This window comes from Acinetobacter sp. UBA1297 (assembly GCF_002307755.1).
In the GTDB taxonomy this organism is placed as follows: Bacteria; Pseudomonadota; Gammaproteobacteria; order Pseudomonadales; family Moraxellaceae; genus Acinetobacter; species Acinetobacter radioresistens.
In genome coordinates this window covers 1-95,079 of sequence record NZ_DBUF01000010.1, presented here as the reverse complement: position 1 = coordinate 95,079, position 95,079 = coordinate 1, and the positions used below count along the sequence as shown (strand labels likewise).

The window sequence follows — 95,079 nt, the reverse complement described above, 5'->3', positions numbered from 1 at the left end:
TAAGTATGTATAAGACGCTAACAGGGGCTGACGAGAGATCAGCCTCTGAAAAAACGTCTTGTTGTTATCTTTCCTTGGTACAACTTGTTTTATGGGCTATGGCTGGTATTACTCTGTAAAAATTTTTCGCTATAAATCCGATAATCCTGCAACTCTTCAATATCCAGCCAGCTTTTAACTGCCTCAATCATGGGTGGAGGACCACACAAATACATATCAAATGCCTGCTCAGCGAGCTGGTCCTTATTTAAATGCTCCTGAATATAGCCAGTTTTTCCTGTCCATGTACTTGAAGCTTTAGTCACAATCGGCTGATAACTAAAGTTGGGAATACGTTCAGCATAACTCTGCAGCCGCTGCTGTTCACATAAATCAGCCTCACTATTTACACCATAAAATAGCTGAACGGCAGGTGTGTTAGGCTGTTCTGCGATATTGTCGAGCATACCCAAAAAGGCTGAAAGTCCGGTTCCACCAGCGATAAAAACCAGTGGACGTTCTACTTCGCGCAAATAAAAGCTGCCTAAAGGAGCTTCCATCATTAAGGTTTGACCAACCTCACAGCGGTCACGTAAGTAATTGCTCATTACTCCATCCGGCAACAACCGGATTAAAAACTGTAGCTGGTTAGAGTAATTTGGCCGGTTGGCAAAAGAATATGAGCGCCAGTCTGATGTGCCTGGAATCTGTAAGCGTGCATATTGTCCTGGCAAAAACTGTAACTGTTCCTTATGTGTGCTGGCATCAAGGTGTAAAATTGCAGTTGTTTCAGAAACCAGCTCAACAGCAGTGACCGTGGTGGCAAGCTTGAGCGTGTCACCTGCATTACAGATATTTGAGTTATGGTCAAAATAAAAAGCAGCATTTGACATGACCCGGGTCTGACAGGCCAGCATTTTACGCTCAGCAAGATCCCGCTCGCTTAACGCATCTTCATCAACATAATCCTGCTCGTAAATGCCAGTTTCACACTGTCCCTGACAGGTGCCACATACACCTTCACGGCAGTCTAAGGGGAGGTTGATTCCCTGACGAACAGCCGCATCCAGCAATAGCTCGTCATCATTTACCGAGATAAAAAAAGTTTTACCATCTGCAAAGTTGAGTGCAACAGAATGCCCCATGTGTCACTCCTTATACATGATAAAAGTCGAGTACGGAATCAATCTTGTCATTAAGCAAGATAGTGTGCTGACGACGGATCCGAAACGTTTCTTCAGTTTTGCGCAGAATATAAGTTGCATGTCCGTAGAAACAGCCTTCCAGACCTTGACGGTTGTAGAGGGTCTGCCAGACAACATTTGCCTGAATTAAACCATCCTCAAGCATCTTGACCCGTATATTGTTAATACTGTGCAAAGTACGTGGCAGAGGAGTTGCAGATGCTGCTTTACCTGTACGGATACGGAATACCCGGTCTTCTAGTCCTGAGCGGTCCGCATAATAAATATAAGACAAGCCCTGATTTGGATCCTGTACATAGGTATGGTCATCTATCCACTGTGGAATATGATATTCGCTGTCTTCATCATATAATTCGAGATAGGCATCCCATTCATAGGCATCACAAAGCTCTGCCTTACGGTAAAGAAATTGAGAAACGGCGAAATGGAGTTCTTGAGACATGATTACACCTCATCCGTTACAGTATGATTTTCATAAGTAATATCATGCAGCTTTAAAGCTTTCTTTTTCAGGCCGTCTAACATTAACTGTTGCCAGTGACCGTGCTGGTTCACATAAAGTCCTTCATGTGTGAATTCACGTCCGGTAATGACAGGCTCAATGCCCAAGTCCTGTGAATTCTGGGTAGGGCCATAACACCACGCATGGTGGCCACGTGAAATATCGCTCCAGCGTTCCAGACGTGCTTGGAAACCTTTCTGCTGTTCACGGAACTCGACCAGATCATCGGGAGTGCCTAGGCCGGATACATTAAAGAAATCTTCAAACTGACGAATGCGGTTACGGCGAGCTTCAGCTGACTCTCCTTTAACCCCAATGCACTGACTGATTACTTCTGTCTTGTTCCAGGCGACCGGGCGTACGATTCGTAACTGCGAGCTGATCTGGTCCATAAAAAACAGACTTGGATAGAGGTTTAAGTTTCTGAGACGGTGCATTGCCCACTCAGCACGCTTTGGACCATACTTCTCGACCAGATAGGGCATGACTGTTTCATATCCAGGGCGGACCGTCGGGTTCGGCATATCACTAAATAAAACGCTATGACCGTTTTTAAAGCTAAACCAGCCATCATCAGTTTCATTATCACCCGCACCCAGCTTGCTATAATCAAGAGTATCAAGGTCACTACCTTTGGCTGCATTGACCTGCTGGCGATGCTGTACAGTCGAAACATAATTGTAGTGAACAGTACTGACATGATAGCCATCTAGACCATTTTCATTTTGCAGTTTCCAGTTACCTGCAAAAGTATAAGCCGACTTACCCTGTAACACTTCCAGTTCACCGGTAGGTGACTGCTCGACCATCAGGTCGAGAAATACTTTGGCATCACCTAAAAAGTCTTCGAGGCTATCTGTAGCCTGCACATCGAGACTAACAAATACAAAACCACGATAGCTGGCAATCCGGCCCTGCTTTAGACCACGACTGGATTTGTCAAAATCTTCACAATATTCACTTGGTGCTTTAACCTTAACCAGACGACCATCGGACTTATAGCACCAGGCATGGAACGGGCAGGTGAAAGTAGACTGATTGCCTTTGGCAACCCTGGTCAAGGTTGCTCCACGATGTTCACAGGCGTTAACCATAGCATGCAGTTCACCCTTAGCATCACGGCTGATGATGATAGGCTGTCGGCCAATCTGGACAGTTAGAAAGTCATGGTTATTGGGAATTTCACTTTCATGACAGGCGTAAATCCATACTTTTTCAAAAATGAATTCCATTTCAAGATCAAACAATTCTGGCTGCGTGAACATATCACGCGCTATACGGAAAACCCCGTCATTTGGACGGAAATCAATGCATCCTGCAACGAAATCCTGCCATTCAGTTACGCTACGTGAGGCCATTTTGTAATACTCCATTCAATCAGCGCTTTTCTTGATTGAACCGCGATTACCATTTGGCCTCTATCCGATTTTTCCAGAACTTTATCCAGTTTTTGCAGAAACATCTTTAAAGCACTATATATGCAAATAAAAGAAGAATTCAGCGATGATATAACTTGCTTGAGATCAATAAATAAATTTTGAAATTTTATTGGCAGAGGCCGTAACCAGATTCGCAATTTCGTCTTTAAATATATTTTCATCATAAGTACTAAGAGGACAGCTCACTGATAAAACGGCAACCATTTCCTGTTTAGACTGTTTAAAGATAGGAGCAGCACAGGCAGCCATATCATGATTAAAATGACCCCAGCTCACCATAAATTTTTGTTCACGTACTAAATCAAGTCTAGCTAGTAACTCTTTTAAATTTTTGGGTGTGCGCTCGGAAAAGGACTTCCAGTCCTGAAATTTGCTATAACGCTGCCGTACCTCGTTCTCAGGCAAACTTGAAAGTAGATATTGTCCAATTACTGTAGCATGAGCTGGCCATCGGGTTCCCACCTGTAAAGTACTCGTAAATGCCCCGATAGCCTGAACATTATGAATAAAAATAATGTGTGTTCCTTCAAGAACAGACAGATGTGCAGCAACCTGAGTTTGGTCCCGCAGTTCTTTCATAATAGGTGTAGCAAGATCGGTCAGCGAAAGTTTGGACAAGCTATTAAATCCGAGCTCCATAACTTTTGAGTCTAGGGCATAGGTCTTGGCACTGGCTTTTCTAAGATAACCTGATGCCTCAAGCGTGTAGATCAGGCGAAAAGCGCTTGAACGGTTCACATTTAGAATCTCTGCAATTTCAGAGATGGTCATTTCACTTGCTTCCTGATTAAAAGCCTGCAAAACAGCCAGTCCTCGGACTAGGCCTGGTACCAGATATCGTTCCTCATTCTTATTGTTTGAAAGGTCTTCAGTTGTATCGTCTAGTGCAACAGTCATGATGAAATTACTCAAACCAGTAAATTTTAATATAGTTTCAGATTCATTGTAATGTTAAAGAATAATTAAAACAATTTTTACATATAAAACTTTTATTTCTATTTAAAACAAAATTATTTTAATAAAAATATTAAACATTTGATTATTAGTAAAATATAAAATTTGACATAAAAAATAATTTAAGGGTATTCTTTTATAAAGTTTCTTATATTAAATATTGTTTTATATACAAAACAAAATGAGGATGCAAGGTATGAGTTGGATCTCAGTTTGTCAGCAGGGTGACGTTAACCAAGATGAGCCGAAAGCCATCGAAATTGAAGGGAAAAAAATTGGTGTTTTTTTTGTCGATAAAAATTACTTTGCTATCGAAAATGTTTGCCCTCATGCGTATGCCTTATTAACCGAAGGATTTATCGAAGATCAGACTGTTGAATGTCCATTGCACGAAGCAATTTTTGACATTCAGACAGGTGAGTTAAAAAGTGGACCCGGGTGTAGAAACCTATGTACGTACCCGGTTCGTGTTGAAGGACAGGATATTCAAATTCAACTCTAGTCCTCACATGTACAAGGAAGCAGAACAATGAAGACATTTAATGAAAAGTTGGCAAGCTGGATTCATGCAACGCCAGCAACCGAAGCAGGTATCAACAATATTCAAGTTCCAGGTCAATCTGAGTTGTTGGTTTGGCAGACACGTTATAAAGAGCCAACTCTCTACGAACAAGATTTTGTAAAGAACTTGATACAGGCATTTTCTGCGGGCGCAACTGAGTTAGATGAGGTTGTTTCTGCCCTTAATCAGCAGGGTTTCCGCTGTGAATCTGGTAATGAATGGACTTCTGCAAGCTTTACAGAAGAAATGCAACGTTTAGGTTATTGATTCAGGGAAGAATAAAATGAACGCAATCGTATCAACTTCACAAAGCGCTGAAGAATATTTAGAACTTGGTTTACGTGATCAATGGCATCCGGTTTTAGCAAGTTGGGAAGTGGCTGCTAATCCAGTCGGAATTACCCGTTTAGGTGAAAACATTGTGGTTTGGCGTGATGCCGAAGGTCAGGTTCATGCACTTGAAGATCGCTGTCCACATCGCGGTGCTCGTCTTTCCCTTGGTTGGAACTTGGGTGACCGAGTTGCTTGCTGGTATCACGGCGTTGAAGTTCGTGCTGACGGTGTAGTTGCTAATGTACCAGCCGTTCATGAATGTCCAATGACTGGTACTAAATGTTTAAAGAATTATCCGGTCATTGAGCAACATGGTGCGATCTTTATCTGGTTTGGTATTGACGTAAATGAACAGCCAAAACCGCTTGAGTTTCCAGAGCAACTTGCAAGCGAAGAGTGGAGTTCATTCCTTTGCCAAGCAGATTGGAAAGTAAACCATCAATATGCGATTGATAACGTGATGGACCCAATGCACGGGACCTATTTGCACTGTACTTCACACTCTATGGCGGATGGCGAACGTACCGCAGAGATGAAGCATCGTACAACCGATAAGGGCTTTGTTTTCGAAAAAGAAGGCCAAACAGGTGTGAACTTCGACTGGGTTGAATATGGTTCAACTGGTGCAAGCTGGTTACGTCTTTCAATTCCTTACCGTAAACAATTTGGTCCGGGTGGCGAATTCTGGATTGTGGGTTATGCAACGCCGATTGATGCCAATAATACTCGTGTATTTTTCTGGCGCTGCCGTAAGGTAAGTGGTTGGCAACGTAATGTATGGCGCTTCTTATATCGCAATCATTTAGAACAGTTGCATTGGGATGTATTGGAACAAGACCGCATTATTTTAGAAAACCTTGCGCCAAATGCGCGTGCACGAGAATTCTTATATCAACACGATGTTGGTCTTGCACGTTTACGCCGTTTAATGAAGAAAGAAGCTGAAAAGCAATTAAAGAAAATTGCTGCGCTAAATGCATCAAACCGTATCGAGATGCAGGAAGAAGCTCATGGCTAATGTAGCGTTGTTGCAAGGCAAAAAAGTTTTAGTAACTGGTGCTGCACGTGGTTTAGGCCGAGATTTCGCTCAAGCCATTGCCGAGGCTGGTGCTGAAGTTGTGATGGCAGATATTTTGTCTGACTTAGTGCAACAAGAAGCGCAAGCGTTACAGCAACAAGGGCTAAACGTTCATGCAGTAACAGTTGACCTTGCCAATGCAGACTCTATTGAAAATGCGGTTGCCGAAAGCGTGGAAGTATTACAAGGACTAGACGGACTTGTGAACTGTGCGGCACTGGCAACCAATGTCGGTGGAAAAAATATGATTGATTACGACCCTGAACTTTGGGATCGGGTCATGAATATTAATGTGAAAGGCACATGGCTCATCAGTAAGGCATGTGTTCCCCATCTAAAGCAATCGGCTGCTGGCAAAATTATTAATGTTGCTTCCGATACAGCACTTTGGGGCGCACCGAACCTGATGGCTTATGTTGCAAGTAAAGGTGCAATTGTTGCCATGACACGTTCAATGGCAAGAGAGTTGGGACAGTTCAATATCTGTGTCAACACCTTGTCACCGGGCCTTACTCTGGTTGAAGCAACCGAGTATGTGCCACAGGAACGTCACGATTTATATGTCAACGGAAGAGCGATTCAACGTCAGCAACTTCCACAAGATTTAAATGGAACAGCATTGTATCTACTGTCGGATTTGTCCTCTTTTGTGACAGGTCAAAATATTCCGGTCAATGGCGGTTTTGTCTTTAACTAAGGAGTAGTCAAATGATTACAGGGATCGAGATTTTAAAGTTTGGAGTTGAAGATAGAGCCGCTTCAAACAAGTTTTTAGCAGATTTTGGTTTAAGCCAAAGTAGTTCGGATATTGAAGGTACTGATCTTTACCAAACCCAAAATGGTAGCAAAATTTATTTATTTAATTGCGATGATGACCGTTTGCCATCTGCTATTGAGCAAGGTTCAACTTTACGTGAAGTCACGTGGGGTGCTGATAGTCTTCAAGACCTTGAAGACTTGGCAGCTCGTTTGGCCGATGTAGACGGTTTTAAACGTACTGAAACGACAGTTCAGTGTCTTGACCCCAATGGTATGACCATTCGTTTTGAACAAAGTTTTGTAAAAGAAGTACCAGAACTTAAAACGGAAGGCATTAACCAGTACGGTAATATTCAACGTGTCAATGCAGCAAGCCCAGTTTATGAAAAAGGACAACCGGTAGCAATTGGACACGTTGTATTTTTTACGCCTGATCTGGCAACCACCGAGAAGTTTTACATTGAAAAATTAGGCTTTCATTTATCTGATGCCTACAAAAATCGCGGTGCATTCTTACGTTGTCGCGGTGAAGGTTATCACCATGATTTATTCCTGCTCAGTGTTCCAAATAAACCTGCTGGCCTGAACCACGTTGCGTTTGTTGTTCGTGATATTCATGAGGTAATTGGGGGCGGTTTACATATGAACCGTTCAGAGTGGTCAACTTTTATCGGGCCAGGACGTCATCCAATTTCTTCTGCTTATTTCTGGTACGTCAACTCACCATTGGGCGGTGCATTTGAGTATTACACCAATGATGACTATCTGACAGAAGAATGGCAACCACGTAAAGAAGAACACTGCCTTGAGCTTTTTACCGAATGGGCAATCGAAGGCGGTTTGGATAACACTACTCGCCGTCAGGTGAAGTCTTTGTAAAAAATGCCTGAGCCAAGGAGAGCAGAATCATGGAAAGAATTGTAATTGTTGGAGCCGGGCAGGCTTCTGGCTGGGCCGTAAGCACATTACGCCAAAATGGGTTTTCGGGTGAAATTCATGTGGTCTCTAATGAAGAACAGGTCTTCTATGAGCGGCCACCCCTGTCTAAGCAGGTCCTGTCTAGAGAGGCTGATTATGAAAGCCTAAGCTTATTTTCAGCCGATCAAATTGAGAGCTTTAATATTCAGTGGCACAAACCGGCTTTTGCTACGCAGCTAGACCGTCAGCACAAACAGGTCATACTGCAAGATGGTAAAACTCTACCTTATGACAAGTTACTGATTGCTACAGGCAGCCGAGCACGTATACCAGTAAAAACCTGGCAGTTTATTCCTAATGTACTGACTTTACGAAATGTACAGGACTGTGAATATTTGGCTGAACGTTTAGAAAAGGCAAATAAGGTAGCAGTGGTGGGTGGTGGGTGGATTGGTCTTGAAATCGCCGCTACTGCGCGAAAACAGGGCAAGCAAGTGCATGTTTTTGAATATGGAGACCGGTTGTGTGCACGTAGTGTCAGTCCAGAGCTTTCCAGTGTTTTAAAACAGATTCATGAACAGCAAGGTACGGTGATTCATTTAGAGAGTAAGCACGTGCATCTGGTTGAGGCGTATCAGCAAAAAGTAGAGGTTGTTAATTATCCTCAGGCGAGTGAACTCTTTGATTGTGTCGTTGTAGGAGCTGGTGCAGAAATTGCAAAAGAGCTGGGCAGCAACGCAGGTCTGGATGTGAAAGATGGGATTGTAGTGAACTGTTTTGGGCAAACCTCAGATCAGGACATTTATGCCGCAGGAGACGTCGCGATCCATCCGGGTTTGGGCTATTGCATTCAGTCTTGGGCGAATGCGCAGAATCAGGCGATTGCAGCCGCCAAGTCAATGCTCGGAATAGCAACTGAATATAACGATATTCCATGGCTCTGGTCGGATCAGTATCACTTTAATATCCAGATTTTAGGAAATTATCAACCTGAAAAAACTAAAGAAGTAATCATTCGTCAAGGTGGTGAAAACCAGGTGAGCTATTTATATCTGGACCATGAAAATCGTTTACTGAATATGGTTGCCATTAATGATTCCAAACTGGTCAAACTGGCAAAACGCTGGATTCAGTCTGAAACCCAGCTTAACCCTGAACAATTACAAGATCCTGAATTTAATGTCATGAAATTAAAACCTTAAACATTGAATCCGGCACTCATTACTAGACTCAAGGAAAGACATATGAGTAATGAAGAAAAAAATGGATTAAAGCACTGGCTTCCAGCTTTTGTCCTGATGGTATGCGTGGTACTGGCATTTTTCGACAAGATCAGTATCGCAGTTTTGTTTTCCGATGCGCATTTCCAGGATGCGATGGGGATCGCAGGTGACAAGGCAAAGCTGGGCTGGCTGATGACCAGTTTCTTGCTGGCTTATGGTTTTTCATCTGTATTTTTGAGTTTTCTGGGCGATATTTTTAATCCTAAAAAAATGCTGTTCTGGAGCGTAGCTGCATGGGGCATACTCATGCTTTTTATGGGATTTACCACCAGCTACGCAGGAATGTTATTTCTACGCGTATTGTTGGGGCTTGCAGAAGGACCACTCTTTGCGCTGGCATATACCATCGTTAAACAGACCTATACAGACCGGCAGCAGGCACGCGCCTCTACCATGTTTTTACTTGGTACTCCAATTGGCGCATTTCTAGGCTTTCCAATTACTGCCGCGGTACTGGCTAATCACGACTGGCATACCACATTCTTTGTAATGGCTGGACTTACGATTGTTGCTTTACTGGCTATTGTATTTGGATTACGTAATCTGCAACTCAAGAAAACCATTGAACTAGAAGCTGGTGCTAAGCGCATCAATTTTCAAGGGCATATTGCAAACACTAAATTCCTGTTACAGAACAGTTCGTTCTGGCTGGTATGTATATTCAATATCGCCTTAATGACTTATCTCTGGGGGTTAAATAGTTGGGTCCCGTCTTATCTCATCCAGGATAAGGACTTTAATCTTAAAGAATTTGGTGTTTATTCAAGCTTTCCGTTTATTGCCATGCTGGTTGGTGAAATCATTGGCGCCTTTCTTTCAGACAAACTGGGACGTCGTGCTGTCCAGGTCTTTAGCGGTTTGCTGGTAGCCGGAATCTTTATGTATGTCATGGTTCTGATGACTAATCCAATTCTAATCATTGCTGCGATGTCTTTAAGTGCTATGGCTTGGGGCTTTGGTGTCGCTGCTGTATTTGCCTTGCTTGCCCGCGTGACAACTGCAGATGTCGGTGCAACTGCGGGTGGAATATTTAATGGTCTTGGCAATTTTGCAAGTGCAATTGCGCCTGTACTGATCGGTTACATCGTGATGCAAACACATAGTTTTAATTTGGGAATTACCTTCTTGGCTGCGGTCGCTGTCATTGGGTCGTTGTTCTTGGTTCCTCTTTTAAAACGTTATTAATTCACTGTATAGGAGTTTAAAAAATGACTACACAACAATTCGAATCATGGGTACAACCAGAGGGTGCTTCTTTAGAAGACTGGTTAAACACACGTATTGCTCGCTTTGAGACACGTAAATATGACTTCGATGCTTTGAAGTTCCAAGCAGATTACGACCCGAAATATCGCCGTGCACAAATGCGTTACATGGGTACGGGTGCAACAGGTGTCGTAAATGACGGTAACACCGTTCCGGCAGAAAACTTCACATTTTCAACCATGGTGCTACCACCACAGTGTGAAGGTCCTTTGCACATTCACCACGACGTTGAAGAAGTGTTTTTTATGCTCCGTGGCGAAATTGATTTGTTTATTGAGCACAACGGTGAGAAATTCCAGACCCGTTTAAAAGAGCGTGACCTGATTTCAATTCCACCGGGAATCTACCGAGGTCTATTTAACCCAGGTCAAGAAGATGCCTTGATGTGTGTGATGTTGGGAACAGGTAAACCAACTATTCCGAACTATCCACCAGAGCATCCGTTATCTCAAATCAAACGTTAATTGTTTGATGAAGTGAATGAAAGGAACGAATTGAAAATGATGACACTCATTGAAAAGTTAGCAGAATTTCCGGTGAAAACCGTGACTGTTCAAGGCCAGCAACAAGCTTATCGGGAAGCCGGTCAGGGCGAGTACCTTGTGCTATTGCACGGCATTAGTTCAGGTTCTGCTTCATGGGTAAACCAACTTGAAGTGCTATCTCATCATTTTCATGTCATTGCCTGGGACGCACCGGGCTATGGCAAATCAGATGAACTTTTAACGGATCAACCCAATGCGACCGACTACGCAAAGCGTTTGGCAGCGTTGTTCGATGCTTTAAAAATTGAAAAAGCAATTGTAGTGGGACACTCATTAGGTGCCTTACAGGCCAGTGCATTTGCTGCACTTTACCCAGAGCGAGTGAAACACTTGGTTGTTGCTAACTTAGCTCAAGGCTACCAACACCACGATGAACAAACACAAATTCAGGTTTTTGAAAAAAGACCAAAAATGTTGAAAGAGCTCGGCGCTAAAGGTATGGCCCAAAGCCGTGGACCTCATTTGATTTATAAACAAGAGCCACAAGCCTTAGCTTTAGTCTCAGAAGTGATGCAGCAGTTGACCTTACAAGGTTTCACACATGCATCGTACTTACTTGCATATGACGAAATACGTAATTACTTAACCGATTTAAAAGTCCCATGCACAGTGATTGCAGGGCAACAAGATCAAATCACTCCTGCGTCAGGTATACAAGAGCTTGCTCAGGAATTGCAGTTGGAACAGCGCTTCGTCATAGAAGATGCAGGACATTTAAGTTATGTCGACCAACCGCAAGCATTTAACCAAATTATGTTGACGATTCAGGAACAATCGTAAGAGAGATTAAGGATTATGAGCTTCCAAGTTGAAGGAAAAGTTGCAGTTGTTACCGGTGGCTCATCTGGGATTGGGCTGGCTGCTGTTGAAATACTAGTTGCAGAGGGTGCAAAAGTTGCTTGGTGTGGTCGCGATGAAGAACGTCTAAATGCTTCAAAGCACTATATTTTAGAAAAATTTCCACATGCCAATATTTTTACCAAAGCATGTAATGTGTTGAAAAAAGAAGAAGTTCAGCAATTTGCCAAAGAGGTCAAACTCAATTTGGGCAATGTAGACATGCTCATTAACAATGCTGGACAAGGCCGTGTTTCAAATTTTGAAAATACGCAAGATGAAGACTGGATGAAAGAGATTGAGCTGAAATATTTCAGTGTTTTACATCCGGTACGGGCTTTTCTTGACGACTTAAAACAGTCGGCAAATGCCTCAATTACCAATGTGAATTCGTTACTGGCATTGCAACCGGAACCACACATGATTGCGACTTCATCTGCACGCGCTGCACTGTTGAATTTAACCCATTCGTTGGCGCATGAGTTTACTCAGTATGGCGTTCGTGTGAACTCGATTTTACTCGGAATGGTGGAATCTGCGCAGTGGAAACGCCGTTATGAAACCCGTTCAGATTTAAATCTGTCATGGGAAGAGTGGACAGGCAATATTGCAAAAAATCGCGGCATTCCTATGCAGCGTTTAGGCCGTCCAGAAGAGCCTGCACGTGCTTTAGTTTTCTTGGCATCACCATTGGCATCTTACACCACAGGTTCGGCAATAGATGTCTCGGGTGGTTTTAACAAACATTTATAAATATCAGGTGCTGTCATGAAAAAGTTGATGATGATTGGTTTTGGCGCAATGGCAGCAGAAGTGTATGCTCACTTGCCTCAAGATCTACAACTCAAATGGATTGTCGTGCCATCTCGCAGTATTGAAAAAGTGCAGTCACAAGTCTCTTCTGACATTCAAGTGATTTCAGATATTGAGCAATGTGATGGTACACCAGACTATGTCATTGAAGTGGCAGGTCAAGCAGCAGTGAAAGAACATGCTCAAAAAGTTTTAGCGAAAGGTTGGACCATTGGTCTGATTTCGGTGGGTACTTTGGCTGATAGCGAGTTTTTGGTTCAGCTTAAACAAACTGCCGAAAAAAATGATGCCCATCTGCATTTACTGGCAGGGGCTATCGCAGGTATTGACGGTATTTCTGCGGCCAAAGAAGGTGGCTTGCAAAAGGTCACTTATAAAGGCTGTAAAAGTCCAAAAAGCTGGAAGGGTAGTTATGCAGAGCAATTGGTCGATTTAGACCATGTTTCAGAACCTACGGTTTTTTTTACTGGAACTGCCCGTGAAGCTGCCATGAAATTTCCGGCCAATGCCAACGTTGCAGCAACCATTGCACTTGCAGGGCTTGGAATGGATGAAACCATGGTTGAGTTAACTGTTGATCCAACTATCAACAAGAACAAACACACCATTGTGGCGGAAGGTGGCTTTGGACAAATGACCATTGAACTGGTGGGTGTGCCGCTGCCAAGTAACCCGAAAACATCAACTTTGGCTGCGCTTAGCGTGATTCGTGCTTGTCGCAACAGTGTAGAAGCAATACAGATTTAAGAAGGATTTGATCATGGCAAAGGAAATTTATATTGCGGGTGAATGGCGATTAGGCCGTGGTGCAGTCATTCAAAGCCTGTTTCCGGCAGATCAGTCGGTAAACGCTGAGCTTTCAACAGCAACGCTTGAAGATGTAAATGAAGCAATTGAAAAAGCGGATCAGGCTTGGCGTCAACCGAGCTGGAGAAACAGCTTGCCGCATGAGCGCGCACGTATTCTCTACAAAGTTGCAGACATTATTGAAGCGCGTGTAGATGAATTATCAAAACTACAAACCCGCGATAATGGTAAGCCTTTAACCGAAACTCGTGGCTTGGTGATGAGTGCTGCGGCAACGGCACGTTATGTTGCAGCTGCATGTGAAACACTAAATGATGAGCTCACCACTCAACGTGCTCCAGACTTTATGACCATGAGTGTGCATGAACCTGTAGGGGTTGTGGCAGCTATTACTCCTTGGAACTCTCCAATTGCGAGTGAAGTTCAAAAGCTTGCTCCAGCTTTGGCAGCAGGAAATGCCGTAGTGTTAAAACCAGCAGAAGCAACTTCACTCATTGCTTTAGAGCTTGCCAAAATTTTTGAAGAGGCTGGTTTACCAAAAGGCTTACTTAGTGTGTTAGTGGGGCGTGGTTCTATCATTGGTGACGCAATTGCTCAGCACCCATTGGTTCGTAAAATTTCTTTTACAGGTGGAACAACCACGGGTCGTCATTTGGCACATATTGCCGCAGATAAACTCATTACCACTTCGCTTGAGTTAGGTGGTAAGTCACCAACCATCGTTTTACCGGATGCAGATGTCGAACTGGCTGCTAAAGGTGTGGCTTACGGTATTTTTAGCTCGGCAGGCCAAGCGTGTATTGCAGGTTCTCGCTTGTTTATTCATAGCAGTCTTTACGATCAGTTTTTAACGCGTTTGGTTGAAATTACCAAAGGTTTACGTGTGGGCCATCCGGAACAAGCTGGTGTGCATTTAGGGCCACTGGTCAATGACAAGCATTTGCAGTCAGTTGATCGCTATGTACAGCTTGCTAAAAGCGAAGGTGGTCAAGTTCTGATTGGTGGTGAGGCACTTACGACTGGTGACTATGCCAAAGGAAGTTATTACTTACCGACCATTATTACTGGCTTAAATAACAGTGCTCAAACTTGTCAGGAAGAAATTTTTGGCCCTGTTTTAGTCGTTATGAAATATGACAATGAGCAAGATTTAATAGCCCAAGCCAATGACAGTTGTTTTGGTCTTGCCGCAGGTATCTGGACTGAAAGCTATCGCAAAGCTTGGCGTATTGCACGTGCGTTAGAAGTTGGAACGGTATGGATTAATACCTACAAAAAATTCTCGATTAGTGCGCCGTTTGGCGGCTTTAAAGACAGTGGAATCGGGCGCGAAAAAGGCCGTTTGGGCATTTTATCGTACATGCAACAAAAGAGTATTTATATGGGGCTGAATGAACAGCCTAACCCTTGGTGCGATTAATAAATTCAAGGACTGAAAACAAATTTTGAGGAACAGACATGACTGAACGTGTAAATGTAGGCGAAGCAATCGCAAGAGTTTTAGAAGCGCACCAAGTTGATAGTATTTATGGTGTTATTTCCATCCACAATTTACCTATTGCCGATGCGGTAGGGCGCCGTGAAAAAATGCGCTTTGTTGCAGCCCGTGGTGAGGCTGGCGCGGTTACTATGGCAGATGCACACTCACGCTTTAAGGGCTTAGGTGTAGCGTTGACCAGTACGGGTGCTGGGGCAGGTAATGCAGTAGGTTCACTGATTGAAGCAATGAATGCAGGTAGCCCTGTATTACATTTAACAGGTCAAGTTGAGCGTGAATATCTCGACCGTGATGCAAGCTTCATTCATGAAACCAAAGACCAACTTACATTCTTGCGTGCATCAAGCAAAGCGGCGTTCCGTATTACCAGTCCAGACAATGCCGTTGGTGTGATTCGTGAGGCTATTCGTGTCGCAACTACAGTTCCAATGGGACCGGTAAGTGTTGAGTTACCCATTGATGTACAAGCAGCCAAAATTGATTTGCCACTTAATCTTGGTCCAGTGAAAGCACTTGAGTTGCCACAGGCAGAACAAGCTGAAATTGACCTTCTTGTCAGTGAAATTAAAAAAGCAAAACATCCAATTTTCTGGATTGGCGGTGGAACTTTAAATAGTGTTGCTGAAGTTAAAGCAATTGCAGATTTAGGAATTCCGGTTGTTTCATCGACTCATGCTCGTGGGGTGTTGCCAGATGATCATCCACGTAGTTTAGGTGCTTTCCATAATTCGGCAGGTGTTGAGCAATTATTAAAAGATGCTGACTTAATGGTTTTGGTGGGTTCTCGTTTACGTAGTAATGAAACCAAAACTTATTCGGTTGAATTTCCTGAAAACATTATTCAGGTAGACGCAAACCCAGTGGCTCAGCAACGTAATTACAAAATCCGCAACTTTATTTGTGGTGATGCCAAAGATGTCTTAACACGCGTGTTAGAACAGCTTCAAGGAACTTCAAAAATCGATGCAGATTACGATGCTGCTGTAGTGGCTGCTAAACAGGCTGCAATTGATGCACTGCGCAAGCAAATCGATCAGTACGCATTAATTTGTGATCACTTACGTGCAGCTTTACCTCAAGACGGCATTTTTGTACGTGACATCACTATGTCGGGTAGTACATGGGGCAGTCGTTTATTCCCTGTACAAGCGCCAAACCAAAACATCCATTCACTTGCAGGTGCAATTGGTTTAGGCCTTGCAACAGCAATTGGTGCTTCGGTTGCTAACCCTGACAATAAAGTAATTGGCTTAGTCGGCGATGGTGGCTTAATGCTTGGTATTGGTGAAATTGCAACCATGGTGCAAGAAAACACCAATATGGTCTTAATGATTATGAATGACGGTGGTTATGGCGTAATGCGTGGTATTCAAAATAACTACTTTGGTGGTCGTCAGTATTTCAATGAATTACATACACCTGACTACAAACTTCTTGGCGAATCAATGGGTGTGAAGAGCTGGAAAGTTGGCAGTGCAGAAGAGTTTAAAACGGTTATTCAAGAGGCTGTTGCTTTTGAAGGGCCAACCGTGATTGAGCTCGATATGAACTCGATTGGACCATTAAACTTCGCTGGTCCACCGCAAAAGAAACTGTATTAACCAGTTTGGATGGTTTAGTACATATGCGATGGGAGCTGCTAAGCCATCCTTTTTTTAGATAAATTTTTTTGTCTAAAAAACAATAAAAACGAAGTTTTACAGGTAAAACAAATAAAGTTCCAGCAGGACGCTGGAACTCAATCAAGGATGTAGAGATGAAAAAGACTTCATTGATCATGGCATTCATTGCACCGCTTACGCTGGGGGTAAGCGTCAATGCATTTGCAAAAGACTCATTGCTTGAATGGCAAAGTGCTGACGGCACCGACTCATTAAAGTTAGGTGGATTGGTTCGTTTAAATCAGCGCTATGAGAGTTGGGATAGCCCTAACCGTGGAATAGGTAAACTTGATTTTGATATTTTTAGAATTGATTTAAAAGGTACTTTTGATGATGCATATCTAAACGCGAGTTATATCATTCAGGATCAGGAAAAAACATCAATCGAAAAGGCATATGTGGGTTATAACCTAGATGTCAATAACAGCATTGAAGCGGGTCTGGTTTATAAACCTTTTACGATTTATCCCTATCCGCAAAATGGCTGGACCTATCACATCCCATTCTTTTTAGGTTATGGCAACAATATTGCGCCGGGGATTAACTGGAATTATCACAACAAAGATTGGGATGTAAAACTCGGTTATTACCCGCAAATGTTAGAGACTAACTTGCGTTATTCTCCTGAGAGTGCAACTTATGATGACTTGGCCGGAAATGCATTTCCATCTCAAAAAGCCTATCAAAATGAAAAGCGCAATCAGGTGAATACCCGCATTGTTCGTAAGTTAGAAACTGATTTCGGTAAGCAAGAGTTCGGTGTATCGGGTGCAATTGCCCAGCTTCATAATGATATTACCGATAAAGATGGCAAATATTATGCAGTCGGTTTACATACTGAAAACAACTACAAACGCTTTAATTTACAAAGTTCGGTCATTCATTATCAATACGATGCTAAAAATCCGGATGGTGTAAATAGTGATATGACTTTGATGGGGGCAAATGGCCTTACGCCTGCTTATTTCATTGCTTCGGAAGGAACCATTGCCAGTTTAAACCTTGCTTATACATTGCCTGTGACCAATATGGGCAAGCTAAAAGCCATTAAGTTTTATAATGACTATAGTTATCTCGATAAAAAACGTGATGATTGGTCAGACTCGCAAATGAACACTACAGGGATGATGTTTATTGCGTCACCATTTATGATCTGGGCAGATTACACTCTGGGAAGAAATGCTAATATTATTGGAGGCTCAACCAATGCAACAGGCTTTACTACAGCTACTTCTGAAAATAGTGATAAATGGCTATACCGTATTAATTTAAATCTTGGATTTACTTTTTAAACTACTAAAAGGATTAAAGGCCAAGCTTAAAAAATGGCCTTTAATTTTATTAATGGCTTAAAAATAGATGAATCTGTCAAGAACTCTATTATATTTAAAAATTAATAACGCAGGAAATAAGGTAAAACGGCAAGCACTAAACCAATGCCGCCCAACAGGAAAAGATTCTCTACAAAATAGGGAAAAATGATCAATGTCAGGCCGCAGACTAAGGGAACAGTCATACTCTGTTTCCTGCCATATAAGAAATAGCCTAAACCAATAGAGCTAAAGAGCACTCCAAGCAACAGTTGTGTAGCGGTCATAAACTTAACCGATAATATTCTATATTTATTTTATAATACGAGAAATTGAAGAGGGAATGTAGCTGCTTCCGTCATTTTTAATTTGTTGTAAATCAAAATAATAAATGTCTATTAATCGCAGGGAGAAAGAGGGATGAGTATCAGCTTGCCAGTAGCCCAGCGTGGTGAAAAAGTTTTAACTTTAAAAGCTGCAGAAGTTTCAGAAAATGAATTTAACACTGAATGGCTAAGGCAGCTTGCTCAAGCTATGCACACGACTATGCTTGAGCAAAATGGAGTAGGAATTGCAGCACCACAGGTCTATATCTCTAAACGTATTATTATTGTGGCATCACGCTCTAATTCACGTTATCCCGATGCACCGGAAATGGAGGCAGTAGTGATGGTGAACCCGGAAATATTAGAGTTTTCCAGAGAAACTAGTCTGGGAGAGGAAGGCTGCCTGAGTGTACCGGATGTGCGGGGTACTGTAGAGCGGGCTGAGACAGTTAAGCTGCGTTATTTAACTTTAGAGGGTGAACCAGTAGAAACAATATATACAGGTTTCCCCGCCCGGATCATACAACATGAGATTGATCATCTGAACGGAATTTTATTTGTCGAGCGGTTATAGTAATCCAATGGTTCATCTTAGAATTCTATATTTATAAATATAAAATTAATTATATAGAAATAAATTTTTAAAATAGCCTAAGTATAAAAATCTGTTTTTATAAATATTTACGTCTACAATTTTTTGAAATGGGTAGGTTCATGTAAAAATATTGATTCTAATTTTTAGAACTCCTGAGTCATAAAATACAGTAAAAGTGCAGTTTTTTGCCTAACACTTTTCAAGCAGTTATGTTTATTATGAATATTAGTGAACTAAAACTATGTATGTTTTATCAATACAGCTACTTACTTTACCAAGCCTAAAATACCCAGAAAACATGTGGGCAAGATAAACTAAAAATGGATAAGGAAATTTATGTCAGCTTATTATCAGTTACTTGAGCGTAAACAGAAACAGGATGGTACGGTTACAACATTCTATAGCTCTAATCGGCATGCACAAGGCGCATGGAATCCGCATGAACAGCATATGGCACCTGCAACCGGAATTATGTGTGCTGAACTGGAACAGTTCATGCCACGTGATGATATGCGTATCGGTCGAATTAGTCTGGATATTTTTGGACTCATCCATTTTGGTGATTTTTCAATTACTTCTCGTGTCATTCGTCCTGGAAAAACGATTGAGCTGATCGAAGCAGAAATGCAAGCTGAAGGGAAGACCTGTATTGTGGCGCGTGCTTGGCGTATGCTGAAAGCTGACTCTTCAAAAGTGGCAGGAATTGAAGATCAATCTGTCACACATCCTGAATCGCTACCCGTTTGGGATGGTATGAAGCGCTGGCCAGGTGGTTATATTGAAAGTATCGAGGCACGTACCGATGAAAACCACCGGGCAGGTAAAGGTACGGTCTGGCTAAAAAATGAACTTGACATGGTTAGCGATAAATCTACTACTGATTTTGTTCGTTTACTCGGGATGGTTGATACAGCGAATGGAATAGTGCCACGTCAGGAAGGCAATTTTGAATGGGGTTTTCCAAACCTGGACTTGCAGCTGCATTTATACCGTATTCCAAAAGGAAAATGGCTGGGCATAGAAGCTGTACAACAGTATGGAGAGGATGGTATCGGTTTAACTAGCGCTGTATTACACGATACCCAAGGGCCTTTTGGACGCAGCGAACAGATACTTACCTTAAGAAAAATGAAAGCTTGAAATTCAGTAGAGCAAAAAAATGGGCCTTTAAGAGCCCATTTTTTATAAGTTTATATTTAGGGTGACTCAATTTTTATTTCATCAGGATGGTAAAGACCCAATGCAGTTAAATGCTGTCTTAGAATACGACGCAGTTCAAGAATAGTTTCTGGCGTCATTTGAATAGAATGACCACCTTTAAAGATTTTTTCAGAGGCCGCACCTTCTAGGTGAGCACTTTGATAGGTAACTACACCGTCTGTAATCACATTTGGATCTTGACTGTCTGTATTATTTCCAAGAATTGAATGATATACCAGACCATCAACCGGCATCACATCTTCAGTCAAGTCAATAAATTTAGACTTATAGCTTAAATTGCTTGGTCCATTCTGAATTAGTGAGCGATCAACCTGCTGTAAGATATCCTTAATGCTCAAGTCATCATTTCGTAGAGATTCGCCAATTGCATTTACAAAAGTACCTGGTATGCGGATAATTTTACGTGCTGCCAAGGTAAACCAACGATCAGCATATCTAGTTCCTTTATGAGGAGTTGCCAGAAATACAGCGCGAGTAAAATTATTGATAGGTTGCAGGCGTAGACGCTCGCGAATCATGGGCTCATTTCGATACTGTACCAGCTGGTAAGAGTTCATTTTCTGAAGTGCTGTTTCTGAAAGGTCAGCCTGACTTACCAATAAGCGGCTAATAATACCTCCCATACTATGACCAATCAGAACTGCATCTTTAGCAGAGGGAGCATTTGGGTCAAGATTCTTGAAAGCTTGCTGTAGCAAGGCATAGATCTGAAAACGACTTTCAATGATTGGCATATTGGTAGAGTAGAAAACTTGCCATACCTGATAGTGTTCACGTAATACATTATCACCCATAATGTCGTTAGTTACTGCAATCCAAGCCTCTGGACTGCTGGCCAGTCCATGGACCAGTACGATCACTTTTTTGTCCGGGTTATAGGGCTCAAGCATGTATAAATGCGGCATAGTTAAATCTTGCCGCCGGTCAAGCAGGGTAAGATAAGCCGCAATACCCAGATTATTCTGAGCCAGCCACAAACCGTAAGGTGCAGAAAAGTTGGCCGCAAGTGGATAATTTTCACCTCCTACTTTAACTTTCTCGGTACTGTAAGGATCATATACATTTAACTGAAAGTGCGGACTGTTTAATATTTCTTCTATACTGCTCTCTGTCTTTGGCTGAGCTGTAATAGTTACTGCTAGATAGCGAGCCTTATGAATATTCGGATTTACGCCATTTTCATAAGAAAAGTTCATTGGGTCAAGGATATATTTATCTACTTCCTTACGCTCTTCCTGTGGTAATACTACAACAAACTCAGAGCCAAAACCGTCACGACGGTTAATTGAGCGTAGCCCTGAGAAGTTAAGGTTATAACTTGAAAGCAATTGTTCTAGTGGCTGGTTTTTAAGCTGTGGGTATTGATCTACATTAATACTGTAGATACTTTTACCCACCTTAATTTGGGGTGAAACCGTTTTACTAGGATGGCGTAAACTATAAGTTGTAACCAGCTTTGCTAGCGCCTGGTTATAAAAATCACGAATCTGCACCTGACGGTTATCAAAAATCCGGTCTTCAGGATGGCGTTCTGTTTTAAACAGATAGGCATAGCTATAACGGATGCTTTTGTCCAGCAGATTCAGCTGTTGATCCAGACACTGATTATAATTCTGTTCCTGTAATTTTCGCTTCTCCATAGCTTTAGTTGAGTCACCTTTACTCTTTGGTGCTGTGCATTCGGCTCCTCCAGAAAGTTCAAGCGATTTTGCCAGATATATCTCACTAGCAGCGGAAAGCATCTGCTCATCCATGATCTGTGGAATCTGTTCGAGTTCTTTAATACACTCATCCGGCTTCTCAGTACAGGCTTCAGCTTCACGTCCCGTCATGGACAATACGTTCAGGCTGGCCTCACTCATCCGGTCACGGGTTAAAATGCTATCGCGTTCATTTGCGATACTGATATTCAATGCTTGCTGTTTAACACTGACCACCTGGCAACCGCTGAGCAGCACAACGGATAGGGTAGATAATAGCCAGATTCTATTTATTTTATTTCTAAACATGGGCTGAAGAATCAACAAGATAATCTCGATTAAATCATACGTGAATTCTGGCTGTTTTCAATTCAAACCCTATAAAAATAGGCTGCCGAAGCAGCCTAAATTGTGCAAAATGTGTGAGAGTTATGAGGCAGGTTGTGTAGGAGTGGCAGTACCTGGAGCTGCTGTAGCTACAGGTGCAGATGGAGTGGCAGGAACATTTATATTTAATATCTGCCAGACGTTCCAGCGGCCCCGCTTGTCAATTTCTTCAATCAAACGGTCAGCAACTTCGGCTTCTTGCGGATATTTTACTTTATAATTTTTTAGAGTTGTGGTCGCATTCTTTTTCTGTTCCATTGCAATATAGTTATTAGCTGCTGAAAGATAAGCTTCCTGTACACCAAATTTCATTGCTTTATCCAGATATGGAATCGCTTCACGCTGACCGCCACCTTCAGACAGGGCAAAACCAAACCAGAAATTGGCTTCTGGATCATCTTGATTAATACGTAAAATACGCTGTGCATAAACTAGTGACTGAGTCGTATAATTTTTACCCAGGTCCAGATTGCGTGCCATTACACTTGCTTTGAAAGCACGAATTAATACATCGAATGACGCATTTGGATTAGCTGCCAGTGTATCGAGTCGTTGACTAACCTCTTTAAGTTTATTTTCAAAACCACGACGTTCCTGACGTTCGGTAAAGCGTGGTGGATAATGGCGTGCCTTACCTTCTACCAGCTGTAGAAAGTCATCAATTTCAGTAATATCAATTTCATTTTCACCAGCCAGTACAGCAAATTTCATGGCGCGCTGATTACTGTTGATAATTGGAACAATAAGTCTATTAGTTTCAAGAGTCGTAGTCTGGCCAGTGGATGGGTCTGTGACCTGAAGCTTGGTGACTGGCTGTGCTGCGGCTGCTTTTAGCGCAACTTCAAATGGAGGCGGAGCATTATAATCAAACGGGTTTAGTGCATAAAATGGTGGAGAAATTTCAGGTTCAGTAAAGACGACCGGTTCATTGTTTACTTTCTGTTTTACTGGTCCGGTTGAACATGCAGTAAGAAATGAAGTAGCAATCAATGCACAGGCCAGTGGCTTAAAAGTCATATAATTCTTCCGTTAATTGTTATCTACATAAGAGAAGCACGTTTGCCAGTCTAAAAAATCCTATGCAAACATGCAATGTCCAGCTTGTGAGTATATGTTTTAATTTAGCTCAAGCTTTGGTCTGGGTACTTTGTGCTTCGCATTCACGGCGCACTTCTTCAATAATCTTTAACTCTTCTTCACTAAATGGGTGCTGTTCATTTTGTGCTGAACGCTTAAATGTCGGGTCAAGTAGCGATAAACGCTGACATAAGGTGTTCATGCGTTTCTCGTTATATTCAATACGGTCCAGCAATACACGCATACCTTCAAGAATAGGATCGGCCTGTTCCTGTGTGGCGGCATAAGGCTGGAAACCTATACGTTCTGCATAAGAACGACGACGCGCTTCCTGTTCGTTATCCTGAGCTTCTTTATCTTTAAAAATGTAACGTGCCGGTCCGCCTACCGCTGTAACCCCTGCAGGTATAGCCTTTGTAACTACTGTATTCGAGCCTACTTTGGCATTTTTCCCCACAGTAAATGGTCCAAGAATTTTAGCACCTGCACCGACTACTACGCCATCTTCAAGTGTAGGATGACGTTTGCCTTTATTCCAGGTAGTGCCGCCTAAAGTAACACCATGATAAAGAGTAACATCGTCTCCAATCTCTGCTGTTTCACCGATCACTACACCCATACCATGATCAATAAAAAAGCGTCGGCCAATCTTTGCACCCGGATGAATTTCTATACCGGTGGCAAAGCGGCTGAATGAAGATAAAAGCCGGGCTGTACCCTTGCAGTCTTTCTTCCACAGTTCATGGGCTACCCGATGCATAATTAATGCATGAATACCCGGATAGGTCGTTAATACTTCCAATGTGTTGCGGGCAGCGGGATCACGGGCAAATACGGCCTGAATATCTTCTTTAAGCTGCTTAAGCATCTGGCTGCTCCTTTTGGCTGTTCGACTTTTTCCATGTGCCATTGTTCAAGGCCTGCACCCGACTAAAAATGCCACGCAATAAATGATATTCCATACGATCTAATTGTATACGTCCGAATAAGCGACGCAAGCGTAAAGGTAACAGGCGTTTATTGTTGGGATCTAAAAATTCAATCTCTTCAAGCATTTTTTCCAGATGGGGATAAAACTGCTCCATTTGTTCATGTGTAACCAAGGGCTCATCCCAGTCCATCATAGACTTGCCAGTTACCGGCATTTGATTGGTTTCTTGAGGTGGAGTATCCACCAGTTCCAGTGTAGCCATACGCATTTCATAGCAGATTACTTGAATTGCCTGAGCAACATTAAGTACGCCATAATCGGTATTGACTGGAATAGTGACATGATAATTGGCTAGTGCCAGCTCTTCATTGGTCAGGCCACGGTCTTCACGGCCAAATACTATCGCAATTTCCTGCTGTTTACTGACAACTGCCTGCATAGAGGTTTGTGCTGCCGGGCGGGCATCTAATAGTGGCCATGGGATGGTGCGACTGCGGGCACTGGTACCAAATACCAGATGACAGTCCTGAATGGCCTCTTCCAGTGTTTCGACAATCTGGATCTGTTCAATAAGATCCTGTGCACCTGCTGCCAGCGCATCAATGTCCTGATGTGGATAAGTTCTTGGAGCGACCAGGATCAGTCGGCAAAGACCCATTGTTTTCATGGCACGCAGAGCACTGCCAATATTAGCCGGAAGTGTGGTATTGACCATTACAATTCGGACGTGGGATAAATGCTCTGAGATTAAAGCATTATCAAAACTGCTCATAGGATATCCAATTTTTGTATCAAGAATACTGGCTGACTTCAGCCTGATAAAGTTCTAAAGCTTCATCCATGCTTATATCATTTGAAGCGGGGGAAGCTGTATGTACCGGGCGCACGGGCTCTACTACCCGCGCAGCTTTGGATTTGACCTGGTATTCGATATGCAGAGCTTCCTTGCCAAAATAATCACGCAATTTTGCCAGCAACTCATCAAGTGGGGCAACTTTCCAGCTTGGACCCAAATGTAGCTCTGCTGTAGCATAGGGCTGCTCTATAAATAGCTGTACCGGAATATGCTGGTACATATCTATATTACAATAAGGTGCAAGTATTTTTTGCAACTCCAGACCCAATGCCGGGCCTAGCAGATCATCACTCAGCTGTATCTTGATGCTGTTTGCTCGCTTCTGACGGATTTCATTTAAGCTAAAAGCCTTGCTGAGACGCGCCATCGGGCGTTCATAACCTTCGCGCTCATAAATTTCTCCCTCAATGACTACGACTTTTTCAGGCTGGATAATATCTTTAAATCGTTGGAAACGCTCATGGTTACAGCTGACTTCCACACGCGCTGTACCATCATCCAAAGTGATCATGACGCGGTTTGGAAAATTGGCGACATCGATTACCAGACCAGCGAATACAGTGGTCACGCCACGACGGGTAGGCGTCAGTTCATTCAGCCGACTTGGAACAAAAGACTTGAGTTCTGGCCGGTAGACATTAATAGGGTGCCCGGTCAGGTAAAGGCCTAAAGTGTCTTTTTCGCCTTTGAGACGAACCTCGTCACTCCAGGGTTTTACAGGTTTAGCTGGTTTACGCTGAATTTCTTCAACTTCACCGAAAAGATCCATAATCCCGGTTTCACGGTTTTGACGGGCCTGATCTGCTGCTTGTACTGCCTCTGGAAGCTGTGCCATCAGGTCGGCACGTTCAATACCTAGACAATCCAATGCACCGGCACGAATCAGTGCTTCTAAAGTACGTTTATTGATTTTCTTCAGATCAATGCGGTGGCAGAAATCGAATAGATCTTTATACGGTCCTTGCTGGTTACGCGAGTCAATCACTGACTGCATTGCAGCCTCACCAACGCCTTTAATCGCACCAAGACCATATACAATAGTTTTTTCATCAATTGCATGGAACTGGTAAATTGACATATTGACCGAAGGTGGCAAAACTTCCAGATTGTTTTTTCGGCAGTCATCAATCAAAAATACCACGTTATCGGTATTCTGCATTTCCGATGACATTACCGCTGCCAGAAATTCAGCTGGATAGTGCGCTTTTAACCATGCCGTCTGGTAGGCTACTAATGCATAGGCAGCTGCATGCGATTTATTAAAACCATAGCCGGCAAATTTTTCCATATAATCAAAAATATGGTTGGCTGTAGCTTCATCAATATCTTTTTTTGCAGCGCCTTCAATGAAGATTTTACGCTGCTTAACCATTTCCTCAGGTTTTTTCTTACCCATTGCCCGGCGCAGCAAATCCGCACCACCAAGCGTATAACCCGCACAGTACTGTGCCGCCTGCATGACCTGTTCCTGATACACCATAATCCCGTAAGTCGGCTCTAATACGCCTTCAAGCAGAGGATGCAGATATTCAAACTCACCACCATGCATACGATGAATAAAGTCAGGAATCAGATCCATCGGTCCCGGACGATATAAAGATACGAAAGCAATAATTTCTTCAAATTTGCTTGGACGTGCTTCTTTGAGCATTTTTTTCATGCCCACAGATTCAAACTGGAATACCGCGGTGGTATTGGCATTGGCAAAGACCAGATAAGCGTCTTTATCTTCAAGTGGAATAGCAGCAATATCTAAAGGCTTATCACTTTTAATACGTTTATTGATATTCTTGACTGTGTCTTCAATCACGGTCAGGTTACGCAAACCCAGAAAGTCAAACTTTACCAGACCTGCTGCTTCTACGTCATCCTTATCGAACTGCGCTACGCGCGCCGTACCATCAGCATCACACATGACCGCAGAAAAATCGGTAATCTTGGTTGGTGAAATCACTACACCACCGGCATGTTTACCAGTATTACGGGTAATACCTTCCAGTTTTAGCGCCATTTCCCAGATCTCTGAAGCATCATCATAATCCGGGTTGGATGGGTTGGTAACAATATCCTTAAGCTGAGGTTCAGCTTGCAAGGATTCTTCCAGACTTAAGCCCAAAGGTTTAGTTGGAATCAGTTTGGAAATACGATCTGCCAGTCCATAAGATTTACCTAAAACCCGGGCCACATCACGAATCGCTCCTTTGGCCGCCATAGTACCAAAAGTAGCAATCTGGGAGACGGCATCACGACCATAAGTACGTGCTACATAATCAATTACACGGTCACGGCCAGCGATACAGAAATCGACATCGAAGTCAGGCATCGAAACACGTTCCGGATTTAAGAAACGTTCAAACAGCAGTTCATAACGCAGTGGATCAAGATCAGTAATTTTTAAACTATAAGCAACCAGAGAACCTGCGCCTGAACCACGGCCCGGGCCTACCGGTACGCCATTATTCTTTGACCATTGAATGAAGTCCATTACGATCAGGAAGTAGCCCGGAAACCCCATCGAGTTAATAATATTAATCTCGTATTCGATACGTTCATCATAAGGCTTACGTATTTCAGGCCAGTGTTCATCACGCTCCTCAGGTGGATAAAGGAAATTTAACCGCTCTTCGAGGCCTTCTTTGGACAAATGCGCAAAGAAGGTATCAATAGTATAACCCTCTGGAATCGGGTAGTCCGGCAGGAAGTACTTACCCAGTTGCAAGGTTACGTTACAACGTTTAGCAATATGATAAGTATTCTCAATGGCTGACGGAATATCCGAGAACAGCTCGGTCATCTCTTTAGAAGACTTAAAATACTGTTCGGGCGAATAGGTTTTTGGACGGCGATTATCACCAAGGACATAACCATCAGCAATACAGACCCGGGCCTCATGCGCTTCGAAGTCGTCTCGGGTCATGAAGTGCACATCATTGTGTGCCACTACACCAATATTATACTTCTGGGCTAGTTTCACCGCTTCTATAATAAAGTCATCTTCGCCCGGACGATTAGTGCGGGTTAGGGCCAAATAAACCCGATTTCCAAATTTGGCAATCCATTCTTCCAGCAAAGGTTCAGCTTTTTGAGGATTAGAAGTAATCAGCATTTTACCGACATCAGAATTCATCCCGAGCAGGGCAATCAAATCCTGATTCTGGTCCAGTATCCATTCTTTTTGTACGCAGGGAATATCTAGCTGTTGACCGCGGATATAACCTTCAGATACCAGTTCTGTCAGGTTTCGCCAGCCTGTATTGGTCATTGCCAATAAGGTCATACGATGTTCAGCATCATTCAGGCGGATTTCTGAGCCTAAAATAGGCTTGATACCTTTACCCAAACATTTTCCGTAAAATTTGACCGCTGCGTGCAGGTTAGATAGATCAGTCAGTGCCAAAGCAGGCATTTCATCTTTTTGAGCAGCTTTAACCAGATCAGGCACACGTACGATTGATTCTGTAATCGAGAACTCTGTATGAATACCAAGATGAACAAACTGCATAGAAAACAACCCTGCCTAAACTGCCCTGTATTTTAACATGCTCTTGTGAACGGCATAGCTCAATATTTACTACATTAGAACCTTTTATAATTTCATTTTAAGCAGGGCTATAAATGGAAGGACAGAAATTCTATTATAAGTATATTCTTCTAATAAAAGTACCAGTAATTAACAGGTTATACCTTGGCGTATATCGAAAGCACGTAACCTGCCATTTTTGAAAGTAAAGTCAAGATGTGGAGAATAAGGAGATACATGCTCATCCGGATGCTTGAGATAAGCTTTCAGGTCAGCAGAAGCTATCAGTATTACTGTGCCTATACCTGTAATTTTTATCCCTTTTGCACTTTGAGGAAAGTCCTTTTTAAACTTAGCAAGAATATAATCTTTTGAGATGGAAAGATTATTTACCAAGATTTTTTGCTAAGGTCTGCTTTATTTTTGCAGTTCAGACTAACTCGACCCTGAGTATCAATGAGTTGATTAATACTGTCTCTGCTTTTGAAATAGTTTTTAGAAAAAGGGGAGTTATCTTCTGGATATATTTCAAAAAACAGCCCCTTGTTTGGAACAAGAGCAGTTGAATATTCATGGTTACCTATACATTCCGAGTAATTTTTGTGAGTTTTTATATTTTGGATGACTAGCTGTTTGGTTAATTGAGAAGCCGTTACAGACTGTCTAAGCTCTAATACATTTACCTTTATACTCGTATCATAATCTATAAGGTAATGTAGAAGCCTCAGACACTGCACATATGCTAAAAGCAAAGATTACTAATCATATTTTTATCATGAATATTGACCGGTTAATCATAGCTATAGCACGATTATAACAAACAGCAAACCTGAAAAAAGCCCTCTATAGAGGGCGGTTAATCAGTCCTGAACCTATCTGAGACGGGCTAGCCATTCACCGAGCATCTGGACGATTTGAACCAGAATCAAAAGAACAATAACTGTTAAAATAACTACACTGGTATCAAAACGCTGATAGCCATAAGAAATAGCCAGGTCTCCAATGCCGCCCGCACCAACAGCACCTGCCATTGCAGTCGCACCAATCAGGCTAATAGTGGCTGTGGTCAGGTTAAGGATCAGTGAGCTACGGGCTTCTGGCAAAATAAAATTAAAAATAATTTGTAGGGGAGTCGCTCCCATCGCTTGAGCTGATTCAATAATTCCTTCATTTACTTCCAGCAGTGAAGTTTCAACCAGCCGACCGATATAAGGACCTACATAAATAGTCAAAGGCACGATAGCAGCCCATGTTCCAATCGAAGTTCCGACCAGCAGCTTGGTCAGTGGAATGACTGCAATAAGCAATATGATAAAAGGCAGGGAACGTAGCGCATTAACAATAGGGTTTAAACCATGATAAATCAACCGGTGTGGTAAAATACCTCCCGGACGTGTAACCACCAGAGTAATACCCTGAATAAAACCCCAGACACAACCAAATAGCATGGCAAAAAACACCATGTGGAAGGTTTCCTGTAAAGCAGTTACGAACTGGTCAATTGAAAGTGAGCTTTTCCAAAATGGCGCAGTAACGCTAGTGAGCCACTGAACAATCAAGTCTCTCATACCTGCACTCCTGACTGTTCAACCTGCACGCCATTATTTTCCAGAAACAGAATAGCTTGCTGAATCACTTCCGGGTCACCTAAAAGTTGAATAAACATTTGTCCAATAACAGTCCCATGAATTTCAGTCATATTGGCAAACAAAATATTTAAGCTTAAGTCAAACTTTTTGATTACAGCTTGAACTACCGTTTCCTGAGCAGATTTACCCAGGAATTTCAGGCAGTAAATACTATGATGATTCTGGTTTTCCAAATTATTTAGAATATTAACCGGTAATTGCTGTTGCAAAACAGTTTGGATAAAGGTCCGAGTTGTTGGATGTTGTGGCTGACTGAAGATATCTAGTGTAGAGCCTGTCTCAATGACTTTACCATGTTCCATCACTGCGACATAATCACAAACTGATTCAATCACATCCATTTCATGGGTAACCATTACAATGGTAATCCCTTGCTCTTTATTAATTTTTTTAAGCAGTTGCAAAACAGACTGGGTGGTCTGCGGGTCAAGTGCAGACGTAGCTTCATCGCAAAGCAGAATTTTTGGATGATTTGCTAGAGCGCGTGCAATACCAACCCGCTGTTTCTGTCCACCCGACAACTCATCGGGAAAAGCATCTCGTTTGTGCTTTAAATCAATAAAGTCGAGCAGTTCATTTAAGCGTTTTTCGCGTTCAGCCTTGCTATAACCCAACAGTCTCATCGGCATTTCAATATTGGCTGCTACAGTTTTGGTTTGTAGTAAATTAAAATGCTGAAAAATCATACCAATATTGGCACGTTCCTGACGCAATGTACGGGCATCCAGAGCAGTGAAATCTTTCTGGTGAATAATAACCTGACCCTCATCTGGGCGTTCTAGCAAGTTAATCAGACGGATGAGTGTACTTTTACCCGCACCACTATAACCGATGATACCGAATATACTGCCATCTGGTATTTGCAGGTTAATCTGGTCGAGGGCACGAATAGTCTGGCCCTTGAGCTGGTAGTGTTTGGAGATGTTCTTAAATTCGATCATAGCGTCAAGATACTGTATAAGAATGAAAAAACAGGCAAAGTTCACTTTGCCTGTTTGTTAATCGCAATTATATGATTATTTTGCGTCAGTAAGATAGCTTACCGGCTTGTTTACATCGACTTTAGTACCGCCAAATTTTTCCTGGATATACTGCTTAACCGGCGCAGTATGGTATAGCGCACCAACTTTCTGTAGTACAGGATCATTCTGGCGATCGGCAGCAGTAGCCAGAATATTTACATTCATTTTGGTACTCTGGTCAATTGGTTCATAATAAATAGCATCTTTAAGTACATTTAAACCGCCTTCCATTGCTAAAGTATTGCCCAATACTATGGCATCTACTTCATCTTTTACACGGACTGCAGTTGCCATTTGGACAGGCTTGATCACAATCTGCTTTTTATTTTCAACGATATCGGCAGGAGTACCCTGTACCTCGTCAAAACCGGGCTTTAATTTCACTAGACCCGCAGACTGAAGCAGTAGCAATGCACGTGACTCATTTGCCCCATCATTTGGAATAGCAATGGTGGCACCATTTGGGAACTCTTCAACTTTCTTTACTTTGGTTGAGTAAATACCCATCGGTTCTAGATAAGTAGTAGATACCGGTGCAATCTTATCTTTATTGTTGGCATTATATGCGACCATATAGGCATACGACTGAAATGCGTTCAGGTCGACTTCTTTATTGGCTACAGCGGTATTCATGGCAACATAATCAGTGAAGTTTTTAACATCCAGTTTAATGCCAGCTTCTTTAGTTTCAGGCAGAGTTGCAATGTAGCGCCAGATATCTGCATCTGAACCAGTAGATGCCATAGTTACGGTTTTAACTTCAGCAGAATCCTGTGTAACGTTTTCAGTTGCAGGCTGTTCAGGTTTTGAGCATCCTGCCAGTCCTACAGATACGCCTAATACAAGGCCAAGCAACTTTTTCATGTATTCGTCCCGGTAAATTTAATATATTTAAATTTACAAATTATAACATTTGATCATTAAATTAAGCTTAAACCAACCGCTCTCGTGAAATGAAGACCAGTTTAAAGCGTTAAGAAATTTGTAGTGGTCTGTTCTAACACTCTATTGTATTAGAGAAACAGACTGCTATCACTACAGCATGTTATTTAACTCAATAAAATTTAGAACCTACTCATGAGCTGCATCATACCAATAAAGCTATATGCAATATAGTGAATATAAAGTCATTCCTTATCTTATTAAGTGCTTTTGAAAATTCAAATTTGAAAAAATTTAATCATTAAAATCATGTGTTTATTTATAATTTTTTATAAAAAATATTTATCTGATAAATTTTTATCCTATATAAAATTTTATTCAATATAAATCTATAAATGAGATAAAACTGAATATAGCAATATTAAGCTCTACATCTTTCGAATAGAAAGATGCAGAACACTATTTTATTTAACAGACTTATCGCATTTTTGCCAAAAAGCGACTTAAACGGTTGATTGCTTCGCGTAATTCATTTTCGGCAGGCAGGAACACTACACGGAAATGATCTGGAGTTGGCCAGTTAAAGCCTGTACCTTGTACTAACAATACTTTTTCTGCACGCAGAAAATCCAGCATAAATTTTTCGTCGTCTTCAATCGAATACACTGCTGGATCTAAACGTGGAAAACAGTACATGGCGCCTTCCGGTTTAACACAGAAAACTCCAGGAATTTCATTTAACATTTCCCAGGCAATATTGCGCTGCTCATATAAACGTCCGCCTGGACGAATCAAGTCATTAATAGACTGATAGCCTCCAAGTGCAGTCTGAATTGCATATTGAGCCTGATGATTGGCACACAGACGCATTGAGGCAAGCATATCCAGACCTTCAATATAGTCTACTGCACGGCTTTTATTACCGGTAATTGCCATCCAGCCTGAACGGTAACCTGCAATACGATAAGCTTTAGAGAGACCATTGAAAGAGACACATAACTGATCACCTGCCAGTGCTGCCAGGGCTACATGTTCAATTCCATCATAAATAATCTTGTCATAAATTTCGTCGGCAAACAGGATCAGGTCATATTTTTTTGCCAGTGCAACAATCTGTTCAAGTACGTGGCGCGGATAAACCGAACCGGTTGGGTTGTTCGGATTAATCACCACAATACCGCGGGTATTTGGAGTGATTTTACTTTCCATATCAGCGATATCGGGATACCAGAAATTTTCTTCATCACATTTATAGTGAATCGCTGTGCCGCCAGAGAGATTAACAGCTGCTGTCCAGAGCGGGTAGTCCGGCATTGGCACCAGCATTTCATCGCCATCATCTAGCAGACCTTGCATGGCCATAACTATGAGTTCTGATACGCCATTACCAATGTAGACATCTTTTACGCTGACATCAAATACACCTTTTTGCTGGTAATACTGGCAGATCGCTTTACGTGCCGGAAAGATTCCTTTTGAATCGGTATAACCCACTGCATTTGGCAGGTTCAGGGCAACATCATTAATGATTTCTTGTGGCGCTTCAAAGCCGAACGGGGCGGGGTTACCAATATTGAGTTTGATAATTTTATGGCCCTGTTCTTCCATTTCATTGGCGGCTCGTAACACTGGTCCACGAATGTCATAGCAAACATGCTCAAGCTTAGACGATTTTTTGATTTCGCGGGGTGTAGTGTTACCTAAAACGGACATGATCTCATCCAATTATATGTATATTAAGAGAAAAATAGATTAACTGAAATAGCACAATCTATGGTGAAATTTAGCTAGAAATTTTTTGTTCTCTAGCGTAAATATGAAAGTACTGAAGCATGACATTGAATGTCATAGAATTAAAGGAGTTAATGATGGGAAAACTCAATAAAACAGACCGAGAATGGCAAAGAGAGTTATCACCCGAAGAGTTTCGTATTGCGCGACAAAAAGGTACTGAACCTGCGTTTACGGGGAAATACTGGAACAGTAAACAGGACGGGGTATATACCTGCCGTTGCTGTGGTGCAGAACTGTTTTCTTCAGAAACTAAATACGACAGTGGGTGTGGCTGGCCAAGCTTTTTCCGTCCGATTAATTCAACTGTTATAGAAGAACATGAAGACTTAAGTCATGGGATGGTCAGAACAGAAATAGTTTGTCATCATTGTGATGCTCATCTGGGGCATGTATTTGAAGATGGACCACAGCCGACAGGACTGCGCTATTGCGTAAATTCGGCTTCACTCGAATTAAAAACACAAGAAAAAAGTGATGAGGAAACCTATCCATGACCAACATTTATCAGTTTGAAGCTGAGTTGTTAGATGGAAAAACTAAATCAATGGCTGACTATCGGGGCAAAGTCTTGCTGATTGTTAATACTGCAAGTAAATGCGGTTTCACACCGCAGTTTGCTGGTCTGGAGAAAGTTTACCAGAAGTATAAAGATCAGGGATTAGAAGTATTAGGTTTTCCATGTAACCAGTTTGGCGGACAGGACCCGGGGACAAATGACCAGATTGGTGCATTTTGCCAGAAAAATTACGGTGTCAGTTTTCCAATGTTTGCCAAGGTTGATGTAAAAGGCCCAGAAGCCCATGCAGTTTTTCGTTATTTAACCAATAACAGCAAAGGAATTTTGGGCAACGGCATTAAATGGAACTTTACCAAGTTTCTGGTAGGAAAAAATGGTGAAGTACTGAACCGTTATGCACCAACCAGTAAGCCTGAAGCTTTAGAAGAAGATATTGAAAGGGCATTGGCACAGTAAAAGTAAAAATAAAAGGGCGATTCAATCGCCCTTCATTTTTTCAGTAAATTAAGATTAAAGTACTCTCTTTAATCGTTCAATAGCCTGCTCACATTGAGCAATGTCAGCAACCAAGGCCAAACGTACATGATTTTCACCCGGATTACCTCGCGGAGTCTCACGTGACAGGTAACGTCCCGGCAGTACTTTGATATGTGCTTTTTCCATGAGCATTTTGGCAAAATTTTCATCATGGTCTACTTTTAACCAGTAATAAAAACCTGCATCTGGTTTTTGAAGTGGCAGAAGATGCCCCAGTTCATTTTGAAATAGTTCAAATTTGGCCCGGTAAAGCTTACGGTTTTCTTCTACATGGTTTTCATCATTCCAAGCCACAATTGAGGCGAGCTGATGTTGAACGGGCATGGCTGCACCATGATATGTGCGGTATTTCAGGTAAGGTTTAAGCAGGTTGGCATCACCTGCGACAAAACCGGAACGCATTCCGGGCAGATTTGAGCGTTTGGACAGGGAATGAAATACTACACAGTTTTTATAGTCATCACGTCCGATTTCAGCACAGACTTCAAGAAGGCCAACGGGTGCTTCATCGAACCAGAGTTCTGAATAACACTCATCTGATGCAATGACAAAATCATACTGGTCTGAAAGTGCAATCAGTTTTTTAAACTGATCTTTAGAAAGAACCGCGCCTGTTGGGTTACCTGGTGTACATACAAACAGTAGTGCTGTTTTTTCCCATACCTCATTGGGTACATGGTCAAAGTCACCCAGATAGTTATTTTCTTGGGTGCAGTTAATGAAGTATGGTTTTGCACCTGCTAGAAGGGTTGCACCTTCATAAATCTGATAAAACGGATTCGGCATGACCACATAAGGTGTATCTTCTCGTTTTACCAAAGCCTGAACGAAAGAGAAAATTGCCTCACGCGTTCCCGATACAGGAAGAATATTATTTTCGGCACTAATGGTGTTCAGCTTGAAGCGGCGGGTTAACCAATCTGCAATACTCTGTCTTAATTCAGGTAAGCCTTTACTGTTCGGATAAGTTGAAAGGTGTTCAAAGTTATCAATAATCGCCTGTTTTACAAAATCAGGTGCAGGATGCTTAGGCTCACCAATAGAGAGGGGAATCAAGGGAAGGTCCGCAGGGACTACATCCTTAAAAAGTTGATTGAGCTTTTCAAAAGGATAAGGATGTAATAATGACAAGCTTGAGTTCATTGAAAAAATACCGTTTAGTTGTAACTTAATGCTGGCTTATGACTTGGCTTGAAGCTTCATCGAGTGCTGATTTAAGTTTTGCAGAAAAAAGCTGAGCTTCTTCAGCATTCATAGGCATGCCATCCTTTTTGGTCACAAAGAAAATATCTTCGGCCCGTTCACCGAGTGTGACAATTTTGGCAGAATGAATATCCAGCCCCTGCATCATAAACAGACCGCCTACTTTAGCAAGTAAGCCAGGTTGGTCAAGTGTGGAGATTTCCACCATGTTTTGCTGCAAAGCCGGATTTAGGGTGATATCGACAGTATTTTTTACATCAAAATGGCGCAACTGACGAGGAATACGACGCTGCATTAACCCCGGGTAATTGTCGGCATGGCTGAGTGCCTGAACCAGCGCATCTGCAACGGTCTGCTTGCGTTCAGCATCAGTGAGTAAGGTTCCAAAACGGTCCAGTACTACATAAGTGTCTAGACTGAATGCTTTTGTGGCAGTAATAATTCTGGCGTCCTGAACATCGAGATTCATTCGGTCCAGTACTGCAACTGTAGTCGCAAACAGATTTGGCTTATCTTGAGTATAAATAAAAATCTGGACAGCATCTTGTGCAGCTTTACGATGAGCCCGCATCAATACTAGAGGAGCTGGGTTATCTCCATGTTGCAGGATTGCACGGGTATGCCAGGCAATTTCATTCGCGGACTCTTTAAGAAAATACTCATCCCCTAGTTCTTGCCAGACCTTCTCTACTTCTTCCAGGGCAAACTCGTCTACCAGAAGTTCACTGGCTGCAAATTTGGTATCTTCAATGAGCATCTGGTATTCCACGGGGCGACCCAAGCCGGTACGAATTACATCACGTGCATGCGTATATAGCTGACGCATTAATGAGGCACGCCACGTATTCCAGAGTTTTGGATTAGTCGCATTAATATCTGCTACTGTTAAACAGTATAGGTAATCCAGATGCTCCATATCACCCAGTTTTTCGGCAAATTCTTTAACCACATCCGGATCGGAAATATCCTTCTTTTGAGCAGTTAATGACATCAGCAGATGGTTCTGGATGAGCCACGCCACCATTTTGCACTCACGTTCAGTAAAGCCATGTGCACGGCAGAATTCGATTGCATCAACTGCACCCAGTTCACTGTGATCCCCCCCGCGGCCTTTGGCAATATCATGAAATAATGCGGCTAAAAATACGATATCACGACGGGCAAGACGCTGAAAAACTGAGCTGACGACTGGAAAATCTTTCGCAAATTCTGGCTCTTTAAAGCGGTTTAAATTTCTGAGTAACAGGAGTGTATGAGCATCCACCGTATAAATATGAAACAGGTCATATTGCATTAATCCGGTAATTTTCCCAAAAGAAGGTATGTATTTACCGAGCACCCCATAACGTTTCATCGCTACCAATGTGTCGTATAAACGGTAGGGAGAGCGTATAATTGCCATGAAAAGGGCTTGATGCATGGGATTATCACGGAAGCTCTGGTCAATTCGCTTGGCTGCTAGGGTCAGCAGGCGAAGTGTTCGGGCACGTACTCCCTGAATTTCTGGCCGGTTAGCCAGTAAATAGAAAATCTCCAGAATTGCACTTGGATTTTCCGAAAATATTTTGTGATGTTGTACTGCCAGTTTACCGTCTACCAGTTTAAAGTGTTCATTGATTTCTTCAATTTTACGCTCATAACTTGGTAGCCGCGGGGTAATAACAGACTCATTAAAATAAGCCAGTAGCATTTCATTTAAAGTTGAAACTTGCTGCGCAGTACGGTAATACCGCTTCATGAACTGCTCAATTGGATAGTTCGGAGATTCACCTTCCTTATGGACATAGCCAAATTTTGCTGCTATTTCGCGCTGGTAATCAAATAGCAGCCTGTTTTCATCGCGTTTGACCAGACGGTGCAGGTGGTGACGGATTTCCCAAAGAAAAATTTCAGCTTCTTCCAGAACAGCAAGTTCAAATTCGGAAATAAAACCGAGATGAACAAGATCATAAATCCGATTAACCCGAAAATGCCGTTTGGCAATCCAGCCAATCTGGTTAATGTCACGAATACCGCCTGGCGCATTTTTAATATCGGGTTCCAGATTGCTTTCTGTGTGATTATGCTGGGCATAACGCTTTGCCTGCTCCTGCATTTTGGCATCAAAGAAAGTTTTATCTGTCCAGGTCTGTGACACAATCCGGCGTGGCCATCTGGCCAGATGCTGATTTCCAGTAATCAGCCGCGCTTCAATCAGTGCAGTAGCAACAGTTAAATCATTGGTGGCCTGTTCTACACAACTGGCAATAGTGCGTACACTAATACCTGGCTTAAAATTTCCCACATCCCAGAGAGAAGAAATAAAAGTAGAAATTAAGCTTTCCTGTTCAGGAGTGATATCGTCTTCAGACAAAATCATGATATCGACATCTGAGTATGGCAACATTTCACGACGGCCATAACCCCCTACAGCAAACAGACCAAGATCGGTCTGGTGGAGCCCCGCATGTTGCCATAAGAAGATCAGAGCTTCATCGATTAAATTGGAGCGGGCCAGAATAATGTCACGGATAGACTGCCCATTTTCATAATTCTCCTGTAACTGCTTTTCAACATCAGTACGCCATACATTAATGGCCTGAATATCATGATTGCTTTTGACATAATTAAGCAGAGGCGAGGTAGTGATCATGAGCATGTTCCGCAGTAAAGCTTTATGGATTTGAGTTTACAATTACTTGTGCGGCTGTTTGCTGCGCAAGTTCACGTGCTTCTTCTATAGTTGCTGCGCGTGTAGTAGCAACACCCATACGGCGCCGTTTAAAACCTTCCGGTTTGCCAAACAAGCGTAAGTCTGTAGAAGGATGAGCTAATGCAAGATCCAGACCAGAAAATGACAGGTTAGAACTATCTTGGCCAGCATAAATAACAGCACTGGCTGCAACACTGTGTCGCTCCGTATTTACAGGTAAGCCCAGAATAGCCCGTGCATGTAGCTCAAATTCACTTTGGAACTGTGAAGCAAGGGTAACTAACCCAGTATCATGTGGACGGGGAGATACCTCACTAAACCAGACCTGATCACCTTTGATAAAAAGTTCAACACCAAAAACTCCACATCCACCCAGTGCCGCAGTGACTTTATCTGCAATCCGTTTAGACTCTTCAAGCGCCACAGGTGACATGGGCTGCGGCTGCCAGCTTTCAACATAGTCCCCGAAATCCTGTCGGTGACCAATCGGATCGCAAAAGCTGGTTTCAATTTTGCCGCTTTGCGGATTCTTGGCACGCACAGTCAATAAAGTAATTTCAAAGTCAAAATCGATTTGTGATTCAACAATGACCTTACCCTGATTTACCCGTCCCCCAGTCTGTGCATATTCCCAAGCTGCATCAACTTCATCAAAACTTTTTACCCGGGACTGTCCTTTACCAGAAGATGACATGACTGGTTTTACAAAATTAGGATAACCAATATCATCACAGGCAGCACGAAAGCTCTCCAGAGAGTCGGCAAAACGGTAAGCAGAGGTGGGCAAGCCTAATTCTTCAGCAGCCAGGCGGCGAATGCCTTCACGGTTCATGGTCAGGTTAACAGCTTTAGCAGAAGGAATGACAACAGCTTGTTGTCCAGCTTCCACCTCTAGAAGAACTTCCGTAGCAATTGCTTCAATTTCAGGGACAATAAACTGGGGTTTGACTTGCTCAATCAGTGCTTTTAACTGTTGGGGATCTGCCATGTTGAGGCTATAAGAAAAATGAGCGGCCTGCATGGCCGGCGCGTTTTCATAACGATCCGCTGCATGTACTTCTACTCCAAACCTTTGCAAGGAAATGACGACTTCCTTACCTAACTCTCCCGAACCAAGCAGCAAGACTTTGACCGCTGAAGATTGAAGTGGAGTACCGATAGTCACGCTCATGCGAATCATCCTTGCAAAAGTGGACTTACAGCATAACAGAACTCATGCGTGTGTTAAGTGTTTCAGCAAGAAAAGCTTAAGTTTTTATCAAGTAATCTTCTGATCAATCAAAAGAAAATTTCATTTAGACAGGCATGTAAGTATAGACCAATCCATAAACAATGGCTGCGGTCAGAGTTGCTGGTACGATTTTCCTGAATCTGAAATATAAACCGATCAGTACAAGGAAACCCGCCAGCATGGCCAGACTTTTATCAGGTGTTTCAATCAGGGGGGGTAATGTAGCAACTACTAGCATAGAGCTAATAGCAGAAATTCCGATACTCCCCAGCGCAATTCTCAACCAGATTGCACCACGACGCTGATTCTGTTGTTGATACTTTTGAATGAAGTAAAATGGGCCAAAACGGGAAATGAAATTTGCAATTCCCACGACGAGACCGACCAGAATAATATCCAGATTCATAGTGTTTCCATTAAATCGTCATGCTGCTTGAGGATGTAATGCTTAAACAGGCCGGCCAGAACACCGGCAATAATCCCGATAAAAATTGCTGCAGAAAGATTAATAAAATAACAGGCTAAGGCCGAAACAATTAAGCATACTGCTACCACCAGAGTATGTTTTCTCTCAAAAGCCGCAAGTAAAAAGCTTAAAAACAGCGCAGGTAATAGAAAGTCCAGGGCCGCTTGCAAGAAGCGTGGCAAATTACTCACCTGATTGGCGAACATCCCCCCTAGAAATGATCCACCTGCCCAAGCGAGCCAGCTAAACAGACTTAAGCCCAGCATCCATGACTCTGACCATTCCTGTCGGCGTTGGGAGAGTTTAATCATGCCACTGGCAAATACCTCATCGGTAAGTCCCCATGCCCAGACAGCAGTCTTTTTCAGGTTTAACTGATGGTTAATCAGGTTGTATAAGGCTGGGCCATAGAGCAGATGCCGAATATCTAAAGCGATAACAGTCAGTGCTGTCATCCAGATTGATGTACCACTGCCGAGCAGGGCAACTACGAGAAACTGACTGGCACCAGCATACATGGAGCAGGATAAAAATAAAGCTTCCCAAGCAGTAAACCCAAACTGGGTAGCAGAAACGCCAAAGGCAAACGAGACAGGTAAATAGGTCAGCATAATGGCCTGGCTATCTCTGGCACCTTGCCAGAAACCGGCCTGAGTCAAAACGGAACTTTCATGTTCAGACACAATACACCCTGGAATTTTTAAAGAGTTGAACAATAGGTCAAAACGCAGATTGAGTATTCTACCCGAATTCACTAGCATATGAGGAAAATGTTTGTTTAGGCGACTTAAAATGCGGGCTCATTTAAACCGTTCATTTCTTCTTCTCCCTGTTTTAATCAGTGTGCTGGGCTTACAGGCATGCAGCAACTCATCAAATGAACCAGAACGAAAAGTCGAGATTAAACCTGCTCCAAAACTGACCAATGATGCCACCAGTTACGCCCAGCAGGCATGGAAACTCATGAATGAGATTGATGCACTGGTTTATCAGAAGCAGACAGAGCGTCTGGAACAGGAAGTTCGTAAACCAATCCGTCAGCTTACCACTGACTGGCGAATTAATGTCAAGATGACAGACTCAGTGACTGAAGGAAAATATGCCCTTTGCCGTAAGGCATTGAGTAGTTTGGATATCTGGACGCGAGAAATTCTTGAAAATGGTTCCGAAGCTGGCCAGAAACAGGCTGATTATGAACGTGATAAGGCACAGTGTAAGGGCGCAATTGATCATCCTGAACTGGGTAATACCGACCCAAAAAAGAAAGGCGTTTAAGTAATTTAAAAAAAATAGCTCAACATATGAGCTATTTTTTATTAAATGATTAGCCTAAACATTAAATTAAAAAGGTGAAGGAATAAATTGCATAATCAGGGCAATACTCACAAGAGATAAGAGGGTACTAAGCATGACAGACGCAACTGACTGCTCAGCAATGCCATTTAATTGCCCATAGATTCCAAATGCTGTCGCCATAGGAAGAGCTGAAAGGATTAAAGCTGCATAAGCCATCTTCGCTGTGCTTCCCGGCATTATATAAATTATACTGGTCACTACAATTGGCATAATCAATAACTTGATAGCGCATACAATCAGTACATCTTTGCTAAGGTCTTTTATGGTCAATGTTGCAAGACTGGCACCAATCACAAAAATCGCAAGTGGAGACGCAGTAGAAGCTAGTGATTTTAGTGGAAGCTCTAGCGAGACAGGCCACTGAACGGTATAAACTGAGCAGATCAAGCCCAATATAATTGAAAGAATAATGGGATTTTTAGCAAGATTTTGCAAAGTTGAAAGAATAATGGTGGATAGAGCCTTATCCTGTTGATCTGAAGATTCTATTAAAATCAGCATCAGACTCAGTAAAATAATATTTTCAATCACCAGGGTCATTGCCAGATAGGGAACAGCGGCCTGGGCAATTAGTAAGGTGAGTACTGCTGTACCGATAAAGCCGGTATTTGACATGGATGAACCCAGCCCAATCACAGCAGCCTGATGGCGAGGTACCTTAAAGAATCGGCGATAAAGTGTATATGCACTGAAGAATAAAATCAGTGAACCTAGCAGGTAGCCTAGAAAATAAGGCATCTGCCAGATTTCATCAAAGGAACGGGTAGAGAGGGCGTACAGTAAAAATGCGGGTAGCGAAACTTTAATAATAAACTGGATGATTGCCTGTACATGCGTAGTATTTAGCATGTTTAAGCGCAAGCTTAAATAACCCACACTTAAAATAATAAAGATGGGAAGGATGACTGAAATAATTTGTTCCATGACCTGATCGTTTGCTCCCTGCAAACTTGATTATTCCACTATTTCATTGAGTTTTAAATGTAGTTGGAACGTTTAATTAAAAAGAATACTGGATGAAGATAAAAAGAATATGTTAGCTGTATATTAAAATTATGGACAAAAGGCTTTAATTAGCAGGGCCTAATAAAAATGCCAGTCATATTAATGAACTGGCATTTTTATTACTTTACTGGGTATATTTTTATACGTTAAAACGGAAATGCATAACATCACCATCCTGAACGATATATGTTTTACCTTCTAGACGCCATTTGCCGGCCTCTTTGGCACCAGCTTCACCGTTGTACTGTACAAAGTCATTGTATGCAACAACTTCAGCACGAATAAAACCTTTTTCAAAGTCGGTATGAATGACACCTGCCGCTTGTGGTGCAGTTGCACCAACTTTAACCGTCCATGCACGAACTTCTTGCACCCCTGCCGTGAAATAGGTTTGTAAGCCCAGTAAGGCATAACCGGCACGGATGACTACATTTAAACCCGGTTCTTCCATGCCCATTGCTTCTAGGAACTCAGCGCGATCTTCATCTTCAAGAAGTGAGATTTCAGCTTCAATCTGGTTACACAGAGGTACCACAATGGCATTTTCTTCTTCTGCCAGTTTGCGAACAGCATCCAGATGCGGATTATTTTCAAAGCCGTCTTCTGCCACATTTGCAATATACATGGTTGGTTTTAACGTCAGTAAACCAAAACCACGTACCAGCTTGCGCTCATCATCAGATAAATCTGCTGCACGTGCTGGCTTGCCCTCATCCAGTAAAGGCTGAATTTTTTCTAGTACGGCTTTGGTTGCTACCGCTTCTTTATCGCCACCTTTAGCAACTTTGGTTAAGCGCAAAATAGCTTTGGCTACAGTTTCCAGATCAGCCAGTGCCAGTTCAGTATTAATAGTAGCAATATCATCTAATGGATCAATTTTGCCATTTACATGAATAACATTTTCATCTTCAAAACAACGTACGACATGAGCAATTGCATCAGTTTCACGGATATTCGCCAGAAACTGGTTACCTAGACCTTCACCTTTGGATGCACCTGCTACTAGGCCTGCAATGTCAACAAATTCCATCGTGGTGGGAATAATACGTTGGGGGTTTACAATAGCAGCCAGCTTGTCCAGACGTGGATCGGGTACAGGTACAATTCCGGTATTTGGCTCAATAGTACAAAACGGGAAGTTCTCTGCTGCAATGGCAGCCTTGGTTAATGCATTAAAAAGGGTAGACTTACCCACGTTTGGCAGGCCAACAATACCGCAATTAAAACCCATGAAATGACTCACAAAAAGTGTTATCTAAAATTGCCGATGATTTTACATGAAAGCCATGACAAAGTCAGTCATGGTATCTCACAATCCCTGAAAATCTGTATTGTTTTAAAGCTTGCGTTTATCTAGCTGGCTGGCTAGGGCATCTCCAGTTGCCTGAATAAGCATCACCAGGATCACGAGCACCAAAATAACAGCCAGCATAATCGTAATATCAAAACGCTGATAACCATAACGGTAAGCAATATCACCAAGTCCGCCTGCTCCTATAGCACCAGCAATTGCAGAAGAATTGATCATGGTTACCATCGTAACGGTAAAACCTGCCACAATTCCGGGCAGGGCCTCCGGTAAAAGTACATGCCAGATAATCTGTTTACGGTTACAACCCATCGCTTGTGCGGCTTCAATCAAGCCATGATCCACTTCACGTAAGCTGACTTCAGCAATACGCGCAAAAAACGGGGTAGCAGCAATAGTTAATGGCACCACAGCAGCCCAGACGCCATAACTGGTACCTACAATAAGACGTGTGAGTGGGATCAGAGCTACCATCAAGATTAAAAAAGGGACAGAGCGTGTGATATTAATGACCCATCCCAAGGGCTGATTAATCATCCGTGATGGATAAATACCATGTTCACTGGTATTGATCAGGATAATTGCAATCGGTAAACCAATTAAAAAAGCTGCAAGAGCAGATATGCCTACCATAATTAATGTATCGATAGTGCCGGTCAAAAGCAGGTTAATGAGCTGGTCGTGCATAGCCAAGTACCTCAATGTGGGCAATATATTGTTTTAGCGCTTCTTTCAAATGCTTCAGATTTAACTGTACGTCGGGTATAGCGACAATCAGTGAACCGATCAGATGCTGCTGGATCGTATCAACATGGCCCTGATATAAGTGAACTGGACCATTTAACTGTTCAAGAATGGCTTTTAAATCTGGTGTATGGTGTATGGCAGACTCATAACAAAGTTTTAAAATAGTATGTGTAGTCTCTGTAGTTACCTTCGAATTCACTGCAAATGGTAAATCCAGTTGTTCTAGAGTTAATAATTCTTGAGTAATCTGCTGTTCAGGTTTTGAAAAAACACTCCACACCTGACCAGATTCGACAATTTCACCTTGATCAATAACAACCACCTGATCACAAATTTCCCGGATAACCTGCATTTCATGGGTAATCAGAACAATTGTAATTCCCATTTGCTGATTGATTCTTTTGAGTAACGATAAAATGACCGAGGTACTTTCCGGGTCTAGAGCTGAGGTTGCTTCATCACATAATAAAATTTCAGGGCGGTGTACCAGAGCACGTGCAATACCGACGCGTTGTTTCTGTCCACCTGAAAGTTGTGAAGGATAGTTTTCTGCTTTACTGCTTAAACCGACCAGTTCCAGTGCCTCATTAACACGCAGTTCAATCTCGGCTTTTTTATGTGCTGATATTTTAAGAGGCAGGGCAACATTTTCCCACACCGTTTTAGCTGACATCAGGTTAAAGTGCTGGAAAATCATTCCGATACGTTGGCGCAGCCGAATAAGTTCCGCATGATTCAGGCTGGCCAAGTCCTGCTGGTGAATATGAATACTGCCATTACTGGGTTGTTCCAGACCGTTTAATGTACGTAGCAAAGAGGACTTTCCGGCACCGCTTTTGCCAATAATGCCGAAAATTTTACCTTCAGGAATATCCAGACTGATATTCTTGAGTGCATGTACAGATTTGCCTTGTACTTGGTAGTATTTGTCGAGGTTTCTGATCTTGATATGGGAAACCGTAAATTCGGTATGAGAACCAAAACTCGCCATTATTCTTCTCCTTATTTCCAGCCCTGAAACCACATGCCTTGACCAAAGTCCTGATCCAGTATTGTTTTGACCTTTTCTGAGGTTTGAAAGGCTTGTACAAATCTGGCAAGTTTCTGGTCTTTATCTTGATAATCTGTTCGGGTTACGAACAAGATGGCGTATTTCTTGTCTATCGGATCTAAAAATAAGGCATCCTTCGGGTTAGCTGCTTTTGCCATTTTCAGATAATGCGGAAAACCAAAAATAAGATCTGCTTCATCTATGGCATGGGCTGTTTGTGGACCTTCCACCTCAATAAACTGTAACTGTTTAGGATTGCGTATAATGTCCTGAAGTGTAGTTAATTCATTCTGAATATCTTTAACTTCAATCAGGCCGGCCCGGGCAAGCAGAATTAAAGCACGCGCCGAGTTGACCGGATCATTGGGTATGACTACGCGAGCATGAACAGGAAGTTGCTCTAGTGATTGATACTTTTTTGAATATAAGCCCACATGGCTGCCAGTACCTGGTGCAAATGCATGCAGGTTAAACCGGGTTTCACGAATTGCATTTTCCAGATAAACGCTTTGCTGAAAAAAATTGGCATCAATATCACCGTTCTGAACAGCTACATTGGGTGCATGCCAGTCTGAAAACTCAACCAGCTTGACCTGAATACCTTGTGCTTTCATATCATCTACCACACTTTGTAGCAGATCGGCATAGGGTGGGCTAATGCCGATTGTTAAAGTATCTTTCTGCAGGGTATTACTGTTAAAACGGTAAGCAGCCAAACCGAGTATAACTAAGAGAGTTGTCAGGCCAATTAGCCAGAACTTATAAGAATCTGATTTTAATAAGGTCATCATCTGTTCCTTACTTCCAGCCAGGGAACCAGAGTTTTTTCCCAAAATCCTCATCTAAAGCGGCTTGCACTCTTGGGGAGTTCTGGTAAATAGTCACGAATTTTTTCAATTGATCGTCTTCATCTTTGTAATCATCACGGACTACAAATAAGATGGCATAGCGTTTGTTGGTATTTTTGTCGAATAACAGTGCACTTTCCGGATCAGCAGTTTTTGCCAGACGTAAATAATGAGGATAGCCAAAAGCCAAATCAACATCATCAATTGCACGTGCGGTCTGTGGTCCTTCAACTTCGATAAACTGCAGATTTTTAGGGTTTGCAGCAATATCCTGTAAACTGGACAGATGATTGTTTACATCTTTTAAGCTAATGAGTTTGGCTTGCTGCAAGAGCAGGAGAGCACGACCCTGATTTACCGGATCATTTGGTATAGCAACTCTGGCATTTTGTGGTAACTCATCAAAGCTTTTATACTTTTTTGAATACAGGCCTACATGAGATGCTGCTCCAGCTGCAAAAGCTTTGAGCTTAAAACCGGTTTCTTTTATTGCATTATCCAAAAATGGCTGATGCTGAAAAAAATTGGCGTCAATATCTCCGTGATTTAGCGTAATATTAGGCGTATTCCAGTCAGCGAATTCAACAAGCTTAATATGAAGTCCTTCTTTTCTGGCTTCTTCTGCTGCAACTTGTAACGGTTTTGCAAACGATGGGCTAATCCCGATGACCAGTTCATCTGAACCTGTTTTTTTCTGTAACGTCCAGCCAGTAAGACCTAAGATAACTATGGTCAATACTGCCCCTAAAATAGTGAATTTCGTTTTTGCTGTTTGTGCCATCATGCACCTCTAAAAATTTTTAAAATATTTTATGCAAGCTGTTTTTGAATAGGCCGGGTTTCGGCGGGAGAGGCCGGGGTTAGACATCGGAACTGTTGCACCGGATGTTGTGCAGAGAGCAGGTTACCTTGCTGAAATAACTTATGTCGCAATGTACCTTCGCTATAAGCTGTTTTGTAGCGACCGCGCTGTTGCAGCTCCGGAATAACCCACCGGATAAAGTCCTGATGGGATTCCGGGGCAACCGTACGAGTCAGGTTAAAACCATCAATTCCGGTTTCATCAATTAAATGAATTAATTGTTCCGCTACAGTTGCTCCACTACCCACAATCAGGGGGTAACGTCCTCCCAGCACATGTTGGTCTTTCAGATCTGCCACTGTAATTTTCTGTTCTTTAAATTTATTGTTGACTGAAGCAATACTGTTAGTTTGCTGATAGGGAATAGTTTCTTGTTCTGTAAACTGGGACAGATCAATGCCGACAGAACTGGAATAGTGGGCAAGGCCTGCTTCAGGACTGGCATAGTGGCAATACTCTGCCAGTTTTTCCTGTGCAAGCGCATCAGTTTCAGCGCTAACCACAGTAATGCCAATAAAAATTTTAATAGCTTCTGCTTCACGACCCTGTGCAGTGGCAAGTGTTCGAATTTTCTCGACCTGCTGTTTAATTTTTTCCGGTTTATCGCCTCCAATAAATATGGCCTCAGCATGTTGAGTTGCAAAGGTAAGACCACGTGGCGAAGCACCTGCCTGAAAAAGGACTGGGGTACGCTGGGGAGAAGGTGAAACCTGAAATACTCCTTCACTCTGGTAAAATTGGCCCTGATGCCGGATTGAATGCACTTTCGCCGGTTCAGTAAATATCCGGTTCTGCCGATCCTTTACAACTGCATCATTTTCCCAAGAGCCTTCCCAGAATTTATAGCAAAGCTCTAGAAACTCCTCAGCCTGTGCATAACGCAAATCATGTTGCTTCAAGCCTTTTTGTCCGATTAATCTTTCAGCACTATCTAAATAACCCGTCACAATATTCCAGCCAATTCGGCCATGGGTTAGATGGTCCAGGCTGGCAAAACGCCGTGCAAACTGATACGGCGTTTCATAACTCAGATTTACCGTAATACCGAAGCCCAGATTCTGGGTAACTGCGGCCATTGCTGAAACCAGAGTAGAGGGGTCATGGCTGGGAAGCTGGATTGATTCTTTTAAGGTCAGCTCAATACCGTTTTGATAGACGTCATATACACCAGTAATATCTGCAAGAAATAACCCGTCAAATAATCCTTGCTCTAAAGTTTTCGCCAAATCTGTCCAGTAGTTCAGTTCATTAAAACGATGTGATTGATCTCGTGGATGTGTCCATAACCCATGGTTAATATGTCCTGCTGAATTCATGTCAAAAGCATTAAGTAAAATCTGTTTAGGTAATTGCTTTGCCATTACAATGTCCCCCTGCGTGGAGGAAAAACTCCATTCAATACATATTGTCCAATAAAGTAATATTTCCAGCGCGCTGCATCATGTAAAGTATGGACACGTGCATTACGCCAGAAACGGTCTAGTCCGTCTTTTAACTGGCTACCCCGGCTACCTGCCAGTTCAATCAGTTTGCTGGATGCTTTTAATGCAGTTTCTGTACTATGTGCACGAACCTTAGCTACCTCAATGGAAGCCTGTGCTATATTTTCCACAGTAGGTAATGGACGGGCTACCTCAATAGCCTGAGCAGCCTGTTTGAGGAGAACCTCACTGGCACGTACATCAGCAGCCACACGGCCGAGTTCTAGCAGAGTCAAGGGGTCTTGAGTAGCACGATCTAGTCCTGAGTCAATCCAGGGGCGCGCCTGTTTTACCTGCCGCAATGTTTCTTCAAAAGCAGCGCGGGCAATTCCTACTTCAATTGCAGCATGCATGATCTGGGCAAATGGCCCGACTAAGGTGGGCTGGGTGAATGCTGTATCAAAGGCAATCAGATCCTCTTGCTCAACAGCGACGTGATTAAACTTTACCGTACCACTCCCTGTTATACGCTGCCCAAAGCCACTCCAGTCATCTACGATTTCAAGGCCTTGGCTATTACGGTTTACAAAAGCTAAAAATTCCCGACCTTCTGCATCTGTAACCAGCGTAGGAATACGGTGTGCGAACAGGCTTCCGGTACAATAAAATTTTTCCCCCTGAATTACGTAGTTATTTCCCGCGGCAATCAGTTGTGTATGCTTATGGGCGGCAGATCTGGTTTTGAATTCCGCCAGTGCATTACCGAAACGGGCTCCTTTTAAAACTTCTGTGTAAAACTTCTGTTTCTGCCGTTCTGTACCTGTATTACGCAGGACTTCCAGTGCATAGAAATGATTTTGAGGAATCTGTCCAATTGAACCGTCCACTCCACTAAACAGGGCAATGACTTTAGCTACGGTCAGACTTGAAACTTCTGCACCCCCATATTGCTTGGGAACGGTAATCGCCCATAAGCCTGACTGGCTGTAGGCTTCTATCTCTTCAAAAGGCAAAATACGGTTTTGGTCCCGTTGAACTGCCTCGGCTTTAAACTTTTGACTTAAATCCTGTGCAATAGCCAAAGCTTCTTCATCGCTTTGGATAATATATGCCTGATTTTCTAAAACTTCTTTAAGATGAAAATTTTGATATGAGGTCATAAGATATTTCCTTAAATCCAGGCGTGACGAGCAGGAAAGGCCTGATTGAGGTAATAGTTACCAATGGCATGTAACTTCCAGCGTACCGGGTCATGCAAGGTATGAACTCTGGCATTCCGCCAGTACTGGTCCAGATGATGCTGGGACAGGCAGGAACGACTGCCGCCAAGTTCAAGCAATTTTTCTGAGATCTGTAGGGCAGCGTCATTGGCATAAACTTTGGCTTCTGCAACCCTTATAGAAGCTTGTGCTGCCTGCTCCGCTGTAACTGTCTTATGCTGGTCAAGTTCATCGAGATATTCAGCTGCTTCATCCAGTAGCATAATAGATGCATCAAGCAGGATATTTAATTTACCAACTTCCTGTAGTGTGTAATGTTCGGAGCTAGCTTTTTCTACTTGTGCGTCAATAATAGGGCGTGCTTTATGAACAGCAGTTAAAGTTTCTGCAAATGCAGCCTCTGCAATACCAACATCTATAGCCACCTGGAGTAGCTGCGAATAAGCACCGCGATAATTAGGTTTTTCATAAAGTTTTCTTTCATCAAAAATGAGATCAGGATTTACTCTGACTTGGTTCAGACGGACTGTGCCGCTAGCTGTAGTGCGCTGCCCGAAACCGTACCAGTCATTGATGACTTCTACGCCTTTTTCCTGTGCATTAATAATTACCAATACGACATGGCCTTCAGGATGAACTGCTTTAATAGCAAGCCAGTGTGCAAAACTGCTGCCAGTCGAGTAGAACTTTTCACCATTAAGAATATATTGGCCATCTTTAACGCTAAGCGTGGTCTCTAGTGTTTTACTGTCTTTGGTGTGGCGCTCTGGGCCACCATTAGCCAGACGCTTGCCATGCAGAATTTCAGAGAAAATAAACTTTTTTTGTTGCTCGTTTCCCATCATATTAATCATGTTGAGCAGGGCAATCTGGTTTTGCGGGATTTGACCGACATTGGCATCGGCTTTAGATAAAATTCTGAACACCTGAGCAAGTGTCTTGTTTGAAACGAATGCGCCTCCAAAAGCTTTAGGAATACGGATGCCACCTAATCCTTTGAAACTGAACTGTTCAATTTCTTCTATTGGTAAGATCCGGCATTGATCCCGTTCATTTCTTGTATTCAAGGCAAAATCAGCTACCTGATAAGCTGCATTCAGGGCCTGCTGATCATTTTCTATAATATAAGCGGGAGTTTGAGTAATATGAGTCATCTTTATACCTTCCTAAGATGACTCAGAACTTAAAGGAATTATCTGGCAAACTTAAACCAGCTATTATGCGAAACTTATCATTAAAAGCTTATAAGAAAAAAACTGCTGAAATTTATAAAAAATCAGATAAAGTAGATTTATATAAATCAGTAAGTTAATTAAAGTTATATAGTTTTTAACCGGTTGAAATTTATCTTATATATGTAATTGGCATAATTATGGTAAAAAAAACTATAAAAACAGATGGGATAAGGCTATAAGAAAAGAAGTAAATCTGAACAGGTGGTCAAAATTTTTAGAACCATCAGTTTTAAAGTAGAATGATATTCAGGTCTTAATTTAAAAGTCAGTTAAAATAGAAGAATAATCCGGAGTTTTTATGCGTACTTTATACCAGTTTCCTTTATCTCATTTTTGTGAGAAAGCTCGCTGGTTACTCGACCATAAAGAGTTAGATTACGTTGCGCATAATTTGATTCCAGGCTTTCACCGGGCCTTTACCCAATTGAAAACCGGACAGAACAGCTTGCCCGTTTTGAAAGATGACAGCTACTGGATTGCTGACTCTACAGAAATTGCCCTATATCTGGATGAGACCTATCCTGAACATAGTTTACTACGACGTGACCCGGAGCTGCGAGAGCAGGCATTGCAGATCAATAATGTTGCTTCTGAACTCGGAGAACATGTCCGTCGCTGGGGGCTGGCCCAAGCACTATCACAGGGCGATGAGCCTTTAGAAATCATGCTCGGTGAACAGGGGTATATGCGTCAGTTTGAGAAATTTTCAAAACCTTTAATCAAAACGCTTGTAACCAAGGGATACCAGCTCGAATCTGAAAAAGTAACTGAATCTAAAGCCAGAATGACTGAGCTGATAGAACAGCTAAATAGCGCATTGATCAAAAATGGAGGACGTTACTTTGTTGGTGACCGTTTAGGTCTTTCCGATATCGCAGTATGTTCCATGCTGGCGCCTTTGCTTGAGCTTGGCGAAACACCTTGGGAAAATGAGCATGAAGAGAACAGAACGGAAGACTTCATGAATTATCAGTCTTATTTACTTGATTTACATTTAGGTCAATATATTCAGCGTATTTATGAGACAGAACGTAATGCCCGAGTAGACTGGCGTGGAATGTAGCTGGGTATATAAGTAATATAAGCCTTGTTATCGCAAGGCTTTCCAAATATCTAGAGATAAAAAATATTGTAAAAGTGCAAAATAATGAGAATAAAAAAACTTAAAAGCCATTAATTTGGTAAAATTTTTAAAGAATAAAACTTAAAGTGAAAAATTTTTTCTAAAAATATTGAAATTAAATGATTAAAGGGAAATAATTCGACTCAGCCGCTGTTAAATTAATAGTCAGGGTGTGATAGGGATCGAAAAGAGGGTCAGCTTATTGGGAGATGGGCACTGACTAAACTCACAAGGTCTTAATTCGACTTCAGTTATATAAACCAAAAGTTTATGAAACAGGCTATAGGTTATCCACGTATAGCTACTAGAAGGAAACAGTATCATGTTTTCCCTTGACCCTAAAAATTTATTTGATTATAAAAATAAATCTGACCATAAGTACCACAGCATGATTCAATATACGGTATGACTGGAGCTCAGAATGGGACTGGACCGTTTCGACAAGCAAATTCTTGAAATATTGACACACGAAGACCTGAATTTAAATGAACTCTCTGAGCGAATTAATCTTTCTGTAAGTTCGGTACACCGCCGTATTAAACAGCTTATTGAAAATCAGGTGATGACTAATCTCAAACGTGATATCAATTTTCAAAAACTTGGTTTTAAGTTGCATGTCTTGCTACAAGTATCCCTGAGTAAACATGACAGTGATACCTTCGAAAAATTTCTGCAAGAAGTCGAAGAGCTTCCTGAAGTTATTAATGCATTTCTGGTTACCGGCCAGTCTGCCGATTTTATTCTTGAAGTTGTTGCAACCGATATGGAAAATTATAGCGATTTTCTGCTTAAACGGATGGGGAAAATCGAGCATGTTGTAGCGTTGCATTCAAGCTTTGTAATTAAAGAATATAAAGTGTTTAACTGTTATAACTTGCTAAATAAAGTTCCAGAGCAAGTATAAAGCTTAAAAATAAAAAAGCGCCAGTTCTGGCGCTTTTTAATAATATTTAATCAGGCATCAAGCTGAGCTAGTACTTCATCTGAAAACTCAACGTTGGTATAAACATTTTGTACATCATCTAAGTCTTCTAGCATATCAATCATTTTCATGATTTGTTTAGCTTGATCAATATCGGTAATTTCTGCTTTGGTAGAAGGGCTCATTACAACCTCAGCATTGTCTGACTTCAAGCCGGCCGCACTAAGTGCATCCTGAACGTCACCGAAGCTCTCTGGTGTGGTAATAACTAAAATCTCATCTTCAGAAATTTCAATATCTTCCGCACCAGCTTCTAGAGCAACCTCCAAAATTTTTTCTTCAAGTGACAGATCATCAAAAGAGATTTCACCACGTTTGGTAAACAAGTAAGCCACAGAACCTGAAGTCCCAAGATTACCATTAGTTTTACTAAAGCAATGACGAACATCAGGAACAGTGCGGTTTAAGTTATCTGTCATGGTTTCTACCAGTACAGCTACACCACCTGTGCCATAACCCTCATAAGTGATTTCTTTTAAATCATCATTATCTTCACCACCGGCACCACGTTGAATGGCCCGGTTAATTGTATCACGCGTCATATTTACTGAAAGCGCTTTTTCGACTACAGCACGAAGACGTGGGTTACTGGCCGCGTCCGGGCCGCCGAGTTTAGCAGCCGTTACAATTTCTCGAATGTATTTGGTAAATACTTTACCGCGACTTGCATCTTGTTTTGCTTTGCGATGCTTAATATTGGCCCACTTGGAATGACCCGCCATGCGAATTATGCTCCAGTTTTATAAACTAAAATTTCGGGTTGAAATGTTAGCATAGCCACTGATTTGTTGAAAACAGGCCACTGCCAGCTTTTAAGCGAAGTTTCCGAAAAATCTTTAGAAGCTGATGCTCTAACAAGAAGATTTAGATAAAACAAATTAATTAAACTGCAGCTTCAACTTGAAGCTCTTAGTCTTGCGAGCACATTCATAAAAAATAGCTGAGCTTTAGGCTCATTAAAATAACCAAAATTTAGAGGCTAAACTCATAAAAAATTATATTAATTAAATTAAAATTATAAAATTTTCAAAATTACTTGTAATTTGTTTAGAAAAAATTATAAATTAACAGGCTGTATACGACTTTAGTCTAACAGGTGGGCCTAAACTGTTTAGTACTGTAAGGGGAAGCGATTATGTTTTTAACGCTTATCGGCGTTGGTTTGGCTATTTTTATTCTGATCTGTGTCTGGAGTGCGATTGAAATCTACCTGGAAGCTCATCATCGCAAATAATTAGCCTTGTTTTAAACAAAGCACTTTGGGAAATGCTCTGTTACAGCGGTTATCTTCCTGTTTTATCTTTATATAAAGATCAAGAGCCTAACAGTTCTTTGTAGCCAGCCATTTTTCCTTAATATAGAGATCTACCCGATATTGCTCATCATAATCATCAGCAATACAATTTGCCTGACTTTGTGTAGCTAAGTTTTCAACCTTTTTGACAAGGACAGTTGGTGTTGAAGATAATTTATCAATCTGACAAACCCACCATTGTTTTCCAATTCTTCGAACCTGAAAAAACTCACTGTTTTGCTTACGCTTAGCCATAATCATGACACCCTTTTTTCAACTGAGGAGTATTTAGATCTATTATTTTATAGGTGTATAGCTCTAGATAGTTAAGTTTTATGAGCAAAAATCGCTTAAATTTAGAACAATTAAGTGTTTATTTTATAAGATGTGATTACTGTAATACTAAGCTAGATCTAAAATTATATTAAAAATATATAATTATTTTTAATATAATATTTCAATAGGTTGTGTGTAATATTATAATAAAACTGATAGCGCAATACATTTAAGTAAGCTATTAAAAAATTATATTTAACTTTGTATTAAAGGATAACAAGGATTTTAATATATTATAAGGTTCTTTGTTTATTGATAAAATTTAACTCACCTATAATTTTATTAATTCCTGTAGAACAACGATGGAATATATAATGAAAAAACAATATTTATTATCTACAATTATCTGTGTAAATACAGGGTTGATCATTGGATGCCAAACAGTTTTACCTTATATCGATACTGCTAAACCGACCACTGCTCTAAAGACTTCTTCTGGAACACTGTCTGTAAATACAATTGTGCAAATGGTTTACCCTAAAATACTCAATGAGCCTCTGGCGCATGTGACACCCGTACTCAATGATTATTTTAAATCTTACCCTTATCAACAGTTTGAACCAAATATATTGGGTTTTTTTCATCCTAGTATTGAATATAAAAATCCACAAGGTGAAACTCGTTACCTGGTTATTGTTGAAAAAGTAAAAATCAATAATGGATACATTCAGGACTGCCGAGCCTGCTCAAGTACAGTAGATTTATTTATATTTAAAAAACAGGACAACCATTTCCAGTTAGTCAATTCAGCTTTAAATCAGAAAGATATCCCTACAGCCGATGGGCATTTGTATTTTAGTTTTAAACATGACTTACAGAAAAATTTAAGACCGTTTGGCAAAAACATGATAGGAAGTTATACGCTTGCCACTTTTACAGGTGCAGGGGGGCAAGAAATTTCGACTTGGTATGCGGTCTTGTTGCCTGAGGCCGGGAGAGTTCAAGTTCTTGAAATAGGCTCGGCAGGTAACGATACATCAAGTTACTATGCAGACCGTCCTGAGTTTGCATCCATTGTTACATCAACATTAAGAGTGGTTAATAACCAGAACACTTATTATCCTGTTGAAGTGACTTATATTAACCAGGATCAGCCAAAGAAGCCTTACAAAAGTCTATTTATGTATGATCAAGCCAAGCACCTCTATGTGGAATATGAAAAAAACTAATCAAAAGACCTTTTAGTTAAATAATAAATCAAACATTAAGTGATAACTTAAAAACAGACTATATTCCAAAATGAACCAATTTAATGATTTTAAATGATTAGACTAATCTTTAAGAATGACAGGCTAGTGAGATTCAAAATTAAAATATGAGTTGATTTATAAGTAAATTTTGCTTTAATTGTTCATATAAAAACTTTAAGAGATTTACTACTAAAAATATTAATTTATTAAAAAATGAATAGGTGGAATTATAAAGTTATATAAGTCAATATTAATAAAAAACCTCATAATTCACGAATCATGAGGTTTAATATATGGTGGGCCCACCGTGACTTGAACACGGGACCAACGGATTATGAGTCCGCTGCTCTAACCAACTGAGCTATAGGCCCTATAAATGCTTATATCTAAAGCATTTTTGCGATAGCAATACTAGCTAAATTCTCAAGTAAACACAAGCATTTCTCAAAAAAAACTGGAGAGATGCTGTTTTATTCATCAAATTTAGGAGATTAAAATGACCAAGCAAATAAATGCGGTGATAAGGAAAGTATTAGCTTGCCATAAAAAATTTCTTTAAGAAGTTAAGCTTAGTAAGTAATTTTAAACTNNAATTAAAAAATAATATTGGCTTTTTGTTTAATTCATGTTAATAAATAAATTGAAAGTACACAACAAACTTTCGATATCGTTTCAGGAAGAAACCATAACTATAGTAACAAGGAGCAAAACAATGTTTCAGTTGTTAAGAAAACTCTTCTGTATGCATGCCTATGAATATGAGCAGTTCTCAGAATTTAATGAGGTAAAAGAGTGTCGTAAATTCGGAGATCATAGGAACTAGATGTATATCTATTGGTTGAAGATATCCATGAACCTGGTATGTTTTAAACAAATCTAATTCGATTTTTATTATAAAACTTGAAGAATTTTATAAAGGCTGCTGTTTTCGGACAGCAGTCTTTTTTTATAATTATCTTGAATTCATTCAAAAATTTTAAAATTTGAAAGGCGATAGGAAATAGCATGACTAAGGATTTTAAAGCTGCAACTTATATTGTAGATGATAATCTTGCAGATACGCTTTGTTGGCTATGTCAGCATCAGGACAGTTTCGACAGTTTTTCTTATGATGTGCAGACTGGTGAGTTAATAGTGAATCATGCTGCAGGTAGTGATGTGATTCGTAAAGGTAATTATCTTAATGCAAGTTATGGTGTTTTACTGACGTCTTCCTAGAAAGCAGAGATATAAAAAAGCCCCAGTTTGGGGCTTTTTAAATTTATATATCTATTTAAGCTGACATGGCATCTATACTGAGTTCAGCAACTGTTGGCTTGGCTTTCTCGGCACTTAACCCCAGTTTATTAAAGAGGATACGGTCTTTGCCTTCACCTGCATTTGGTGTCGTTAAAAGTTTTTCTCCAGAGAATAAGGAGTTGGCACCTGCCATAAAGGCCAAAGCCTGATCTGAATCGGAAAGTGATTCACGCCCGGCAGAAAGACGGATATAACTTTGTGGCATGATAATGCGGGCAACCGCAATAGTTCTGATCCATTCGGTGACATCCAGTTTTTCAACATCAGCAAGAGGCGTACCTTCAATCGGTACCAGCATATTGATTGGTACGGATTCAGGATGAACTGGAAGAGTGGCCAGTTCATGTAGTAAGCCAATACGGTCCTGCTTGCTTTCGCCTAACCCGACAATACCTCCGCTACATACCTTCATTCCTGCCTGGCGTACATGGTCAAGGGTATCTAAACGGTCATCGAAAGTACGGGTACTGATGATATGAGAATAGTATTCACGGGATGTATCTAGGTTATGATTATAATAATCCAGTCCTGCATCTTTTAAACGTTCTGCCTGAGACTGATTCAGCATACCTAAAGTCATACATGTTTCAAGGCCAAGAGCCTTAACTTCACGAACCATTTCCAGTACATAAGGCATATCACGTTCATTCGGATTACGCCATGCAGCACCCATACAAAAACGAGAAGAACCAGACTCTAAAGCTTCTTTGGCTTCACGAATTACTTTTTCTACAGCAATACGTTTTTCTGCCTCAAGATTGGAATCATAATGCGCTGACTGTGAGCAATATTTACAGTCTTCCGGACACTTACCGGTTTTGATCGAAAGAAGCGTGCTGACTTGTATAGTATTCGGCTGAAAATTCTCGCGATGAATTCGCTGGGCTTCAAAAATCAGATCCAAAAAAGGCTGCTGATACAAAGCCTCAATTTCTTCTCGAGACCAATCATTACGTACCGGACGGGTGCTGCTCATATGTCTGTCCCTAGTCATTTATATAGTTCATTACTGTGCATATTAAGCAAAACCGATGCCAGCTTCATTAGCAAAATATGACGGAATATAAAAAAACAAAGCCCAGCGCATGGACTTTGTTCATTTAAATGTTTTTACCATATTAATTTTAATTATTCACGGTGATTTCCATGAATATTTTGATTTTGCAGATCCGCCCGATGCTGTTTATTCAGCGCGCGGTCGTCTTCTTCATGATGTGTATTTTGTGGCGGTTGTGGGGTGCCTTGCTGTTGCTGGTTTTGGGGCTGCTGATGTTGATTCTGGTCTTTATTTTGCTGATGCATGATAAATTCCTCTTCACAAAAATCATTTGGTATCTTTTTTATGCCATAAACGAGAGTATGAAAATGTAGGGCTTATGTGGGAAACTGTGAGGAGACGTAAAAATTGAAAGCTTATGATTTGCTGATCTGTTGTTCAATTGCCCAGTCAATGTGATGGTTTACAATTTCATCATGTTTTGTTCTGGCCTGTTCAAGCTGCGCTATAATTTCAGTTGTATAAGGCGCATTTCCAAGGCCAATTGCAATATTACGCTTAAAGCTCTGGTAGCCGGTCCGTCTTAAGGGGCTACCTTCAGTGTTTTTAAGAAAAGTTTTTTCATCCCACTGCCATAGCTCCAGCAGGCTGATATTATCTAAACCATTACGTGGATTAAAATCTTCTATGGTGGCTTTTTTTGCAAAACTATTCCAAGGGCAGATTAGCTGGCAGTCATCGCAACCAAAAACCCGATTACCAATACCATGGCGTAATTCCTGAGGAATAATACCTTTATACTCAATAGTTAAATAAGCAATACATTTACGTGCATCCAGCATGTACGGCTCAACAATAGCTTGAGTCGGGCAGATATCAATACAGGCCGAGCAGGAACCACAATGCGCAGTTGCCGGTTCATCAAAAGGCAGATCTAGCGAAGTAAAAAGTTCCCCAAGTACAAAGAAAGAGCCGGATTTTTTATGAATTAATAGGGTATGTTTACCTGTCCAGCCCATCCCGGCACTTTCTGCCAGCGATTTCTCAAAAATAGGCGCCGAGTCTGCAAAAGGACGTGATTCAAAGTTTCCGACCTTGTCGCGAATACGGCTGGCTAACGTTTTAAGTCGTCCACGCATGATTTTATGATAATCACGGCCACGAGCATAGCGGGCAATAATGGCCGAGTTGGGTTCATAGGGTACGTAGCGCGGTTTGGGTGTTTCTACCAGATAGTTCATGCGAACACAGATAATACTTTTAGTTCCGGGCACCAGCAGGGCGGGATCAGCACGTTTTTCTAAATTTTCCTTTAAGTAATCCATATCGGCATGATAGCCTCGATCCAGATACTCCTGAAAACGGACCATTTCTGCTTGGGCATCAGGCTTGGCGACCACGCAGTCGGCAAAGCCCAGATCAAGTGCCTGAGACTTGATCCATTGCTTGAGTGCCTCGGCATCCAGCTGTGCCAGATCAATTTTTCGGGAAGGTAAAGATTCGGACATAAACCGGATAGGAAGGAAAAAAATAATGCTGAAACAAGTGTATCATAGCCAGGCAATTCAAGCATGGGAACGACGCTGGTTTAGCCAGAAAAACTCTTCTTTTGGACTGATGCAGCAAGCAGCCTGGCAAATGAGCCAGTATATTATTCAGTGCCTTCAGTATAAAAAGCTTGCTCCGCGTATTGCAGTCTGGTGCGGACAGGGCAACAATGCCGGGGATGGCTATCTGGTAGCAGCTTATCTGGCGGGCGCAGGCTATGATGTTGAAATTTTCGCGGCTGTGCCAGGAGAGTCGGCAGATTTACATTCGGCAATCCAATATGCACAGAGGCAGCATATAAAAATTCATAACAGTTTCGATGTTCCAGAATATTTTAACTGTCATATTGATGCTTTATTTGGAATTGGGCTAAATCGTATTTTGGATGAGGACTGGCAAAAGATTATCTATAGTCTTAACCAGAAAACAGGTCTGAAAATTTCAATTGATATGCCTAGTGGTTTACAGGCAAATACAGGTAAACCCTTACCTTGTGCCGTCAAGGCGGATCATACCTGTACACTGTTGGCTTTAAAAGCCGGATTATATACCGGGCAGGGCAAAGAGTTTTCTGGTCAGGTTCAACTTTTATCCCTTATCCCTGTAGATGATAAACTAGAATCAACAGCAAGCCTGTGTCCAAAGCAGATTCAACTACTAAAACGTCAAGCCTCAGGGCATAAAGGCAGTTATGGCCATGTGCTGGTGGTGGGTGGACATGCCGATATGGGAGGAGCTGTGATTATGGCAGCCGAAGCTGCTTTTGCTGCAGGTGCCGGAAAGGTTACTGTGGTCTGTAACAGTAAACATCATACCCCCATTCTGGCCCGTTCTCCCAATATCATGCTTAAAGATATTCATGACTTAAATAAAGTCTCTATTTGTGAAATATTGAGTCAAGTCGATGCAGTTTGCTTCGGTATGGGATTAGGACGTGATAACTGGGCAGGTCAGCAGTTTCAGCAATGGTTTCCTGAACTAAAACAGGCTAAACAGCTAGAAGTGGTACTTGATGCTGATGCGCTCTGGTTTTTAGCCGCAGCTAATGCCAGATTAGATACTCACTTTTATGCGACGCCCCACCCGGGTGAGGCAGCAAAATTGCTGGGTGTAAAAGTCAGTGAGGTTGAAGCAGACCGGATAGCGGCTATTCATCAGTTGAAGCAGAAATATCAGGGCCAATGGGTACTCAAAGGTGCAGGCAGCCTCATATTAAGCCAGCAATTGTGGATCTGTACTGAAGGTAATCCGGGTATGGGAACAGGCGGCATGGGAGATGTTTTATCCGGTATGATAGCCGCATTAAAAGCACAGTTCCATGACAATATTCATTTATATGAGATCATCAGCCTGCATGCTCAAGCAGGCGATATACTGGCACAAAGTGGTGAACGTGGTTTACAGGCCCAGCATATGCCTCAGGCAATTTATCAGGTGGTAAACCGTTAGAGCAGACTGCCTAGACCGCTATACAAGCCATATATTGCAATGGTAAACAGTAAAATACCACATATCAGTAGAATTCTCTGATATGCAAAAGAATGGCTAACTCGCTTAAATAGCAAATAGACCAGGCTCAAGGTCATAAAATCCAGAATTATCCAGACCAGAGTTAATAGAAATAGACTCTGGTTTATTTCCGGCATTATCTGAATAAACTGTGGAAAAAATGCACTAAAGAACAGAATATCCTTAGGATTCGAAATACCTACCAGAAAACCCTTAGTAAATCCGCCGAATTTGGGGTTCAACATCTGGATTTCAGCCTGATGCTTCTGTTTGCTGTCTTGGATTAGTTGCCAGCCTAAATATAAAATATAAAGACTGCCTAGACATTTCAAAATATCCAGAAAAGAAGCATTTAGTGAAAGAAAACCTTTCAGAATAAGTGCTGAAATAAAAATCAGTACTAGGGAGGCTGCATTAGTTCCTAAAATAGTTTTAAAAGCTTTTTGATAGCCGGCCTGTAGGCCTGTACCAACCACCAATAATAGTACCGGGCCGGGGATAATAATCATCAGGACGACACTACTGATGTATAAGAGTAACTCTAAATGGTTCATGTCTTATCCAGTAGAAATCATTTTAACGGCGTCGACTACTATTACGGCTCCGGCCACGAGCCATACCACCCAGCACATTTAATACAGCAAGTTTGCTCATGCTGCCAGAAGCATGTGCATGACAAATGGCGGCAGCCAAGGCATCCGCAGCATCCGCTTGTGGGCGAATTGAGAGGTTTAATAGTTTCATTACCATCATTTGTACCTGTTCCTTGTCCGCAGCACCATAACCGACAACAGACTGTTTGATCTGTCTAGCCGTATATTCTGCAACTTGTAAGTCAAGATTAACCAAAGCTGCAATAGCGGCACCTCGTGCTTGACCGAGTTTCAGGGCAGAGTCCGGATTTTGTGCCATGAATACTTGTTCGACGGCTGCTTCCGTTGGTCCATGAAATTTCACAATCCGCTCAATGCCCGCAAAGATACGTTTCAAGCGTTCAGGCATATCCTGGCTTTCTGTACGAATAGTGCCGGCATCAATAAAGCGTAATTTATTTCCTTCTTTTTCAATGATTCCATAACCTGTTAAACGTGAACCGGGATCAATACCGATAATTAATGACATACTGGGACTTTAAAAATGGAATAATGCCCTTATTGTTACATAAGCGTATTAAAAAAGCTTGAAGGTGATGCATTACCTGAAGGCTACACACTTTATTTTGTTGAGATTAGATTAATTTTCATGAAATTATTTCTTACTGTTTTTGCTGTCTTGGTCTTGGAAATACTCGTCTGGATCGGTGTGGGTGACCTCGTTGGCAGTATGTGGTATGTATTTTTCTGGTTTATTGCTGCCTTTTTTATCGGTATGAATCTTATCCGGAAATACTCTGCGGGTGTAATGCCACAGATGCAACAAATGCAGATGGGGCAAATGAGTGCAGATCCGTCATTGACTAATAATCTTCCAAAAATTATGGCCGGGTTTTTACTGCTTGTTCCCGGCCTCATTACGGATGTGCTCGCAGTGCTGATTTTGATTCCAGCTGTACAGAGAGTTTTCCGTGATGCACTCATGAAAATTATGGCTAAACGTCAACAGGCTATGCTTGAAAAAATGATGGGTGGAATGATGGGTGGTAATATGCAGAATATGGGCGGTAGCGGACAGAATCCATTTGCTGACATGATGCGACAGATGCAGGATATGCAGAACCAACAGGGCGGAAAAGGAGGGCGTGACTCTACCATTATTGATGGCGAGGCACGTGAAGTAACACCTGATGCTAAGAAAATAGAATTAAAAGACGTTAAACAAAAATGATTTATCGATAAATTTATAAACCGGATCTAATGATCCGGTTTTTTAATGAAAGTATTTTAACCTTCATCCTCTATCTCACTTATTGCATCATTTTCTGGTTTTTCATCTTTATATTCAGGGTGATCGTCAGCTGATGGCGCAACGCAGTTATAGGTACGAGGGCGGAGTGCGGTCTGTGAATTTTCGGAATTTTTATACTTTTGGCTCCGGTTTGCCCGTTCACGAAAGCCACCTTTACTGATTAGCTGGACCATATCTGGAGTCTCCTTTGGCAAAATGGCAGTTTAACAAAATATCATGCCAACATTAAAATAGTGTAGTTCTCATCAAGAGAAAAATTACTGAATATTTTTATCATACATTGTTGCTGCTATCGTACTGTCGATTTAAATGCTTTTGCCTAGAATTTATGCATTGTAATTGCAATTTCTTTACCATAAGATAATAGTAGTAATACCTATTGTACTCAGCAGTTGTGTAAAACTCACAATAACAAAAACGATAAAATAGGAGGATACCTATGTTGTACCAATATCATTGTGCATGTTGCAATAAAGTGGTTTCATCAACAGAAAAAGAATGCCCTGCTTGCGGCTCTCACTCCATTCGGAGCCCTTTCGGGTTCTGGATGTTTTGTATCACTGCATGTCTGGCAGTAGTCATGACGATTACAGTAGTTCAGGTGTATTTTCAGGATCATCAGGATGTGCCTGTACAAACAACCTTGCTAGATGTACTTAACCATGACCGGACACCAGCTCATACTTGGACTAAGCCTCAGTAGGATTATCATAAATTTTTAGAGGTGAGGAGATTTTGCGCTAAAGGATGGGCAATTAAACAAACTTCTTACAGCCTGCATGGGCATAATCTATAAAAAAGCCAATTGATTTCAAATCAATTGGCTTTTTGACTGGTAACTCAGTAAATTTTAAAGACCAGCAGAGGCTTTAAGTGCTTCTACTTTGTCTGTTTTTTCCCAGGTAAATGCAGTATCTGAGCCTTCACGACCAAAATGACCATAAGCAGCTGTCTGCTTGTACATTGGTTGAATCAGGTTCAGCATACGGGTAATGCCATAAGGACGAAGGTCAAAGTGCTCACGTACGAGCTGAATGATTAGCTCTTCTGAAACCTTGGCAGTATTAAATGTATTGATTGAAATAGAGGTTGGCTCTGCAACACCAATAGCATAAGACACCTGAATTTCGCACTTTTCAGCAAGACCTGCAGCCACAATATTTTTAGCTACATAACGTCCTGCATAAGCAGCAGAGCGGTCAACCTTTGAAGGATCTTTACCGGAGAAAGCACCACCGCCATGACGGGCCATACCGCCATAAGTATCAACAATAATTTTGCGGCCTGTTAAACCACAGTCACCTACAGGACCACCAATCACGAACATACCGGTCGGATTAATATGGAATTTGGTTGCTACATGGAACATTTCTGCAGGAATCACCGGTTTGATAATTTCTTCAAGTACTGCTTCTTTTAGCTGTGCCTGAGTAATTTCCGGATCATGCTGGGTTGAAAGAACTACCGCGTCCAAACGCACCGGACGGCCATTTTCATAGGCAAACGTGACCTGGCTTTTTGCATCTGGACGTAACCATGGCAGAGCACCAGAACGACGTAATTCTGCCTGTCGTTCCATCAGACGGTGAGCATAGGAAATAGGTGCTGGCATCAGCACGTCAGTTTCACGACTGGCATAACCAAACATTAAACCTTGGTCACCTGCTCCCTGATCTTCAGGTTTCTGGCGATCAACCCCCTGAGCAATTTCAGGAGACTGCTTGCCAATCATATTGATGACAGCACAGGTTGAACCATCAAAACCTAAATCAGAATGATGATAACCAATTCCATTAACGGTCTGGCGAACGATCGCTTCAACGTCAACATTGGCAGTTGTTGTGATTTCGCCGGCAAGTACAACTGCACCCGTTTTTACTAACGTTTCACAAGCAACCCGCGCATATGGGTCTTCTTTTAAGATTGCATCCAAAATGGCATCACTGATCTGGTCAGCCATTTTATCCGGATGGCCTTCGCTTACAGATTCCGAAGTAAAAACAGCGTACTCGCGCATGAAAGTCCTATCGCAGTTATTTCAAAAGACGGAATATGTTACATCGACTTAGACGTTTGGACTAGCTGTAAATGATGAAAATCTCTTGTTTCAAGCTGAAATAGCTGCAACTTCCACCAGCTGTTCCAAGAAAACAGCAAATATTCATCATTATATAATTTAGTGATGAATATTGCATTTTTCTTCATAAGCAAGAATGTTTGTACTTTATATTCTGTTTATAGCTGACTTTTAGTGCCTTATACGTATGATAAAAGGGCATTTGCAGAATACTTAACAAGAAATGCCGTCTTCACCCTTTACCCTCAACCGTTTTTTTAAGACAATATGCACTATCGCATAATTCTCTATTCATTTTCTTTTTCTGACGAATTTATTGGAATCTGACCTATGACAACCCCCCTTAATGAACGCCGTATTGCAAATGCAATTCGTGTACTCGCCATGGATGCAGTGCAAAAAGCAAATTCTGGACATCCAGGCGCGCCAATGGGGATGGCAGATATCGCTGAAGTGGTTTGGCGTGATTTCTTGAGCCACAACCCGACCAACCCGCAGTGGGCCAACCGTGACCGCTTTGTCCTTTCAAATGGTCATGGCTCAATGCTGCAATATGCTCTTCTGCATTTGACAGGTTATGACCTTTCAATCGAAGATCTAAAAAACTTCCGTCAGTTGCATTCAAAAACTCCGGGCCATCCAGAGTTAGGCTATACACCAGGTGTTGAAACAACTACTGGGCCTCTAGGTCAGGGTATTGCAAATGCAGTAGGCTTCGCACTTGCTGAAAAAACATTGGCTGCACAGTTCAATAAAGATGATATTAAGGTAGTTGACCATTATACCTACTGTTTCCTGGGTGATGGCTGTCTGATGGAAGGCATTTCGCATGAAGTCTGTTCACTGGCTGGAACTTTAGGTCTAGGTAAACTGATTGCCTATTACGATGACAACGGCATTTCAATTGATGGTGGAGTTGAAGGCTGGTTCAGTGATGATACACAAAAACGCTTTGAAGCATATGGCTGGCAGGTTTTACGTGTAGACGGTCATGATACCGAAGCTATTCGTCAGGCAACGATTGAAGCTAAAGCTGAAACTCAGAAACCAACTTTAGTTATCTGTAAAACGATTATTGGATTGGGTTCGCCAAATAAACAGGGTAAAGAAGACTGTCATGGTGCTCCGTTGGGACTGGATGAAATTACACTCTCCCGTACGACTATGGCATGGACCGATACAGATTTCATTATTGCTGAAGATGTCTATAAAGCTTGGGATGCTAAAGCAAAAGGTCAACAGGCTGAAGCTGAATGGAATGAGATTTTTGCCCAGTACCAAGCAAAATATCCAACCGAAGCTGCTGAATTATTACGCCGTTTAAATGGTGACTTGCCTGAAGAATTTGTTGCCAAAGCAGATGCCTTTATTGCGGAAGTTAACAGCAAAGAGGAAACCATCGCTTCACGTAAAGCGAGCCAGAACACACTTCAGGCATTTGGTCCGTTGTTACCAGAACTGTTAGGTGGCTCTGCTGACCTTGCCGGGTCAAATTTGACCTTATGGAAAGGCTGTGAAGGTATACAGACTAATCCGGCCGGTAATTATGTGTACTATGGTGTACGTGAATTCGGTATGACTGCAATCGCCAATGGTGTAGCACTGCATGGCGGGTTTATTCCTTACGTGGCGACTTTCCTCATGTTCATGGAATATGCGCGTAACGCCGTACGTATGTCTGCACTCATGAAGCAACGTGTCATTCATGTTTATACGCATGACTCAATCGGTCTGGGGGAAGATGGCCCGACGCATCAGCCAATCGAACAAATTGCTTCGTTACGTTCTACGCCAAACCTGAATACTTGGCGTCCAGCAGACACTGTTGAAGCTGCAGTTTCCTGGAAATCTGCTTTACTACGTAAAGATGGTCCATCTGCCTTGATTTTCTCCCGTCAAAATCTGCCATTCCAGCAACGTACTGAAGAACAGATTCAGAATGTAGCCAAAGGTGGTTATGTTCTGGCAAAAGAAAAAGGCGAGCTAAAAGCAATTATTATTGCTACAGGCTCAGAGGTATCCTTGGCAATGGAAGCATATGCACAGCTTGAAGGTGTACGTGTAGTGTCTATGCCATGTGCCGAAGAATTCATGAAACAGGAAGCGGTATACCGTGAATCTGTACTGCCTGCCCATATTCGTGCCCGTGTTGCAGTAGAAGCAGCACATGTGGATTACTGGTGGAAGTTTGTCGGGCTGGACGGTAAAGTAATTGGTATGACCACCTATGGTGAGTCCGCGCCTGCTAAAGACCTGTTTAAGTACTTTGGTATTACTACTGAAGCTGTTGTAGCTGCGGTAAATGAACTGACTGCCTGATTCTTTGGGTAAGATAAAAAAGCGCTCTTAATCAGGGCGCTTTTTTATTCTGGCTTTAAAAGTATGACTGAGTAAATCCAGTATAACTTACGCATTACTACTTTATTTGGACTGTTTTCTATTTTAAAAATAAATTAAGTAGTTCAGATTATTTTAAAATATGACAGAGCAGCCATCTCAAGAAAAAAAGATTCCGCGACGAACAGCCCGGGTAAAATCAGATAGCTTTGATTATTCGCTCGACTTTAAAAAGATTAACTTTCGTCAGCACCCTGAGCTTTATGAAATTGGCCGTGGAGAGCAGGGTGTTTTACTGGTAGAGCCCTATAAATCCGAGATTTTGCCTCACTGGCGCTTTGCTGATATTGAAAAGGCTGAGCAGAGCAGTCAAAAAATTTATCAACTATTTCTGGACTATTTAAAGCAGCAAGATTTTGTTGGCGCAGATATGGCCCGAAAATTTTTACAGATGGGTTATACCCGTGCCCGGCGTTATGCAAATCATAAAGGGGGAAAAAAATATCAGGGGCCTGTGCCTAGTGACAAAAAAGGTCTTAGTGGCGCTCATGGCCGGCAGGCATTACCACGCGATACTGAGGATCCAATTAAAGCTGCGGCAGCACGTATTTTTAAAGAGAAATGGGATCTGGCAAAACAGCATAAATTATATTTGAAGCTGAGACAAAAATTTATAGAAGACTATAAAAATTAATAGAAAAGACTGGTTCGAGATGAGTTAAAGAAAAAATCTGGTGAACTACACTCAACCATCTTATTAGAATTGTAAAAACAAAAAATATACGAATTTTACTAACTCTTTGTTACTGTAAAGATTAAATTAAGTGAACAGAAGAGTTATTTAAATTCTTCTTCATAATGATGATTTTTATACGTTCTATATATGAGACGGTACGTTTTAAGCATAAGACTGTAATTTATTTTTCAATCTCTACAATAATGTTTATTCTTCTAGTGAGTTATAAAAAATGAAATCTTTAAAAGTTTTTGGTTTAGGTCTGGCAGTTGCAGTTACAACTACTTTAAGCATGGCTAAACCGGTGGATTATAAAATTGATCCAACACATACTGCGACAGTGTTTTCTTGGGACCATTTTGGTTTTTCCACACCGTATGCCAATTTTTCTGATATTCAGGGTACAATTAAGGTAGATAACGCAAAACCTGCCAACTCATCTGTAGATGTGACTATTCCTGTTTCCAGCCTGAATACGAATGTAAAGGCTTTAGATGAACACTTGGCTAAAGCTGAATGGTTTGATGCTGCAAAATATCCAACTATTACCTTTAAAAGTACTAAAGTCGAACCTAAAAAAGACAAGAAGCATTTTAAAATTACCGGTAACCTGACGGTAAAAGGAATTACTAAACCAGTTGTACTAGATGCTGTGTTAAATAAGCAAGGCGAGCATCCAATGACAAAAGCTCAATCGATTGGTTTTAATGCTACGACTTCATTTAAGCGTTCTGATTTCGGAATTGCAAGCTATGTCCCGAATGTTGGTGATAAAATCACTGTACAAATTACGACTGAAGCTTCTGTAGCTCAGGCAACACCTAAAAAATAATAGATGTTTTCTATGCTGAAAAAGCGCCCAGTCGGGCGCTTTTTTATATTTTAAATTATAAATAATCTTAAAATATAGATTACCGGAAGAACTTATTTATTCACTGTTTGTTCAAGACCATTCAGGAATTTTTGAATAACAAGTGCACACTGCTGTTCAAGCTCATTTGCATATTGCTCATGGTCAGCACGCAATTGGTTAACAGAGAGTTTCGCCTGCTTTAGCTCGCAGGTATGTCCCACCAGCCAAGGCTCAAAAGAATCTCCGGCAACTTCCAGATGGAACTGTAGCGCCAGAATATTTTTGCCGAGGGAAAAAGCCTGATTTTTATATAAAGTAGAACTGGCAAGTAAAGTAGCACCAGCCGGTAAATCAAATATATCGCCGTGCCAGTGCAGAACAGCCGTATTTGCTAAAGGTGCTAATGGATTATCCTCTGTCTCATTGAAGAGCAGTGTACTCCAGCCTATTTCTTTTTGCGGGCCTGCATAGACTTTAGCGTTCAAGGCATAGGCAATCAATTGTGCTCCTAAACATATACCCATAGTAGGCAGGTCGGATGCAAGCCGCTGCTTTAAAAGATCAATCTCGATCTGTAAAAACGGATATTCTTCAGTTTCATATACACCAATTGGGCCGCCAAGAATAATGGTTAGACCTGCATGTAAGAATGCCGGTTCAAGCGCATCTACGCCAGCTTCAAAGTAACGTACACGATACCCCAGTTGATAAAAAAGATCTTCCAGTGATCCTAGATCTTCAAAGGCAACATGTTGAACAACGTAAATAGTTTTAGGAAATACAGATTGCTTTGACATTGTTTAAATTCGTATGCTCGGTTGGCAATATTCTAAGGCGAATTAGTGCTCAAGCAGAGCACTATTTTTATTGAATAATTGAAGAGGTCAAAAAAGATATTTTACAGACTGATTTTTTATTTCAGTATTTAGAGTATGTTCATCTTTCAGATGGACACCTGAAAGTTGAAGCCGGGCTGATTTTTGCATAAGCGCTATTAAGCGTTGAGCAGCTACATGCAGGGAGAGCCCTGCAGGGCGGATATTGGAAATACAGTTTCGGGCAGAATCCTGACAGCCAGTTTTAGCTTGCCAGGTATAATAAACGCCCATACTGTCGGGGGAACTTAAACCTGGACGTTCACCAATAAGCATGATCAACATTCTGGCCTGAAGCGTTTGTGCAATTTCGTCCCCTAGAGCAACCCGACTGCCTGTAGCCAGAATGACCGGTGCAAGCGACCAGCCTTGCTGTTGCACTTCCTGCTGCATTAACTGTATAAAAGGTATGGCATTTTCTTCAATTGCCAAAGCGGACAAACCATCGCCTGCGACAATAACTACATCGAATGTTTGAGCTGACTTTGTTACATATTCTTTGACTAATGTCCGCGATTCATCAGACAGTACCCGGCCAAGATCAGGATGTTTTAAGTAAAGCTCTTTATTGCTGGCTTGGCTTTGCACATGTATGTGTTCTAACTCTAACTGCTCAAGCTGTTGCTGAAGTTTGGGAATATTAAGCTGACACAACACGGCATCTTTAGCTTGTGCATGTGCTAGCTGGAATTTTAGAAGCTCATTTGTGGGGATACTACAACCTGCGCGTCCCAAGGCAATGCGGGCATCTGTAAAACGTTTGAGCTGTGCCCAGTCATTTTCATGCAAGGCAGCAGAATAGTGGGTGTCCGGATAAAGTTTCATCATTTCTCCTTATGATTTTAGAAGTCTGGAGAACTGTTCGGGCATTTGCTTTGCCCATTCAATCTGTTGATGCTGCTGACGGAGAATTCCTTGCTGCTCCAGCCAGTGAGCGAACTCTGGTGCTGGCTGTAATCCTAAAAGCTGGCGAGCGTATAAAGCGTCATGAAAAGATGTAGTCTGGTAGTTCAGCATAACATCATCTGAACCCGGTATTCCCATAATAAAATTGATTCCTGCTGTGGCCAGTAAGGTCAGCAGGGTGTCCATATCATCCTGATCAGCATCAGCATGATTGGTATAACAAATATCACAACCCATAGGTAAACCCATGAGCTTGCCACAGAAATGGTCTTCCAGACCGGCACGGATAATCTGTTTGCCATTGTACAGATATTCTGGACCAATAAAGCCAACTACAGTATTTACTAAAAAAGGATTGAACTTGCGTGCAACCGCATAGGCCCGTGTTTCAATGGTCTGCTGGTCAACCCCGTGATGAGCATTACTGGACAAGGCACTTCCTTGGCCAGTTTCAAAATACATGACATTTTGCCCTATTGTCCCACGTTTAAGGCTTAAGGCGGCTTCATAGCCTTCCTGTAACATGGCCAGTGAGATTCCGAAGCCTTGATTTGCAAGTTCAGTACCGGCAAGCGACTGAAACATCAGATCAACCGGAACATTCTGGTTGGCCAGATGAATGCCTGAACTGACATGGGTCAATACACAGGACTGGGTTGGAATCTGATAATCCTGAATGATATGGTCCAATAGTTTTAAAAGCTCAGAAAGATTCTGTAAATTGTCAGTCGCAGGATTAATTCCAATGACTGCATCACCATTGCCGTACATGAGTCCATCCAGAATACTGGCTGAAATACCGAGCAGGTCATCTGTAGGATGGTTTGGTTGTAAACGGGTAGAAAGACGGCCCTTTAAGCCTACGGTATTACGAAAGCGGGTAATAATTTCACATTTGCTCGCTACTAGTATTAAATCCTGATTCCTCATGATTTTACTAACCGCTGCCACCATTTCTGGTATTAAACCCGGGCTTAGTGCCTGCAGTTTTTCAGTAGTTGCCTCTGCACTGAGCAGCCAGTTTCGAAAGTCGCCTACGGTAAAATGTGCAATCGGGTAAAAAGACTGTGCATCATGTTCATCAATAATTAGCCGAGTTACTTCATCAGTTTCATAATCGACCAGTACTTCATTTAAAAAATTTTTTAATGGAACTTCAGCGAGAGCCATTTGTGCAGCGACTCGCTCGGTTGCATTTTGCGCAGCGATTCCAGCCAGTTCGTCTCCCGAACGTAGCGGTGAAGCTTTAGCCATCAGAGTCTTTAGATCTGGAAAAATATAGTTCTGTTGAGCGATTGTGGTCTGATAACGCATAAGAATCTATCCCTTTTTAAAGTTCCTGTTCTGCCTTTCTGATATTTTCAAACTCTTCTTCAGGTGTTCCCTGTACCAGCCGATGGCGGCTATAAACCAGAAAATAGACAATAAAAGCTATATAAATTCCTGCTGCTATAAACCAGACTTTTGGATCAACCAGAAAACCTGCAATGACTGCAATTAAGGCCAGTATCAAAGCAATACCTGATGTCACTATTCCACCTGGAGTCTTATAAGGCCGATCCATATCTGGACGAGATAGACGCAGTTTGATGTGTGAAAGCATCATCAGAACATAAGAAATAGTCGCACCAAAAACAGCCATAAGAATCAGCAAATCACCTTCACCAGTAAGGGACAGGGCAAAGCCAATAATTCCAGGAATGATAATTGCCAGATAGGGAGCTTTATTTTTATTGGTTAAAGAGAGAGATGTTGGCAGATAACCGGCACGGGACAACGCAAAAATCTGACGAGAATAGGCATAAATGATAGAGAAAAAACTCGCAATCAGACCTGCCAGTCCAACAAAGTTGACAAAACCTGCAAGCCGGGTATGTTCACCATATACGGCAACCAGGGCATCCACCAAGGGAGCTCCAGAGTCTTTTAACTGGTTTGCTCCAGCTGCGCCAGCACCTAAAAACAAAATAAGCAGGGCAAATGCTGCCAGTATCAGCATTGAACCAATCAGACCACGGGGTAAGGAGCGGGTTGGGTCTTTGGCTTCTTCAGCAGCTAACGGTACACCTTCGACTGCCAGAAAGAACCAGATGGCATAAGGTACGGCAGCCCATATTCCTAAATAACCCATCGGTAAGAAAGCACTGGCACCGGCTTTGTCAGATACTGCAATATTAAACAGGTTTGCACTGTTAAAGTGCGGGATCATGGCTATAATAAAGACTAGCAATGCCACAGCAGCAATTGCGGTAATAGCAAAAATAATTTTTAATGCCTCACCAGCACCTTTAAGGTGTATGCCCATAAAGACCAGATAACACACCAGATAAATGATCCAGCCACCCACACCAAACAATGATTCACAATATGCACCAATGAAACAGGCGATGGCTGCAGGTGCAATAGAGTATTCAATCAGAATAGCAGTACCGGTCAGATATCCGCCAAAAGGTCCGAATGCGGTACGGGCAAAACTGTAGCCTCCTCCGGCGGTAGGCAACATGGTGGCCATTTCTGACATAGAGAGACACATGCACAGATACATGACTGCCACTACTACTGTCGCAATAAACATACCGCCCCAGCCACCTTGTGCGAGGCCAAAATTCCATCCGGCGAAATCTCCTGAAATCACATAGGCAACACCTAAGCCGACCAGCAGCAGCCAGCCGACTGCACCTTGTTTAAGTTGCCGTTTGGCAAAATATTCTTCTTGGGTGGGCAGGGTAGAAGAAGCAGTTGCATCGACAATCTTTGGATTGTTCATAATGTACTCCATTTTTTATTATGTTTGATCTGGTCATAAAAGCAATTTTAGTACCAAGATCTAAAGCAGGCTTCCAAGCCTGATATACCATTCTGTTTGAGTAGCAGTTTTATTATTTTGCTAGATTTATAAATTAGTAAAAGTTCAATATCGGAAAAGATTTACGGCTACCTGAGGTAGCCGTAAATAAAATAAATCAATTTGGAATTCCTAGAAGAAGCCAGCTGGTTTGGTTGAGTAGCTTACCAGCAAGTTCTTGGTTTGCTGGTAATGATCAAGCATCATTTTATGATTTTCACGGCCAATTCCTGATTTCTTGTATCCGCCGAAGGCAGCATGAGCAGGGTAGATGTGATAGCAGTTAGTCCAGACACGACCTGCTTCAATCGCACGGCCTGCGCGGTAGGAAGTATGGGCTGAACGTGACCAGACACCTGCACCTAGACCATAGATTGTGTCGTTGGCAATTTTAATGGCTTCATCAAAATCTTTAAAAGTAGTTACCGACAGCACAGGACCAAAAATTTCTTCCTGGAAAATTTTCATGCTGTTATCACCCTTGAAGATCGTTGGTTCAATATAGAAGCCTTGACCCACCTCATTACGCTGTCCACCACCTACCAGTACCTGAGCACCTTCTTCGCGTCCGGTAGCAATACATCCTAAAATTTTATCCTGCTGCTCTTGAGAGGCCTGTGCACCAATCATGGTGTCAGTATCTAGCGGGTGGCCCGTCTTGATGCGTTTAACACGTTCTACGGCCATTTCCAGGAACTGGTCAGCAATTGATTCCTGAATCAGGGCACGTGACGGACAAGTACAGATTTCGCCCTGATTCAGCGCGAACATGGTGAAACCTTCTAAAGCTTTTTCCAGATAGTCATCCTGCTGATCCATAACGTCAGCAAAGAACAGGTTTGGTGACTTACCGCCAAGCTCCAGCGTAACCGGAATAATATTTTCGGTTGCATATTGCATAATCATCTGGCCCACTTGGGTTGAGCCAGTGAAAGCAATTTTTGCAATACGCGGATTGGTTGCAAGCGGGCGACCTACTTCAACACCATAACCATTTACAATGTTTAGAATACCTGCCGGCAACAGGTCCTGAATCAGTTCAGCCAGAACCAGAATACTGACTGGTGTCTGTTCAGCCGGTTTTAGTACGATACAGTTACCGGCAGCCAGCGCAGGTGCAATCTTCCATGCTGCCATCAGGATGGGGAAGTTCCATGGAATAATCTGGCCGACTACACCAAGCGGCTCATGAAAATGATAGGCAATAGTATCTTCATCAATTTCAGAGATCCCGCCTTCCTGAGCACGGATACAGCTGGCGAAATAACGGAAATGATCAATTGCCAGTGGAATGTCGGCTGCTAGGGTTTCACGGATAGGCTTGCCGTTATCCCAGGTTTCTGCTACAGCAAGTTGTTCAAGGTTGGCTTCTAAGCGATCTGCAATTTTGAGAAGCAGGTTTGAGCGTGTTGTTGGTGACGAGCGATTCCATTGCTCTTTGGCCTTATGCGCGGCATCGAGTGCAAGTTCAATATCTTCAACAGAAGAGCGGGCAACTTTAGTAAAGACTTTGCCATCGACTGGCGAGATATTTTCGAAGTATTCTCCTTTTACCGGAGCTACCCATTCTCCCCCAATGAAGTTGTCATATTGAGCTTTGAACTGAACTTTTGAACCAGGTTGATTAGGATCGGCATAACGCATGTTTATCTTCCTTTGCTTATAATTTAATTTGTGTAGCTGCGAATTTTTATACCGCTTTGGTATAAGGCTACTTTCGCATACTATTTATTTAGCATATAAAAAATAAGGTTGGAGAAAGGTTGGAAAAAGTGACAATTTGCAAGGAATGTACAAATGTTTACAAAACAAGACCTGCAGCAACAACGTAGTACCATTGAAAAGCTTAGGCACAGTAGCAGTCTATCGCCTGGAAATGCCCAGAAGCTCAGTCAGAGTATACTTAGTTCCTGGCAGCGTTCGGCTACAGCCGAGATACCTAAAGGCCGGGTAGCTGCACCCTTGCAAGATTTAAAATATATTCCAGGTTCTGCTAATCCCTTAAAGCTTGCGCTGGAACATTGTGCTGAAGATTTACGTCATGTGGCTGAACAGTCTGCCATGGTAATTGCAGTAGGGGACATCGGAAGTACAATTATCTGGTCAGCATCGAGTGGACAAATGCGTAATGCAGCAGAAAAAGTGCATTTCGTTGAAGGCGGGCAATGGCGTGAAGAACTGGTAGGAACCAACGCGCTGGCTTTAAGTTTAAAAACCCAGCAGTCTTCCTGTGTGTTCTCTAACGAGCACTATATGGAGTCTATTCATGACTGGGTCTGTTATGCAGCACCTGTGATTGATCCGTATTCTAGACAGGTTCTGGGAGTGATTGATTTATCAACAACCTGGGATCATCATAACAGTCTGGGGCTGCTGGCCGCAGAGCGCTGCGCATCAATTATTCAAACTGCTTTGATTGAACATCAGAAACAGCGTTTGTATATTCGTGCCTTTGCTGTACCAAAAGTTATTTTTAATGGTAAAGGACTGGTTCTTACACCACGGCAAATCGAGATTTTAGCCATTTTGGCTTTATGTCCTCAAGGTCTAAATCTGGATAATTTACATCAGGCACTCTATGGTGAGCGCAAGATCAGCATGGGAACCTTAAAAGCAGAAATGTCACAATTACGTGATGTACTGGGGGGAATGCTGGGTTCGCGTCCTTATCGCTTGCTGGCGCAGGTTGAAGCAGATTTNNCAGGCTGAACAGGCACTCGACGCTGGTTATGTTGAAACAGCGATTCAGGCCTGTCGTGGAATTTTCCTGGCAAAGACCGAAAGCCCATTTTTATGTGCCTGGCGTGACTGTCTCGAATCACGTTTAAGTGAAGCAATTTTCCAGTCGAATCAGAGCGATGTGCTGCTTAAGCATATTGCCCACGTCCCGGAAGCAATTGATGCCATTGAACGGCTGGCCGATCTCTTGCCTGCCGGCCATCCTGCCCATCAGTTAGTATTGAAATACCGGGAAATACAGCAATAAACTGTTAAAGTTCCTGTTCGTCTAACCAGTCAAACAATTGTCTGTAGACCTGCATACGTACAGGTTTTTGTGATAGCACCAGATCATGTAAGCCATTTTTTATAGTTTGAATGGTTACCTTGCCCTGAATCTTTTGTGCATATTTTTTGATATCTCTGACATTCAGAATTACATCACTATTGAGTGCAGTCTTGTTCCAGCGTCTCGGATTCTTAGTCTGGTGAGAACGCATAATCAGTACAGGCACCCTGATTGTTATGCCCTGATGAATTTCTTTTTGTGCCTCAAAAATAGCGTGGATAAAACTTAATTCAACCTTTGGATAAGCCTGAGGTTTCCAGTTCAGATCAAAATCCCATTCACCATACCACTTTTGATGCAGACTCGGGACATACCAACGGTTTAAGCCACTTGGAAAGCGTAATTTAGGCAAATATTTAGCCACCTGACTCAGCGCCGGCAAACCAAATTTTTTCTCAATAGCTGACAGGTTAAAATCATAAAATGGACTGTTTAGCCACAGAGCCTTAATTAGAGGATGCTCTGGGTAATGAGCTGCATACAAAGTGCTGATCAGCCCGCCAGTTGAGTGACCTGCCAGCAGGACCATATCATGCTGTTCCTGCTGAATCTGTAGCAGTGCCTGAGTGATCTCAGCATCATATTCCTCTAGCTCTTTAACACGGTAGAGTTCCTGATGAGGCAAACATGATCGGCCATAGTTATGCAGATCAAGAGCGTAAAAATCAAAGCCATGCTGATTAAATTGCTCTGCCATTTCAGTTTGGAAAAAATAGTCCAGAAAGCCATGAATATAAAGCACAGCCTTGCGGGTAGCTTGAGCGGCCTTTTTACGGACTAACGTCGCAATTACCGGGCCGGAGGTATGAGCTTGTACATGTAGGCGCAGCTGCTGGTAGCCTTCACCTAGCACGTCCGGTTGGTAATTTATTACTGTTTTTGGGGAAGTCATAAGAAAGATTATAAGGTGTTGTTATTTTCCTTATGCTTGATGAAATGAGCAGTTTTGTCAATTCCTGAAACGACATCAAAAATGTATGAGCTAAAAAAAGGAATATCAAAATACTGATATTCCTTAAACGTACAGCAAGTCATTGATTGGAGGATTGACTTACATCGCCGCTTTAAACATTTCTACCACCTGTGCATGTGTTGCCTTACGTGGGTTGGTGAGCATACAGGCATCTTTTTGCGCATTCTCGGCCATAATAGCCAGATCAGCTTCTTTTACGTTCAGCTCATTTAAACCTGATGGAATACCAATTGAGGTAGAAAGTTCTCGAATTGCATCAATTGCAGCATAAGCTGCTTCAGTCACTGTTAAGCCTTCAGTATTTACACCCATCAGTTCTGCAATTTTCCGGTAACGGTCCGGGCAGGAAATCAGGTTAAACTCGCACACATGTGGTAATAAAATGGCATTACATACGCCGTGCGGCAGGTTATAGAAACCACCTAACTGGTGTGCCATAGCATGTACATAGCCTAAAGATGCATTATTAAACGCCATACCAGCCAGATATTGCGCATAGCTCATGGCATCACGGGCTTCAATATTGTCACCATTGGCGACTGCCGGACGCAACCATTCGCTAATCATACTGATTGCTTTTTCAGCACAGGCATCTGTAATCGGATTTGCTGCAGTCGAGACATAAGCTTCTACGGCATGAGTCAGGGCATCCATACCTGTGGCAGCAGTCAAGCCGGCAGGTTTAGCCATCATTAACTTAGGGTCATCAATTGCAATCAGGGGAGTACAGCGCCAGTCAACTATTGCCATTTTAACGTGGGTATCTGTATTGGTAATGATACAGAAACGGGTCATTTCAGATGCTGTGCCTGCTGTAGTATTAATTGCAATCAGTGGCGTCATTGGTACGGTACTTTTATCAATACCTTCATAATCACGGATATGACTGCCACCGGCAGTGACGAGACCAATACCTTTGGCACAGTCATGTGAAGAACCGCCGCCTAGAGATACAATAAAGTCACAGCCATTTTCATTGTATGCTTCGACGCCTTTATGCACATTAATGTCAGTCGGATTAGGTTCAGCACCTGGAAAAATGTGGCTTTCTACTCCAGCTTCGGTTAGGTAGCCGGCAATCGTATGCGCCACACCAAATTTGAATAAGCCTTCATCTGTCACGATTAAAGCTTTTTTTGCACCCAGATTTTGTGCTTTGCTACCAATTTCCTTTGCACAGCCTGGACCAAATAAAGATACACAAGGAATATAAAAACCGTTAGTTTGATCTGCAATATTTTTAAAAGCCATGAAGAGATTCCTTCTTCTATCATTGTTGTTTACAGGTGACCCTCACCTTAAGCATAGTATTAAAAAAATTAAGTGTTTTTTGCACCTACCAAATACCTACCATTTTTTGTCATAGGTAAAAATTTAAAAATCAACTACTTGAATTTGTTGCATGACAGGCAGATTTAATTTTTAGTGAAAAGCCGGTAAGCTATGCACGCTCTTATGAAATGATCCGGGTTATGAAACAAGAAACTGCACTTAAACTGATGAAAGCGGGTGAAAATGTCTTTTTGACAGGTTCGGCAGGTGCAGGAAAAACCTATACGCTCAACCAGTACATTAACTACCTGAAAGCACGAAAAGTCCCGGTAGCAATTACTGCCTCAACCGGTATTGCCGCGACACATATGAATGGCATGACCATTCATACCTGGGCAGGCATCGGTATTAAAGATTTTTTAAGTGATGATGATCTAAAGCGCATGAAAGAGCGCAAATACCTCAAGGAGCATCTTGAAAATGCGCAGGTGCTGATTATTGACGAGATCTCCATGTTGCATGCGAAGCAGCTCAATCTCGTTAATCAGGTATTGAAATACTTCAAAGAATCTGACGCCGCATTTGGGGGTATTCAGGTGATTGCAGCAGGCGATTTTTTTCAGCTCCCCCCGGTTGGCAAAAATGATGAGCGTAATCGTGATAAATTCTGCTTTATGTCTGATGCCTGGGTAGAAGCCAAGTTCCGCGTCTGTTATCTGACCGAGCAGCATCGTCAGGACGACGAAGTCCTGAATCAGGTATTAAATGCAATACGTGCCCAGCGAATTCATCCGCAGCATATTCAGGCTTTAAAAAAGTCCCGACAGCATGATATTGGAGAAACCTTTACCCGTCTCTATACCCACAATATGGATGTAGACAGCTTAAACTACCAGCATCTGAATGCCATCGAAGGCGACGAACACCAGTTTGAAGCTGTATGTGACGGTAATGAAAAGCTGGTAGAGACTTTAAAATCATCAGTGCGCGCTCCCGAAAATCTCACTTTAAAAAAGCATGCCAAAGTGATGTTTGTAAAAAATAATTTTGATCTGGGCTATATTAATGGCAGCTTGGGTGAAGTGATCGGTTTTGAAGAAGATGATGAACATGGCCTGTTACCGAAAGTCAAGCTGACCGATGATACAACACTGCTTGTTGCCCCAGAAACCTGGTCAATTGAAAATGAAGCCGGAAAGGTTATTGCAAGTTTTCAGCAAATTCCTTTACGTCTGGCTTGGGCTATTACGATCCATAAAAGCCAAGGAATGACTTTAGAAGCCGCAGAAATTAATCTGAGCCATACTTTTGAAAAGGGTCAAGGTTATGTGGCATTGTCCCGGCTAAAATCACTGGAAGGCTTGAAACTGGTAGGATTTAATGACCAGGCTTTGGAACTGGACAGTTTAGCTATTAAAGCAGATCGCCGTTTTCAGGAACTTTCTCAAGAAGCCGAGACCCATTTTGCCGATACAGATTTAACAGCGCAGCATAAGGCTTTTATCCGGCATTGTGGTGGTACACTTAATGAAACCGAAATCCAGCGCAATGAGAAAAAAATTGCCAAAGCAGGAAATAAGCCGAATTATGGTTCTGCTACGCTTGATGAAACCAAGGCTTTATTTGAAGATGGTTATGATATTCAGGATATTGCACAGGAACGCGGTTTAACAGCAGCGACGGTGATCAATCATCTGGCACGCTTGCATAAAGAACAGGGACTCGATATTTCAGTTGCCCATCCGGGAGAGGAAGTGGTCGAGCAGGTACGCAAACTTTATAAACGTTTGCAAAAGAGCAAGCGCAGTGAAAACTTTAATGATGATGGTTCGATTAAATTACGTCCTATTGTTGAAGCGACCAGTCCACGTATGGGTTATGATCAGGTCCGTCTGGCCCTGCTTTTTATAGAATGAACCTGAAAAATTCAAAAGTTATTATATATAGAACCAGCAGGAAGCGTTATGCCACATGTTGTTGTTGAATATTCCGCAAATATAGAACAGTTAGACCGTCCCAAACTGCTTAAACGGATTAACCAGGTATTAATTGAAAGTAAACTGTTCCAGCCGAATGATATTAAGGCACGTCTTTATTGCAATGAAGATTTCCTGATTGGTGAAGGAGACAGTTCACAAGCATATATATATGTTGAATTTTCCCTGTTCAATGGCCGTACAAATGAACAGAAACAGCGGGTCCGAGAGGCTTTAATGCATGTGCTTACACAGCAGGACTATTATAAGACAGATAATGACCTGCAGATCCAGCTGTGTGTACAGTTATTAGAGATGGATAAAGAAAATTATCTTAAACAGATAGTAAACTGTTAAAAATATATGAATTAAATTGGCAATATGAAGATATTTAGCCGGAATTTCTATCTAGAAATCAATCAGCTGAAAATCAGCATATTGTAGTAGCATTTCACTATTGAGAGTGTGGATATAATCCATAAAGACCACATTAAAACTACCCACACTGGCAATTTTCTCATATGCCAGTTTGCCGGCAATAGCAAAATGCAAGTGGGCTGCCAGAGCTGCAATAGTGGGTGTAGTAACTGCACTATAAGCTGCAATCAGTGCGCCCAGCGCACAACCTGTGGCTGTAACCTTAGGTTGTAGATAGCTACCACCATTGACCTGTATGACCAGTCCAAGCTCGCGTGACAGAATAAAATCTGCTTCACCAGAAATGGCAATACACTCACTATGCACAAGCAGACATTGTGCCTGTCTGTAAACGGTATGACTGCTTATGGTACTGTCTACGCCTTTAGCCTCAACCTGCTTACCAGCGAGTGCGCTGATCTCAGAGGCATTACCCCGGATGACTGAGGGCTTAAATGCCAAGAGCTGATCAACCATACTACTGCGCCATTTTAAAACTGGTCCATAGCCTACAGGGTCCAGTACCCAAGGTGTACTTTTATGATCAACGGTTTGTGCTGAAATCAGCATGGCCTGCATCTGTTCAGTCGTCGGTGTGCCCAAATTAATACTCAAGGCTGATGTAACATTTGCAAAACTTTCTGCTTCAAAAGGGTTATCAATCATGGCTGGTGAAGCGCCCGCTGCCAGCAAAATATTCGCAGCATAATTGGTAGCGACACTATTAGTAATGCATTGTACCAAGGGTTGCTGTTCCTGTAATCGCGTCCATGCCTGTATAACCTGCTGGAGGAGTGTATTTTTTTGTTCAGTAAAGCTCATTTTTTACCTTGATATAATCTTTAAATATGATGCGCTGATACCTAGCGGATAAAATAGTGGTCCTGATGTTTGCACTGACGACAGAACAGACTGACATATTCCGCTGTATCGTAATCTACATCAAGTTCATGAGAACCACAGTACATACAGCGTTTAGTTGAGTAAAATTCGAGACGTGGTGCAATTTTTTTCCAGGCCTTCCAGACTGGCTGAATAAAGATGTGCTCATCATAACCCAAGAATTTAAACAGCAGGATATAGCTCATCTTGCTAAAGGGGATATTGGATGGGCGTGGCAAAGTACAGGTTTCCCATTTTTCCTGTAAGCCACGTTCCCGATACTGTTGTAGGGTTTTTTTCAGCAAGTTGGTGTTAATAAAATTTTCATTGCGGGGTTGTAAGGCTTTATGCTTATGCAGATATTCCAAGGCATTCTGGATCATATAATAAATCTGGCCTACTGCCAGAGAGTCCATTAGACGGTAGCAAAAGGTTGCAAAACCTTTATTACCCGAAATTTGTATTCCCCATGTACGGCAGTAGTGCTGCATAAAACAGACAATTTCCTGATAAAGTACCAGATATAAGGCTTCTTTCACTTCATCACTACTTTTAAATGGAATCCCCAAACTCAGATTATTTAAAAACCAGTACCGGAGTTGCTGGGTGATGCTGAATAAACTTGGCTCGGAATAACCATCAAGACGTACATTAATATAATAGCTTTGTGCCTCATCACTAAATTCACTGCATACCAGTACCTGATCTTTGACCAGCTGTTTAAGTAGACTGCTCTGAAAGAAGTAGTTAGGAGTAAGAGGTTGGTATTTGATCAGATCCCAATGAATGTATTCATCATGAGGTACATTTTCTTGAATACGGTCATCTAGCAAGCTCAATAAAAACAGTTTTTGCAAAAAATTAAGCTGGTCTAAGCCAATTTCAGTAATCTGTTTATTTTTATATTTACGTTGTTCCTGTAGTCGTGTTTCTTTTAGTATTTTTTTGCGTGACTTACCACAGCTTTCACAGTGACAGGTATGCTGCTGCTGTTTAAAAACCCGGTGTTCACAGAAGCTGCACTCATGAAATTCTACAGGCTGTTCATGCTGCTCTGCTTCTACCCACCACATGGAGGCGCGGCATAACGGGCAAGGTGTACTTTCATCAAGCTGTTTATGCAGAACTGAATATAGGGTACTCATGCCGTGTTTTTTCCAAAAATCGATCGCCTGATGCTCGCACGGATTATATCAAGCCTGTCTGAAAAAGGTGCTGAAACTTGTAGAGATATTCTTTCAGGTCTTTTAATTCAAAGGTTGAAAGATATTTCTATAAATACGATATCAGTTATATATTCATTTACTCAAATACTGGACATTCAGGAATTGAAAAGCTTGAATCATGCCTTACATAAGTTGAATAGAGTATCTATACGTTTAAAGTTCAGCGTATGATAAAAGTATTGATAAAAATGATCTGATCCGATATACGGTCAAAAAAGGAATAGCTATGAATATTGCAGCACAACCTCCTGTTCAGGATACCCAGACGGTCTATCTGAAAGATTATCAAAAGCCTGCTTTTCTGGTTGAAAGTGTTCAGCTGGATATTCAGGTCTATGATGATTATACGCAGGTTGACTCAATTCTTGTGATGCAACGCCAAACGGCAGGTGACCTGATACTTTTAGGCCGTGATCTGGAATTAAAATCGATTCAAATGAATGACCAACTGCTTTCAGCAGATGACTATCACCAAGACACTGAACAGCTGACTATTTCAAACGCACCAGATACGGTTACATTGCAGATCAGTGTAATTATTCATCCGGAAAGTAATACTCAGCTTGAGGGTCTTTATAAAGCCGGCAACCTGTTTGTAACCCAGAATGAACCAGAAGGTTTTCGCAAGATTACTTATTATCCCGACCGCCCAGATGTTTTATCTGTCTTTACTACACGGGTTGAAGCCGATAAAAAGTATCCGGTTCTACTGGCTAATGGCAACCTGCTTGAAACCGGAGAAGCAGGTGAAGAGCGTCATTACGCGATCTGGGAGGACCCGACTAAGAAACCAAGTTATTTATTTGCCTGCGTAATTGGTGATCTGGCAGTTCTGAAAGACCGTTATGTGACCTCGGAAGGACGAGATGTTGCACTTGAGATTTATGCTATAGAGAAAGATATTCCAAAGTGCCATATTGCGATGGAAGCATTGAAGCATTCTATGCGCTGGGATGAAGAGCATTACGGCCGTGCCTATGATCTCGATAACTATATGATTGTGGCGGTCAGCCAGTTCAATATGGGGGCTATGGAAAATAAAGGTTTGAATATTTTCAATACTTCCTGTGTACTGGCCGATGAAGAGTACACCACAGATGCTGCAATTATGCGGGTGCAATCTGTGATTGCCCATGAATATTTCCACAACTGGACAGGTAACCGGATTACCTGTCGTGACTGGTTTCAGCTCTGTTTGAAAGAAGGTTTGACTGTATTTCGTGACCAGTCTTTCTCTGAAGATTTACAGTCTGCTGCTGTACAGCGTATTGATGACGTGGCTGTACTGAAATCGCATCAGTTTCCTGAAGATGCGGGCCCATTATCACATCCACCACGTCCAGACCATTTTGTGGAAATTAATAATTTTTATACTGCCACCGTATATGAAAAGGGGGCAGAAATTAACCGTATGATGGCAACCTTGCTGGGTAAAGAAAAATTCCGTCTGGGAACAGATGAGTACTTTAAACGTCATGATGGCCAGGCTGTTACTGTGGAAGACTGGATTGCAGCGCTAACTGCCGGTTCAGGTGTAGATCTGTCTGCATTTCTGACGTGGTATAACCAGCCCGGCACACCAACACTTGAGGTACAGGGTGAATATAACAGTATAACCCAAACCTACCGTTTAAACTTTAAGCAAAGTATAAAGCCGAACGTAAAATATCTGAACCTGAAATCAGTTCCAATTCCAGTCGCGTTGGCGCTTTTTAACCAGAAAACAGGGGAGCAGTACACACTGCAATCTCCGGATCTATTTGTAGATCAGGTAAAAGATGGGGTTTATCTGTTTGATCAGGATACAGCTTCGATTGAGATTAGCCATATTCCTGAAAAACCGGTTGTCTCATTGCTGCGAAATTTCTCTGCGCCAGTAAATCTGAAATTTGATTATTCTGATGCTGATCTGGCTTTTCTGATTCAGCATGAAACTAACGGCTTTAACCAGTGGCAAGCTACCCAGACCCTGCTTGAGCGTATTTTGCTGGATAATCATCAGGTCGACATCTATATTGAAGCTATCCGCCATACTCTGCCAGATATGGTACAGAAAGATCCGTTACTTGCTTCACGACTGCTCGATGTGCCAAGTGAAAACTATCTGGGTAGCCGCATAGATCATGATTATAATCCGGTCATTATTCAGGAGCGCCGTGAAGCCTTACTGAATGAACTGGCCCGTGAGCTGGGTTCATTCTGGCAAGAGATATATCAGGCACTTAATCCTGATTTACAGCAGGACTTTTCTCAGGCTATGGGAGAGCGTGCACTAAAAAATATCATGTTGATGATGATGGCTCGTCAAGGTGACGAGCTGGCATTTGCATGGGCAGGTGAGCAGTATCATAATACGCATAATATGTCTGAGCGTCTGGGCGCTTTACGTGTACTAGTCTGGCATGATGCACCGCAGGCACAGGAAATACTTCAGGATTACTATAATCGATTTAAAGATGAAGCCTTGTCTTTGGATCAATGGTTTATGGTGCAGGCAGCTCATCCAAAAGCCACTGAAGAGACTTTACGTTATTTGTCCTCCCATGCAGATTATGACTTAGGTACACCTAACCGGATCCGTTCGGTCAGCGGCGGTCTGAATGCAAATCCGGTCAATACCTGGAGTTTTGGTGTAGATTATCTAGTAGACCTCGTAGCTTATTTAGATGAGAAAAATCCGATTGTAGGCTCTCGTCTGCTCCAGTCGTTGTCGCGGTGGTATACACTGGCTGAGCCGCAACGTACTCAGGTTCAGGCTACTTTACAGCAGCTTAAGGGACGGGCTAAATCTAAAAACGTATCTGAAACTTTAAGCAGCATGCTTAATATATAAAGTGGATTATGTGTAATTATGATGCTCCGGATGTGTTGCACTGCCGGAGCATCATTTTATAGTAAATATAAATAATATAGCCTTAGCAAGATTTTGGGAAAAATTATTATAATTTAAGATATTACTGTTTAACAATCATCACTTGCGTTTCAGTATTGGTGAGAACTTCTTGTGCTACACTGCCGAGCATATATTTTTGTAGTCCCTTATGTCCATGAGAACCCATTACAATCAGATCAGCTTTTACTTCTGCGGCTATTTTAAGTATGCCAACTGACGGTATTTCACCCATAACAACACGCGTATCGGCCTTTACATTCTGTTCAATACATAATTGATTTACTTCATCTAGTAGCTTTTCTGCCTCGGCCTTAGCGGCCAGATAGTAATCTTTTAAATTAGGTAAGGCACTATAAAAATCAATTCCTTTGAAAGGGTCAACCGCAACAATACTGATAATTGAAAGCTGACATTGAAATGTTTTAGCAAGTGTAATCGCATGCTTTACTGCTGCCATAGAGACTGAAGAACCATCAATAGGTGCTAAAATATTTTGATATATCATAATATTATGTCCTTTTATAAAGTGAAAAGTTTGGCTTATCGTTTTGTTTATTATATTAAATCGCTGACAACAAGAATATTAGGAAATTATAACTACTTAATTTGGAAAAAGTTAATTCACTACTCTGTGATAAAAAATATACACTTTAATTTTTAAGGTTCTTTAATTTTAAAGATTGTATTTTCATATCTTTGAGGCTAAAAAATAGCCATACTCTCACCTAAAAATTATAAAAGCTTGATACATTATTTTACCATTTGTTAAAATATTGGTTACAAATAAGTGTATGTAAAATTAAAAGATTATGAATATTTTAAAGTTTATCAAGAGTTTCAATACAATCAATACCTATCTCGTAGCTGCAATTATTTTACTCATAATATTGGTGGTCAATTTTTATTTCATACATCCTTCTTGACTATAAATTAGCTGAAAAGATAGTTAATCTTTGGTACAAAACAAGTTTGTCTATCTTTTAGTTATTAATTAAATTACACAATATATTTAGAATACATAAACGCTATACTCTTCACTTAAACTTTCAATAGCATTAAACAAGAATTGCTTTAATGGATTTTTAGAACCATGTGGTTACGCTAGGTACACTTCATAGCATTCAATACGTTAAACCTAAATTTTTTATTACCTTTAAACATAGTACCTTTATTTCATGTTCTGAAATAAAAGGGACTACTATGAGCCGTAACTTGCGTATAGCTAAAAATATCTATTTAAGTGTAAGTAAAGAAAAAGGATTCTCTTTTGATCCATTGGGAGATCTGAATGCACTTTTATTGAAACTACTAGAAAAAGACAAAAAGTTATTTATTAAATTACCAATAAGTTATGAAGACCTGAGCAAAATGGAACTTATATCATCTAATAGCTTGGGAAAAACTGATTTTAGCTGTATTCCTGACCGTTTAGATAGCCAAGAGTTTGTAATATGGCTAGCGAAATTAATTGAAGTGATTAAATCCAGTCCTTTAGATCAAAATCTGAAATCCAAGAAAAAGTATGATCATGCAGAGGCAATCCTTAATCATTTCTCCCCAGGTAATAAAGTAAAATAAAATCAGAGCAAAGAAAAATTTTTTATCAAAGCAGTAAAAAGAAAATTTAAAATAACTTGAGTAATATTTTAATACTCTTAATAAAGGAGATATTATCTTTAATAAAAGCAGAATAAATTTTTTAAAATAAAAAGTAATTTATTTTTAGATAGACATATATATTTACAATATGACACTAAGAATTAATAAAGAGTAATTTAAATATTTTTTTAGATTAAGTTTAAGAAATAGAGATATTTATAAAAATTATGAAAAAATTAAGGCGGTAAATAAACAAATATGAGAATCTTTATAAGATAATTGAAATATATTGTCACTTTTTGTTATTGATTATGATAAAGTAGTGCTGTATAAAAAATATACCACTTCAAAGAAAAAGGTGGACTATGGACGCTTTAGAATTATTATTAACTTCTTCATCTGCCTTTCTGCTTATGATCGTTATATATGCGTTTGGTCAGATGTTTAATTAGCAGTATTTTAGAGAAAAAAGCATCTTCGGATGCTTTTTTTATAGCAACCTCATAACAAAATTAATTGTTATATTCTGCAATTCTTTGAAAAAAGGCATTTATCCTTTAGGATAAAACTTATTATTTATATTCTTATAAATTTGAAATATAAGGAGAATGCCTAAATGTCTTATAAATATGAGTATGCCGGTTTTTGGGTCAGATTTGGCGCCACTATTATAGATGCTCTAATTATGTTTTTAGCCATTATTCCAGCCGCATGGATTTTCTATGCAGGGGATTTTGATTTGATCTTTGCTACCGGGTTAAGTGATCAGCCACAAAACTTATATTTTGACATACTCATGAATTATATTTTTCCTATATTCTATAGTGTATTGTTCTGGCTATTTGCTGCGGCTACGCCTGGCAAAATGTTAATGCGCCTAAAAGTTCTAGATGAAAGAACGGGAAAGAAACTCACTTTAGGACAAAGTATATTACGCTATATTGGTTATATACCGGCTACTCTGGTTTTTCTTATTGGCCTGATCTGGATAGCTTTTGATCCTAAAAAGCAGGGATGGCATGATAAAATGGCCAAAAGTGTGGTAGTGCGTGAAATCTAAAATATTTTTAATGAGTAAATATGGGTGAATCCAGTATTTCTTTCTTATTTATTGCTAGCTATAGCCATAGTCTCTGAAGTCATTGGTACTACATTTTTGGTTAAATCTGAAGGTTTTACCAAATTAGGCCCGACTTTTGCTGTGGCATTATTTTATATTTTATCCTTTTATTTGTTATCTCAAGTCACTAAAGTTATCCCTATCGGTATTGCTTATGCCATATGGGGTGGTGTCGGTATTGTATTGACTGCATTTATTGGCATATTCTTTTTCAAGCAGTCTTTAGACTCCGCCGCAATCATTGGTATTAGTATGATTATTGGCGGTGTACTGGTAATTAATCTTTTTTCTTCAAGTGTTGGTCATTAGTCTGCTGCGTACCAAGCTTAAGTAACTTTTATTTTGGTTTTAAATTTAAAGACTAACATAACGATTATACCAAAAATCAGACCCCAAAATGCCGAGCCGATACCTAAAAACTGTACACCTGATGCACTAAATAAAAAGGTCATCAGGGCTGCTTCTCGTTCCTCTATCCCATGAAAAGCTAAAGCAATGTTGTGACCAATAGTACCAAACAGGGCTATACCGGCAAGCGCAGTAATAAATACCTGTGGAAATGACATCAGTAAACTAGTCAGTGTGGCTGCAAAAAGTCCTACCAGAATGTAAAAAAATCCACAGCTCATACCGGCAATATAGCGTTTTGCAGGATCAGGATGAACCTGATCATCCAGACTGATTGCTGCACTGATTGCTGCAATATTTACACTATAACAACCAAAAGGAGCGAGTAGTGTTTGTGACAGTCCTGTCCAGCCAATCAGCTGATTAATATGCGGTTTATATCCATAGCTCTGTATCATGGCAATACCTGGCAGATATTGCGAAGCCATGTTGATAACAAAAAGAGGAAAGGCCAGTCCTAAAGTCGCTGACCAGCTAAACTCAGGGGCCATCCATACGGGTTGAGCTAACGACCATTGTACGACCGGCGTATGAAACTCCATAAATAGAGGACAGACTGCTATACCACCGATTACAGTGAGCACAATACTATAGCGTGGCCATATGCGCTTACTGAGTATATAAATCGCGAGAATAGAAAGAATAAATCCCCAGTTAGTTTGCAGACTGGCAAAAAGTGCAATACCAAATTTGAGTAATACTCCAGCCAGCATAGCACTGGTCAGACTTTGAGGAATATAAGACAAGGCTTTTTTGAATACGCCTGAAAAACCCAAGATTGCGGTGAGTAGGCCGCATATGAAAAAGGCACCAATTGCTTCATAAAGGGTATATCCGCTACCTGTTGCAATAATCAGTGCCAAGCCTGCAGTTGACCAAGAGGTTGCTACCGGATATTTAAACTTCCATGAAAGGAAAAGACCGGATATACCAATTCCCAGACCTAACGCCCAGAACCATGAACTGATCTGTTTTGAAGTTGCACCTAAAATCTGAGCAGCCTGTATAACCAGAACTGCTGAAACACTGATGCCCACCAGAAAAGTAATGAAACCTGCAAAAATGGCAGGTATTGAAATGTCCTCAAGGATTTTCTGCATCATGACTTATTAATGTTTATATTAAATCGTTTAAAATGCAGACATCATACGCTCGTCAGATAAGTGCTTAAAGTATTTTTCACGTTTATTTATGATAAGAATCAACAATTATTCTCTATATGAGAAAGTGCTCAAGTTAAACTGCTAGTAGCAAGCTTGATTCCAAAACTGAAAAATAAAAGACCAACCAGAAACACGCTGACAGAACTGATTTTCGGGCTCTGCCTAAAAAAGCCTGAAAGTTTTCTACCTGAGAAAATGAGTAAGGTCAGATAACTCATGCTGGTCACCTGTAAAATAATAGCGAGGGTCATAAAACTGAGCGCAGGATGAGGATAATCAGGATCAATAAACTGAACAAAAAAAGAAAGAAAAAAGAGTATGGCTTTAGGATTGAGCAGGCTAACGGTTAAAGCTGTTCGAAAAGGGCGAATACGGTAAATAGTCTGTAACTCAGCTTCTACCTGGCGGTTATAAACTGCTTTACGCCAAGTACTGATACTCGCTTTAAGGAGTTTAAATCCCAGATAGGTTAAGTATGAGGCTCCCAAAACTTTCACAACTGTAAACACCCATGGAAAAGCCAAAAGTAAGGAGGCTGCGCCGAGTACAGTGCAGAACATAAGAATAACATCGCCTACAAACACACCAAAAGCGCCCTGATACCCGGCTTTAATACCGTAACGGGAAGCAATTGACATAACATATAAGGAGTTAGGACCGGGAAGAAGAATAATTAAGACCGTACCAATAATATAGGTGGTCAGATCAGCAATACCAAACACGGGCGATGCTCTGCAATAAAAAACCGCTTGAGGTTATTATAACCAAAAGCGGTCAGTAAAAATGCAGAGAAACAAGATTTAAGGCTTAATTTCAGCATCCATACCAAACATTTGGCGTAACTGGATGCTGAGCTGATGACGTGCACTAATAAAGCCATCAATACCGCCTAGAAGCAGCTGATAAGCCATAAGGTCTTTGTCCAGTTCACTGGCAAAGCTCTCTGGGGTCTGTGCCGGGCGTTCAATCAGTTCGGCCTGTTTTGCTTGTTCAATACTTAGAGCTGTCTGAATTTCACGGTCGTCTTCTTCAAGCTGGCTCAGTAAAGAAGGGGCAATAGTAAGCAGGTCACATCCAGCAAGACCTAGCACTTGGTCGATACTGCGGAAACTGGCACCCATAACTTGTGTCTGTATCCCTTGCTGTTTGTAATAGTAATAGATTTTTTTCACAGACTGCACGCCGGGGTCACGCTCAGTTGGATAACTTTCCACGCCTTCAGACTTTTTGTACCAGTCCAGAATCCGCCCTACAAATGGTGAAATTAAAGTAACCTTGGCATCTGCACATGCCTGAGCCTGATGCAGGCCAAACAGCAGGGTCAGATTACAGTGAATACCTTCCGCTTCGAGTATTCTGGCAGCCTGTATACCTTCCCAGGTTGAGGCAATCTTGATCAGTACCCGTTTTTTATCAACACCATACTGCTGATAAAGTTCAATCAGTTCATGAGCCTTCTTAACTGTAGCTTCTGTTCTAAATGACAAAGAAGCATCAACTTCCGTAGATACACGACCTTCTACTAGCTTTAAAATTTCAACGCCCAACTTAACTGTTAAAATATCAATCGTACGTTCAATCAGGGCATCTTCAGTAAAGTTTTCCTGCTTTGCCTGTTCAAAAGCAGATTGGATTAATGTCCTGTTTTCCGGCTGAGCTGCTGCTGCGGTGATTAACGAAGGATTGGTGGTAGCATCCAGAGGACGAAACTGGCGAATGGCTTCAAGGTCGCCCGTATCTGCCACGACGGTAGTCAAATTTTTTAATTGGTTTAACGCTGAATGTGTCATTGCTATCAAAGTCTAAAATTAAAATAGTTGTGAAATCAGTTATATCACAAAGCCTGACAGGCTAAAGTGAAAATTAATAATCAAAATATTTCTTATACATTTAAACGCTTTTCTCGAAGATGCTGGATTAAAAAACGTGCAGCTGCACCCAGTTCAGTTTCCCGGCTCCAGACCAGATCGACATAATATTCAAATTTTGGGGTGAAATCGGCAATTTCCAGAATCTTTAAATCTTTGGCAAGCTGTGCATTCTTATTAAAAATTTCTAGGGGCAAAATTCCCCAACCAAGGTTCCGGCTGATCATGGCACAGGCTGAGTAGTGATTGTCGGTACGCCAGTATTGTTTTGAAAAAAGCAGTTCAGGTTTAATCAGATGATCACGACTTGCGACTACAATTTGTCTGCTTTTTAAAATATCCTCAAATGTTACCTGTTTAGAAGCAGCCAGGCGATGAGTATAGGCAGCTACGGGTACGATGACTTCACGCTTGAGTTCAATAAACTGTTCCCGACTATCCAGCTGTTCACGCTCAAACATAAGCGCCAGCTGGGCACTACGATTAATCAGCATCTGCAAAGCATCTTCTTGTGGTGCGGAAATAACATTAATTTGCAGTTCTGGAAACTGTTTTTCAACAATACTGACATAATCAGTCCAATTGGTATAAAGCAGCTCCGACACCACTACAATGGTTAAAGAGGACTCAAGGCCATTGCTTAATGCAAAAGCATGCTGTTTCCATTGATTAATCTCAACCAGTAGCTGTTCAGTTTTTTCATAGAGCACCCAAGCCTGAGAGGTAGGCACAGGCTCACGCCCATTACGTTTGAAGAGTTGAAGATTTAAATCAATTTCCAGATTTGCAATTGACATACTTACAGCCGAGGGGACTTTTCCCAACTTTCGCGCTGCTGCTGAAAAAGAACCTGTTTCAATCACTGTTTTAAAAATAGTGAGCTGGTCTTGATTTATATTCATCTATCAAAAAAAATGAAAGGAGCTAATTAGATTAGTCAATATTATGCACATAAAATAAACTTATCAATAAATTTGTAGGTGAAAGTCATGTTATTGTCCAAGCGCAGGCTGATCCATGCGCTGAGTTATGAAATTATTTTATTAATTATCATTGCGATTGCACTAAGTTTCCTATTTGAAGTACCAATGGAAGTGTCAGGTACACTTGGTGTGGTCATGGCAATTACTTCAGTGATCTGGAATATGATTTTTAATCATTTTTTTGAAAAATTTGAACACAGGCATCAGCTTAAAAGAACAGTTAAGGTGAGAATTTGTCATGCAGTTGGTTTTGAAGGTGGTTTAATGCTCGCGACTATTCCAATGGTGGCTTATGCTTTAAATATCGGCTTGGGCCAAGCTATTCTGCTGGACCTTGGTATGACATTATGTATATTGGTATATACTTTTATCTTCCAGTGGTTTTATGACCGCATTGAAATGCGGCTGGGATATGCACCAGATTATCGATAAGTCTCGGACAGGAAGACTGGTGTTAAACAACTTTTTATCATGTTCTGATCTTAAATTGAGAGATAATTAAAATTAAAGATCATTGTAGGTATTATATAAAATTCAGGTTAAATAGCTTAGATAAAATAGAGCGGTAAAAAACCAGCTATTATGAGTTTAAGACAAGAAAATACAAGAAGGCCGCTTAATCATTAAGCGGCCTTCTTGTATTCATTCACAAAGCAGAAATTATTTTTCTACAATTGCTGTAACACCCTGTCCACCCGCTGCACAGATTGAAATCAGTACCCGGCCAGAACCTTTTTGATTAATCAGTTTTGCAGCAGTAGCCAAAATACGGCCGCCAGTCGCTGCAAATGGATGCCCTGCTGCCAGTGAGGAACCATTAACATTCAATTTAGAGCGATCAATTGACCCAAGTGGCGCTTCCAGTGCTAAACGCTCTTTACAGAAAGTTGGGTCTTCCCATGCTTTCAAGGTGGAAAGTACCTGGGAAGCAAAAGCTTCATGAATTTCATAATAATCAAAATCCTGAAGTTTCAGACCGGCACGTTCAAGCATACGTGGAACTGCATAAGC

General features: G+C 41.5%; 88 protein-coding genes, 1 tRNA gene and 2 pseudogenes. 37 read left to right on the top strand and 54 right to left on the bottom strand.

What is annotated here, in order from left to right; all coding sequences use genetic code 11:
* Window positions 1-89 precede the first annotated feature (89 nt).
* From antC to B3R63_RS04935, 4 genes are all read right to left on the bottom strand, one after another.
* A complete protein-coding gene (gene antC, locus B3R63_RS04950) occupies window positions 90-1,124 on the bottom strand; it encodes an anthranilate 1,2-dioxygenase electron transfer component AntC (RefSeq protein ID WP_248134442.1) in 1,035 nt (344 codons plus the stop codon).
* 10 nt (window positions 1,125-1,134) lie between these two features.
* Window positions 1,135-1,626 carry an anthranilate 1,2-dioxygenase small subunit gene (antB, locus tag B3R63_RS04945; RefSeq protein WP_265761168.1) on the bottom strand — a complete coding sequence of 164 codons (492 nt, stop codon included), beginning with the start codon at window positions 1,624-1,626 and terminating at the stop codon, window positions 1,135-1,137.
* A gap of 2 nt (window positions 1,627-1,628) precedes the next feature.
* Window positions 1,629-3,044: an anthranilate 1,2-dioxygenase large subunit gene (gene antA, locus B3R63_RS04940; protein ID WP_286728889.1), complete on the bottom strand. Its 1,416-nt coding sequence runs from the start codon at window positions 3,042-3,044 to the stop codon at window positions 1,629-1,631.
* A gap of 165 nt (window positions 3,045-3,209) precedes the next feature.
* Window positions 3,210-4,022, bottom strand: coding sequence for an IclR family transcriptional regulator (locus B3R63_RS04935; protein WP_286728888.1), 813 nt, complete (start codon window positions 4,020-4,022; stop codon window positions 3,210-3,212).
* Window positions 4,023-4,275: 253 nt separating this feature from the next.
* Between B3R63_RS04935 and B3R63_RS04930 the strand changes: the two genes are divergently transcribed.
* The 14 genes from B3R63_RS04930 (at window position 4,276) to B3R63_RS04865 (ending at window position 17,731) form a co-directional block, all read left to right on the top strand.
* Window positions 4,276-4,581, top strand: coding sequence for a non-heme iron oxygenase ferredoxin subunit (locus tag B3R63_RS04930; RefSeq protein ID WP_286728886.1), 306 nt, complete (start codon window positions 4,276-4,278; stop codon window positions 4,579-4,581).
* A gap of 27 nt (window positions 4,582-4,608) precedes the next feature.
* A complete protein-coding gene (locus tag B3R63_RS04925) occupies window positions 4,609-4,908 on the top strand; it encodes a recombinase-like helix-turn-helix domain-containing protein (RefSeq protein ID WP_250705904.1) in 300 nt (99 codons plus the stop codon).
* Window positions 4,909-4,924: 16 nt separating this feature from the next.
* A complete protein-coding gene (locus B3R63_RS04920; RefSeq protein ID WP_286728883.1) occupies window positions 4,925-5,992 on the top strand; it encodes an aromatic ring-hydroxylating oxygenase subunit alpha in 1,068 nt (355 codons plus the stop codon).
* A complete protein-coding gene (locus B3R63_RS04915; RefSeq protein ID WP_286728881.1) occupies window positions 5,985-6,749 on the top strand; it encodes an SDR family oxidoreductase in 765 nt (254 codons plus the stop codon). Before B3R63_RS04920 ends, B3R63_RS04915 begins: the two co-directional genes overlap by 8 nt.
* A gap of 11 nt (window positions 6,750-6,760) precedes the next feature.
* The gene (locus B3R63_RS04910; RefSeq protein WP_286728879.1) at window positions 6,761-7,690 is read left to right on the top strand and encodes a VOC family protein; all 930 of its coding nucleotides are present in this window, start codon (window positions 6,761-6,763) and stop codon (window positions 7,688-7,690) included.
* A 29-nt stretch (window positions 7,691-7,719) separates the two neighbouring features.
* A complete protein-coding gene (locus tag B3R63_RS04905) occupies window positions 7,720-8,931 on the top strand; it encodes an NAD(P)/FAD-dependent oxidoreductase (protein ID WP_286728877.1) in 1,212 nt (403 codons plus the stop codon).
* Window positions 8,932-8,973: 42 nt separating this feature from the next.
* Complete coding sequence (locus B3R63_RS04900; protein WP_286728875.1) at window positions 8,974-10,197, top strand: MFS transporter; 1,224 nt, start codon at window positions 8,974-8,976, stop codon at window positions 10,195-10,197.
* Between the two features lie 23 nt (window positions 10,198-10,220).
* Window positions 10,221-10,742, top strand: coding sequence for a cupin domain-containing protein (locus B3R63_RS04895; protein WP_101160842.1), 522 nt, complete (start codon window positions 10,221-10,223; stop codon window positions 10,740-10,742).
* Between the two features lie 36 nt (window positions 10,743-10,778).
* Window positions 10,779-11,603 (top strand): alpha/beta fold hydrolase, encoded by an 825-nt coding sequence (locus B3R63_RS04890; protein ID WP_286728873.1) that lies wholly within the window; start codon window positions 10,779-10,781, stop codon window positions 11,601-11,603.
* Between the two features lie 15 nt (window positions 11,604-11,618).
* The gene (locus tag B3R63_RS04885) at window positions 11,619-12,413 is read left to right on the top strand and encodes an SDR family oxidoreductase (protein WP_000009973.1); all 795 of its coding nucleotides are present in this window, start codon (window positions 11,619-11,621) and stop codon (window positions 12,411-12,413) included.
* Between the two features lie 15 nt (window positions 12,414-12,428).
* A complete protein-coding gene (locus B3R63_RS04880; RefSeq protein WP_000735778.1) occupies window positions 12,429-13,220 on the top strand; it encodes an aspartate dehydrogenase in 792 nt (263 codons plus the stop codon).
* A 13-nt stretch (window positions 13,221-13,233) separates the two neighbouring features.
* Window positions 13,234-14,700: an aldehyde dehydrogenase gene (locus B3R63_RS04875; protein WP_001040557.1), complete on the top strand. Its 1,467-nt coding sequence runs from the start codon at window positions 13,234-13,236 to the stop codon at window positions 14,698-14,700.
* Between the two features lie 38 nt (window positions 14,701-14,738).
* A complete protein-coding gene (locus B3R63_RS04870; RefSeq protein WP_286728463.1) occupies window positions 14,739-16,379 on the top strand; it encodes a thiamine pyrophosphate-binding protein in 1,641 nt (546 codons plus the stop codon).
* Between the two features lie 155 nt (window positions 16,380-16,534).
* Window positions 16,535-17,731: a hypothetical protein gene (locus tag B3R63_RS04865; RefSeq protein WP_005406279.1), complete on the top strand. Its 1,197-nt coding sequence runs from the start codon at window positions 16,535-16,537 to the stop codon at window positions 17,729-17,731.
* 101 nt (window positions 17,732-17,832) lie between these two features.
* On the opposite strand, the gene B3R63_RS04860 is transcribed toward B3R63_RS04865, so the two are convergent.
* Window positions 17,833-18,036: an amino acid transport protein gene (locus B3R63_RS04860; protein WP_075040713.1), complete on the bottom strand. Its 204-nt coding sequence runs from the start codon at window positions 18,034-18,036 to the stop codon at window positions 17,833-17,835.
* Window positions 18,037-18,169: 133 nt separating this feature from the next.
* On the opposite strand from B3R63_RS04860, the gene def reads away from it, so the two are divergent.
* Window positions 18,170-18,649, top strand: coding sequence for a peptide deformylase (gene def / locus B3R63_RS04855; protein ID WP_286728462.1), 480 nt, complete (start codon window positions 18,170-18,172; stop codon window positions 18,647-18,649).
* Between the two features lie 357 nt (window positions 18,650-19,006).
* Window positions 19,007-19,810 (top strand): thioesterase family protein, encoded by an 804-nt coding sequence (locus B3R63_RS04850; protein WP_248132040.1) that lies wholly within the window; start codon window positions 19,007-19,009, stop codon window positions 19,808-19,810.
* 56 nt (window positions 19,811-19,866) lie between these two features.
* Here the strand turns inward: B3R63_RS04850 and B3R63_RS04845 are convergent, their stop codons facing one another.
* The 10 genes from B3R63_RS04845 to B3R63_RS04800 form a co-directional block, all read right to left on the bottom strand.
* Window positions 19,867-21,900, bottom strand: a complete 2,034-nt coding sequence (locus tag B3R63_RS04845; RefSeq protein WP_286728897.1) for an esterase/lipase family protein — start codon at window positions 21,898-21,900, stop codon at window positions 19,867-19,869.
* Between the two features lie 120 nt (window positions 21,901-22,020).
* Window positions 22,021-22,995 (bottom strand): ABUW_2363 family tetratricopeptide repeat lipoprotein, encoded by a 975-nt coding sequence (locus B3R63_RS04840; RefSeq protein ID WP_286728461.1) that lies wholly within the window; start codon window positions 22,993-22,995, stop codon window positions 22,021-22,023.
* A gap of 109 nt (window positions 22,996-23,104) precedes the next feature.
* A complete protein-coding gene (gene cysE / locus B3R63_RS04835; RefSeq protein ID WP_005019829.1) occupies window positions 23,105-23,923 on the bottom strand; it encodes a serine O-acetyltransferase in 819 nt (272 codons plus the stop codon).
* A complete protein-coding gene (locus tag B3R63_RS04830; protein ID WP_005019830.1) occupies window positions 23,916-24,758 on the bottom strand; it encodes an RNA methyltransferase in 843 nt (280 codons plus the stop codon). The genes cysE and B3R63_RS04830 overlap by 8 nt, the downstream gene beginning before the upstream one ends.
* Window positions 24,759-24,777: 19 nt before the next feature.
* Window positions 24,778-28,344: a DNA polymerase III subunit alpha gene (gene dnaE, locus B3R63_RS04825; RefSeq protein WP_286728460.1), complete on the bottom strand. Its 3,567-nt coding sequence runs from the start codon at window positions 28,342-28,344 to the stop codon at window positions 24,778-24,780.
* Window positions 28,345-28,512: 168 nt separating this feature from the next.
* Window positions 28,513-28,758, bottom strand: a complete 246-nt coding sequence (locus B3R63_RS04820) for a hypothetical protein (RefSeq protein WP_005406342.1) — start codon at window positions 28,756-28,758, stop codon at window positions 28,513-28,515.
* A gap of 476 nt (window positions 28,759-29,234) precedes the next feature.
* Entirely contained in the window at window positions 29,235-29,930 is a 696-nt protein-coding gene (locus tag B3R63_RS04815) for a methionine ABC transporter permease (RefSeq protein ID WP_286728459.1), read from the bottom strand.
* On the bottom strand, window positions 29,927-30,952 hold the full coding sequence (locus tag B3R63_RS04810; RefSeq protein WP_034428883.1) for a methionine ABC transporter ATP-binding protein: 1,026 nt from the start codon (window positions 30,950-30,952) through the stop codon (window positions 29,927-29,929). The genes B3R63_RS04815 and B3R63_RS04810 overlap by 4 nt, the downstream gene beginning before the upstream one ends.
* Window positions 30,953-31,027: 75 nt before the next feature.
* Entirely contained in the window at window positions 31,028-31,897 is an 870-nt protein-coding gene (locus tag B3R63_RS04805) for a MetQ/NlpA family ABC transporter substrate-binding protein (RefSeq protein ID WP_286728458.1), read from the bottom strand.
* Between the two features lie 495 nt (window positions 31,898-32,392).
* Window positions 32,393-33,628 carry a pyridoxal phosphate-dependent aminotransferase gene (locus B3R63_RS04800; protein WP_286728457.1) on the bottom strand — a complete coding sequence of 412 codons (1,236 nt, stop codon included), beginning with the start codon at window positions 33,626-33,628 and terminating at the stop codon, window positions 32,393-32,395.
* 155 nt (window positions 33,629-33,783) lie between these two features.
* Between B3R63_RS04800 and msrB the strand changes: the two genes are divergently transcribed.
* Window positions 33,784-34,203, top strand: coding sequence for a peptide-methionine (R)-S-oxide reductase MsrB (msrB, locus tag B3R63_RS04795; protein ID WP_005019840.1), 420 nt, complete (start codon window positions 33,784-33,786; stop codon window positions 34,201-34,203).
* Window positions 34,200-34,682 (top strand): glutathione peroxidase, encoded by a 483-nt coding sequence (locus tag B3R63_RS04790; RefSeq protein ID WP_005019841.1) that lies wholly within the window; start codon window positions 34,200-34,202, stop codon window positions 34,680-34,682. The genes msrB and B3R63_RS04790 overlap by 4 nt, the downstream gene beginning before the upstream one ends.
* A gap of 54 nt (window positions 34,683-34,736) precedes the next feature.
* Here B3R63_RS04790 and dapC read toward each other — a convergent pair whose 3' ends face one another.
* The 5 genes from dapC to B3R63_RS04765 form a co-directional block, all read right to left on the bottom strand.
* Complete coding sequence (dapC, locus tag B3R63_RS04785) at window positions 34,737-35,906, bottom strand: succinyldiaminopimelate transaminase (protein ID WP_286728456.1); 1,170 nt, start codon at window positions 35,904-35,906, stop codon at window positions 34,737-34,739.
* 25 nt (window positions 35,907-35,931) lie between these two features.
* Entirely contained in the window at window positions 35,932-38,598 is a 2,667-nt protein-coding gene (glnD, locus tag B3R63_RS04780; protein WP_286728455.1) for a [protein-PII] uridylyltransferase, read from the bottom strand.
* A 22-nt stretch (window positions 38,599-38,620) separates the two neighbouring features.
* Window positions 38,621-39,838 (bottom strand): formate-dependent phosphoribosylglycinamide formyltransferase, encoded by a 1,218-nt coding sequence (gene purT / locus B3R63_RS04775; RefSeq protein ID WP_286728454.1) that lies wholly within the window; start codon window positions 39,836-39,838, stop codon window positions 38,621-38,623.
* 115 nt (window positions 39,839-39,953) lie between these two features.
* Window positions 39,954-40,295, bottom strand: coding sequence for an L-valine transporter subunit YgaH (gene ygaH / locus B3R63_RS04770; RefSeq protein ID WP_286728453.1), 342 nt, complete (start codon window positions 40,293-40,295; stop codon window positions 39,954-39,956).
* Window positions 40,292-40,966, bottom strand: a complete 675-nt coding sequence (locus tag B3R63_RS04765) for an AzlC family ABC transporter permease (RefSeq protein WP_286728895.1) — start codon at window positions 40,964-40,966, stop codon at window positions 40,292-40,294. Before B3R63_RS04765 ends, ygaH begins: the two co-directional genes overlap by 4 nt.
* Window positions 40,967-41,147: 181 nt before the next feature.
* On the opposite strand from B3R63_RS04765, the gene B3R63_RS04760 reads away from it, so the two are divergent.
* Window positions 41,148-41,630, top strand: coding sequence for a hypothetical protein (locus tag B3R63_RS04760; protein WP_005019855.1), 483 nt, complete (start codon window positions 41,148-41,150; stop codon window positions 41,628-41,630).
* 66 nt (window positions 41,631-41,696) lie between these two features.
* On the opposite strand, the gene B3R63_RS04755 is transcribed toward B3R63_RS04760, so the two are convergent.
* From B3R63_RS04755 to B3R63_RS04715, 9 genes are all read right to left on the bottom strand, one after another.
* Window positions 41,697-42,635, bottom strand: coding sequence for an AEC family transporter (locus B3R63_RS04755; protein WP_034428850.1), 939 nt, complete (start codon window positions 42,633-42,635; stop codon window positions 41,697-41,699).
* Window positions 42,636-42,855: 220 nt separating this feature from the next.
* Complete coding sequence (gene ychF / locus B3R63_RS04750; protein WP_005019857.1) at window positions 42,856-43,947, bottom strand: redox-regulated ATPase YchF; 1,092 nt, start codon at window positions 43,945-43,947, stop codon at window positions 42,856-42,858.
* 105 nt (window positions 43,948-44,052) lie between these two features.
* Entirely contained in the window at window positions 44,053-44,712 is a 660-nt protein-coding gene (locus B3R63_RS04745) for a methionine ABC transporter permease (RefSeq protein ID WP_286728452.1), read from the bottom strand.
* Complete coding sequence (locus B3R63_RS04740; protein ID WP_286728451.1) at window positions 44,693-45,763, bottom strand: methionine ABC transporter ATP-binding protein; 1,071 nt, start codon at window positions 45,761-45,763, stop codon at window positions 44,693-44,695. Before B3R63_RS04740 ends, B3R63_RS04745 begins: the two co-directional genes overlap by 20 nt.
* A gap of 11 nt (window positions 45,764-45,774) precedes the next feature.
* Window positions 45,775-46,611: a MetQ/NlpA family ABC transporter substrate-binding protein gene (locus B3R63_RS04735; protein WP_286728450.1), complete on the bottom strand. Its 837-nt coding sequence runs from the start codon at window positions 46,609-46,611 to the stop codon at window positions 45,775-45,777.
* 10 nt (window positions 46,612-46,621) lie between these two features.
* Window positions 46,622-47,452, bottom strand: coding sequence for a MetQ/NlpA family ABC transporter substrate-binding protein (locus B3R63_RS04730; RefSeq protein ID WP_286728894.1), 831 nt, complete (start codon window positions 47,450-47,452; stop codon window positions 46,622-46,624).
* Window positions 47,453-47,481: 29 nt separating this feature from the next.
* A complete protein-coding gene (locus tag B3R63_RS04725) occupies window positions 47,482-48,894 on the bottom strand; it encodes an LLM class flavin-dependent oxidoreductase (protein ID WP_286728449.1) in 1,413 nt (470 codons plus the stop codon).
* Window positions 48,894-50,114: an SfnB family sulfur acquisition oxidoreductase gene (locus B3R63_RS04720; RefSeq protein ID WP_286728448.1), complete on the bottom strand. Its 1,221-nt coding sequence runs from the start codon at window positions 50,112-50,114 to the stop codon at window positions 48,894-48,896. The genes B3R63_RS04725 and B3R63_RS04720 overlap by 1 nt, the downstream gene beginning before the upstream one ends.
* A gap of 11 nt (window positions 50,115-50,125) precedes the next feature.
* Complete coding sequence (locus tag B3R63_RS04715) at window positions 50,126-51,328, bottom strand: SfnB family sulfur acquisition oxidoreductase (RefSeq protein WP_286728447.1); 1,203 nt, start codon at window positions 51,326-51,328, stop codon at window positions 50,126-50,128.
* Between the two features lie 379 nt (window positions 51,329-51,707).
* Here B3R63_RS04715 and B3R63_RS04710 point away from each other — a divergent pair, with 379 nt between their 5' ends.
* On the top strand, window positions 51,708-52,472 hold the full coding sequence (locus B3R63_RS04710; RefSeq protein WP_286728446.1) for a glutathione S-transferase family protein: 765 nt from the start codon (window positions 51,708-51,710) through the stop codon (window positions 52,470-52,472).
* 481 nt (window positions 52,473-52,953) lie between these two features.
* Window positions 52,954-53,436, top strand: coding sequence for an Lrp/AsnC family transcriptional regulator (locus tag B3R63_RS04705; RefSeq protein WP_005019868.1), 483 nt, complete (start codon window positions 52,954-52,956; stop codon window positions 53,434-53,436).
* 50 nt (window positions 53,437-53,486) lie between these two features.
* On the opposite strand, the gene B3R63_RS04700 is transcribed toward B3R63_RS04705, so the two are convergent.
* Window positions 53,487-54,236 carry a YebC/PmpR family DNA-binding transcriptional regulator gene (locus B3R63_RS04700; RefSeq protein ID WP_005019870.1) on the bottom strand — a complete coding sequence of 250 codons (750 nt, stop codon included), beginning with the start codon at window positions 54,234-54,236 and terminating at the stop codon, window positions 53,487-53,489.
* 599 nt (window positions 54,237-54,835) lie between these two features.
* A complete protein-coding gene (locus B3R63_RS04695) occupies window positions 54,836-55,063 on the bottom strand; it encodes a hypothetical protein (protein ID WP_005405020.1) in 228 nt (75 codons plus the stop codon).
* Window positions 55,064-55,458: 395 nt separating this feature from the next.
* Between B3R63_RS04695 and B3R63_RS04690 the strand changes: the two genes are divergently transcribed.
* Window positions 55,459-56,313, top strand: coding sequence for a hypothetical protein (locus tag B3R63_RS04690; RefSeq protein ID WP_119879211.1), 855 nt, complete (start codon window positions 55,459-55,461; stop codon window positions 56,311-56,313).
* Between the two features lie 315 nt (window positions 56,314-56,628).
* On the opposite strand, the gene B3R63_RS04685 is transcribed toward B3R63_RS04690, so the two are convergent.
* Window positions 56,629-56,705: transfer RNA gene (locus B3R63_RS04685), tRNA-Ile, on the bottom strand.
* 634 nt (window positions 56,706-57,339) lie between these two features.
* Between B3R63_RS04685 and B3R63_RS04680 the strand changes: the two genes are divergently transcribed.
* Window positions 57,340-57,552, top strand: a complete 213-nt coding sequence (locus B3R63_RS04680) for a hypothetical protein (protein WP_005026360.1) — start codon at window positions 57,340-57,342, stop codon at window positions 57,550-57,552.
* 55 nt (window positions 57,553-57,607) lie between these two features.
* Here the strand turns inward: B3R63_RS04680 and bioB are convergent, their stop codons facing one another.
* From bioB to queG, 3 genes are all read right to left on the bottom strand, one after another.
* Entirely contained in the window at window positions 57,608-58,609 is a 1,002-nt protein-coding gene (gene bioB, locus B3R63_RS04675) for a biotin synthase BioB (protein ID WP_005019880.1), read from the bottom strand.
* A gap of 152 nt (window positions 58,610-58,761) precedes the next feature.
* Window positions 58,762-58,935 carry a hypothetical protein gene (locus B3R63_RS04670; protein WP_005019882.1) on the bottom strand — a complete coding sequence of 58 codons (174 nt, stop codon included), beginning with the start codon at window positions 58,933-58,935 and terminating at the stop codon, window positions 58,762-58,764.
* A 111-nt stretch (window positions 58,936-59,046) separates the two neighbouring features.
* A complete protein-coding gene (gene queG, locus B3R63_RS04665; RefSeq protein ID WP_286728443.1) occupies window positions 59,047-60,138 on the bottom strand; it encodes a tRNA epoxyqueuosine(34) reductase QueG in 1,092 nt (363 codons plus the stop codon).
* Window positions 60,139-60,163: 25 nt separating this feature from the next.
* Here queG and B3R63_RS04660 point away from each other — a divergent pair, with 25 nt between their 5' ends.
* On the top strand, window positions 60,164-61,627 hold the full coding sequence (locus tag B3R63_RS04660; RefSeq protein ID WP_286728442.1) for an NAD(P)H-hydrate dehydratase: 1,464 nt from the start codon (window positions 60,164-60,166) through the stop codon (window positions 61,625-61,627).
* On the opposite strand, the gene B3R63_RS04655 is transcribed toward B3R63_RS04660, so the two are convergent.
* Together B3R63_RS04655 and ruvC are read right to left on the bottom strand one after the other, a co-directional pair.
* Window positions 61,624-62,241 carry a LysE family translocator gene (locus tag B3R63_RS04655; RefSeq protein WP_286728441.1) on the bottom strand — a complete coding sequence of 206 codons (618 nt, stop codon included), beginning with the start codon at window positions 62,239-62,241 and terminating at the stop codon, window positions 61,624-61,626. The two genes, B3R63_RS04660 and B3R63_RS04655, sit on opposite strands and share 4 nt — an antisense overlap.
* Before the next feature lie 22 nt (window positions 62,242-62,263).
* The gene (ruvC, locus tag B3R63_RS04650; protein WP_005019893.1) at window positions 62,264-62,809 is read right to left on the bottom strand and encodes a crossover junction endodeoxyribonuclease RuvC; all 546 of its coding nucleotides are present in this window, start codon (window positions 62,807-62,809) and stop codon (window positions 62,264-62,266) included.
* Window positions 62,810-62,929: 120 nt separating this feature from the next.
* On the opposite strand from ruvC, the gene B3R63_RS04645 reads away from it, so the two are divergent.
* Window positions 62,930-63,511 (top strand): FxsA family protein, encoded by a 582-nt coding sequence (locus B3R63_RS04645; protein ID WP_286728440.1) that lies wholly within the window; start codon window positions 62,930-62,932, stop codon window positions 63,509-63,511.
* Window positions 63,512-63,567: 56 nt separating this feature from the next.
* Here the strand turns inward: B3R63_RS04645 and B3R63_RS04640 are convergent, their stop codons facing one another.
* Window positions 63,568-63,765: a hypothetical protein gene (locus tag B3R63_RS04640; protein ID WP_286728439.1), complete on the bottom strand. Its 198-nt coding sequence runs from the start codon at window positions 63,763-63,765 to the stop codon at window positions 63,568-63,570.
* A gap of 266 nt (window positions 63,766-64,031) precedes the next feature.
* Between B3R63_RS04640 and B3R63_RS04635 the strand changes: the two genes are divergently transcribed.
* A complete protein-coding gene (locus B3R63_RS04635; protein ID WP_005019902.1) occupies window positions 64,032-64,295 on the top strand; it encodes a hypothetical protein in 264 nt (87 codons plus the stop codon).
* Window positions 64,296-64,442: 147 nt separating this feature from the next.
* On the opposite strand, the gene metK is transcribed toward B3R63_RS04635, so the two are convergent.
* Window positions 64,443-65,609 carry a methionine adenosyltransferase gene (metK, locus tag B3R63_RS04630; RefSeq protein ID WP_005019905.1) on the bottom strand — a complete coding sequence of 389 codons (1,167 nt, stop codon included), beginning with the start codon at window positions 65,607-65,609 and terminating at the stop codon, window positions 64,443-64,445.
* Between the two features lie 390 nt (window positions 65,610-65,999).
* On the opposite strand from metK, the gene tkt reads away from it, so the two are divergent.
* The 3 genes from tkt (at window position 66,000) to B3R63_RS04615 (ending at window position 69,574) form a co-directional block, all read left to right on the top strand.
* Window positions 66,000-67,988: a transketolase gene (gene tkt / locus B3R63_RS04625; RefSeq protein WP_286728437.1), complete on the top strand. Its 1,989-nt coding sequence runs from the start codon at window positions 66,000-66,002 to the stop codon at window positions 67,986-67,988.
* Between the two features lie 160 nt (window positions 67,989-68,148).
* Window positions 68,149-68,700 (top strand): DUF4385 domain-containing protein, encoded by a 552-nt coding sequence (locus B3R63_RS04620; protein ID WP_286728435.1) that lies wholly within the window; start codon window positions 68,149-68,151, stop codon window positions 68,698-68,700.
* A gap of 274 nt (window positions 68,701-68,974) precedes the next feature.
* The gene (locus tag B3R63_RS04615) at window positions 68,975-69,574 is read left to right on the top strand and encodes a YceI family protein (RefSeq protein WP_005019909.1); all 600 of its coding nucleotides are present in this window, start codon (window positions 68,975-68,977) and stop codon (window positions 69,572-69,574) included.
* A 92-nt stretch (window positions 69,575-69,666) separates the two neighbouring features.
* Here the strand turns inward: B3R63_RS04615 and B3R63_RS04610 are convergent, their stop codons facing one another.
* From B3R63_RS04610 to B3R63_RS04590, 5 genes are all read right to left on the bottom strand, one after another.
* Entirely contained in the window at window positions 69,667-70,392 is a 726-nt protein-coding gene (locus B3R63_RS04610) for a glutamine amidotransferase (protein ID WP_286728434.1), read from the bottom strand.
* An 87-nt stretch (window positions 70,393-70,479) separates the two neighbouring features.
* Entirely contained in the window at window positions 70,480-71,295 is an 816-nt protein-coding gene (gene eutC / locus B3R63_RS04605) for an ethanolamine ammonia-lyase subunit EutC (RefSeq protein ID WP_286728433.1), read from the bottom strand.
* 9 nt (window positions 71,296-71,304) lie between these two features.
* The gene (locus B3R63_RS04600) at window positions 71,305-72,690 is read right to left on the bottom strand and encodes an ethanolamine ammonia-lyase subunit EutB (protein WP_286728432.1); all 1,386 of its coding nucleotides are present in this window, start codon (window positions 72,688-72,690) and stop codon (window positions 71,305-71,307) included.
* A gap of 16 nt (window positions 72,691-72,706) precedes the next feature.
* Window positions 72,707-74,143, bottom strand: a complete 1,437-nt coding sequence (eat, locus tag B3R63_RS04595) for an ethanolamine permease (protein WP_248132000.1) — start codon at window positions 74,141-74,143, stop codon at window positions 72,707-72,709.
* Between the two features lie 210 nt (window positions 74,144-74,353).
* The gene (locus B3R63_RS04590) at window positions 74,354-75,865 is read right to left on the bottom strand and encodes an aldehyde dehydrogenase family protein (protein ID WP_005406368.1); all 1,512 of its coding nucleotides are present in this window, start codon (window positions 75,863-75,865) and stop codon (window positions 74,354-74,356) included.
* A gap of 153 nt (window positions 75,866-76,018) precedes the next feature.
* Between B3R63_RS04590 and B3R63_RS04585 the strand changes: the two are divergent.
* Window positions 76,019-77,207 (top strand): annotated as a pseudogene (locus B3R63_RS04585) (transcriptional regulator).
* A 4-nt stretch (window positions 77,208-77,211) separates the two neighbouring features.
* Here B3R63_RS04585 and B3R63_RS04580 read toward each other — a convergent pair.
* Both B3R63_RS04580 and mdh read right to left on the bottom strand, forming a co-directional pair.
* Window positions 77,212-78,180: an alpha/beta hydrolase gene (locus tag B3R63_RS04580; protein ID WP_286728431.1), complete on the bottom strand. Its 969-nt coding sequence runs from the start codon at window positions 78,178-78,180 to the stop codon at window positions 77,212-77,214.
* 159 nt (window positions 78,181-78,339) lie between these two features.
* Window positions 78,340-79,512 (bottom strand): iron-dependent methanol dehydrogenase, encoded by a 1,173-nt coding sequence (gene mdh / locus B3R63_RS04575; RefSeq protein ID WP_248088305.1) that lies wholly within the window; start codon window positions 79,510-79,512, stop codon window positions 78,340-78,342.
* A gap of 221 nt (window positions 79,513-79,733) precedes the next feature.
* Between mdh and B3R63_RS04570 the strand changes: the two genes are divergently transcribed.
* Together B3R63_RS04570 and B3R63_RS04565 are read left to right on the top strand one after the other, a co-directional pair.
* Complete coding sequence (locus B3R63_RS04570; protein ID WP_016801289.1) at window positions 79,734-81,449, top strand: AAA family ATPase; 1,716 nt, start codon at window positions 79,734-79,736, stop codon at window positions 81,447-81,449.
* A gap of 48 nt (window positions 81,450-81,497) precedes the next feature.
* Window positions 81,498-81,866 (top strand): 5-carboxymethyl-2-hydroxymuconate Delta-isomerase, encoded by a 369-nt coding sequence (locus tag B3R63_RS04565; protein ID WP_284908326.1) that lies wholly within the window; start codon window positions 81,498-81,500, stop codon window positions 81,864-81,866.
* Between the two features lie 51 nt (window positions 81,867-81,917).
* On the opposite strand, the gene thiM is transcribed toward B3R63_RS04565, so the two are convergent.
* Window positions 81,918-82,748 (bottom strand): hydroxyethylthiazole kinase, encoded by an 831-nt coding sequence (gene thiM / locus B3R63_RS04560; protein ID WP_005026310.1) that lies wholly within the window; start codon window positions 82,746-82,748, stop codon window positions 81,918-81,920.
* A gap of 41 nt (window positions 82,749-82,789) precedes the next feature.
* A complete protein-coding gene (locus B3R63_RS04555; protein ID WP_286728430.1) occupies window positions 82,790-83,953 on the bottom strand; it encodes a hypothetical protein in 1,164 nt (387 codons plus the stop codon).
* Between the two features lie 307 nt (window positions 83,954-84,260).
* On the opposite strand from B3R63_RS04555, the gene pepN reads away from it, so the two are divergent.
* Complete coding sequence (gene pepN / locus B3R63_RS04550; RefSeq protein WP_286728428.1) at window positions 84,261-86,867, top strand: aminopeptidase N; 2,607 nt, start codon at window positions 84,261-84,263, stop codon at window positions 86,865-86,867.
* A 121-nt stretch (window positions 86,868-86,988) separates the two neighbouring features.
* On the opposite strand, the gene B3R63_RS04545 is transcribed toward pepN, so the two are convergent.
* On the bottom strand, window positions 86,989-87,432 hold the full coding sequence (locus B3R63_RS04545) for a universal stress protein (RefSeq protein WP_005026303.1): 444 nt from the start codon (window positions 87,430-87,432) through the stop codon (window positions 86,989-86,991).
* Window positions 87,433-88,127: 695 nt separating this feature from the next.
* Here B3R63_RS04545 and B3R63_RS04540 point away from each other — a divergent pair.
* The 3 genes from B3R63_RS04540 to B3R63_RS04530 all read left to right on the top strand — a co-directional run bounded on the left by B3R63_RS04540 (window position 88,128) and on the right by B3R63_RS04530 (window position 89,955).
* Window positions 88,128-88,505: a hypothetical protein gene (locus B3R63_RS04540; protein WP_286728427.1), complete on the top strand. Its 378-nt coding sequence runs from the start codon at window positions 88,128-88,130 to the stop codon at window positions 88,503-88,505.
* Between the two features lie 637 nt (window positions 88,506-89,142).
* The gene (locus B3R63_RS04535; RefSeq protein ID WP_286728426.1) at window positions 89,143-89,586 is read left to right on the top strand and encodes an RDD family protein; all 444 of its coding nucleotides are present in this window, start codon (window positions 89,143-89,145) and stop codon (window positions 89,584-89,586) included.
* 24 nt (window positions 89,587-89,610) lie between these two features.
* Window positions 89,611-89,955, top strand: a complete 345-nt coding sequence (locus tag B3R63_RS04530; RefSeq protein ID WP_286728425.1) for a DMT family transporter — start codon at window positions 89,611-89,613, stop codon at window positions 89,953-89,955.
* A gap of 17 nt (window positions 89,956-89,972) precedes the next feature.
* On the opposite strand, the gene B3R63_RS04525 is transcribed toward B3R63_RS04530, so the two are convergent.
* The 4 genes from B3R63_RS04525 to B3R63_RS04510 all read right to left on the bottom strand — a co-directional run bounded on the left by B3R63_RS04525 (window position 89,973) and on the right by B3R63_RS04510 (window position 93,987).
* Entirely contained in the window at window positions 89,973-91,154 is a 1,182-nt protein-coding gene (locus B3R63_RS04525; RefSeq protein ID WP_286728893.1) for a benzoate/H(+) symporter BenE family transporter, read from the bottom strand.
* Between the two features lie 131 nt (window positions 91,155-91,285).
* Window positions 91,286-91,939 (bottom strand): leucine efflux protein LeuE, encoded by a 654-nt coding sequence (gene leuE / locus B3R63_RS04520; RefSeq protein WP_075040676.1) that lies wholly within the window; start codon window positions 91,937-91,939, stop codon window positions 91,286-91,288.
* A 78-nt stretch (window positions 91,940-92,017) separates the two neighbouring features.
* Window positions 92,018-93,007, bottom strand: coding sequence for a transaldolase (gene tal, locus B3R63_RS04515; protein ID WP_286728424.1), 990 nt, complete (start codon window positions 93,005-93,007; stop codon window positions 92,018-92,020).
* Window positions 93,008-93,099: 92 nt separating this feature from the next.
* On the bottom strand, window positions 93,100-93,987 hold the full coding sequence (locus B3R63_RS04510) for a LysR family transcriptional regulator (RefSeq protein WP_248136119.1): 888 nt from the start codon (window positions 93,985-93,987) through the stop codon (window positions 93,100-93,102).
* Window positions 93,988-94,074: 87 nt separating this feature from the next.
* Between B3R63_RS04510 and aceI the strand changes: the two genes are divergently transcribed.
* Complete coding sequence (gene aceI, locus B3R63_RS04505) at window positions 94,075-94,500, top strand: chlorhexidine efflux PACE transporter AceI (RefSeq protein ID WP_005026289.1); 426 nt, start codon at window positions 94,075-94,077, stop codon at window positions 94,498-94,500.
* A gap of 228 nt (window positions 94,501-94,728) precedes the next feature.
* Here the strand turns inward: aceI and B3R63_RS04500 are convergent.
* A pseudogene (locus tag B3R63_RS04500) lies at window positions 94,729-95,079 on the bottom strand (acetyl-CoA C-acyltransferase); the annotation flags it as partial.

Excerpts from the sequence above, each read along its gene's own strand:
- antC (WP_248134442.1), bottom strand. The coding sequence starts at position 1,124 with ATGGGGCATTCTGTTGCACTCAACTTTGCAGATGGTAAAACTTTTTTT.
- antB (WP_265761168.1), bottom strand. The coding sequence starts at position 1,626 with ATGTCTCAAGAACTCCATTTCGCCGTTTCTCAATTTCTTTACCGTAAG.
- antA (WP_286728889.1), bottom strand. The coding sequence starts at position 3,044 with ATGGCCTCACGTAGCGTAACTGAATGGCAGGATTTCGTTGCAGGATGC.
- B3R63_RS04935 (WP_286728888.1), bottom strand. The coding sequence starts at position 4,022 with ATGACTGTTGCACTAGACGATACAACTGAAGACCTTTCAAACAATAAG.
- B3R63_RS04930 (WP_286728886.1), top strand. The coding sequence starts at position 4,276 with ATGAGTTGGATCTCAGTTTGTCAGCAGGGTGACGTTAACCAAGATGAG.
- B3R63_RS04925 (WP_250705904.1), top strand. The coding sequence starts at position 4,609 with ATGAAGACATTTAATGAAAAGTTGGCAAGCTGGATTCATGCAACGCCA.
- B3R63_RS04920 (WP_286728883.1), top strand. The coding sequence starts at position 4,925 with ATGAACGCAATCGTATCAACTTCACAAAGCGCTGAAGAATATTTAGAA.
- B3R63_RS04915 (WP_286728881.1), top strand. The coding sequence starts at position 5,985 with ATGGCTAATGTAGCGTTGTTGCAAGGCAAAAAAGTTTTAGTAACTGGT.
- B3R63_RS04910 (WP_286728879.1), top strand. The coding sequence starts at position 6,761 with ATGATTACAGGGATCGAGATTTTAAAGTTTGGAGTTGAAGATAGAGCC.
- B3R63_RS04905 (WP_286728877.1), top strand. The coding sequence starts at position 7,720 with ATGGAAAGAATTGTAATTGTTGGAGCCGGGCAGGCTTCTGGCTGGGCC.
- B3R63_RS04900 (WP_286728875.1), top strand. The coding sequence starts at position 8,974 with ATGAGTAATGAAGAAAAAAATGGATTAAAGCACTGGCTTCCAGCTTTT.
- B3R63_RS04895 (WP_101160842.1), top strand. The coding sequence starts at position 10,221 with ATGACTACACAACAATTCGAATCATGGGTACAACCAGAGGGTGCTTCT.
- B3R63_RS04890 (WP_286728873.1), top strand. The coding sequence starts at position 10,779 with ATGATGACACTCATTGAAAAGTTAGCAGAATTTCCGGTGAAAACCGTG.
- B3R63_RS04885 (WP_000009973.1), top strand. The coding sequence starts at position 11,619 with ATGAGCTTCCAAGTTGAAGGAAAAGTTGCAGTTGTTACCGGTGGCTCA.
- B3R63_RS04880 (WP_000735778.1), top strand. The coding sequence starts at position 12,429 with ATGAAAAAGTTGATGATGATTGGTTTTGGCGCAATGGCAGCAGAAGTG.
- B3R63_RS04875 (WP_001040557.1), top strand. The coding sequence starts at position 13,234 with ATGGCAAAGGAAATTTATATTGCGGGTGAATGGCGATTAGGCCGTGGT.
- B3R63_RS04870 (WP_286728463.1), top strand. The coding sequence starts at position 14,739 with ATGACTGAACGTGTAAATGTAGGCGAAGCAATCGCAAGAGTTTTAGAA.
- B3R63_RS04865 (WP_005406279.1), top strand. The coding sequence starts at position 16,535 with ATGAAAAAGACTTCATTGATCATGGCATTCATTGCACCGCTTACGCTG.
- B3R63_RS04860 (WP_075040713.1), bottom strand. The coding sequence starts at position 18,036 with ATGACCGCTACACAACTGTTGCTTGGAGTGCTCTTTAGCTCTATTGGT.
- def (WP_286728462.1), top strand. The coding sequence starts at position 18,170 with ATGAGTATCAGCTTGCCAGTAGCCCAGCGTGGTGAAAAAGTTTTAACT.
- B3R63_RS04850 (WP_248132040.1), top strand. The coding sequence starts at position 19,007 with ATGTCAGCTTATTATCAGTTACTTGAGCGTAAACAGAAACAGGATGGT.
- B3R63_RS04845 (WP_286728897.1), bottom strand. The coding sequence starts at position 21,900 with ATGTTTAGAAATAAAATAAATAGAATCTGGCTATTATCTACCCTATCC.
- B3R63_RS04840 (WP_286728461.1), bottom strand. The coding sequence starts at position 22,995 with ATGACTTTTAAGCCACTGGCCTGTGCATTGATTGCTACTTCATTTCTT.
- cysE (WP_005019829.1), bottom strand. The coding sequence starts at position 23,923 with ATGCTTAAGCAGCTTAAAGAAGATATTCAGGCCGTATTTGCCCGTGAT.
- B3R63_RS04830 (WP_005019830.1), bottom strand. The coding sequence starts at position 24,758 with ATGAGCAGTTTTGATAATGCTTTAATCTCAGAGCATTTATCCCACGTC.
- dnaE (WP_286728460.1), bottom strand. The coding sequence starts at position 28,344 with ATGCAGTTTGTTCATCTTGGTATTCATACAGAGTTCTCGATTACAGAA.
- B3R63_RS04815 (WP_286728459.1), bottom strand. The coding sequence starts at position 29,930 with ATGAGAGACTTGATTGTTCAGTGGCTCACTAGCGTTACTGCGCCATTT.
- B3R63_RS04810 (WP_034428883.1), bottom strand. The coding sequence starts at position 30,952 with ATGATCGAATTTAAGAACATCTCCAAACACTACCAGCTCAAGGGCCAG.
- B3R63_RS04805 (WP_286728458.1), bottom strand. The coding sequence starts at position 31,897 with ATGAAAAAGTTGCTTGGCCTTGTATTAGGCGTATCTGTAGGACTGGCA.
- B3R63_RS04800 (WP_286728457.1), bottom strand. The coding sequence starts at position 33,628 with ATGTCCGTTTTAGGTAACACTACACCCCGCGAAATCAAAAAATCGTCT.
- msrB (WP_005019840.1), top strand. The coding sequence starts at position 33,784 with ATGGGAAAACTCAATAAAACAGACCGAGAATGGCAAAGAGAGTTATCA.
- B3R63_RS04790 (WP_005019841.1), top strand. The coding sequence starts at position 34,200 with ATGACCAACATTTATCAGTTTGAAGCTGAGTTGTTAGATGGAAAAACT.
- dapC (WP_286728456.1), bottom strand. The coding sequence starts at position 35,906 with ATGAACTCAAGCTTGTCATTATTACATCCTTATCCTTTTGAAAAGCTC.
- glnD (WP_286728455.1), bottom strand. The coding sequence starts at position 38,598 with ATGATCACTACCTCGCCTCTGCTTAATTATGTCAAAAGCAATCATGAT.
- purT (WP_286728454.1), bottom strand. The coding sequence starts at position 39,838 with ATGATTCGCATGAGCGTGACTATCGGTACTCCACTTCAATCTTCAGCG.
- ygaH (WP_286728453.1), bottom strand. The coding sequence starts at position 40,295 with ATGAATCTGGATATTATTCTGGTCGGTCTCGTCGTGGGAATTGCAAAT.
- B3R63_RS04765 (WP_286728895.1), bottom strand. The coding sequence starts at position 40,966 with ATGCTGACCTATTTACCTGTCTCGTTTGCCTTTGGCGTTTCTGCTACC.
- B3R63_RS04760 (WP_005019855.1), top strand. The coding sequence starts at position 41,148 with ATGCGGGCTCATTTAAACCGTTCATTTCTTCTTCTCCCTGTTTTAATC.
- B3R63_RS04755 (WP_034428850.1), bottom strand. The coding sequence starts at position 42,635 with ATGGAACAAATTATTTCAGTCATCCTTCCCATCTTTATTATTTTAAGT.
- ychF (WP_005019857.1), bottom strand. The coding sequence starts at position 43,947 with ATGGGTTTTAATTGCGGTATTGTTGGCCTGCCAAACGTGGGTAAGTCT.
- B3R63_RS04745 (WP_286728452.1), bottom strand. The coding sequence starts at position 44,712 with ATGCACGACCAGCTCATTAACCTGCTTTTGACCGGCACTATCGATACA.
- B3R63_RS04740 (WP_286728451.1), bottom strand. The coding sequence starts at position 45,763 with ATGGCGAGTTTTGGTTCTCATACCGAATTTACGGTTTCCCATATCAAG.
- B3R63_RS04735 (WP_286728450.1), bottom strand. The coding sequence starts at position 46,611 with ATGACCTTATTAAAATCAGATTCTTATAAGTTCTGGCTAATTGGCCTG.
- B3R63_RS04730 (WP_286728894.1), bottom strand. The coding sequence starts at position 47,452 with ATGGCACAAACAGCAAAAACGAAATTCACTATTTTAGGGGCAGTATTG.
- B3R63_RS04725 (WP_286728449.1), bottom strand. The coding sequence starts at position 48,894 with ATGGCAAAGCAATTACCTAAACAGATTTTACTTAATGCTTTTGACATG.
- B3R63_RS04720 (WP_286728448.1), bottom strand. The coding sequence starts at position 50,114 with ATGACCTCATATCAAAATTTTCATCTTAAAGAAGTTTTAGAAAATCAG.
- B3R63_RS04715 (WP_286728447.1), bottom strand. The coding sequence starts at position 51,328 with ATGACTCATATTACTCAAACTCCCGCTTATATTATAGAAAATGATCAG.
- B3R63_RS04710 (WP_286728446.1), top strand. The coding sequence starts at position 51,708 with ATGCGTACTTTATACCAGTTTCCTTTATCTCATTTTTGTGAGAAAGCT.
- B3R63_RS04705 (WP_005019868.1), top strand. The coding sequence starts at position 52,954 with ATGGGACTGGACCGTTTCGACAAGCAAATTCTTGAAATATTGACACAC.
- B3R63_RS04700 (WP_005019870.1), bottom strand. The coding sequence starts at position 54,236 with ATGGCGGGTCATTCCAAGTGGGCCAATATTAAGCATCGCAAAGCAAAA.
- B3R63_RS04695 (WP_005405020.1), bottom strand. The coding sequence starts at position 55,063 with ATGGCTAAGCGTAAGCAAAACAGTGAGTTTTTTCAGGTTCGAAGAATT.
- B3R63_RS04690 (WP_119879211.1), top strand. The coding sequence starts at position 55,459 with ATGAAAAAACAATATTTATTATCTACAATTATCTGTGTAAATACAGGG.
- B3R63_RS04680 (WP_005026360.1), top strand. The coding sequence starts at position 57,340 with ATGACTAAGGATTTTAAAGCTGCAACTTATATTGTAGATGATAATCTT.
- bioB (WP_005019880.1), bottom strand. The coding sequence starts at position 58,609 with ATGAGCAGCACCCGTCCGGTACGTAATGATTGGTCTCGAGAAGAAATT.
- B3R63_RS04670 (WP_005019882.1), bottom strand. The coding sequence starts at position 58,935 with ATGCATCAGCAAAATAAAGACCAGAATCAACATCAGCAGCCCCAAAAC.
- queG (WP_286728443.1), bottom strand. The coding sequence starts at position 60,138 with ATGTCCGAATCTTTACCTTCCCGAAAAATTGATCTGGCACAGCTGGAT.
- B3R63_RS04660 (WP_286728442.1), top strand. The coding sequence starts at position 60,164 with ATGCTGAAACAAGTGTATCATAGCCAGGCAATTCAAGCATGGGAACGA.
- B3R63_RS04655 (WP_286728441.1), bottom strand. The coding sequence starts at position 62,241 with ATGAACCATTTAGAGTTACTCTTATACATCAGTAGTGTCGTCCTGATG.
- ruvC (WP_005019893.1), bottom strand. The coding sequence starts at position 62,809 with ATGTCATTAATTATCGGTATTGATCCCGGTTCACGTTTAACAGGTTAT.
- B3R63_RS04645 (WP_286728440.1), top strand. The coding sequence starts at position 62,930 with ATGAAATTATTTCTTACTGTTTTTGCTGTCTTGGTCTTGGAAATACTC.
- B3R63_RS04640 (WP_286728439.1), bottom strand. The coding sequence starts at position 63,765 with ATGGTCCAGCTAATCAGTAAAGGTGGCTTTCGTGAACGGGCAAACCGG.
- B3R63_RS04635 (WP_005019902.1), top strand. The coding sequence starts at position 64,032 with ATGTTGTACCAATATCATTGTGCATGTTGCAATAAAGTGGTTTCATCA.
- metK (WP_005019905.1), bottom strand. The coding sequence starts at position 65,609 with ATGCGCGAGTACGCTGTTTTTACTTCGGAATCTGTAAGCGAAGGCCAT.
- tkt (WP_286728437.1), top strand. The coding sequence starts at position 66,000 with ATGACAACCCCCCTTAATGAACGCCGTATTGCAAATGCAATTCGTGTA.
- B3R63_RS04620 (WP_286728435.1), top strand. The coding sequence starts at position 68,149 with ATGACAGAGCAGCCATCTCAAGAAAAAAAGATTCCGCGACGAACAGCC.
- B3R63_RS04615 (WP_005019909.1), top strand. The coding sequence starts at position 68,975 with ATGAAATCTTTAAAAGTTTTTGGTTTAGGTCTGGCAGTTGCAGTTACA.
- B3R63_RS04610 (WP_286728434.1), bottom strand. The coding sequence starts at position 70,392 with ATGTCAAAGCAATCTGTATTTCCTAAAACTATTTACGTTGTTCAACAT.
- eutC (WP_286728433.1), bottom strand. The coding sequence starts at position 71,295 with ATGAAACTTTATCCGGACACCCACTATTCTGCTGCCTTGCATGAAAAT.
- B3R63_RS04600 (WP_286728432.1), bottom strand. The coding sequence starts at position 72,690 with ATGCGTTATCAGACCACAATCGCTCAACAGAACTATATTTTTCCAGAT.
- eat (WP_248132000.1), bottom strand. The coding sequence starts at position 74,143 with ATGAACAATCCAAAGATTGTCGATGCAACTGCTTCTTCTACCCTGCCC.
- B3R63_RS04590 (WP_005406368.1), bottom strand. The coding sequence starts at position 75,865 with ATGCGTTATGCCGATCCTAATCAACCTGGTTCAAAAGTTCAGTTCAAA.
- B3R63_RS04580 (WP_286728431.1), bottom strand. The coding sequence starts at position 78,180 with ATGACTTCCCCAAAAACAGTAATAAATTACCAACCGGACGTGCTAGGT.
- mdh (WP_248088305.1), bottom strand. The coding sequence starts at position 79,512 with ATGGCTTTTAAAAATATTGCAGATCAAACTAACGGTTTTTATATTCCT.
- B3R63_RS04570 (WP_016801289.1), top strand. The coding sequence starts at position 79,734 with ATGAAACAAGAAACTGCACTTAAACTGATGAAAGCGGGTGAAAATGTC.
- B3R63_RS04565 (WP_284908326.1), top strand. The coding sequence starts at position 81,498 with ATGCCACATGTTGTTGTTGAATATTCCGCAAATATAGAACAGTTAGAC.
- thiM (WP_005026310.1), bottom strand. The coding sequence starts at position 82,748 with ATGAGCTTTACTGAACAAAAAAATACACTCCTCCAGCAGGTTATACAG.
- B3R63_RS04555 (WP_286728430.1), bottom strand. The coding sequence starts at position 83,953 with ATGAGTACCCTATATTCAGTTCTGCATAAACAGCTTGATGAAAGTACA.
- pepN (WP_286728428.1), top strand. The coding sequence starts at position 84,261 with ATGAATATTGCAGCACAACCTCCTGTTCAGGATACCCAGACGGTCTAT.
- B3R63_RS04545 (WP_005026303.1), bottom strand. The coding sequence starts at position 87,432 with ATGATATATCAAAATATTTTAGCACCTATTGATGGTTCTTCAGTCTCT.
- B3R63_RS04540 (WP_286728427.1), top strand. The coding sequence starts at position 88,128 with ATGAGCCGTAACTTGCGTATAGCTAAAAATATCTATTTAAGTGTAAGT.
- B3R63_RS04535 (WP_286728426.1), top strand. The coding sequence starts at position 89,143 with ATGTCTTATAAATATGAGTATGCCGGTTTTTGGGTCAGATTTGGCGCC.
- B3R63_RS04525 (WP_286728893.1), bottom strand. The coding sequence starts at position 91,154 with ATGCAGAAAATCCTTGAGGACATTTCAATACCTGCCATTTTTGCAGGT.
- tal (WP_286728424.1), bottom strand. The coding sequence starts at position 93,007 with ATGACACATTCAGCGTTAAACCAATTAAAAAATTTGACTACCGTCGTG.
- B3R63_RS04510 (WP_248136119.1), bottom strand. The coding sequence starts at position 93,987 with ATGAATATAAATCAAGACCAGCTCACTATTTTTAAAACAGTGATTGAA.
- aceI (WP_005026289.1), top strand. The coding sequence starts at position 94,075 with ATGTTATTGTCCAAGCGCAGGCTGATCCATGCGCTGAGTTATGAAATT.